This is a genomic window from Gibbsiella quercinecans, assembly GCF_002291425.1.
Classification (GTDB): Bacteria; Pseudomonadota; Gammaproteobacteria; order Enterobacterales; family Enterobacteriaceae; genus Gibbsiella; species Gibbsiella quercinecans.
Genome location: NZ_CP014136.1, coordinates 4,025,142 through 4,140,484, shown reverse-complemented (window position 1 = coordinate 4,140,484; position 115,343 = coordinate 4,025,142). Strand labels below are relative to the sequence as shown.

The window sequence follows — 115,343 nt, the reverse complement described above, 5'->3', positions numbered from 1 at the left end:
AACGCGGCTTAAGTTCCCCGTGGCCTCTTTAATCGCAACAATATTTTTGAGTTTGGCCAGGCGCGCTACCGTTGGCGGCAGCATGTCGCAGCCGGTACGGGAAGGCACGTTATAGAGAATCTGCGGCAGTTCGGTGCTTTCCGCAATGGCTTTGAAGTGCTGAAACAGCCCTTCCTGGGTCGGCTTATTGTAGTAAGGCGTGACCGTCAGGCAGCCCACAACGCCCGTGCCCTCAAAGCGCTGGGTCAGTGAAATTGCTTCTGCGGTGGCGTTGGCGCCGGTACCGGCGATCACCGGAATGCGGCCGGCGGCCAGCTCCAGCGTTCTCAACACCACATCGGCATGCTCATCATGGGCAAGCGTTGCAGACTCGCCGGTAGTCCCTACGGATACGATAGCCGAGGTTCCGCTGGCTACATGATAATCAATCAGTTTTTTTAGGCTCGCACAATCAACGGCACCTTTGTCGTCCATCGGCGTTACCAGTGCAACAATACTTCCCGTAAACATTAGCCATCCCCTCCACAAACAGGTGACTCATGGTACTTTTGCTACCTATCCAAAAGCAAGTAAACAAGGCGCGCTAAGCGCTTGGCAGGCGGTTTTTTTTATGTTTACCATGGGAAACCCACAATGCACGACAGGAAGCCCCAATTTTGCCTAAGCCAGATGAACACTATCTCGTGATTACCGCGCTCGGTGCAGACCGTCCCGGTATCGTCAACACTATCACCCGCCACGTCAGCAGTTGCGGATGCAATATCGAGGATAGTCGTCTGGCCATGCTGGGTGAAGAATTCACCTTTATCATGCTGCTTTCCGGCAGTTGGAACGCCATTACGCTGATCGAATCCACGCTGGCGCAAAAAGGCGCGGAGCTGGATCTGCTTATTGTGATGAAGCGCACAACCGCACAGGCCAGGCCGCCGATGCCGGCTTCAGTCTGGGTGCAGGTTGAAGTCAAAGACTCGCCGCACATCATCGAGCGCTTTACCGGCCTGTTCCACGCCAGCCAGATGAACATCGCCGAACTGGTTTCGCGCACGCAGCCAGCCGAAGGCGACCTGCCGCCGCAGCTGTATATCCAGATTACCGCCCACAGCCCCGCCGGTAACCCGGATACCGCAAATATTGAGCAAGCTTTTCATCGCCTATGTACAGAACTGAATGCACAAGGCAGTATTAGCATAGTGAACTATCCACAGCATGATGAGAAAGATGGAGAGTAGTGATGAGCCCATTGAAAGCCGGTGATATAGCGCCAAAATTTAGTTTACCCGATCAGGATGGCGAGGAAATTAATTTGGCCGACTTCCAGGGACAACGAGTACTGGTCTACTTTTACCCCAAGGCGATGACGCCAGGCTGCACCGTTCAAGCCTGCGGCCTGCGGGACAACATGGACGATCTGAAAAAGGCCGGTGTTGAAGTCCTCGGCATCAGCACCGATAAACCCGAAAAGCTGTCGCGTTTTGCCGAAAAAGAACTGCTTAACTTTACGCTGCTATCGGATGAAAACCATCAGGTAGCCGAGCAGTTTGGCGTGTGGGGTGAAAAAACCTTTATGGGGAAAACCTATGATGGCATTCACCGCATCAGTTTCCTGATTGGCACCAACGGCAAGATCGAGAAAGTGTTTGACGATTTCAAAACCACCAACCATCACGATGTCGTCCTGAACTACCTGCAGCAGTAAACCCTGATATTTCGCAAGCGCAGCAGCCGCTGCGCTTGCGCCATCGCCTTACTTATCAGCCTGCATATCCACCAGCATATCGTCCGGCCAGGCATGGATCACCGCCTTCACCAACGTGGCCAGCGGGATAGCGAAAAACACGCCCCAGAACCCCCATAGCCCGCCGAACACGATCACCGACATAATAATCACCAGCGGGTGCAGGTTGACCGCCTCGGAGAATAAAATCGGCACCAGCAGGTTGCCGTCCAGCCCCTGCACCACCAGGTAGGCGACAATCAGCGTCCAGAAGTCCGGCCCGACGCCCCACTGGAACATCGCCACCACCACAACCGGAATGGTAACCAGCACCGCCCCCACGTAAGGGATCAGCACCGAAATACCCACCAGCACCGCCAGCAGCAGCGAATAGCGCATGTCCAGGATCACGAACACCAGATAAGTGGCCACGCCAACGATCACCATTTCCAGCACCTTGCCGCGAATATAGTTGGTGATCTGCTGGTTCATCTCTACCCACACCTGGCCCGCCAGGCCACGGTTGCGCGGCAGCACGCGGCGCACGGCGTTGATCATCTGCTCTTTGTCTTTCAGCAGGAAGAACACCATCAGCGGCACCAGCACCAGGTAGATAGCCAACGCCAACAGCCCCACCAGCGAAGCCAGGGAGAACTTCACCACCGATTCGCCCATGCCTGACAGGCGGGTGCGCAAATTCTCGGCCATCATGTCGATAATGCCGGCATCCATCAACGCCGGGTAGCGTTTGGGCAGCGTGGCGGCATAGTGGTAGAACTGGTTAAGCATGCCGGGCATATCGCCCATCAGGTTGATGCCCTGCTGCCAGGCAGTGGGCGCCACCACAAACACCAGCAACATCACAACACCGCCGAACACAATCAGCACCATACTGGCAGCCCAGGTGCGCGAACACCCCAGGCGCTGCAGGCGCGCGGTCGGCCACTCCAACAGATAGGCCAGCACAATGGCCACCAGCAGCGGTGTCAGGATGCCGTGCAGAAAATAGAGGATGCAAAACCCGGCCAGTAAAATCACCAATAGCGCAATGGCCTGTGGATCGGTAAAACGGCGGCGATACCACTGTAGTAACATCTCCAGCATCAGAGAGTGCTCCTTGAGAACGTCGGTAAGAGGGGCAGGCGGGCGGCCTGCGCGGTGCATCATGCCAGACAGATTATCCCCCGCCGCCGGGCGGATGTAACGTAAAGAATCAAGACCCTGGCAAAAAGCCGCGCGCCGCGTGGATTGGCCGGGCCCAGTGCCCCGCCGCACATTGTGGAATGAAAAGCCGGGGTAAACATTTCATTGTGGCCCACGGCTGGCTATGATGTGAAGGCACTACGCCGCTATCTGTCGGCAAAACAGGCTTTTGATAATAAAGCCCTGGCATGCAGGCAGAACGTTTGCACACGGCATAACGAAGGATATCCCAAACTATGATCACCCGGTTGACCAAAACAGCGATCGCAGTACTGTTGCTGGGCGCCGCCAGCACCAGCGCGCTCGCGCCGGCAAATGCCCAGGCGCCGGATCAATTGCCGGACATGGGCACCACAGCCGGTAGCACCCTCAGCATCGGGCAAGAGCTGGCGATGGGCGATTTTTACGTGCGGCAGTTACGCGCCAGCGCGCCGCTGATCAACGATCCGTTACTGCTGCAGTACATCAACCAACTGGGCAACCGCCTGGTGGCCAGCGCCTATTCTGTGCGCACCCCGTTCCATTTTTATCTGGTGCGCAATGATGAAATCAACGCCTTTGCCTTCTTCGGCGGCAACGTGGTGTTGCACTCCGCCCTGCTGCGGGTTACCGACAATGAAAGCCAGCTGGCCTCGGTGTTGGCGCACGAAATCTCGCACGTGACCCAGCGCCACCTGGCGCGCGCCATGGAAGATCAACAGCGCAATGCCCCGCTGACCTGGGTTGGCGCACTCGGCTCCATTTTGCTGGCGATGGCCAACCCGGCGGCCGGCATGGCGGCGCTCAGCGGCACCATCGCCGGTACCCAGCAAGGGATCATCAGTTTTACCCAGGCCAACGAACAGGAAGCCGACCGCATCGGCCTGCAGGTGCTAGAGCGCGCCGGGTTTGATCCGCAGGCAATGCCCGACTTCCTGCAAAAGCTTTCCGATCAATCGCGCTACGCCTCCAAGCCCCCGGAGATGCTGCTGACCCACCCACTGCCGGACAGCCGGCTTTCCGACGCGCGCAACCGCGCCAACCAGATGCCGCGCCATCTGGTTCAATCCACGCAGGATTACTACATGGCCAAAGTCCGCGCCATGGGGATGTACAGCGCCGAAGGTTACGGCCTGACGGAAGATTTGCTCACCACTTACAGCCAGGGCAACGTGCGCCAGCAAAATGCCGCCAAATATGGCCGCGCCATTCTGTTCTACACCGCGAAGAAATACGACAATGCGCGCGCGATTATCCAGCCGCTGTTGGCACAGGATCCGAAAAACGTCTGGTACCTTGATCTGCTCACCGATATCGATTTAGGCCAGAAACGCGCCGCACAGGCCATCGCCCGCCTGCAAAACGCCAATGCTGCCCAGAGCAACAACCCCGTGCTGCTGCTCAACCTGGCCAACGCCTACGTGGAAGGCAACCAGCCAGCACAGGCTTCGCGGATCCTCAACCGCTATACCTTCAACCACCCGGACGATCCGAACGGTTGGGATCTGCTGGCGCAGGCCAGCGCCGCGCAGGGGCTGCGCGATGAGGAACTTTCCGCCCGCGCCGAAAGCCTGGCGCTGACCGGTAAACTGGATCAGGCCATCGGCCTGCTCAGCAACGCCAGCTCGCTGGAAAAACTCGGCAGCCTGAAACAGGCGCGCTACGATGCCCGCATTGACCAACTGCGCCAATTGCAGCAGCGCTTCCGCCAATACCAGCGCAGTTGATTTATACAAGGAATGATTATCAGATGAATAACACCGTCACCATTTACCACAACCCACGCTGTTCCAAAAGCCGTGAAACCCTGGGATTACTGGAACAGCGCGGCATTGCCCCCCACGTCGTGCGCTACCTTGATACCCCGCCGTCTGTGGCTGAGTTGAAAACGCTGTTGCAGGCTTTGGGGATGCATTCAGCACGCGAGCTGATGCGTAAGAAGGAAGAGGAATACAAAACGCTGGGGTTGGCGGATGAGAGCTTAAGTGAAGCACAGTTGCTGCAGGCGATGGTGGAAAACCCGAAGCTGATTGAACGCCCGATCGTGGTCAAAGGCAAGCAGGCCCGCATCGGTCGCCCGCCGGAGCAGGTACTGGAGATTCTCTAAGGCATGGGGCCTGCGCCCGCAGGCCCGGATTTTCCAGCGTTATAACCCCAGGATCTCTTTCACAAATGGAATGGTCAGCTTGCGCTGGGCGGTGATTGATGCGCGATCGAGCTGATCCAGCGTCATGAACAGCGTGCGCATTTCACGATCCAGCCGCTTCAGCAAAAAGCGCCCCACGTCCTCCGGAAGTTCAAAACCACGCAGTTTGGAACGCAGTTGCAGCGCCTGTAGCTTTTCGTCGTCGGACAGCGGCTGAAGCTTGTAGATTTGCCCCCAGTCAAGGCGCGAGGCCAGATCGGGCAGGTGCAGATTAAGCTGGCGCGGCGGGCGATCGCCGGTGATAAACAAGCGTGTGCGCCCGGTTTCCAGAATGCGGTTGTAGAGGTTGAAAATCGCCATTTCCCACTCTTCGTCGCCGGCGATGCATTCGATATTATCGATGCACACCAGCGCCAACTGCTCCATGCCGTCTAACACTTCAGGCACGAAATAGGCGCGCTTATCCAGCGGCACATAGCCCACCGCTTCACCGCGCTGCGACAATTCCGCACAGGCCGCATGCAGCAAATGGCTACGCCCCCCGCCCTCACGCGACCAGAAATAAATATAACTGCCATGCTCCTGGCGGACGGCGGACTGGATCGCAGCTAATAGGGATGGGTTCTCACCCGGATAAAAACTGGCGAAAGTTTCATCATCGGGCAGATAAAGTGGCAGTGAAAGCTGTGCCGGCGTATTCAGAGAAGCACCTCAACCAAAACTGGCAGGAAAACGCCGCCAGTTTATCACAGAATGCGCCGGCAAATGAACCGGCAGGATTTTATGGTGGAATAGTAGCCAAAACATGCAAGCCAGGACAAAAATCCCCCCAAAGGGAAACCTTTTATTGCGGGAATTTGTATTTTGTCACGAATTTGTCCTAGTATGGAAAAGCAAGAAGCAATGATCATCATCAAGGTTACTGCAAGGATTTTAAGAATGAATTCATGGAATAAAGTATTGCTGGCTTCGGTTATCGGTCTGTTGGTCGCAGGCTGTGACGATGCTTCCAAAGTGGACGCCAACCTGGATAAAGCCAAAGACAGCGCGGAACAGATCACTGACGCCGCACAGCAAAAGGCCGACCAGCTGACGGACAGTGCAAAAGCGAAAGCGGAAGAAATCAAGAAACAAGCGGCGGTTCAGGCCGATCAGTTGAAAGATAAGGCTTCCGCCATTCAGAGCGACGCAGAAAAACATGCGCATGCGCTCACCGATGATGCCAAAGCCAAAGCCGCTGCCATCAAAACCGATGCCAGCCAACAAAGCCAGGCGTTGGTTGAACAGGCAAAAACCATCAAAAATGATGCTATCAGCGGCGCCAATAACCTGACTGAACAGGCGAAAGCCAAAACGGAACAGATTAAAAACAGTATCGAGAAAAAAACTGAAGATGGGCAAAATGACACAACGCCATCGACAGAGGCACCAGCAAACACGCAGAATAGCGCAGCCCAATAAGTTTTCGGCTGCGGGTATAAGCCACACTCCTGATGTGGGGGGTGAACGGCGAAACTCCGCGGTTGGTAAATAGCGGGTATGTCAGTATTTCACGGCAAGGAGAAGTTAAATGGGTATTATTTCCTGGATTATTTTTGGTCTTATCGCAGGCATTATCGCTAAATGGATTATGCCAGGCAAAGACGGGGGTGGTTTCATTATGACCGTGGTGCTGGGGGTTATCGGTGCCGTTGTCGGTGGTTATATCAGTACCTTCTTTGGCTTTGGTAAAGTTGACGGCTTCAACTTCGGCAGCTTCATCGTAGCGGTGATTGGTGCCATTGTGGTGCTGTTTGTTTACCGCAAAATCCGCAGCTAACGTTAGCCGCCGTATTATATCAGCCGCCGCAGATCGCACGCAGCGGCTAAAAACGCCAGGGGCCGCAACCTGTATGAACCGGGCACATAGGTTACAGATCTGACCAGCCTCATAGGTAACGCATTTATTCTTTAATCAGCCCGGATTATACGATGGTTCTGTCTATCGTACCGGGCCAATACCAACTCCCCGAACCCTATTTCGTCCGTGTCATCATCAACTTCTTTCATCCACACCCATTCATACCTGAGGGCCTCCGATAGGAAGATTCGTCGGCCGTTGAACCATAAATCACCTTTCACTTCCACACGCAGTAACTTCGCCCCCTTTGGTACCGGCATCTCCTTTTGTGCCCCAGTATAAATCCGGGGGGAAGGACACCAGACTGATTGGGGCGTTTTTCCTCCCAGAGCCTTATGTGGCCGAACTTCATTAAATTCTTTTCTCCATGTGTTTAGCCATGTCTGTTGTTCCTCCAGAGAGGCAAATTTATGACACTGTTTCATTCCCTCTTTCATTGTTCTGTGCATTCTTTCATGACGTCCATTCTCTGTCGGTTTCCCTGGGCGAATTCGCTCGGGAGTAACACCACATTTGATTAGCCAGATAGACATCTGGCTTAATCCCCACAGCCCGGCACCGGCAAAAGGTGGACCGTTATCGGTGCGTAGAACCTGGGGCAAACCACATTCGTGGAAGACTCGCTCGAGGCAGGGAATGACAAATTTCCCATCGGGTAAATACGTGGCATCACAGGCAAGTACCATTCTGCTGTAGTTATCCGTCAGTGTGAAAGGATGACACCAACGTCCGGTTGTATGGGTGAACTTGCCTTTGAAATCCGCGCTCCAGACATCATTTGGCTGGTTTATCTTATGGAGCACATAAGACCGTTTGGGTTTGTATTTCAATCGATTACGTTTTTTTGTCAGGCCATGGACCTTAAATATGCCCCCAATAGTACTGGCAGCGGGCACATCCGAAACATCCATATTCAAAAGTAATTGTCTTATCTTTTCCGGGCCCCATGTAGGGTGCTGCTGTTTCTTCTCAAGAAGCAATTCCACCGTTGGCAGCGGTGTGGAAAGTTGATGATGGCGAGCTCGGGAATGGTCAGAAAGAGAGGAAATATCATCAGGAGAAAATCGGGACAGCCACTTATAGCCAGTTTTGCGACTAATGTTGAAACGGCGGCATAGCTCAGCGACAGAAGTATCGCCCTTCAGACAAGCGGTGACAAATTGCAAACGTTGCATGGTAACACTCTCAGGCCAAGGCACAGTAAACCTCCCTATCTCGTTAACTGTGCCAGTTATAACCTGTTACCCATGTGCCCGGTGTAAAGTGTTACCCATGTGCCCGGTTCATACAAACCGCGGCCCCTTATCTTTCCGTTGCCATAGCGGCAAGGCGTTGCAGCACGTTATCTGACGATAGTCCCGTCATTGAGGATAAACACAATTTTGCCATCCCAGAATTCGGCAAGAAAAATATCTTCCTGGTTTAACTGGCGATCCTGTAATTGTTTATGCAGCCACTCTTCGCTTTTCTCAATTTCTTCCAGTTCGTAGGTTCTGATCTTGCCGCTTTTCATCACGATCACCGAGGGCATTTTGGTGCCGTCACACACCACCGTCAGTTGGCCGCTGGGCTCAATCTGCGCATAGACGATCTCCTGAAAGGCGTGAATGCCCTGGCTATGCAACTGCGAGGAAACGTTGAGAATGTCGATCTTATTTTTCTTCTCAAGAATGTTATTCATAATAAAACGGCCATTCTTGATAATCGGCAGCGGATTGCCAATGGTCACCGAGCGGAAAAAATTGCAGTGCTTGCTAATAGAATTAAGCAGCGAAATCAGAAGAACGCCGATGAACAACACAATCACATATTGATAAAGCGGTATGCTATCGCTGTAGATAACCCCGCCGATAATCCCCCCCAGCACAAAGTTGCCGATAAAATCCACCGGCGTCATTTGCGATAGCTGGGTTTTGCCTGAAAAATTCAGGTGCGCGATAACAATGGCAAAGCCAATAATAAATTTAATCAGCACGTAGCCGTAGTATTCCATACCCGATGTCTCCCTATTCCCGTCATATTTTACATTACAGGATAAATATTCCCCGTAAATTGAGATTATACCCTGCGAGCCGGGCAAACGCATCGTTGCTGAAACAGTTATAACCTGTTACCCATGTGCCCGGTGTAAAGTGTTAGCAGGCGTGATGAAGCTGTTTAATCGCTGTAGCTGGCAGGCAGAGCCTGAAGGGGATGCCTCCCTGCCCCACCAGTTTACGCTGATGGCCAGACAGGGAGTGTCAGGAAAGGATGATTAGTGGCGGATCTGCGCCAGGTCGTCTTCAGTCAGAGCGGTCATTTTCATGACGGTATTGCGGTCAATGCCGTTCTGCAGCATGGTACGGGCAACTTCAAGCTTACCTTCCAGCTTGCCTTCATTGCGACCTTCCTGCCTGCCAAGCTGGATACCCTTCTCGATACCCTTCTGTTCAAGTTGTTGTGCGATGGTCATAAGTGCGTCTCCGTGTTGCGGCACACGCTGTGCCAGTTCGCGTACAAAGGCTTCAGAGTCGGCTGACTCACCCACCTGTACTAAGTATTGTATCAGTGCCATGACCTGTGGTGAAGAAAGATAATCGGTCATCAGCAGCGTGGCCAGCCGATCCGTAAGGGTGGCCATATCGCGCTGGTGAATATGCTTCTGAAGCAGGGTCAGGGCGGCCATACTGCGATGGCCCATAATCTCATCATCCGGAATGACGGTGACATCGACCAGCGGAAAAGCACAGCTGTAGAGTTTTCCAGCCAGCTCCGGGTCTTCAAATTCATCCAGCCAACGGGTGGAGTATGGATACGGGCTGCGTTTGCCTACATAAAACAGCACCGGAATTACCAGCGGCAACTTCTTATGGCTCGCCTCAAGATGGCGCTGCATGGCGGCTATAGCATAGCGAAACATCCTGGAGGCCATGTGTTTATCGGGACTCGACTGGTGTTCGATAAGTACATGGACGTAACTGTCGCCGGCGGTGGTTTTCAGGCTGTAGAGGACGTCGCTGAAATACTGGCGGAGATCATCCTCAACGAACGAGCCGGATTCCAGTTTCAGCGTGGTAAGGTCGCAGATAGCGCGCAACTCGGCCGGCAAATGGATTTACATAAAATCCCGGGCAATCTCCGGTTGGGTCAGGAACTGCCGGAACGTGGCGTCGTGGGGCGTTGGCGTGTTGCTTTTCTTTTTCATCAACCCTGGCTCTGAAAAATGTCGCAGCTATGCTATCACAACCAGGTGTGAACGGAATTGCCCTTCCTTCAAGGGACCACGCTAGGGTGGTTGTGTCTATTCCCCTTTTCTACGACTCCTCCAGACGTGATAAGGCCAAGAAAATGCGGCAAACCCACCGAGAACTAAAAAGCCATAGCGTCAGTTCTGGCCAAGAATTTAGACTCATAAAATACACCCCGCAATTAATACGCAAAAAATAATCGCCTCTGTCAGGGGCGATAGTAGTCAACTAATCGCTTTAATCGTCTGTAAGCAAAGTGGCCATTGTTCTAACCAATGCATCGGGGTATACATCACCAATCGCCGTTCATCTGCCAGTGCGTTCCCCAACACAACCTCTCCAGGAATGCCAAGCGAAGACAACGCCATCGACATCGCTACCACATCGATGTCAACACAGGAAACCCACATATGCAGTGAAGGCGCATACCCAACGCCTGAATCTCGACTGCAACGGATCATCATGGCTCCGGCAACACAAGCCGGCTCGCTGATCTTCACAAACGGCGGAGTCAACAACTGTTACTCCAGCCCGGAGAAACATTGCATGGTAACACTCTCAGGCCAAGGCACAGTAAACCTCCCTATATCGTTGACTGTGCCAGTTATAACCTGTTACCCATGTGCCCGGTTCATACAGGCTCTGCCCTGAATCGGGCGCGGGCTACGGTGTTATGGCGACCGAAACCCTCGCCATATCAACCAAAGCCCGCCCTTTTAACGCTTACTTCTGTATACCGCGCTCTTCCTGCACATCAATCACCTCTTCCTCCTTGCGGAAAAGACTAATGACCTTGAACAGCAGGCTCAGGCAAATACCCACAATAGTGGCCAGCGCCATGCCTTTCAGCTCAGCGGCACCGATATGCACCTTGGCACCGCTCACGCCGATAATCAGGATAATCGAGGTCAGGATCAGGTTCTGCGCCTTGTTATAATCCACCTTGGATTCAATCAGCACACGAATACCGGAAGCGCCAATCACGCCATACAGCAGCAGCGATACGCCGCCCATGACCGGCACCGGGATGGCCTGAATCGCCGCCGCCAGTTTACCGATGCAGGAAAGCAGGATCGCCAAAATCGCCGCGCCGCCAATCACCCAGGTGCTGTATACCTTGGTAATCGCCATCACGCCGATATTCTCGCCGTAGGTGGTGTTCGGCGTGGAGCCGAAGAAACCGGAAATCACCGTCGAAATACCGTTGGCAAACATGGAACGGTGCAGCCCCGGATCGCGAATCAGATCTTTTTTAACGATATTGGCCGTCACCACCAGATGGCCGATGTGCTCGGCAATCACCACCAGCGCCGCTGGCAAAATAGTCAGAATGGCAAACCACTCAAAACGCGGCGTGTAGAAAGTGGGCAAGGCAAACCAGTGCGCCTCGCGGATCGGCGTCAAATCCACCACGCCCATGCCAAACGACAGCGCATAGCCCACCAGCACGCCAATCAAAATCGGGATAATCGCCAGGAAACCGCGGAACAGCACCGAACCGAGCACCGTGACACCCAGCGTCACCATCGAAATAGTGATGGTGGTGCCATCCACCGAAGCGCCGTCCGCCGGCAGCAGCCCGGCCATATTGGCCGCCACGCCCGCCAATTCCAGGCCGATAACCGCAACGATGGCCCCCATCGCCGCCGGCGGGAAGAGCACATCCAGCCAGCCGGTGCCGGCCTTCTGCACGATCAACGCCACCAGGCAGAACAGCACGCCACACATGATAAAGCCGCCCAGCGCCACCTCATACCCCAACGGCAACAGCAACAGCACCGGGGAAATAAACGCAAAGCTAGAGCCCAAATAAGCGGGGATTTTCCCTTTACAAATAAACAGGTACAGCAGCGTACCCACGCCGTTGAACAGCAGCACCGTCGCCGGGTTTATCTTGAACAGGATAGGCACTAGCACCGTAGCGCCGAACATGGCGAATAAATGCTGGAAACTGAGCGGAATAGTCTGGAGCAGCGGCAAGCGCTCACTGACGCCAATGGCGCGACGGGTCATGGTGTGTTTTTCCTCTGAACGTGGTGTTTGCAGTCATGCCATGCTGACCAGGCTGGGCGCAATACCCTTCGGCACCCGCGCCAGCCCAATAAAGCCCAGGCAAAAAAAAGCCGACTTCAGCGCCGGCTCAAATGTTACTTGGTACCAAATATTTTATCGCCCGCATCGCCCAGGCCCGGCACGATGTAGCCCTTCTCATTCAAACACTGGTCAATGGCGGCGGTGTACAGCTCAACGTCTGGGTGCGCTTTTTCCAATGCGCGGATGCCTTCCGGCGCGGCAACCAGCACCAGCACTTTAATGCTGTTACAGCCGGCTTTTTTCAGCAGATCAATGGTGGCAATCATTGAGCCGCCGGTCGCCAGCATCGGATCGACGATCAGCGCCATACGCTCTTCGATATTGGACACCAACTTCTGGAAATACGGCACGGGTTCCAGGGTTTCTTCGTTACGGTATACCCCTACCACGCTGATGCGCGCGCTGGGCACGTGTTCCAGCACGCCATCCATCATCCCCAGGCCGGCGCGCAGGATCGGCACGACGGTAATTTTTTTCCCTTTAATCTGGTCAATCTCAACCGGCCCACACCAGCCCTCAATGGTCACCTTCTCGGTTTCCAGATCGGCGGTCGCTTCATAGGTCAGCAAACTCCCCACTTCAGAAGCCAGCTCACGAAAGCGTTTGGTACTGATGTCATGTTCACGCATCAGGCCCAGCTTATGTTTCACCAGCGGGTGTTTCACCTCAACGATCTTCATCATTTTTCTCCTATTAAGGCGGTTGACGGCCAAAAAATCGCGGGATTATACCGCCTTTTTGGGGCTGTGCCATCCACGCGAGCCCGATCGGGATCAACAAAAGTTTTAATAATAGATCACCCCGCAGATAATTACGGACGATGATGATTACCAGGTCAACGTCTTCCGGCCGCTGTTCGTCGGCGAGTCACGCGCTCCAGAAAACACTGTCGCCCGCCACGCGATAGCGTGTTATTGGTCCAATCTTCCGGTCGGGAGTTCTCCACGAACATCAACGAAGTGTTCCCGGTCATTACCTGAGGCCAGTACGTGGCGTTTAAGAGCTCACCCCAGTCACTTGACTTCGGTAAGCTCCAGGGGATTGATGAGAGACATCCTTGTCTCTCACCGAAGGCTGGCCAGGGGCCAGGCAAATTCGTTCCTGACGAATTTGTCGCAGCAAAGCCGCGTGATTCGGCCATCTGGCCTCACCCCTTCGGGGCCAGCGCTAGCGTTGTTCAAAAACGCTTTTGCATTTTTGTCCTGCAACTCGAATTATTTTGGGTATAGATTTCGTCAGTGACTACATAACCGTGATCCCAAATCGTTGCAGAGATTCAACGCCACGTATTTCTGTTTGAACCAAAATCAAAAAAACTCATTCTATTGATTTAAATCAATAAAGAATCATTTGATGTTTCATCCGTAAAGGAATGCAAGGTGATAATTAGCGTTCTAATAATGAGAAAGGAACTCACTGAATGGCTATACCTGTTTATTTATGGTTAAAGGACGATGGTGGAAACCCCGTCAAAGGATCTGTAGACATACACCAACGCGAGGGAAGCATAGAGATAACCGCGCTAGCTCATGCCGTATCACTCCCTACCGATGATCTGTCCGGCAAGATAACGGCACCTCGCGAACATGCGCCCTTTATCCTCACCAAAGCGCTGGATTCTTCCAGTCCGTACCTTTATCAGTTCGTTACCTCCGGGGAACGCTTAAAATCCGCCGAGCTTAAATTCTATCGCATTAATTACGCCGGACAGGAAGAAGAATATTTTAACGTACTTCTTGAGAATGCCCGTATTACCTGTGTCGTACCGTTTATGGAAGATGTCAAAGACCCGGACTACGAACGTCACGATCACCTTGAAGAGCTCGAAATGACGTATGAGAAAATCACCTGGAAATATTTGGAAGGCAATATTATTCACTCTGATTCCTGGAAAAAGCGCAGCGCGGCATAGGAGAACAACACATGGCATGGATATACCACCAAAGTACCGGCGAGCTGTGGCATAACGGTAAGTTAATCGGTAAAGGTTATTCGGGGAATCTGACCAACAAAAACAATCCAGATCGGCAGCATGTTAAAGGTATGGGGCCAATACCTCGCGGCACTTGGCATATTGGCGGGCATACTAATTCAAAGGGGCCATTTACCATAATTTTGACGCAAACATCTGGCGAAAGTTATGGACGTTCTCTGTTTCGTATCCACGGCGAGAGGAAGCCGCCGAAAGTACCTGGATTCGCCTCTGAGGGCTGTATAATACTTGGACCGGTTATTCGCACAAAAATCATCCAATCACCGGATAAGTCACTGGAGGTAGTAAGATGATTCGGCGAACCATCTTGCTGATCGCCTGCATTATCTCGTCCTCATGCATGGCATCGTTAAAAGAATGGAGCGTTTATATTCAACTGATAGAACGGGCAGACAACAAAACACTCCATGCATTGCCGGGGAAAATTGACAATATTGGTGATACCCTCGACGCTGAGCACACAGAGGAACTGACGACAGCTCTTAGCATGGCGCTGATTAAAGACCCTGTATCTGTCATTAACGCAACCAAATCTCTCGACATGAGCACCGACCCATTAAAGCAACGTTTCGGCACATCAATGATATGTGGCATACCTTTAATCACACATGCAAATCAGATAAAGGTTGAGGAGTATTTCGCGAAGGCAGAGCCAGTGCTGGAAAAGGCTGGAACTCCTGCCGCAGAATGTCTAAGTAACATGCGTGACGTGATTGACGAGATCAGACAAGAAACAGCACAACCCCCAACAAAGTAATCCTCAGAACAAACCTGGCTGATGCCAGGTCAGACTGCTGACAAAGGGGCGAGGCCCAGGGAGGGGCCGAGTAACCAAGCCAACATACCTGCAACTTGAAGTATGAAGGATATAGAAGGCGAAAAAGCCGGCCGAGGGCATAAGCCACTCGCAAACGATTGCCTGCGCTGTTAGAATTGCCGCGCATTTTCCGGTATCAACGCCGGAAGCACAGTTTTCAAACAGCAAACCGCCGTGGGGATCGCGCAGTGACCGACAAAACCTCTCTCAGCTATAAAGACGCAGGCGTGGATATCGATGCCGGCAACGCATTGGTAGACCGCATCAAAGGTGTAGTAAAACAGACCCGCCGCCCGGAAGTGATGGGTGGGCTGGGCGGTTTTGGCGCCCTGTGTGCGTTGCCGCAAAAATACCGCGAACCGGTGCTGGTCTCCGGTACCGACGGCGTAGGCACCAAGCTGCGTCTGGCGATGGATCTGAAACGCCACGACACCATCGGTATCGATTTGGTGGCCATGTGCGTTAACGATCTGGTGGTGCAAGGCGCAGAGCCGTTGTTCTTCCTGGATTACTACGCCACCGGCAAGCTGGATGTCGATACCGCGGCCAGCGTCATCAGCGGCATTGCCGAAGGCTGCAAACAGTCCGGCTGCGCCCTGGTGGGCGGCGAAACCGCTGAAATGCCGGGCATGTATCACGGCGAAGACTACGACGTGGCGGGCTTTTGCGTTGGCGTAGTGGAAAAATCAGAAATCATCGACGGCAGCAAAGTTCAGCCTGGCGACGTGCTGATCGCCCTGGGCGCTTCCGGCCCGCATTCAAATGGCTACTCGCTGGTGCGCAAAATTCTTGAGTTCAGCAACACCGATCCCACCGCGGTTCAGCTCGAAGGCAAGCCGCTGGCCGATCACCTGCTGGCGCCAACCAAAATCTACGTGAAATCGGTGCTGGAACTGATCGCCAATCACGAGATCCATGCTATCGCCCACCTGACCGGCGGCGGCTTCTGGGAAAATATCCCACGCGTGCTGCCGGAAGGCGTGCAGGCGGTGATCGATGAATCAAGCTGGCAGTGGCCGGCGGTGTTCAACTGGCTGCAACAGGCCGGCAACGTCAGCCGCCACGAAATGTACCGCACCTTCAACTGTGGCGTTGGTATGGTCATCGCCTTGCCGCAGGCCGAAGCCGATGCCGCCATCGCACGGTTGAACGCCGCGGGTGAAAAGGCCTGGCAGATCGGTAAACTGGCCGCTGCTGCTGATGAACAGCGCGTGGTTATCGGGTAATGAAAAAGATCGTGGTGTTAATCTCCGGCCAGGGGAGCAATCTCCAGGCGCTGATTGACGCCTGCCAGCAGGGGCGCATCGCCGCCGAGATCGTCGCGGTGTTCAGCAACAAGGCGCAGGCTTACGGCCTGCAGCGCGCCAGTGAAGCCGGCATTGCCACCCAGGCGCTGGATAACGGCGCCTTTGCCGATCGTGCCGCGTTCGACGCCGCGCTGGCAGACGCTATCGACGGCTACCAGCCGGATCTGGTGGTGCTGGCCGGCTACATGCGCATCCTCAGTGCGCCGTTCGTGCAGCACTATGCCGGGCGCATGCTGAACATCCACCCTTCCCTGCTGCCCAAATACCCCGGCCTGAACACTCACCGTCAGGCTATCGACAACGGCGACAGTGAACACGGCACCTCCGTGCACTTTGTCACCGAACAGCTCGACGGCGGCCCGGTGGTATTACAGGCCAAAGTGCCTATCTTCCCCGGCGATACAGAGGAAGAGGTGCTGGAACGGGTGCAAACCCAGGAGCACACGCTCTATCCGCTGGTGGTAAGCTGGTTTATCGATGGGCGCCTGGAGATGCGCAACGGCGGCGCCTGGCTTGACGGCCAGCTGTTGCCGGCGCAAGGCTATGCGGCCGATGAGTAGCCCCAGAACCTAAATTCTCCCTCAACGGCACCCGTAACGGTGCCGTTTTTTTTCGCCAGAATAATCGCGCCACGGGTATACTTGCCCGTATAACAGCCAAGAGGAGCCAGCATGTCCAGCACCAGCCACGTTAGATTGCGCCCACTGGAACGGGATGATTTAGCATTTGTTCACCAGATGGACAACAACGCCAGCGTCATGCGCTACTGGTTTGAAGAGCCTTATGAAGCCTTCGTTGAACTTTCCGATCTGTACGACAAACATATTCACGATCAGAGCGAGCGCCGCTTTATCATTGAACATGAGGGCGCCAAGGTGGGTCTGGTAGAGCTGGTTGAAATTAACCACATCCACCGCCGCGCCGAGTTCCAGATCATTATCGATCCGGCCCACCAGGGCAAAGGTTATGCCAGCACCGCCGCCAAACTGGCGATGGAATACGGCTTCTCGGTGCTGAACCTGTACAAGCTTTACCTGATCGTCGATAAAGAGAACCCCAAGGCGATCCATATCTACAGCAAGCTGGGGTTTGAGGTTGAGGGCGAACTGCTGGATGAATTCTTCGTCAACGGTGAATACCGCACGGTGCTGCGCATGTGCATATTCCAGCCACAGTATTTGAATAAATTTAAACCCCCGGCAGGCCTGGGCAAATAAATAACTTCACCAAATAGCAGATCACTTGAAGGACACTCGGCCCAGATGGGGCGATCTGCTCAATCGCCAAACATCACAAAGCGCCTGATAGACGGTGTGGTGGGCCGGTTTCGATCCGCTGTGGCAACAGCCCGGAATATACGCGTGGCGAGTGATATACCCTTTAGACGTCAAGTTGCAGGGTATACACGAACATAACCCCACGAATAACCTTCATTAAAAAATGAAATTGCCGTTGTACATAAGGCTTATTTCTTCGATTCTCCTTTTCTGTCTGGTTGCTCAGTACGGTGGAGAAAGTTTAATGAAAAATTAACTTTATTGAAATATATTAGGATGTGTAATGCATTACCCTATATTCAATTAGAATAACTTACACTTTACTTAAAATAGAACAGTTGTCGCAAACACGTGGGATGGGATCTAAGTCAACTTTATTGACGATATCAGTCGCTGCAGGAGTTGGCCAGAGGATTTAATATTGAAGAGATAGTCAGAAGAAAGGCTTGTAGAAAATATGATGGATAAACGGCTGCCTGGCGTACTCAAAATTCGGTTGACAGCCAGTATATTCAATAGGCTATCCACAGACTCTCTTATTATCTATTTAACCATTTTCATGGTGGGAAAAATAGGAAGTGAATTGGCTGGTGCAACCACCATTGCTATTTTACTCGTTGGGTTTATAACAAACCTTTATGGAGGAGCCTACTCTGACGCAAAACCAAATAGATGGATCCTTCCCTTTGGCTGGGGAGCGCATACCCTTGTTATGTTTCCCATGCTTATCTCAATTAATTATTCAATTTGTTTTTTTATACTGTTTTATCTGGTGAAAAACATAATTTTTAGCTTTATCCTTCCATCTGCAGAAAAATTAATATTCAACCATACCAATGAGGGGAATAGACGTTATTTTCTCCAAATAAACTCATGGCTATCAGGGGTATCATCAGCCATGGGAATATTGATTGGCGCTTACTTATATACCAAAGGCATAGAGTATGTCATTATTTTCTCAATGTTGATGTCGTTAGTGGTATCGATTTGTTATTCATACACCCAAAAACACTGGAGTGATTTTAATGATATTGGGAAAAACAATGAAAACGGCAAAGTTACCCTTGTAGATTACCAGCATGTTTTTAAAAACAAAAATGCAATTTTAATAATAGCATCAGCCATTATGTTATCGGGAATGGAGTTTTCTTTTGGGCAATACATACCCGTCTACATATCTAATTTATCTTTTTATTCGTTTTTAAATGAAAAATTAATTCCAGGTATTGAATACTTCTCATGGATTAAAACAATATCTGTTATATGTGGAATGTTCTTTTCTTTCTATTTTATTTTATTGATAAGAAAATCAGATAAGAAAACGAGTACACGCATGTTGGTTTTCTCGATGAGTACGTTTGTATTGTCATATGCATTAATGCTTTTTTATATAAAAAGCCCGATATTTTTTGCTTCTTTTGCGATTTTATCATCGCTTATGGGCGTTATTTATCATCCTATTATATACAGTGAATACATGAACCACATTGACAAAAAGAGAAGTGGCATTTACTTATCCTTGCATTCTTTAATTGGCAGGATAGGGAATGTTCTTGCCGGTGTTATCTTGATGATATCTGATACCATTGGCCATAATGGTGTTATATTAACCATTTTATTAATGGGGGCAACTTCAATTCTCATCATGGTACCTATTTTTCGCAACTGTGGGGATATAGAGGGCATACCAGTTTCATACAATAACGATGAATATAAAAAACCATCATCAACAAACACTTGATAAATAATTAAAACAAATAAAAAAACGGGAATGCATCACTAGAAAAAATTAAAACTGCCGCTAATGAATTAATTCTCATTAACAGGTATGATGCCGTCACTCTCTGTACAGAGAAATAACCATACTGGCGGCAACAGCGGCCCAATTAATGTTAGCTCACCCAAACAACATGTATAATTACAATATATTATGGTATGTCTGGATCTCATGGAGTTCTTTGATTTTTGTCTGGTCAACCCGGCTTATTCTGGCGGCGCTCCACCCACAGGCGGCGATCATCATTGCTGTTTCAATCCACGTATTGTTATTGGTTCACCTCGCGTTTAAAACAACAAGGAAGAGAATTATGCAAATATTCAACAAGCAGAAAAACATCACGGAAAAAACGCTGCCTGCCGAAGTAAAACCACCAGAAAACCCAGGCATACTGCTGCCGGAGCCAGAAACGCCGCTGGCCGCAAGCGGCGTAAAAACCACCAAGGACACCGCTATATCACAGGGCATGAAGCTAACCGGCACGCTGGAAGGCCAAGGCAATATTATTGTCGAAGGTAAAATAGAGGGCAAAATCAACTGCTCACACCAGGTGCGCATTGAGCTTAGCGGCCTGGTTACAGGGGAAATCCGCGCCAAGCACATCACCATCAATGGCACAGTCGAAGGGCAATGCCACGCCGCTACGCTGATTATCCAGGCGAAAGGCAGCGTTCATGGGGAAATTTTCAGCGATGATTTTTCGATTGAGAAAGGCGGGAAATTTATCGGCCAATCGCAGCTCACGCAACAAGCGCCGGCTAAACCAGCAGTACCACCGAAAGGCGCCGCCGGCAAAACCGGGGGGCAAAGCCAGCCGGAAGCGGTCGCCAGCCCGGCGCTTCAGCCGTAGCGCCCGGTGATGTAATCTTCGGTCTGGCGCTGGCGCGGAGAGGTGAAAATACTGTCGGTGTCGCTGTATTCCACCAGGCGGCCCTGATGAATAAAGGCAGTGTAGTCAGACACGCGCGCCGCCTGCTGCATATTATGAGTCACCAGCACCACGCTGTAGCGCTGTTTCAACGCCGAAATCAGCTCTTCGATCGTCAGGGTTGAAATAGGATCAAGCGCCGACGTCGGCTCGTCAAGCAGCAGCACTTCCGGCTCGATGGCGATCGCACGAGCGATCACCAGCCGCTGCTGCTGGCCGCTGGAGAGGCGAAACGCGTTCTCGCGCAGGCGATCTTTCACCTCATGCCACAGCGCCGCAGCCCGCAGCGAGCGCTCCATGGCTTCGTCCAGAATGCGCCGATCGCGGATCCCTTGCAGCCGCAGGCCGTACACCACGTTTTCATAAATCGATTTGGGAAACGGGTTTGGCCGCTGGAACACCATGCCTACCCGGCGGCGCAGCGCGGTAACGTCGGCCTGCGGGCTAGCAATATTCTCGTCATGGAGCCGAAGCTCCCCTTCGATACGGCAGTGTTCCACCAGATCGTTCATGCGATTAAAACAGCGCAGCAGCGTGGATTTGCCGCAGCCGGAAGGGCCGATCAGTGCGGTAACCCGGTATTTCGGGATCCGCAGTGAAATGTCATGCAGCACCTGCTTATCGCCGTAGAACAAATTCAGGTTATTCACGGCCAGCGCCGTTTGCTCGTCGCTAAGTTGCTGTACATTCAGGCGCGGCAAACTGCCCAGCGTCACAAAACCCATTACACGTTCCCCAAAAAAGTGGTCATTATTACCCGGCTATAGCGCCACTGGCGATCCTGGACGTAACGGCGGCTCACGCCCTCATTACGGAACACGGCTTATCCCCATGCCCGGTATTTTTCCCGCAGCGAATGGCGAATCCCCATCGCAGCCAGGTTCAACCCCACCACAATCACCACCAGCAAGAAGGCAGTGGCGAACACCAACGGCCGCGCGGCTTCAACGCTCGGGCTCTGAAACGCCATATCATAAATCTGGAAGCTCAAGTGCATGAACTTTCGCTCCAGGTGCAGATAGGGGAAAATACCGTCCACCGGCAGTACCGGCACCGATTTCACCACCCCCACCAGCATCAGCGGCGCGGTTTCCCCTGCGGCGCGCGCCACCGCCAGGATCAGGCCGGTCATCATGGCCGGCGCGGCCATCGGCAGCACAATGTGCCACAGCGTTTCCGCCCGGCTGGCACCCAGCGCCAACGATCCCTGGCGCAACGCCACCGGTATGCGCGATAGCCCCTCTTCGGTGGCGACAATCACCACCGGCAGCGTCAACAGCGCCAGCGTCAGCGCGGCCCACAACACGCCCGGCGTGCCGAAGGTCGGGTTCGGCAAAGATTCCGCATAAAACAGCTGGTCGATGCTGCCGCCGATCATATAAACAAAAAAGCCCAGGCCGAACACGCCGTACACGATGGAAGGTACCCCGGCCAGGTTCACCACCGAGATACGAATCAAGCGCGTCAGCAGGTTATTCCCGGCGTACTCATGCAGGTACACCGCGGCGATAACGCCGAACGGCATCACCACGATCGACATCAGGATCACCATCAGCACCGTGCCGAAGATGGCAGGGAATACGCCGCCTTCGGTATTGGCTTCGCGCGGGCTGTCAGTCAGGAATTTCTTCACCTGCGCCGCCCAGTGGCCCACTTTCGGCCCAAAGCTCATGGTATTCGGATACCAGGCATCCCGCACCTGAATCAGCGGGATGGTATGAATCTGGCCGGACATATCGCGCAGTTGCAGCGCATCGCGATAACGATCGCGGTTTAGCCCTTCCAGCGCATCCGCCAACTGCCGGTACTGGCGCTGCAATTCTGTCCGCTCGGCTTTGATCGCGGCCTGCGCCCCAGCGTCCAGGGCGTTTTTAGCCGCCAGGCTTTTCTCATGCAGGCGCAGGGATTCAAAATGCTGATTGACCTGCGCCATCGCGCGGAACTGGATATCGTACGCCTGGCGCGAGAGTGCGGCGATCTGCGGCAAACGCTGCATCAGCGTGTGGCCCAGATCCCGCCCGGTGAGCGGTTGGCCATCCTCCAGCAAGCCCACCAGATAGCCGTAGGCGGTACCGTTGCTGTTCCGCTCCAACACGATCAAATCGCGCGGCGCCGTTTGCCGGCGCACGTCGTCAGCCAGCAGCGTGCGGAAATCCTGCCCGCTGGATTCGCGGTTGCCGACCTTAATCAAATAACGGGTAAAGGCCGGTGCATCGCCAGCCGGCATGGTGATACCCGCCGCCTGCAGTTGGCGGCGGGAAATGCTTTGCTGTTGGTACAGCTCGCCGATCACGGTAACCGGGCCGGCGGCGCTTTGGTTTAGCTCGAACTGGTACACCGGGCTGGGCCAGAAATAGCGCATGCCCTGCCCGGCCAATAGCGCCAGGATACCGATTAACGCCAGCAGGCTGACCGCCACCGATGCCGCACTAAGCCAGACCCACGGTGCGCCAGAATTCGCCCAACGCTTCATGGCGCCTCCTGATTGACGGTATAACGCTTACGTAACCGCAGGCGAATGGCTTCCGCCAGCGTGTTAAACACAAAAGTAAACATGAACAGCACCAGCGCGGTCAGGAACAGCACGCGGTAGTGGCTGCTGCCGGCGACGGCTTCCGGCATTTCGATCGCGATGTTGGCCGCCAGGGCGCGCAGCCCTTGAAACAGGCTGCCGTCGATGATCGGCGTATTGCCGGTGGCCATCAGCACGATCATGGTTTCCCCCACCGCGCGGCCAAAGCCAATCATAAATGCGGAGAAAATCCCGGCGCTGGCACACGGCAGCGCCACACGCGTCACCGTTTGCCACGGGGTGGCGCCCAGCGCCAGCGACCCCTGCCACAGCACCGTGGGCACGCTAAATAGCGCATCCTCCGCCAGCGAGAAGATAACCGGCACCAGCGCAAAGCCCATCGCAACGCCAACCACCAGTGCATTGCGCTGATCATAATCGTCGCCCAGCCAGAAATGCATCGGCTCGCCGAACAGCAGCAGTTCCAGCCACGGCCCGGCGCTGAACGCCAGCCAGACACAGCCTGCCACCACCGGCAGCAGCAAGAGCAGATCGCCCCCGGGCGGCAAACGGCCACGGGGAATGCGTTGCGCCACGGCGCTGCACAGCAGCACCGCCGCGGTGAGCAACAGCGGCAACGCCAGCACCGCCAACAAGTAATGCTCAATCAACGGCGCCAGCCAGATACCGGCAACCAGACCAATCACCACCGTCGGCAAAGCGCCCATCACTTCGATCGCCGGTTTCACCACCCGGCGCAGCCGCACCGACATAAAGTAAGCGGTATACACCGCGCCAGCCAGCGCCAGCGGCACGGCAAACAGCATGGCGTAGCCCGCCGCCTTGAGCGTGCCGAAAATAATCGGCACCAGGCTGAATTTGGCCTGGTAGCTGTCTTCGCCGGAGGTGGATTGCCAGACATAGGCCGGCTGCGGATAGTTTTCATACCAGACTTTCTGCCACAGCGAACGCCAGGTGACATCGGGGTAAGGGTTATTCAGGCGATAGTGCTGCCAGCCTTCGGGGGTTTCCAACAGCAGGCCGTCGCCGCGCGGCGCAAAGGCCAGGCGCTGGCTGCCGGCCGGCACACGGCCAGTCAACAACGGCCATGACTGCGCGCCGGTAAACAGCGCAAACTCCCCGTTAGGCTGCAAGGTGGCGAACACCCGGCGGTAAGGTTCAGCCACCGTAATCGCCCCTGGCTGCGCCTGGTAGTCAAAGCGTTGCACCGCTGTCAGTTGCCGACGCCCGTCCTTTTCCACGTCGAACCATTCATGCAGGCTGCCGTCCGCCCCCTGGATCAACAGCGCGCTGCCGCCGGGCAGCGCCGTCAGACGGTAAGGCGCCTGCGCGCCAAGATCGCGGGTTTCGCTCGCCTGCGCCTGGGCGCCGGCAAGCGCATAACGCAGCAACTGGTTGCCGCTCAGCAGGTAAAGTTGGCTGCCGTCCGGCGCCAGTACCAGCTGTTGAATATCGTGTTCAAGCGGGATCTCATTCAGTTGCGGTTCGCCGTCGCGGGTATAGCGCCCCAGCAGCAAACGGCGATCGTCAGTCACCGCCGCCAGCAAGTAGTGCCCGGCACGAACTTGGGCCAATGCCAGCAGTTTGAGCGCATGCCCACGCCGATCCAGCGCCCACGGCCGCGCCCCCAGCGGGAAACGCCACTGCGGCAAGGCGCTGTTGGCGGCGGCGAAATCAGCGGCAACCACCACGACACGCCCGTCCGCCTGTGCTAGCGCGAAAAGATCGCGCTCACCCACCGCCTGCGCCAGCAAAGCCGGCGAGTTGAGCAAAGGCTGCGGCGGCAATAATGATGCGCCGGTCGAACCGCTCGCTTCGGGGTTCATGCGATAAAACCGGCCGTTGCCGTCAGGATCGATGCGATAACCGATGCGCTGCTGCACATCCATGCCCAGCGCCAGCACCGGGCCGGCGACCGCCAACGGCTGCGCCTTGCCCATGGTGGCCGGCTTGAACAGTGGAAATACGGCAAACAGCAAATAGACGAAAATGAGCAGCAACACCATCAGCACCAACCCACCGCTGATCGTCACTGCCGCCTGTACGCCATAATCGACGCGCGAACGCAGACGATCCCGGGGGTGTTGCTTTGCCGTCATCTGAACCATGTCTTTTGCCGTTGCCTTCCTAATCACGCTTATGCCATAAGATAACCGGGTATCTTATGTCAGTTTTGTGACATTTGCATGACAAAGTCATTCGGCGCCAAGTCGTAGATAAGTTGGACTTTCCTGTCAATCTCTCGCAATAATATTGTAGGACACTAGGTGATGTCCCACCATTGCGCGTAAGCACCACTGGCGGTATTTGTGCGGTCGGCAACACCCTGGCGCACAAACTCAGCGGAGAGTAACGCCAAAACGCGGCGAATAGCCACGGATTAACCGTGGCCGCGCAACAGGCGGGCACTGTCTAACGCGGTATCCAGCCACGCTGGGCCGTCATCTAAACTCTCCCAATGATTGAACTGGAGTGGTAATGGGTCAGGAAAAGCTCTACATCGAAAAAGAATTAAGTTGGTTATCCTTTAACGAACGTGTTTTACAGGAAGCCGCTGATAAGAATAACCCCCTGATTGAACGCATGCGGTTTCTTGGCATTTACTCCAATAATCTTGATGAGTTTTACAAAGTCCGTTTTGCCGATCTCAAGCGGCGTATTCTGATCAATGAGGAACAGGGTTCCGCCGGCGCATCCCGCCATCTGCTAAAAAAAATCCAGGCCAAGGTGCTTAAAACCGATCAGGAATTCGACAGCCTGTATAACGAGCTGCTGCTGGAAATGGCGCGGAACCAGATATTCCTGATCAACGAACGCCAGGTGTCGGAAAATCAACAAACCTGGCTGCGCCAATACTTTAAACAGCATCTGCGCCAGCACATCACGCCGATTCTGGTGGACCACGAAACCAACCTGGTGCAATTCCTGAAGGACGATTACACCTATCTGGCGGTCGAAATTATTCGCGGCGCACAGATTGATTACGCCCTGCTGGAAATCCCGGCCGACAAGATACCGCGGTTTGTCAATCTGCCGCCGGAATCGCCGCGCCGCCGGAAGCCCATGATCCTGCTGGATAACATTCTGCGTTACTGCCTGGATGAAATATTCAAGGGCTTCTTTGACTACGACACGCTCAACGCCTATTCAATGAAAATGACGCGTGACGCGGAGTACGATCTGGTGACAGAGATGGAATCCAGCCTGCTGGAGCTGATGTCATCAAGCCTGAAGCAGCGCCTGACTGCCGAACCGGTGCGTTTTGTTTACCAGCGCGATATGCCCAAGGAAATGGTCGAGATGCTGCGCGAAAAACTCGGCATCTCCAACTATGATTCGGTCATTGCCGGCGGCCGTTACCATAACTTCAAAGACTTTATCGGCTTCCCCAACGTCGGCAAGGCCAACCTGGTCAACAAGCCGCTGCCGCGCCTGCGGCACATCTGGTTCAACAAATTCCGCAACGGTTTTGACGCCATTCGCGAGCAAGATGTGCTGCTCTACTACCCCTATCACACCTTTGAACATGTGCTGGAACTGCTGCGCCAGGCATCGTTCGATCCCAGCGTGCTGGCGATAAAAATCAATATTTACCGCGTGGCGAAAGACTCGCGCATTATTGATGCAATGATCCACGCCGCGCACAACGGCAAAAAAGTCACGGTGGTGGTAGAACTGCAGGCGCGTTTCGATGAAGAGGCCAATATCCACTGGGCAAAACGCCTGACGGAAGCCGGCGTGCACGTTATCTTCTCGGCGCCGGGGCTGAAAATCCACGCCAAGTTGTTCCTGGTTTCACGGCGTGAAGGCGATGAAATTGTACGCTATGCTCATATCGGCACCGGTAACTTCAACGAAAAAACCGCACGGATCTACACCGACTATTCGCTGTTGACCGCCGATGCACGCATCACCAACGAAGTACGCCGGGTGTTCAACTTCATCGAAAACCCTTACCGGCCGGTCTCCTTCGATTACCTGATGGTGTCGCCGCAGAACTCGCGCCTGAAACTGTACGAACTGATCGACAACGAAATCGCCAACGCTAAAGCCGGCGAACCGGCCGGCATCATGTTGAAGATCAACAACCTGGTGGATAAAGGCCTGGTGGATCGGCTGTATGCCGCCTCTAACGCCGGGGTCAAAATCCGCCTGTTGGTGCGCGGCATGTGCTCATTGATCCCCAATCTGCCGGGCGTGAGCGAAAACATTCGGGTCACTAGCATTATTGACCGTTACCTGGAGCACGATCGGGTTTACGTATTTGAAAACAAAGGGGATAAGAAAGTTTATCTCTCCTCTGCCGACTGGATGACGCGTAATATCGACTATCGTATTGAAGTGGCAGTATTGCTGCTGGATCCCACGCTGAAACAACGCGTATTAGATATTTTAGAGATCCTGTTCAGCGATACGGTAAAAGCCCGCTATCTTGATAAAGAACTGAGCAACTCGTACGTTCCGCGCGGCAACCGCCGCAAGGTGCGCTCACAGGTCGCCATTTATGACTATTTAAACGCACTGGAACAACCAGAACAGTAGGCCAGCCACTATGCCGTTAAACCACACTATTACGAACAAACCGCAGGAAATTGCCGCCATCGATCTTGGCTCAAACAGTTTTCATATGGTGATTGCCCGCGTCGTCAACGGCGCTTTACAGGTTTTGGGCCGATTGAAACAACGGGTGCACCTGGCTGATGGGCTGGACAGCAACAATGTGCTTAGCGATGAAGCGATTGAGCGCGGCCTGGCCTGCCTGGCGCTGTTCGCCGAGCGCCTGCAGGGCTTCCCGGCCGAAAACGTCACCATTGTCGGCACCCATACCCTGCGCCAGGCAGTAAACGCCGAAAGTTTCCTCAAACAGGCCGCCGGCGTAATCCCCTACCCGATCGAAATTATTTCCGGCCAGGAAGAAGCCCGCCTGATCTTTATGGGCGTGGAACATACCCAGCCGGAAAAAGGCCGCAAGCTGGTGATCGACATCGGCGGCGGCTCTACCGAACTGGTGATCGGCGAAGACTTTGAACCGCTGCAGGCGGAAAGCCGCCGCATGGGCTGCGTCAGCTTCGCCCAGCAGTTTTTCCCAAACGGCGAAATCAGCAAGACCAACTTCAAACGCGCACGCCTGGCCGCCGCACAGAAACTGGAAACGCTGGCCTGGCAATATCGCATTCAGGGCTGGCAATATGCCCTCGGCGCCTCTGGCACCATCAAGGCCGCCTATGAAGTGTTGGTCGCCATCGGCGAAAAAGACGGCCTGATCACGCCGGATCGGCTGGATATGCTGGCCGAACAGGTGCTGCAATTTAAAAACTTCAGCGCATTGAGCCTGCCAGGGCTGTCGGAAGACCGCCAGTCGGTGTTTGTGCCGGGGTTGGCAATTCTGTGCGGCGTGTTCGATGCCCTGGCGATCCACGATCTGCGCCTTTCCGACGGCGCATTGCGTGAGGGCGTGCTGTATGAAATGGAAGGCCGCTTCCGCCATCAGGACATCCGCAGCCGCACCGCGAAAAGCCTGGCCGACCATTACAATATCGACCGTGAACAGGCCCGCCGCGTGCTGGATACCACCGAATTATTGTATTCCCAGTGGATGGCGCAGAATACCAAGCTGGTACACCCGCAGTTGGAAGCCCTGCTGAAATGGGCCGCCATGCTGCATGAGGTGGGGCTGAGCATCAATCATTCCGGCATGCACCGCCATTCCGCCTATATTTTGCAAAACTCCAACCTGCCGGGCTTCAATCAGGAACAGCAACTGCTGTTGGCCACGCTGGTGCGTTTCCACCGCAAGGCGATCAAGCTTGATGAACTGCCGCGGCTGAACCTGTTCAAGAAAAAACACTATCTGCCGCTGGTGCAGTTGCTGCGCCTGAGCACGCTGCTCAACAACCAGCGCCAGTCCACCACCACGCCGGAAACGTTGCGGCTGAAGACCGATGACAACCATTGGACCCTAAGCTTCCCGGCCGGATACCTGGCGCAGAACAACCTGGTGCAGTTGGACTTTGAGCGTGAACAGGCCTACTGGGAGGACGTGGTCGGCTGGAAGCTGATGATTGAGGAAGATGGCGCGCAATAGCGCCCACGGCGTTCACCGCCAGGCCCGCAAACGGGCCTGGCATTAATCCTGGCCGGGCTGCGCTGCGGCCGGCAACAGCGTTTCCAGCGGCGCAGGCTTGCCCAGCAAAAATCCTTGCATATAGTCCACGCCCAGCGCCTTCAGCGCTTCATACTGCTCTGCGGTTTCAACGTATTCCGCCACAATCGTCAGGCGCTTCATCATCGCCACCTTGCAGATAGAGGCAATAATCTGGTAGTTAACCGGATTGGTCAGCATGTCGCGAATAAAGCTGCCGTCAATCTTCAGCGTATCCACCTGCAGATCGTTCAGGCGATCGTAACTGGCATAGCCGGTGCCAAAATCATCCAGCGCGATATGGCAGCCCAACTGCCGCAGCTCGTGCAGCGCGGCGGCGGCACACTGCTGATCCTGCATCAGATGCGATTCTGTCACCTCCAGCACCAGTTGGTAGGGCTCGATCTGATACTGTTGCAGCAGTTTACTCACCTCCTGAAGCAACAGCGGCCGGCACAACGACAACGGCGACAGGTTAACGGAAAAACGGATGCTGGGCAGTTGCTCCCGGTGTTGCTGCATAAACATCAGCGTGTGCTGCAGCACCCACAGATCCAGCCGGTAGATCAAACCAAACTCATGCACCACCGGCAAGAATTCATTCGGCGGCACCAGCGCCCCTTCATCATCGCGCATGCGTAGCAACACTTCGTAGTAGCGATCGCCACGCACGCCGTCGATGGGTTGCGCCATCAGCACAAAGCGATCGTTATCCAGCGCGTCCTGGATCCAATGCAGCAGCGCCACCTTACGCTTGAGGGTATCCTGCACCTGGCGCTGCGCACGATGGGAGCACTCTGGGCGCCCGCTGGTCAGGGAAATCTCCGCCAGCGAGCTTAATTCCCCCAACAGCACATGCAAATGCGCAACGTCCGCGCATATGCCGCAGTAGCTGATGCCGATCGGCGGATGAATCGGCAGGCCATTCCACACCAGGCGGTATTTCTCCAGCAGATCGCTGACGGCCGCGACCTTGTGCTCACCGTCATAGCCGTTCAGGCGCAGCACCAGATCATAGCCGGGCAGGTGATACACCCCTTCCCCGCTTTCCAGCACCGACAGCAATGCCTTTGCCAACTGCTGTTTAAAGCGAATGCGCAGCAGCATGCCGTAGTTGCGGCTGAGAATATCCAGTTCGGCCACACGCAAAAAACACAGCGTTGAGCGCGGCGCTTTGGCTAGGTCGCGCTTGAGCGCGCGTAAATTCGGCAGGCCGATAACCGGATCCTTGCGCGAGGCGTCCTGTGCTTTCTGATACACCATGCGCTGGCGGGTATTGATCACCGAGGTTAAAAAAATGCTCAAGGTGAACGCCACCATCATGGAAGAGATAAAGGCCAGGTTGTGCAGCAAGTTGCTCTGCGGCACAAACGCCGCATGGTTAAAGAACAGCACCAGCAAAGTGCTTGACCAGATAATGCAGTTCAACCGAAAGCCAAAGCGCAGCGAGCCATAGAGCATCACCGGCAGCAGCAGCGTCAGGCTATAATCACTAAGGAACAGGTTGGCGGAATCGCCCCCACGGTAAATCAGAATAAACACCAGCCCTGCCAGCACCAGCAGCCAGAGTTGTAGCTCGCTTCTTTTCGCGCCGGGCGCCACTTCGTGGCCTAACCGGCACCACAGCACCTTGGCAAAGCGCGGCTTGCTGACGATACGCAGCAGAAAATAAAACAACGGCATGGCGGATAAACCGCCGAGCAATAGCGCCTGAAAATTGATCAACGCCCGCAGATAGTTGGCATTGCCGCCGATCATGCCCAACTCATCGGGTAAAAAGCCCATGCCGATGGCAAGCTGCAGGCTGGGAATGAAAAACAGCGGCGGCAGCAACGCCAGCCAAATCAAACGCGTTTTTGCCAAACGCAGATCGTCAATCGGCGCGCACCAATGGCGGTGTGTCTGGCTGCGGTAGCCCAACCAGCAAATGCCCAGGCTGAACAGATAAATCAGCAACACCAGCAGGCCCATCTCCAGCCCCAGGCGGCTGGTATAGCGAATGAACAGCGCCAGCGCGATGCCCGGGAGCGCCAGCCAGTCATAGACCATAAGCAAAGAAACACACACCGCCAACGGCAGATAAATCAAATAAATTTTGGCTTCTGGCAACATCAGGCGCGGCGAAAGCAACCCGGCTAACGGAATAATCAGCAGGCTGCAGATAATAGGTTGCCCCCACCACCGATAACGCAATTTATTCCATTGTTGCAAAATATCCATGCAATACAGTTTCCACTGAAGCGTCACTCATTTCATTACACACCCTGGTTCGGCGCGTTGCCAAACACCGGCAATAATGGCAGAACATGCGGCCATCTGCACGATGATCTGTTATATCAAGCACTATAATGACTAAACAATGTCTAAACATCCGCCAAAGCATTCATGAAATGAATAGACATTATTTGTTATCGCCGATTAAGATTATGATTCGAATTATTGGGGCGGTTGATCATGACTTATTCATTCAATGAATATTAATGGCCAAGCAATATATCTGGGGTTATAAATGCGAAAAAGAACCACGGGGCAAATGACGAAAATCGTGTTGCTGGTTAGCTTTATCATTTTAATCGGCCGCTTGCTGTATGCCGCAGTGGTCGCGGTGCCCCATCATCAGGAAAAAAAACGCGCGCCGCTGCAGCAAAGCAGCGAACAGTATGATGCTTCAGAGGGGAACCTCTGAATCCCCCGCGCAGGCTTTACGCCACTTTCATCAAAATGACCCAAGCACTGGCTATGCTCCAGGCTGTAAGAGCGGCCGCGCCCCTGGATGAGGGCCAAATCAGCGTTAAGGAATACCATGTTAGCCCCAACACATAACGTCAAAAAAGTGGCGGAACACCGCCAGCGAATTCTTTCCATCCTATTAAACAACGATGAGTTGGTTGACGGCATTCTTGGCCGGGCCAGTGATGAGCACACATTAAGCAAAAGCGAACTGCTCAATCAGACGGCGGAGATCACCTCGCTGCTGGAAGACATGCACGCCGCCGATCTGGCCGACCTGCTGGAAGCATTGCCGCTGGATGAGCGCCTGGCGCTGTGGCGCCTGGTTGGCGTCAACAAACGCGGCCACACGCTGATGGAAGTGGCCGAGCCGGTATGGGACAGCCTGATCGAAGAAATGAGCGATAAAGACCTGCTCAAGGCGATCAAAACCCTCGACGTCGACGAACAGGCCTATCTGGCGCAATACCTGCCCCGCAACCTAATGGGCCGCCTGCTCACCTCACTGGAGCCGGATCGGCGCGCCCAGGTGCGTGAGATGATGCACTATGGCAAAGAAACCGTCGGTTGGATGATGGATTTCGAGCTGGTTACCGTGCGGCCGGACGTCACGCTGGGCGCGGTGCATCGCTTCCTGCGCCTGCGTAAAACCATCCCCGAGGCCACCGATAAACTGTTCGTCACCGATCGCAAAAACGGCCTGAAGGGCGAACTGCCGTTGACGACGGTGCTGCTGCATGAGCCGAATATTCTGGTCAAAGACGTGATGGACAGCGATCCCACCACCTTCCAGCCGGAAGATAAGGCCGAAGACGCGGCCAGCGCGTTCGAACGCTATGACTTGATCAGCGCACCGGTGGTGGATGCCAAAGGTAAACTGATGGGGCGCCTGACCATCGAAGAAATTATCGACTCGGTGAACGAAGAAAGCGACTCCAACCTGCGCCGCCTGGGGGGCTTAAGCCCAGAGGAAGATGTGTTCGCACCGGTCAGTAAAGCGGTAAAAACCCGCTGGACCTGGCTGGCTATCAACCTGTGCACCGCATTTATCGCCTCGCGCGTTATCGGCCTGTTTGAACACACCATTTCGCAGTTGGTGGCGCTGGCGACGTTGATGCCCATCGTCGCCGGCATCGGCGGCAACACCGGCAACCAGACCATCACCATGATCGTGCGTGCGCTGGCCCTGCACCGGATTGAAAGCGGCAATATTTCACACCTGATGTTCAGAGAGTTGGGCGTGGCGCTGATCAACGGCATCGTCTGGGGCGGCATTATGGGCGTCGTCACCTATCTGCTGTATGACGACTGGGCCATGGGCGGCGTGATGACGCTGGCGATGATCCTCAACCTGCTGGTGGCCGCGCTGATGGGGGTGGTGATCCCAATGACCATGGTCAAGCTGGGGCGCGATCCGGCCGTCGGCTCCAGCGTGATGATCACCGCACTGACCGACACCGGCGGCTTCTTTATTTTCCTCGGGTTGGCGACGATTTTTCTGCTTTGACGGCCGGTGGCGGCGCGCCCTGCGCCACCCAGGCCGCGTTATGCCACAGGTGCAGCGTGGCGTAGGAACGCCACGGCTGCCAGCGTTCGGCATAGCGCGCAATTTGCCGCGGCGTCATACCGGGAAAGCGCTGTTTAATCAGGTAATCCCCGCCCAGGAAAACGTCTGGCCATGACCAGGCGCGCATCGCGATATAGCTCGCGGTCCAATCGCCAATCCCCGGCAGCGCGGTGAGGTTGCGGATGCCCTGGGCGATATCCAGCACATTGTCCAGTTGCAGCCGCCCATCAACCACCGCGTTCGCCATGCCAATCAGCGCTGCGGCGCGTTTCAACGGTATCCCCAGCGGGCGCAGATCTTCCGGCTGCAACTGCGCCACACGCTGCGCGCCGGGGAACACATGGCTCACGCCCTGATACGGTTGCGCCAGTGCGCCGCCGCAATGTGCCGCTACCCGCCCGGCCAGCACCGCCGCCATCCGCACGCTGACCAATTGCCCCAGCACGGCGCGCACCGCCTGCTCAAAACTGTTGACGCAGCCCGGCAGGCGCAGCCCCATCGCCCCCGCAGCCAGATCCCCCAGCCCGGCGGCAATGCGATCGGGAGAAGCATCCAGATCAAACAGCCGGCGTACCGCGCATAATACCTCCGTGGTCACTCGGCTTAGCGCCGGCGCTATCTCAACGCGCACCTGGTTGCGCGCCGGCTCAGGCTGCACGCTGATCCAGCCGGCATATTCCTCGCCTTTTTGTCTTATGGCGATGGAGCGCAGGTAGCGCTCCCCCTGCACCACCTCAACGCCGTCCACCGCACGCGCAGCCAGGAAGGCCAGCATACGCGGCCAATCGTAAGGGGGGCGGTAACCCAGGCGAAACACCAGCCCACGCTCCGCCGCTCCCTGGCGCGCCGGACGATCGCGCAACGCAGAAGGGATCAGCCGATAACGGGCTTTGAACAGTTCGTTAAAACGGCGCAGGCTGCCAAAACCGGCGGCATAGGCCACCTCGCTCAACGGCAGATCGGTATCCATCAGCAGGCGCTTGGCCTGCAACAGGCGGTGAGACTGGGCATAGTCCACCGGCGACGCGCCGAACTGATCGGCGAAGATACGCCGCAGGTGGCGGCCGGAAACCCCCAGCCGCGCCGCCAATTGTTCGCAGCTGTGCTCGGAAAGGTAGCCCTGTTCAATCAGTTGCACCGCCACCTGCGCATAACGGTTGCCCAGATCGATCGGCGCCAGGCCCGGCGCCAACTCGGGCCGACATTTCAGGCAGGGGCGAAAGCCGGCAAGCTCGGCCGCCGCCGCGCTGGGATAAAAGCTGCAGTTTTCCTGCTTAGGCGTGCGGGCGCTGCATACCGGCCGGCAATAGATGCCGGTTGAAGAAACGCCGACGAAAAACCGCCCGTCGAACTTGCGATCGCGCGCGCATAACGCCGTATATAACCCGTACTGAGGAGAATTCATGGCAACCCACTGGCCTGTTTTTTCTCATTATAGATCGCTGGCGGCCGGCGGCTCGCGAGATTCGGACCCGTAGCTGCAAGCGGCAAAATTTAACGCCGCACGTTGCCCGGCCGCGCCGTCTCGGGTAAAGTCGCCCCCCTTCATTGGCATGGGGAACAACGGAAGAGATCATGTTTATCGGATTTGACTACGGAACGGCCAACTGTTCCGTCGCCGTGATGCAAGGGGATAGCCCCGAATTACTGGCATTGGAAAACAACGGGCCCTATCTGCCTTCAATGCTGTGCGCACCCACGCGTGAAGCCGTCAGTGAGTGCCTGCACCGCCACTGGCAAGTACCGACCGGCAGCGATGAAAACCAAATGCTGCTGCGCCGCGCCATCAACTACAACCGCGAAGAAGATATCCCGGTCAACGGCGACAGCGTGCTGTTCGGCCTGCAGGCGTTGGCGCATTACATGGAAGACCCTGAAGAGGTCTATTTTGTCCGCTCACCGAAATCTTTTCTCGGCGCCAATGGCCTGAAGCCACAGCAAATCGCCCTGTTTGAAGATCTGGTGTGCGCCATGATGTTCCACATCAAACGCCAGGCGGAAAGCGTGCTACAGCACAGCATCAGCCAGGCGGTGATCGGCCGGCCGATCAACTTCCAGGGCATGGGCGGTGAAGACGCCAACCACCAGGCGCAGGGCATTTTGCAGCGCGCTGCCGAGCGCGCCGGTTTCAAGGAGATTGCCTTCCAGTTTGAGCCGGTGGCCGCCGGGCTGGATTTTGAAGCCACCCTGAACGAAGAGAAAACGGTGTTGGTCGTGGATATCGGCGGCGGCACAACCGACTGCTCATTGCTGCTGATGGGCCCGCAGTGGCGCGGCCGGGCCGACCGCCAGCAAAGCCTGCTGGGGCACAGCGGCTGCCGCATCGGCGGTAACGATCTGGACATTATGCTGGCGTTCAGGCAACTGATGCCGCTGTTTGGCCTGGGCAGCGAGACAGAGAAAGGCATCGCCCTGCCGGCGCTGCCCTACTGGAACGCCGTGGCGACCAACGACGTTCCGGCGCAAAATGATTTCTACAGCACCGCCAACGGCCGCCTGCTGCGCGATCTGATCCGCGACGCTGCCGAACCGGAAAAAGTGCAGCGTCTGCTGAAAGTTTACCAGCAGCGGCTAAGCTACCGGCTGGTGCGCGCCGCGGAAGAGAGCAAAATCGCGCTCTCGGCTGAAGCGCAAACCCAAGTGCCGCTGGCGTTCGTACAGCAGGCGCTAAGCAAAACCGTCACCCAGGCGCAGTTGGCGGAAGCGATCTCGCAACCGTTGCAGCGTATTCAGGAACAGGTAACGGCGGCATTGGCCAGCGGCCAGGCCACGCCGCAGGTGATCTACCTGACCGGCGGCAGCGCCCGTTCCCCGCTGCTGCGCGCCGCGCTGCAACAGCAACTGCCGGGCATTCCTCTGATTGGCGGCAACGACTTTGGTTCGGTTACCGCCGGGCTGGCCCGCTGGGCGCAGACGCTGTTCCGCTAAGTTGTTCCACTAGGGCGCAGGCCGCTGCGCCCTGGCAAAATTCCCCTCATCGGTATGGCTTGATCCGCCAACAAAACCTGACATGGTTTCCATATTTCCTTCATCTTTATGCAGTGATAGCCCGCTAGACTAGCGTTCCACGCCCTCACCCCGGCCCTCTCCCACAGGGAGAGGGGGGCGTAAATGCAACTCCCGAGCGAAGGGAACGCCACCGCTGCACCGAACGGTTCCCTCTCCCTAGGGAGACGAAACACAAACACAGCGCCGGGCGATCCCCTCTCCCTCTGGGAGAGGGTTAGGGTGAGGGAAAAAGGGAAAGAGTAATAACCAGGCAACAAAAAAAACCACTAGCCACAATACAATAAGTGATCATTCAAGTATCACTGTTGTTGATGCCTCATTTGATTAGCGTGCGCGATATTGCGTGCATGCCCGCCTTTGGAGAGATTTTCGTCGTCATGAATGCAACCCCCAAACGTCATTCACTGATATTGCGCCTGCTGGCCGTGGCGATCGTGGCGATTGCCGCCGTTCTGCTGTGGCGCCACTTCAGCGCGCCGCAGCCCACCGCTGGCGCCAGCGGCACACGCCATGCGGCCGGCAATGCGGGCTCAACCGGCCGGCACCGCGGTGCGCCTATGGCGCCGGTACAGGCCGCCAGCGCGATCCTGCAGACCGTGCCGCGCTATCTTTCCGGGCTGGGCACCGCCACCGCCGCCAACACGGTGACCGTCACCAGCCGCGTTGACGGCCAGTTGATGGCGCTCCACTTCACCGAAGGGCAGCAGGTCAAGGCCGGCGATCTGCTGGCGGAAATCGATCCGCGGCCGTTTGAAGTGCAACTGACCCAGGCGCAGGGCCAGTTGGCGAAAGATCAGGCCACCCTGGCCAATGCCAAACAGGATCTGGCGCGTTACCAGCAACTGGCCAAGACCAATCTGGTCTCCCGCCAGGAACTGGATGCCCAGCTTTCGCTGGTGCGCCAGAGCGAAGGCACCATCAAGGCCGATCAGGGCGCGGTGGACAGCGCCAGGCTACAACTGACCTACAGCCGCATTACCGCCCCGATTGACGGCCGCGTCGGCCTCAAACAGGTTGACGTCGGCAACTACATCACCAGCGGCGCCACCACCGGCATCGTGGTGATCACCCAAACCCACCCGATCGATGTGGTGTTCACTCTGCCGGAGAGCAACATTGGCGAACTGAGCCAGGCGCAAAAAAGCGGGCCGGTGAGCGTGGAAGCCTGGGATCGCACCAACCAGCAAAAGCTGGCGACCGGCACATTGCTTAGCCTGGATAACCAGATCGATACCACCACCGGCACCATCAAAATGAAAGCCCGCTTCGCCAACGATGACGATGTGCTGTTCCCCAACCAGTTCGTCAACGCCCGTCTGAAGGCCGACACCCTGCACGACGCGGTGGTTATTCCGGTCGCCGCACTGCAAATGGCTAACGACGGGCGCTTTGTCTGGATACTGAACGATGAAAACAAGGTCAGCAGGCGCAGCGTCACCGCCGGCATGCAAAGCAACCAGCAGGTGGTGATCAGCGCCGGGCTGAGCGCGGGCGATCGCGTGGTGACCGACGGCATTGATCGCCTGAGCGAAGGTCTTCAGGTTGAAGTGCTGGCGCCGCAGGAGAAACCCGCAGCAGAGGCAACGCGCCGGCAACCCGCCGCGAGGAAATCCTGATGCAACCGCAGCCTCCAAACGCCAGCGGCGGCCCTTCCCGCCTGTTTATCCTGCGCCCGGTCGCCACCACGCTGCTGATGGTGGCGATCCTGCTGGCCGGGATTATGGGCTACCGCGCTCTGCCGGTGTCGGCGCTGCCGGAAGTGGATTACCCCACCATTCAGGTGGTGACGCTCTATCCCGGCGCCAGCCCCGATGTGGTTACGTCGGCCATTACCGCGCCGCTGGAGCGCCAGTTCGGCCAAATGTCCGGCCTGAAGCAAATGGCGTCGCAAAGCTCCGGCGGGGCTTCGGTGGTCACCCTGCAATTCCAACTGTCGCTGCCACTGGATGTCGCTGAACAGGAGGTGCAGGCGGCGATCAACTCCGCCACCAACCTGCTGCCTTCCGATCTGCCCTACCCGCCGGTGTACAGCAAGGTCAACCCGGCCGATCCGCCGATCATGACGCTGGCGGTCACCACCAGCGCCATGCCGATGACCCAGGTGGAAGACATGGTGGAAACCCGCGTGGCGCAGAAAATCTCGCAGGTGGGCGGCGTGGGGCTGGTGACGCTGTCCGGCGGCCAACGCCCGGCGGTGCGCGTGAAGCTCAATGCACAGGCGCTGGCGGCCTATGGCCTGGACAGCGAGACAGTGCGCGCCGCCATCAGTAACGCCAACGTCAACGCCGCCAAAGGCAGCCTTGACGGCCCCACCCGCGCCGTCACGCTGGCGGCCAACGATCAAATGAAATCGGCCGAAGACTACCGCGCGCTGATCGTCGCCTACCAGAATGGCGCGCCGGTTCGCCTCCGGGACGTCGCCACCATCGAACAAGGGGCTGAGAACACCTACCTTGCCGCCTGGGCCAACAAGCAGCAGGCGATCGTGATTAATATCCAGCGCCAGCCGGGCGCCAACGTCATCACCACCACCGACAGCATCCGCGCCATGTTGCCGGCGCTGGTGAAAAGCCTGCCCAAATCGGTGGATATGCAGATCCTGACCGACCGCACCACCACTATCCGCGCCTCCGTCAGCGATGTGCAGTTCGAGCTGGTGCTGGCCATCGCGTTGGTGGTGATGGTGATGTATGTGTTCCTGCGTAACGTGCCGGCCACCCTCATCCCCAGCGTGGCGGTGCCGCTGTCGCTGGTCGGCACCTTTGCCGCCATGTATTTCCTGGGCTTCTCCATCAACAACCTGACGCTGATGGCGCTGACCATCGCCGCCGGCTTTGTGGTGGATGACGCCATCGTGGTGATTGAAAACATCTCACGCTATATCGAAAAGGGTGAAAAACCGCTCACCGCGGCGCTCAAGGGCGCCGGTGAAATCGGCTTTACCATTATTTCGCTGACCATCTCGCTGGTGGCGGTGCTGATCCCGCTGCTGTTTATGGGCGACATCGTCGGCCGGTTGTTCCGCGAATTCGCCGTCACGCTGGCAGTGGCGATTTTGATCTCCGCCGTGGTGTCGCTGACGCTAACGCCCATGATGTGCGCACGCATGCTTAGCTATGAATCGCTGCGCAAGCAGAACCGTTTTTCACGCGCCAGCGAACGCTTTTTTGAGCGAGTGATCGCCCACTACGGCATCTGGCTGAAAAAGGTGTTGAACCACCCGTGGCTGACGCTCGGCGTGGCGTTCGGCACCCTGGCGCTCACGGTGGTGCTTTACCTGCTGATCCCCAAAGGCTTCTTCCCGGTGCAGGACAACGGCATCATCCAGGGCACGCTGGAAGCGCCGCAAAGCGTGTCGTTCAGCAATATGGCCGCGCGCCAGCAGCAAGTGGCGGCGGTGATTTTGCAAGACCCGGCGGTGGAAAGCCTGACGTCATTCGTCGGCGTTGACGGCAGCAACGCCACGCTCAACAGCGGCCGGCTGCAAATCAACCTGAAGCCGCTGAGCGAACGCAGTGAGCGCTCACCGGCGATTATCGCCCGCCTGCAGCAGGCGGCGGCACAGTTCCCCGGCGTGCGGCTGTTCCTGCAGCCCGCACAGGATCTGACCATCGATACCCAGGTCAGCCGCACCCAGTACCAGTTCACGCTGCAGGCGATGTCGCTGGAGGCGCTGGATCTGTGGGTGCCGCAACTGCTGGATGAGTTGCGCAAGGCGCCGCAATTGGCCGACGTCACCAGCGACTGGCAGGCCGAAGGGCCAGTCGCGTTTATTAACGTCGATCGCGATCAAGCAGCTCGCCTTGGCATAACCATGAGCGATGTAGACAACGCGTTATATAACGCTTTTGGCCAGCGTTTGATTTCCACCATCTACACCCAGGCCAACCAATACCGCGTGGTGCTCGAGCACGATGTGCAGCACACGCCGGGGCTGGCGGCGCTCGATGAAATCCGCCTGACCAGCAGCAACGGCACCATCGTGCCGCTCAACACCATCGCCAAAGTGGAAGAGCGCTTCGGCCCGCTGTCCATCAACCACCTGGATCAATTCCCATCGGCCACCGTCTCGTTCAACGTGGCAAGCGGCTACGCGCTGGGGGAAGCGATCGATGCGGTGACCCTGGCGGAGAAAAACCTGGCGATGCCGGACGACATCACCACCCGCTTCCAGGGCGCGTCGCTGGCGTTCCAGGCCGCGTTGGGCAGCACGCTGTGGCTGATTCTGGCGGCGGTGGTGGCGATGTACATCGTGCTCGGCGTGCTGTATGAAAGTTTTATTCACCCGGTGACCATTCTTTCCACCCTGCCGACCGCCGGAGTGGGCGCGTTGCTGGCGCTGATGGTGGCCGGCAGCGAGCTGGACGTCATTGCCATTATCGGGCTGATTTTGCTGATCGGCATCGTCAAGAAAAACGCCATCATGATGATCGACTTTGCGCTGGCCGCCGAACGCGAACAGGGCCTGTCGCCGTACGACGCCATTTATCAGGCCTGCCTGCTGCGTTTCCGGCCGATTTTAATGACCACCATGGCGGCGCTGCTGGGCGCACTGCCGCTGATGCTCAGCCAGGGCGTCGGCGCGGAGCTGCGCCGCCCGCTCGGCATCTGTATGGTCGGCGGGCTGGCCGTGAGCCAGGTGCTGACGTTATTCACCACGCCGGTGATCTACCTGTTGTTTGACAAACTGGCGCGCAACACGCACCGCCAGCCGGATCCGCAGGAGCTGCCGTGAGATTCTTCGCGCTGTTCATCAACCGGCCGGTGGCCACCACCCTGCTAACGTTGGCAATCACCATTGCCGGCATCGTCGGCTTCAAGATGCTGCCAGTTTCCCCGCTGCCGCAAGTGGATTACCCGGTGATCTCGATCAGCGCCTCGCTGCCCGGCGCTTCGCCCGAGACCATGGCGTCATCGGTGGCCATGCCGCTGGAACGGGCGCTGGGCCGTATCGCCGGCGTTAATGAGATGACATCTATGAGCTCGCTTGGCAGCACGCGGGTGATTTTACAGTTCGATCTCGATCGCGATATCAACGGCGCGGCGCGTGACGTGCAGGCGGCGATCAACGCCGCGCAAAGCCTGTTGCCCTCCGGTATGCCCAACCGGCCAAGCTACCGCAAGGTCAATCCTTCCGATGCGCCGATCATGATCCTGACGTTGACCTCGGATACCTATAGCCAGGGCCAGCTTTACGACTTCGCCTCAACGCATCTGGCGCAGAAGATCGCCCAGATGGAAGGCGTGGGCGACGTCTCGGTCGGCGGCAGCTCACTGCCGGCCGTGCGCGTGGAGCTGAACCCTAGCGCCCTGTTCAACCAGGGCGTATCCCTTGACGCCGTGCGCGAGGCGATCGGCAATGCCAACGTGCGCCGCCCGCAAGGCGCGGTGCAAGGCCCGGATCGGCGCTGGCAGCTCCAGACCAACGACGAGCTGAAAACCGCCGCCGACTACCAACCGCTGATTATCCGTTACCAACAGGGCGGCGCCGTGCGGTTGAGCGACGTCGCCAACGTGAAGGACGCCGTACAGGACGTGCGCAACGCCGGGATGGCCGATGCCAAACCCGCCATTTTGTTAATGGTCAGCCGTGCGCCGGAAGCCAACATCATCGAAACCGTGGATCGGATCCGCGCGGAACTGCCGGCGCTGCGCGCCAATATCCCGGCGGCCATTACGTTGAATATCGCCCAGGAGCGCTCCACCACCATCCGCGCTTCGCTGGCGGAGGTGGAGCGATCGCTGTATATCGCCGTTGGGCTGGTGATCCTGGTGGTGTTCATTTTCCTGCGCTCGGGGCGCGCAACGCTGATCCCGGCGGTTGCGGTGCCGGTATCGCTGATCGGGGCCTTTGCCGCCATGTATTTGTGCGGCTTCAGCCTGAATAACCTGTCGCTCATGGCGCTCACCATCGCCACCGGCTTTGTAGTGGACGACGCCATCGTGGTGCTGGAAAACATCTCGCGCCATATCGAAGCCGGGATGAAGCCAATGCATGCCGCACTGAAGGGCGTGGGGGAAGTGGGCTTTACCGTGCTTTCCATGAGCGTGTCGCTGGTGGCGGTGTTTATCCCACTGCTGTTTATGGGCGGCCTGCCGGGGCGCCTGTTCCGCGAGTTTGCCGTTACCCTGTCGGCGTCGGTCGGCATTTCACTGCTGATCTCGTTGACTCTCACGCCGATGATGTGCGCCTACCTGCTGCGCCGCCAGCCGCCGCGCGCGCAGCGGCGCGCACGCGGTTTCGGGCGGGCGCTGAACGCCGTGCAGCAAGGCTATGCCCGTTCGCTCAACTGGGTGCTGGATCACTCCAGCTGGGTGCTGGCGCTGTTTATCGCCACGCTGGCGCTCAACGTCTGGCTGTACGTCAGCATCCCGAAAACCCTGTTCCCAGAGCAGGATACCGGCCGCCTGAACGGGTTTATCCAGGCGGACCAGAGCATTTCCTTCCAAGCAATGCGCGGAAAGCTGGAAGCCTTTATGAAGATTGTGCGTGAAGATCCGGCGGTGGACAGCGTGACCGGTTTTACCGGCGGTTCGCGCACCAACAGCGGCTCGATGTTTATCTCGCTCAAGCCGCTGACAGAGCGCCATGACAGCGCGCAGCACGTGATCGCCCGGCTGCGCGCCAAGCTGGCGCAGGAGCCGGGCGCCAGCCTGTTCCTGATGCCGGTGCAGGATATCCGCGTCGGCGGCCGGCAGGCCAACGCCAGCTACCAGTACACGCTGCTGGCGGACGATCTTAGCGCGCTGCGTGAATGGGAGCCGAAGGTGCGCGCCGCGCTGGCCGCGCTGCCCGAACTGGCGGATGTGAACTCCGATCAGCAGGATAAAGGTTCAGAGATGGATTTAATTTACGATCGCGAGACCATGGCGCGGTTGGGGATCTCAGTCACCGACGCCAATAATCTGCTGAACAACGCCTTCGGCCAGCGCCAGGTGTCGACCATTTACCAGCCGCTCAACCAGTACAAAGTGGTGATGGAAGTGGCACCGCCTTACACCCAGGACATCAGCGCGCTGGATAAGATGTTCGTGATCAACAACGAAGGCAAAGCCATCCCGCTCTCCTACTTCGCCCAGTGGCGGCCGGCCAACGCGCCGCTGTCGGTCAACCACCAGGGGCTGTCGGCGGCATCGACCATTTCATTCAACCTGCCGGAAGGCGGCAACCTGTCGGACGCCACCGCCGCCGTGGAGCGCGCCATGACCGCCCTCGGCGTGCCGGCCACCGTGCGCGGCACCTTTGCCGGCACCGCGCAGGTGTTCCAGGAAACGCTGCAATCGCAGGTGTTTTTGATTGCGGCGGCGATCGCCACGGTGTATATCGTGCTCGGCATGCTGTATGAAAGCTATATTCACCCGCTGACCATTCTTTCGACCCTGCCTTCGGCCGGGATGGGCGCACTGCTGGCGCTGATGTGGTTCAACGCGCCGTTCAGCATGATTGCGCTGATCGGCATTATGTTGCTGATCGGCATTGTGAAAAAGAACGCCATCATGATGGTGGATTTTGCCCTTGATGCGCAGCGTAATGGTGGTCTGGCCGCCCGTGAGGCGATTTTCCAGGCCAGTTTGCTGCGTTTCCGGCCGATTATCATGACCACGCTGGCCGCACTGTTCGGCGCGCTGCCGTTGGCGCTGGCCAGCGGTGACGGCGCCGAGCTGCGCCAGCCGCTCGGCATCACCATCGCCGGCGGGCTGGTGATGAGCCAATTGTTGACGCTGTATACCACGCCGGTCGTGTATTTGTATTTTGACCGTTTGCAGATGGCATTTCGTCATGGTAAGAAACTCGCTCCGCTGAGCAAATAACCGAAGAATAGGCTGAATGTGAATCAACACCCCCTCTCAGTGCAGTGGCAGCTTTGGATTGTGGCTTTTGGCTTCTTTATGCAGACGCTGGATACCACCATTGTCAATACTGCCCTGCCGTCCATGGCCGCCAGCCTGGGGGAAAGCCCGCTGCATATGCAGTCGGTGATCGTTTCCTACGTGTTGACAGTAGCCGTGATGCTGCCCGCCAGCGGTTGGCTGGCCGACCGTGTCGGCGTGAAAAAGGTGTTTTTCAGCGCCATTGTGCTGTTCACGCTGGGTTCGATTCTGTGCGCCCGCTCGCTCACGCTGAGCGAACTGGTGGCTTCGCGCATCGTTCAAGGGGTAGGCGGCGCGATGATGGTGCCGGTCGGCAGGCTGACAGTGATGAAAATCGTGCCGCGCAGTGAATATATGGCGGCCATGACCTTCGTCACCCTGCCGGGGCAGATCGGCCCGCTGGTCGGCCCGGCGCTGGGCGGTTTTCTGGTGCAATACGCCAGTTGGCACTGGATCTTCCTGATCAATATCCCCGTGGGCATCGCCGGTGCGCTCGCCACCCTGTTGCTGATGCCGAACTACACCATGCAGGCACGGCGTTTCGATATCGCAGGCTTCCTGATGCTGGCGACCGGCATGGCGGCAATGACGCTGGCGCTCGACGGTCACAAAGGCATCGGGCTAGCCCCGTTGGCCATCGCCGCGCTGGTGGTGCTGGGTTGCTGCGCGCTGGGCGGTTACTGGTGGCATGCGCACGGCAACAGCCGGGCATTGTTTTCCCTGCGGCTGTTCCGCACCGACAGCTACCGCGTCGGCCTGATTTGCAGCCTGCTGGCGCGCATCGGCAGCGGCATGCTGCCGTTTATGACCCCGTTGTTCCTGCAGGTGGGCGTGGGGTTTTCGCCGTTTCACGCCGGGTTGATGATGATCCCGATGATTCTTGGCAATATGGGCATGAAACGCATAGTGGTGCGGGTGGTCAACCGTTTTGGCTATCGCCATGTGCTGGTGGCGACCACGCTGCTGCTGGCGCTGATCAGCCTGAGCCTGCCGCTGGTGGCGCTGCTCGGCTGGCTGTATCTGCTGCCGCTGGTGCTGTTTTTCCAGGGCATGGTCAATGCCCTGCGCTTCTCGGCGCTGAATACGCTCACGCTGAAAGATCTGCCCGACCGCTTGGCCAGCAGCGGCAATAGCCTGCTGTCGATGGTGATGCAACTGTCGATGAGCCTGGGCGTCAGTACCGCCGGTATTCTGATCGGCAGCTTTGCCCAACACTCGCTGGCAACTGATGGTTCCGCCCTGCACAGCACGTTTATCTATACCTACGGCTGCATGGCGCTGATCATCGCACTGCCGGTGCTGGCCCTGCTGCACGTGCCGGCCGACAGCGCGCCAAACCGTTTACTGACCAAGACCCGTAAAGGTTCATAGAGGCTGCAATGAGAATAGGCATTACCGGTAAACTGTTTATGGCGATCTTCGCCACCTGCATGCTGGTCTTGATCACCATGCACTGGGGCGTGCGCATCAGTTTCGAACGCGGCTTTATTGACTATATCAAGCACACCAACGAACAACGCATCCAAATGCTGAGCGATGCGCTGGAAGATCAATACAACCAACACGGCAACTGGACCTTCCTGCGCAATAACGACCAGGCGGTTTTCCAGATCATGCGTTCGTTTGATCAAAACGGCGACAACCGCCATAACATGCCGCCCAAGGGCTGGCGCTCCCAGTTCTGGGTTGTCGATAGCAACTTCAAACGGCTGGTCGGCCATGCCGGCCCTGTTGCGCCGGAAGGCAACCGCTACCCGATCCACTACCAGGGGGCAGTCGTCGGTTGGGTGATCGCCATGCCACCGGAGCGGCTGACGCGCAACGCCGACATCAATTTTGATCGTCAGCAGCGAACCACCAGTTGGCTGATCGTCGCGCTTTCCACCCTGCTGGCTGCCGCCGTCACCTGGCTGATGTCACGCGGCCTGCTGGCCCCGGTCAAGCGCCTGGTGGCCGGCACACATCAGTTAGCCGCCGGGAATTTTTCCACCCGCGTGGCGGTCAGCAGCCAGGACGAGCTGGGGCGGCTGGCGCAGGATTTTAACCAGTTGGCCACTTCGCTGGAAAAAAACGAGCAGATGCGGCGAGCCTTTATGGCCGATGTTTCCCATGAGCTGCGCACCCCGCTGGCGGTGCTGCGCGGTGAGCTGGAAGCATTGCAGGACGGCGTGCGCCAGGCCACGCCGGCCTCGCTCGCCTCGCTACAGGCGGAGGTTTCCACCCTGACCAAACTGGTTGACGATTTGCACCAGTTATCGCTGTCCGACGTCGGCGCTCTGGCCTATCGCAAATCACAGGTCGATTGCGTGCACCTGTTGCAGGTGGCGGTCGCCGCGTTCCGCGAACGTTTCCACGCCAAAGGGCTGAGCATCGCCACCCGCCTGCCGGAACAGGCGCCGCTGTTCGGCGATCCGGATCGCCTTAATCAACTGTTTAATAACCTGCTGGAGAACAGCCTGCGCTATACCGATGCCGGCGGTAAACTGGAGATCGGCCTTGAGCAAACGCCGGGGCAAATCGTTATTTACCTGCAGGACAGCACGCCGGGCATCAGCGATGAACTGCTGGCGCGTATTTTCGAGCGTTTTTACCGTGCCGAAGGCTCGCGCAACCGCGCCAGCGGCGGCTCTGGCCTGGGGCTGGCGATTTGCCAGAACATTGTTGAAGCGCACGGTGGTAGAATCCATGCGCAGCACTCGCCTTTGGGCGGCGTACGCATTACGGTAGAGTTACCTTCGGGCATGAACAACAAGGCAGCATAATGGAAAACCAAATTCAGCCGTTACAGATCATGATCGTGGAAGATGAGCCCAAACTGGGCCAGTTGCTGGTGGATTACCTGCAAGCGGCAAACTACGCCACCCAGTGGCTGACCAACGGCAGCGAGGTGGTGCCTGCCGTGCAACGCCAGCAGCCGTCGTTGATCCTGCTGGATCTGATGTTGCCCGGCACCGACGGCCTGAGCATTTGCCGCGAGCTGCGCCGCTTTAGCGATGTGCCGATCATCATGGTCACGGCAAAGATTGAAGAGATCGATCGCCTGCTGGGGCTGGAGATCGGCGCGGACGATTATATTTGCAAACCCTACAGCCCGCGGGAAGTGGTGGCACGGGTGAAAACCATCCTGCGCCGCTGCCAACGCCCAGTGGACGTGCAGGACACCGCCCAGCTCTATATTGACGAACCGCGCTTTCAGGCCAGTTATCAGGGGCACCTGCTGGATCTAACCCCGGCGGAATTCCGCCTGCTGAAAACGCTGGCCAGCCAGCCCGGCAACGTGTTCTCCCGCGAGCAGTTGCTCAATAACCTGTATGACGATTACCGCGTGGTGACTGACCGCACGATCGACAGCCATATCAAAAACCTGCGCCGCAAGCTGGAACTGATCGACGGCGAGAAAGCGTTTATTCGTTCCGTTTACGGCGTGGGCTACCGCTGGGAAGCAGAAGCCTGCCGGTTGCTCAACGGAGCCTAGCGTTCGTTACGTTTTTGCTGGTAGGCGCCATCAATGGCTTTAACACCGGTGCTCCACTCACCAAATGCATCGCCTTTTATTGTGTCAAAACCAGGGGTTAGGTTACCCGGTGGCGATAGATTTGTGTTTTGACCTTCCGCGCGCATCTTGGGCTGCCGAGCAAGGCACCGTTGCCAGGGGCAATCGGCCACGGACGGCCGACCCGTCCGGCGACGGGGACGCCGCAAGGGTACCCGCGCAGCGGGCAGACTATGTTAAGCGCAGGTCGAGGCCGGGCCTTCGGCCCTGACAATTGCCGTGCGCGATTGCCGCAAAGAAACTCGGGGTGATTAAGGCAATTCCACTTACACGGTGGGTTACAAATACTGTTTCACCGACATTCTTTGTTGAGGTCAAGGAGGGTTTCGGTCGCTATAATATCGTGGCTTTTTGCGGCACCGTAGCCCGCGCCCGAGCAAGGCAATTCCCATTACAACAATGATTACAGATAACGGTTGCTCTGGCTGATAGAGAATTGCGGCATTAAACCCTGCCCCCACGCCAATGATAGCCACCGCATTCCCGAACCTGAAATCCCCCCAGACCTAAACGCAATTTCTTCACCGAACATGCATAAAAAACGCGCATTTTTTTGCGCTGGAACACACAACTCACGCCGGTATCTCATTGCCCGATCGCGCTTTGGCTACACTTAAATCATCAACAACAACCCATAAAAGGAGAGGGATTATGGCAAACGGCCACTATGAGTTGAAAAAATCAGCGAACGGGCAATTTCATTTCAGACTGAAAGCCAGCAACGGCGAGATTATTCTTGCTAGCGAAATGTATGCCAGCAAGGCTTCAGCGGAAAACGGCATTTCATCCGTGCAAAACAATGCTCCGTTTGAAGAACTGTATGAGCTGAAAACCAGTACCAGCGGCAAACCGTACTTCGTGCTGAAAGCCAAAAACCACCAAGTGATTGGCACCAGCGAGCTATACAGTTCGCAAACTGCGGCGAAAAATGGCATCCAGTCCGTCATCAAAAACGGCCCAACGAGCGATGTGCGCGACTTAAGCGCATAACGGCTGCCCGCGCGGTGCTTGCATCGCGCGTTTCCCGCGGCAAAAAAAGATTCCCACGAAATAATTCCGGTTACTGGCTGATTTCTTGCCGCGCTACCGTTACAATTCCCCGCTTTCGTTGCGCCATTAGTTGGCGCGGCACTGACCTGAAATCAGACCGAGAATCACCATGTTTACACCAGAACTTCTTTCCCCGGCCGGCACGCTGAAAAATATGCGTTACGCCTTCGCCTACGGCGCCGATGCGGTATACGCCGGCCAACCACGCTATAGCCTGCGGGTGCGCAACAACGAATTCAACCACGAGAACCTGGCGCAGGGCATCAACGAAGCGCACGCGCTGGGTAAAAAATTCTACGTGGTGGTTAACATCGCCCCGCACAATGCCAAGCTGAAAACCTTCCTGCGCGATCTGAAACCGGTGATCGATATGGGCCCGGATGCGCTGATCATGTCCGATCCGGGGCTGATCATGATGGTGCGCGAAGCCTTCCCGCAAATGGCGGTTCACCTGTCGGTGCAGGCCAACGCGGTCAACTGGGCGACGGTCAAATTTTGGCAGCAGATGGGCCTGACGCGCGTGATCCTTTCACGCGAACTGTCGCTGGAAGAAATTGCGGAAATTCGGAGCCAGGTGCCGGAAATGGAGCTGGAAATCTTTGTGCACGGCGCCTTGTGCATGGCCTATTCCGGCCGCTGCCTGCTTTCCGGCTACATCAACAAACGCGATCCCAACCAAGGCACCTGTACCAACGCCTGCCGCTGGCAATACAAGACCGAAGAAGGCAAAGAAGACGACGTGGGCAACATCGTGCACCTGCATGAGCCGATCCCGGTACAAAGCGTTGAACCGACGCTGGGCATCGGCGCGCCGACCGACAAAGTGTTTATGCTCTCTGAAGTGCAGAAACCGGGTGAGTACATGAGCGCCTTTGAAGATGAGCATGGCACCTACATCATGAACTCCAAAGACCTGCGCGCCATTCAGCACGTGGAACGCCTGACCCAGCTTGGCGTCCATTCGTTGAAAATCGAAGGCCGTACCAAGTCTTTCTACTACTGCGCCCGTACCGCCCAGGTTTATCGCCGCGCCATTGACGATGCCGCCGCCGGCAAACCCTTTGATCCCAGCCTGCTGACCACGCTGGAAGGCCTGGCGCACCGTGGCTATACCGAAGGCTTTTTGCGCCGCCACACCCACGAATCGCACCAGAACTATGAATATGGCTCGTCGATCTCCGAGCGCCAGCAGTTCGTCGGGGAATTTACCGGGGTGCGCCGTGATGGCCTGGCCGAAGTAGATGTGAAAAACAAATTTTCCGTGGGTGACAGCGTGGAGCTGATGTCGCCGGGCGGCAACGTGGTGTTTACGCTGGAAAGTATGCAGAATAAAAAAGGCGAGCAAATTGATGTGGCGCCAGGCAATGGGCACATCGTTTATTTGCCGCTGCCTCAAGATATTGATCTAAATTATGCCTTGTTGATTCGTAATTTGTCCGACGGCAAAAATAGCGCGGCATAACGGCAAAAACTCACTTAATGAGGGGGCTTTTAGCAAATATTAGGATTAGATCACATCTATTGCTCATCGGCTTGGTTAATATCTCTTCGCGAAAACCAAGAACGAAAATATTTGCATAGCAATACTAGGAACCACCTCCTTGGCCAACCCAATCTCCCTTGGGTTGGCTTTTCTTTTTCCCCTGCCGTTTTCACTCCCTAATAATAACCCCATGTTTATGTATTAATTTTATTTATACTCTATACCTATACCTAAAATAATTTGAGCGACAAAACCGGCAGTTATTTTATGGTTAGTGATACCGCCGCAGACAAATTAATTACCAGTTCTAATATGTTTAGGTTAGCGTTAGCCATAAGAAATAATCCGCCTGCCACACTACCGCACGGATACTCACTGAATATTCCTATGGTTTATAACCAGCTTGTAGTTTATCGTTATTGAAACTCTATCAGTCAGGAGAAGACACATGGAGCAACACACACCAACGCTGCTTATCATTAACGGTAAAGGTGCCGGCGATGACTTGGTGCGTGCCGCTGTGAAGAAGCTGCGCAATGAAGGCGAGATCCTGCACGTTCGCGTAACCTGGGAGTACGGCGATGCCACGCGCTACGTGAATGAAGCCAGCGCAATGCAGGCCGGCACGGTTATCGCCGGCGGCGGCGACGGCACGATTAACGAAGTGGCCGCCGCCCTGGCACAGCTGCCGGCAAAAAACTGCCCGGTGCTGGGCATTCTGCCGCTAGGCACCGCCAACGATTTTGCCATGGCTTGCAATATCCCGCTGGTTGCCGAACAGGCGCTAAGCCTGGCGATCAAGGGCCGTGCCGTGCCTATCGATCTGGCCAAAGTGAACGACCAGCGTTATTTCATCAATATGGCGACCGGCGGCTTCGGCACCCGCATCACCACGGAAACCCCAGAAAAACTCAAGGCCGCGCTGGGCGGCGTTTCCTACTTTATTCATGGGCTGCTGCGGATGGATACGCTCAAGGCCGACAACTGCGAAATCCGCGGCCCGGATTTCCGCTGGGCTGGCGATGCGTTAGTGATCGGCATCGGCAACGGCAAACAGGCCGGCGGTGGCCAGCAGCTGTGCCCGGATGCCCTGATCAACGATGGCTTGCTGCAACTGCGCCTGCTGATTGCCGATGAGCTACTGCCGGCGCTGATCGCCAGCCTGTTCAACGGCGAAGAGAACAAGAATGTGGTCAGCGCCGCCCTGCCCTGGGTGGAAATCGACGCCCCGCATGATATGACGTTCAACCTCGACGGCGAGCCGCTAAAAGGCACCCATTTCCGCATTGAAGTGCTGCCCGGTGTGATCGAATGCCGGTTGCCGCCAAACTGTCAACTGCTGGGCTAAGCAAGCGATAGGTCACCCGTCGGTGGCCTGTTGCCGCAAGCCCTGTTCTTTCACGGCGGCCGACCGGCCGCCGCTACAGTTACATCCACATCGCCATTAAGACCGGGCTGCAAATGCGGCCGATTTTATGTGATCCACTCCTGCAAAAACTTCAACTCATACTTGTATGGTAGTTAATTCAGAGCGTATTTTTTAGCCATCAACTTCTTATCAGTCAGTCAGGATGTAGATGCTATGAAAATTGTTAAGGCCGAAGTGTTTGTTACCTGCCCAGGAAGAAACTTCGTCACGCTGAAAATTACCACTGATAGCGGTATTACCGGCCTGGGCGATGCCACGCTCAATGGCCGCGAACTGCCGGTGGCTTCTTACCTGAAAGATCACCTTTGCCCGCAGCTCATCGGCCGCGATGCACACCAGATCGAAGATATCTGGCAATTCTTCTACAAAGGGGCCTACTGGCGCCGCGGGCCGGTGACCATGTCCGCCATTTCCGCCATCGATATGGCACTGTGGGATATCAAAGCCAAGGCGGCCAACATGCCGCTGTATCAACTGTTGGGCGGCGCTTCGCGCACCGGCGTTATGGTGTATTGCCATACCACCGGCCATTCCATTAGCGAAGTGCTGGAAGATTATGCGCGCCATCAGGAAATCGGCTTTAAGGCGATCCGCGTGCAGTGCGGCGTGCCCGGAATGAAAACCACCTACGGAATGGCCAAAGGTAAAGGCCTGGCCTATGAGCCGGCCACCAAGGGCAACTGGCCGGAAGAGCAGCTGTGGTCAACGGAAAAATACCTGGATTTCACCCCTAAACTGTTTGACGCCGTGCGGGAAAAATTTGGCTTTAACGAACACCTGCTGCACGACATGCACCACCGCCTGACCCCGATTGAAGCAGCGCGTTTCGGCAAGAGCATTGAGCAATACCGTCTGTTCTGGATGGAAGACCCAACGCCGGCGGAAAACCAGGCTTGTTTCCGCTTGATCCGCCAGCACACCGTCACCCCGATCGCCGTCGGAGAAGTCTTCAATAGCATCTGGGACTGCAAACAGCTGATTGAAGAACAGCTGATTGATTACATCCGCACCACCCTTACCCACGCCGGCGGCATTACCGGCATGCGCCGCATCGCCGACTTCGCCTCTCTGTATCAGGTGCGCACCGGTTCGCACGGCCCGTCGGATCTGTCGCCGGTCTGTATGGCCGCCGCCCTGCACTTCGATTTGTGGGTGCCGAACTTTGGCGTGCAGGAATACATGGGCTACTCCGAACAGATGCTGGAAGTGTTCCCGCACAACTGGACCTTTGATGACGGCTATATGCACCCCGGCGACAAACCGGGCCTGGGCATCGAGTTTGACGAGAAGCTGGCGGCGAAATATCCGTACGAGCCGGCCTACCTGCCCGTCGCTCGCCTGGAAGACGGCACCTTATGGAACTGGTAATGGGAGACACCAACATGCAAAGCGTCGTTATCGAACAACCGGGCCTGCTGACGATACAGCAGCGCCCACTGCCGCAGCCCACCGCCAACGAAGTGCGGGTGAAGATAAAATTCGCCGGCATCTGCGGTTCGGATGTGCATATCTACCACGGCCACAACCCGTTCGCTAAATACCCGCGGGTGATTGGCCATGAATTCTTCGGCGTGATTGATGCGGTAGGCAGCGATGTCGATCCCAAACGCATCGGCGAGCGCGTATCGGTCGATCCCGTGGTTAACTGCGGCCACTGCTACCCTTGCTCCGTTGGCCGCCCCAACGTCTGCACCCAACTGCAGGTGATCGGCGTGCACCGCGACGGCGGGTTCAGCCATTACGCCTGCGCACCGGCGCGCAACGCCCACCACATCCCGGACAGCATCAGCGATCGCCACGCCGCGATGGTCGAGCCGTTTACCATTGCGGCCAACATCACCGCGCATTTGCAGCCCACGCCTCAGGACGTCGCCCTGATCTACGGCGCAGGCCCGATGGGCTTGACGGTGGTACAAGCGCTGAAAGGGGTTTACGGCGTCAAACAGGTGATCGTGGTCGATCGTATCCCGGAACGTCTGGCGATGGCGCAGGAAAACGGCGCCGATCGGGTGTTCAATAATACCCATCTCGATCTGGCCACGGAACTGCACAACCAGGGGCTTCACCCTACGTTGATCGTCGACGCCGCCTGCCACCCGGCCATCTTGCCGGAAGCCATCGCCTTGGCTTCACCGGCGGCACGCATCGGCATCATGGGCTTCTCTTCCGATCCCTGCGTGTTGAGCCAACAGGCAATCACCAGCAAGGAAATCGCGATCCACAGCTCACGTTTAAACAGCAACCGTTTTCCGCAGGTCATCGGTTGGATGACGGAGCACAAGATCCATCCTGAAAAACTGATTACTCATCAGTTTAATTATACGCAGGTACTTGAAGCGATGGAGATTTTCGAAAAAGACCAACGGCAATGCTGTAAGGTTTTATTGGAATTCTAACCACCGCACGCTGTACCTCATTTGCTGTATCTACAACTATAAATTGCAGAGAACAGAAATATGAACATCAATACAAAAAATCATGCTCAGCCAGAAAGAAGCACCAAAGATTTGGTTAAGGCGGCTGTTTCAGGCTGGCTGGGCACAGCGCTGGAATTTATGGATTTCCAGCTCTATTCACTCGGGGCAGCATTAGTTTTTCATGAGATATTTTTCCCAGAACAATCCGCCGCCATGGCATTAATTCTGGCGATGGGGACTTACGGCGCAGGCTACATTGCCCGTATCGTCGGCGCCTTCTTCTTTGGCCGGATGGGGGATACGATCGGCCGCAAAAAAGTCTTGTTTATTACCATCACCATGATGGGGATCTGCACAACGCTAATCGGCGTACTGCCGACCTATGCACAGATTGGTATTTTCGCCCCGCTGCTGCTGGTCTTGCTGCGTATTATCCAGGGGCTGGGGGCCGGCGCGGAAATTTCCGGCGCCGGTACCATGCTGGCCGAATATGCGCCGAAGGGCAAACGCGGGATTATTTCCTCGCTGGTCGCCATGGGCACTAACTGCGGCACTCTGTCGGCCACGGCAATTTGGGCCATCATGTTCGTCTTCCTCAGCAAAGAAGAGCTGTTGGCCTGGGGCTGGCGCGTGCCGTTCCTGGCCAGCGTGGTGGTGATGATCTTCGCCATCTGGCTGCGAATGAACCTGAAAGAAAGCCCGGTGTTTGAAAAGGTTAAAGAAGATACGGCAGACAGCATCGCCACCCAGGCCATTGCCGATAAAACCCACTCACTTGCCGCTATGTTCAGCAGCAAATCATTCTGGCTGGCAACCGGGCTGCGTTTTGGCCAGGCGGGGAACTCGGGGCTGATCCAAACCTTCCTGGCCGGCTATTTGGTGCAAACCCTGCTGTTTGAAAAAGCAATCCCCACCGATGCGCTGATGATCAGCTCTGCCATTGGTTTTATCACTATCCCGCTGCTGGGTTGGATATCCGATAAAATCGGCCGCCGCGTGCCTTACATCATCGTCAATATCTCCGCCATTCTTTTGGCCTACCCGATGCTGTCGATGATTGTGGATAAGAGCAACAGCGTGAACGTGATCATGGCTTCCATCATCATTATCCATAACGTCGCCGTGCTGGGGCTGTTCGCGTTGGAAAACATCACCATGGCGGAGATCTTCGGCTCGCGTAACCGCTTTACCCGCATGGCCATTTCCAAAGAGGCGGGCGGATTAATCGCCGTCGGCTTTGGCCCGGTGCTGGCCAGCATTTTCTGCACGCTAACCGATTCGTGGTGGCCAATCATGGCCATGGTCATCGGCTACTCGGTGATTGGCCTGGTGTCTGCGCTATTGATGCCGGAGGTTCGGGATCGTGATTTGAGCATCCTCGAAGACGCCGCGGAGATCAAACCCGAAGCGGCCGTGAAACACGGGGTACAAAAAAGCTACTAATACGTGCTGCGCCATGACCTCACCCCAGCAATTCATGAATGTCATCATCAAACCACGTGCTGCCGCAGACTGATTTCTGCGGCAGCACGGCCAGTAAAACGAGTGTGAAAAAATGAAAAATAACCTGTTATCAGCAAACGCCATTGTTCCACATTACGATCGCAACCAATTAAAGCCGCGGATTGTTCACCTCGGCTTTGGCGCCTTCCACCGCGCCCACCAAGGGGTATATGCCGATCTGCTGGCCAGCGATCATGGCAGCGACTGGGGATATTGCGAAGTTAACCTGATCGGCGGCGAGCAGCAGATTACCGATATCAAGCAGCAGGACCTGCTGTATTCGGTGGCGGAAATGGACAGCGATGGCTGGCGCGCCCGCGTCGTCGGTGTGGTCAGGCAGGCGCTGCACCTTAACGTGGACGGCCTGGAGGCGGTACTGGCCGCCATGGCGCAGCCAGAAGTCGCCATCGTCTCGCTGACCATTACCGAAAAAGGCTACTGCTACCGGCCCGCAACCGGGCAGCTCATCGCCGATCACCCGGCGATCCAACATGATATCGCCAATCCTAACCAGCCACAGACGGCACCGGGCCTGATTTTAGCCGCGTTGCGCCTGCGCCGCAGCCGTGGCCTGCCGGCGTTTACTGTGATGTCCTGCGACAACATGCCGGAAAACGGCCACGTTACCCGCAACGTCATCACTCAGTTGGCGCAGCATCAGGATAGCGAACTGGCCGATTGGGTGCGGGAAAACGTCAGTTTCCCTTCAACCATGGTCGATCGCATCGTCCCGGCCGTTACGCCGGAAACCCTGCAGCACCTGGAAACGCTGCTGGGCGGCGTGGCCGATCCGGCCGGCGTGGCCTGCGAACCGTTCCGCCAGTGGGTCATTGAAGATAATTTCCCCCAGGGCCGCCCGGCATGGGAGAAAGTGGGCGCGGAACTGGTGCCCGATGTGCTGCCGTATGAAGAAATGAAGTTGCGGATGCTCAACGGCAGCCACTCCTTCCTGGCCTATCTGGGCTATCTGGCCGGTTACCCGCATATCAATGACTGTATGCAGGACGATAACTTTGCCGCCGCCGCCCGCCGGCTGATGCTGGAGGAGCAGGCCCCGACTCTGCGCACCGAGGGGGTGGATCTGGCACGCTATGCCGATTCATTATTAGCGCGCTACCGCAACACGGCGCTCAAACACCGCACCTGGCAAATCGCCATGGACGGCACGCAAAAACTGCCGCAGCGCATGCTGGATTCCATTCGCTGGCACCTGGCCAACGGCAGCCGCTTTGACTGCCTGGCATTGGGCGTGGCCGGCTGGATACGCTATGCCAGCGGCAAAGACGAGCAAGGGCAACCGATTGAAATCAGCGATCCGCTGCGTGATGAGATGGCCAGCCGGGTGGCGGCCAGCGAGGACGGGCCGGCACGCGTGCAGGCGCTGTTGCAGATGGAAAGCGTATTCGGCCGCGATCTGCCGGAAAACCCCACCTTTGTTAACAACGTAACGGCGGCTTATCAGCAGTTGCTGGCGCTTGGCGCCAAAAGCGCGGTCGCCAAGCTTATAGCGCAATAGCCACCCTGGCCCGCCATTAATACGGCGGGCCCAGGAATATCAGGATTGGCACTATTAATAGTGCGTGATCTCCCCCGCGGGCGCATGAAACCGCCCGCACGGCGAAGAGAATCTGCTAGTATGGTTGCATTCAAAGAGCTCTGGACATTACGCGTTACCATGCCTGAATCTTATAACCTGACCAATAATGTGCCGGTCAACCAGCAGATCTACCAGTTTTTGCGCAAGGATATCGTCGAGTGCACCATCCCACCCGGGACACTGCTTTCCGAAAAAGAAATTTCCACGCGCTTTAACGTTTCACGCCAACCGGTACGGGAAGCCTTCATCAAACTGGCGGAAGCCGGGCTGGTGCAGATTTTGCCGCAGCGCGGCACCTTTGTGATGAAGATATCGGCCAAACGCGTGGCCGACGGGCGTTTTATCCGCCAGGCGGTGGAGTGCGCCATCGTGCGCCGGGCCGCCACCAGCATTACGCCACAGCAATTAATGCAGTTGGAGCATAACTTACATCGCCAGACGCTGGCGGCGCAGAATCACCAGATCCGCGAATTCCTGGCGCTGGATGACGCATTTCACCAGTCGCTGACGCAGATCGCCAATTGCCCGTTAGCATGGGAAACCATCGAAACCATCAAGGCAACCATGGATCGGGTGCGTTTTCTTAGCCTGAGCGAAGTCTCGCCACCGGAAAGCCTGATCCTGCAGCACCACCGAATTTTCGACGCGCTGAAAGCCCACGATCCTGACAACGCCGAACGCGCCATCCATGCCCACCTGCAAGAGATGATTTACTCCATCACACCGATCAGCCAACAGAACAACGCGTGGTTTGAAAGCGAATAACCCCCGCCCCCTTCCCTTTTAGGGCGGGCTGGTCACCCATGTCCAGATAACTGGACACTCGCCATGATAATTTCGCTTTGCAAAATGGCATTTCCCGACGATCGCATCTATTGTTTCTCCTGGTTATCGGGATTTCATTAATGTGTTTCATACCCAAAATAATTCGAGTTGCAGAAAGGCGGCAACGCAGCGAATCCCCAAGAGCTTACATAAGTAAGTGACTGAGGTGAGCGACAAATCTGCCGGGAGCAGATTTGAACGCTGCTGGCAGCGGCCCCATCGGGGCGAGGCCCAGGGATGGGCCGAGTAATAAAGCCAACGTATCTGCAACTTGGAGTATGAAGGGTATTGCGGCTTCAACCACTGCTTTTTCATAACGCCGTAACCTTTACACCTGTCCTCTTGGGGTGGATATACAGCATATATGATGGCCACCCGGCCCAAGACGACAAGCGCAATGACCTGTGGCGGCGGTAAGGAAAAAGCCAAATCGGGAGTTAATCATGACTGATATTGCACAGTTATTAGGTAAGGAAGCGGAAGACCTGTTACAACACCGCTGTACCACTATCCCTGCAGAAAATCTCTACCTGCCTGGCGCCGACTTCGTTGACCGGGTAATGATCGATAACAACCGCCCGAACAGCGTGCTGCGCTCGATGCAAACGTTATACAACCACGGCCGCCTGGCCGGCACCGGTTATCTTTCCATCCTGCCGGTCGATCAGGGCGTGGAGCACTCCGCCGGGGCGTCCTTCGCCGCCAACCCGCTGTATTTTGATCCCAAGAATATCGTTGAACTGGCGATTGAAGCGGGCTGTAACTGCGTTGCTTCTACTTACGGGGTGCTGGCGGCCGTCTCGCGCCGTTATGCGCACAAAATTCCGTTCCTGGTCAAACTGAACCACAACGAAACCCTAAGCTACCCAACCCAGTACGATCAAACGCTGTACGCCAGCGTTGAGCAGGCGTTCAACCTGGGTGCCGTCGCCGTCGGCGCCACCATCTATTTTGGTTCCGAGCAGTCGCGCCGCCAGATCGAAGAAATTTCCGCGGCGTTTGAACGCGCGCATGAGTTGGGCATGGTCACCGTGCTGTGGGCCTATCTGCGCAACCCGGCGTTCAAAAAAGACGGGGTGGATTACCACTCCAGCGCCGATCTGACCGGCCAGGCCAACCACCTTGCCGCCACCATCGGCGCCGATATCGTTAAGCAGAAAATGGCGGAAAACAACGGCGGCTATCGCGCCATTAAATTCGGTTATACCGACGATCGCGTCTACGACAAACTCACCACCGATCACCCTATCGATCTGGTGCGTTACCAACTGGCAAACTGCTATATGGGCCGTGCCGGGCTGATCAACTCCGGCGGCGCCGCCGGGGATAACGATCTGCATGAATCCGTACGCACCGCCGTGATTAACAAACGTGCCGGCGGCATGGGCTTGATCCTGGGGCGCAAAGCGTTCAAAAAATCCATGAAAGACGGCGTGGCGTTGATTAATGCGGTGCAGGATACTTACCTGGATCAAAGCGTTACCATCGCCTGATATACCCTTCATGCAACTCGAATCATTTTGGGTATAACCGCAATTTGTCGGCTACATTTGGCCCAGCAGCGTTGCTGGGCCTTGTTGTTTCCAGGGGATGAGAAAGCACACCCAGCCTGCCGTTTCCCCTATTCCTATCCCCGCCGCCACGCTCAAGCCAGCCCCCTTTTGTTACCAACGCCACCAACCGCTTAACATCCCATTCTTAATCTTATTTTCCTTTCGCTTTAAACTTTCAAAATAAAATATTTATCTTTCATATTGTGATCTATTTAAAATAAATGGATAAGCAAAGTGATTACTGTAAGGGCCATGGCGACAGAGCCGCTGTCCGCTCCGGGCCATACCGTCCATTACAGGAGAAAAAAATGATTGAGCTAATAACCCACGGCGCCGAATGGTTTATCGGCCTGTTTCAGAAAGGCGGTGAAGTGTTTGTCGGCATGGTGACCGGCATCCTACCTCTGTTGATCAGCCTGCTGGTCATCATGAATGCCCTGATCAAATTTGTCGGCCAGGATCGTATCGAACGCTTGGCGCAGCGCTGCGCGGGCAATCCATTCTCGCGCTATCTGCTGCTGCCGCTGATCGGTACCTTCGTTTTCTGCAACCCAATGACCCTAAGCCTTGGCCGCTTCATGCCGGAAAAATACAAACCCAGCTACTACGCCGCGGCTTCCTACAACTGCCACTCAATGAACGGCCTGTTCCCGCACATCAACCCCGGCGAACTGTTCGTTTACCTCGGTATCGCCAGCGGCCTGACCACCCTGGGGCTGCCGCTTGGCCCGCTGGCGGTGAGCTACTTCCTGGTCGGCCTGTTCACCAACTTCTTCCGCGGCTGGATCACCGATCTCACCACCAGCCTGTTCGAACGCAAGATGGGCATCCGCCTGGATCGCCAGGTTCAACTTTAATCCGTGGAGTGCATCATGAGTGCTTATATCCGTATCGAGAAAGGTGAAAGCGGCTGGGGCGGCCCACTGGAGCTGCCGATAGTGCCGGGCAAGAAAATCGTCTATATCACCGCCGGTACCCGCCCTGCGATCATCGATCTGTTAAGCGATCTCACCGGTTGGCCGGCGGTAGACGGCTTCAAAGAAGGTGAACCGCCGGCGGAAGAAATCGCCCTGGCCGTCATCGACTGCGGCGGCACCCTGCGCTGCGGCCTGTACCCAAAGCGCCGTATCCCAACGATCAATATCCACGCCACCGGCCAATCCGGCCCGCTGGCGCAGTATATTCTTGAAGATATCTACGTTTCCGGGGTGCGCGAAAACAACATCCGCCGTATCGAACGCCAGGAAGGCGAAGCGGCAGCAGGCGCTGCACCGGTAGCAGACGCCCCCAAAGCCCGCGATTACGACACCAGCAAGAAAATCACCGAACAGAGCGATGGCCTGCTGGCCAAAGTGGGGATGGGAATGGGCTCGGTGGTGGCGGTGTTCTTCCAGGCCGGGCGCGACACCATCGACACCGTGCTGAAAACCATACTGCCGTTTATGGCGTTCGTCTCTGCGCTGATCGGCATCATCATGGCCTCTGGCCTGGGCGATTTCATCGCGCACGGCCTGACGCCGCTGGCCAACAGCCCCATCGGGCTGGTGACGCTGGCGCTGATCTGCTCCTTCCCGCTGCTTTCCCCGTTCCTTGGCCCAGGCGCCGTAATCGCTCAGGTGATCGGCGTGCTGGTCGGCGTGCAGATCGGCCTTGGCCATATCCCGCCGCAGTTGGCGTTGCCGGCGTTGTTTGCCATTAACGCCCAGGCCTCCTGCGATTTCATCCCGGTGGGGTTGTCGCTGGCGGAAGCCAAACAGGACACGGTGCGCGTTGGGGTGCCTTCCGTACTGGTCGGCCGTTTCCTGACCGGCGCCCCTACCGTGCTGATTGCCTGGGCGGCTTCGGCCTTTATTTATCAGTAACTTCCACTCTGCAGAGAACGTGCTATGAACACTATTTTCCAAACCACTATCACACACATCGGCGGCTGCGCGCGTGACGCACTGCAGGACGATATGTTGATCACTTTTAGGGAAGGCGCCCCCGCCGATATCGAAGCATTTTGCTTTATCCATCAGCACGGCAATACCACCGGCGAACTGCAGGTGGGCGGCGTGATGGAACTGGCCGAGCGGCGCTACCCGATCACTGCGGTCGGTAGCGTCGCCACCCAAAACCTGCGCGAACTGGGCCACGTTACGGTGCGCTTCGATGGTGAAGCGTTAGCAGAATTTCCCGGCTCAATCCACGTATCCGGCCCCACGCCGGCAGATATACCGTTAGGCAGTACGCTGAAATTTATCGCATAAGGAGTAGACCATGTCTGAAGTAGCTGTAGTGATTGGCGGTGGCCAAACGTTAGGCGCATTCCTTTGCCAAGGCCTGGCACAGGCCGGTTATCGCGTGGCGGTGGCCGATTTGAATGCCGACAACGCCCATCAGGTGGCACAGCAAATCAATGAAGAGTACGGCGCAGGCAGCGCCGTGGGGTTCCAGGCCGACGCCACCGATGAGGCCAGCGTCATCGCGCTGGCCCAAGCGGTGGATAACGCCTTCGGCGGGGCGAATCTGCTGGTGTACAGCGCCGGCCTCGCCAAGGCAGCGCCGATCACCGATTTCCTGCTGGGGGATTTCGATCGCTCGCTGCAAGTTAACCTGGTGGGGTATTTCCTCTGCGCCCGCGAGTTCTCTCGCCTGATGATCCGCGACGGCGTGGCGGGCCGCATCATCCAGATCAATTCAAAATCCGGCAAGGTCGGCAGCAAGCACAACTCCGGCTACAGCGCCGCCAAGTTCGGCGGCGTGGGGTTGACCCAGTCGCTGGCGCTCGATCTGGCGGAATACGGCATTACCGTTCATTCGCTGATGCTGGGCAACCTGCTGAAATCGCCGATGTTCCAGTCATTGCTGCCACAGTATGCGCAAAAGCTCGGCATCAAACCGGAAGAGGTTGAACAGTACTATATCGATAAAGTGCCGTTGAAACGCGGTTGTGATTACCAGGACGTGCTGAACACATTGCTGTTCTACGCCAGCGATAAAGCCGCGTACTGCACCGGCCAGTCAATCAACATCACCGGCGGCCAGGTGATGTTTTAACCCTAACGCCCCGGCCGCGATTGGCCGGGGCACGTATCCAGGAGCAACCATGAGCAGCGCCTTGATTACTTTCGCTATTATCGCCTGGCTGATGCAAATCGCCCTCGGCTGGTGGCAGTTACAACGTTTCAACCGTGCATTCGCGCGGCTTTGCCGGCTTGGCGCCGTCGGCGTTGGGCGCAGCGGCGGCCGGATGCGCCCGCGCGTGGTGCTGGCGCTGGCGTTTGACGCCCAACAGCGGGTGTGCGGCAGCATGATTATGCGCGGCCTGACCATCTTCGCCCAACCCAAGCCCCTTCCCCGCCTGCATGGTTTACATCAGCGGGATTTACGCCCGAATGTGATCTTCCCTAAGGATCGGCAATGCCAAATAGCACTAACGTTAGCGATCGCACCGAAAACATGATATTTTCACATTAAAAGACATTACCTTTCATAGTGAACACTTCGCTGGAGGGAATGTTTAACTCTTGTGAACAGGAATCGCTATGAAACCAAAGCAGCGGCAGGCCGCCATCCTCGAGTATCTACAGCGGCATGGCAAAACGGCGGTAGACGTTTTAGCCGAACATTTCTCCACCACCGGCACCACTATCCGTAAGGATCTCACCCTGCTGGAGGAGGAAGGCGCGGTTATCCGTACCTACGGCGGCGTAGTGCTCAGCCGCGATGACGGCGATCAGCCCATCGATCGCAAAACCCACATCAATACCGAAAAAAAACGCCAGATTGCCCATGCCGCCGCCAAACTGATCAACGACGGCGATTCGCTGATTTTCGACGCCGGCAGCACGGTGCTGCAAATGGTGCCGCACCTGGCGCAGTTCAACAACATCACGGTAATGACCAACAGCCTGCATATCGTTAACGCGCTGGTGGAGCTGGATAACGATCAAACCATCCTGATGCCTGGCGGCACCTACCGCAAAAAATCGGCTTCGTTCCACGGCAGCCTGGCGGAATCCGCCTTTCATCAGTTCAGTTTCGATAAACTGTTCATCGGCGCCGATGGGGTGGACCTTAACGCCGGCGTGACCACCTTCAACGAAGTACACAACGTCAGCAAGGCCATGTGCGAAGCCGCCAGCCGCATCATCCTGCTGGTGGATTCCTCCAAATTCGGCCGCAAAAGCCCAAACGTGGTGTGCGAATTGGGCATGGTTGATACCTTAATCACCGATAATGACATTCCCCCGGATTACCTCACCGCCCTGCAGGAAAGAGGGATCAAGACCATTCTGGTTGGAGGCCGCAATGCATAAAGCCGATGCGCTACTCAATTTTGCCCGCGAAACCCTGGAGATCGAACTGGCCGAAGCGCAGCGCCTGTTGGCCAGGCTGGACGGCAACTTTGTACGTGCCTGTGAGCTGCTGCTGCACTGCCGCGGCAAAGCGGTGATTTCCGGCATCGGTAAGTCCGGCCATATCGGCAAGAAAATCGCCGCTTCACTCGCCAGCACCGGCACGCCGGCCTTTTTCGTCCACCCGGCGGAAGCGCTGCACGGCGATCTGGGCATGATCAGCAAACAAGACGTGGTGATTTTTATCTCTTATTCCGGGCGCGCCAAAGAGCTGGATTTGATCCTGCCGCTGCTGGCGGAAAGCCAGATCCCGGTGATCGCCATTACCGGCGGTAAAGAATCGCCGCTGGCGCAGGCCGCCGCCTGCCTGCTGGATATCAGCGTGGAGCGCGAAGCCTGCCCGATGGGCCTGGCCCCCACCTCCAGCGCCGTCAACACGCTGATGATCGGCGACGCGTTAGCCATGGCGCTAATGCGCCAGCGTGGTTTCAACGCCGAGGATTTCGCCCGTTCACATCCCGGCGGCAGCCTGGGCGCCCGCCTGCTTAACCGCGTGCATCACCTGATGCGCACCGACGATCGCCTGCCCAAAGTCAGTGAAGATGCCGACATAATGGCCGCCATGTTGGAGCTAAGCCGCACCGGGCTTGGGCTGGTGGCGGTATGCGACGCACAGCAAAAAGTCGTGGGGGTGTTTACCGACGGCGACCTGCGCCGCTGGCTGGTCAAAGGCAACTCACTTAACGACAGCCTGGCCCCGGCGATCACCCGCCCCGGCTACCGCCTGCCGGAACAGTGGCGTGCGGGCGAGGCGCTGGAAGCGCTGCATCAGCAACATATCAGCGCCGCGCCGGTGGTTGATCTGGATGGCGTGCTGGTTGGCGCCATCAACCTGCACGATCTGCACCAGGCCGGAATTAGCTAACCGCCCCAGGCCAACTCTGCTCCCTCTCCCTTGGGAGAGGCCGGGGTGAGGGGGAAAAACGCCCCAGGCCAACTCTGCCCCCTCTCCCTTGGGAGATGGCCGGGGTGAGGGGGAAAAAAGCCCCAGGCCAACTCTGCCCCCTCTCCCTTGGGAGAGGGCCGGGGTGAGGGGGAAAACGCCCCAGGCCAACTCTACCCCCTCTCCCTTGGGAGAGGGCCGGGGTGAGGGGGAAAAACGCCCCAGGCCAACTCTGCCCCCTCTCCCTTGGGAGAGGGCCGGGGTGAGGGGAAAAACGCCCCAGGCCAACTCTGCCCCCCTCTCCCTTGGGAGAGGGCCGGGGTGAGGGGAAAACCCTTGCCCCCTTCCACTGGCAGAAACCAGAATGGAAACCGCAATCACCACCAGGCATGGAAATGATGCACCGGGCCAATACCGTGCCCGACCTCCAGCGTATCCGCCTGTTCCAACGCCTTTTGCAGATAGTCCTTAGCTGCTGCCACCGCCTCCGCCCAGTTAGCATGGCGTGGCCGCAACGCCGCCAGCGCCGCAGACAGCGTGCAGCCCGTGCCGTGAGTGTGGCGCGTGGCAACGCGCGGCGCGGTGAAACGCCGCTCCCCTTCGGCGCTAAACAACCAATCCGGGCTTTCCTGCTCGCTCAAATGTCCGCCCTTGATCAACACCGCTTTGCACCCTAGGGCCAAAAGCGCTCTGCCCTGCTCGCGCATTTGCCGTTCGTTTTCCGCCGGGGCGCAGCCCAGCAAAGCGGCGGCCTCCGGCAGGTTCGGGGTAATTATCGCCACCTGCGGCAAAAGAAGCTGGCGGATGGCCGCCACCGCCTCCGGCGCCAATAAGGGATCGCCGCTTTTAGCCAGCATCACCGTATCCAGCACGACAAAAGGCGGCTGATAGCGGCGCAAACGTTCCGCCACTGCCTGCACGATCTCGGCATTGGCCAACATGCCTATTTTAGCGCTGTCGATACGCACATCGCTCAGCACGGAATCCATCTGCGCCGCCACAAATTCCGGCGCGATGTTATACACCGACTGCACGCCACGCGTATTCTGCGCCACCAGCGCGGTAATCACGCTGGTGCCGTATGCGCCAAGCGCCGAGAAGGTTTTCAAATCTGCCTGGATGCCGGCGCCGCCGCTGGGATCGGTGCCTGCAATCGTCAACGCATTAATCCGTTTCATTGCAGATCCTCCGCGCGCAGTTGGTACAACGCATCGAGGAAGGCCGGCGTAAAACTGCCTGGCCCCGCCGCTATCGCGCAGGCCCGCTGACCGCATAACGCCATCACTCGGCAGGCCGTCGCGACGTTATCAAGGCGCGCCCCCGGCAGGCTACAAAACGCCGCCGCCACCGCAGACAGTGAACAGCCGGTACCCACGACCCGCGTCATCAGCGCATCGCCACCGGTTACCGCCCAACTGCGCACACCATCCGTGACATAATCAATTTCGCCGGTTACCGCCACCACGGCGCCGCTGGTACTTGCTAACGCCTGCGCAGCGGGCAGTGCCGCCAGTGAATCGTCGGTGCTGTCCACCCCGCGCCCACCGCCCCGCTGGCCGCTCAGCGCCATAATTTCCGATGCGTTACCGCGAATTGCCGCCGGCTTTAGCGTTAATAATTGCCGGGCAAACTCGGTGCGATAGCGCAACCCACCCACCGCCACCGGATCCAGCGCCCAAGGGGTACCCGCCTGGTTCGCCGCCTTAACGGCGGCCAGCATGGCTGCTGCACTGGCTTCGGTTAGCGTGCCAATATTCACCAGCAGCGCGCTGGCAATGCCGCTGAACTCCGCCGCTTCGCTGGGCTCTACCACCATCGCCGGCGAAGCGCCTAACGCCAACAGTACATTGGCCGTTAACGACTGCACGACATCATTGGTCAGGCAATGCACCAGCGGTGGGTGTTGTTTGAATTGGTGGAAACAGGCCGCGGCGCGTGCGCCGGCTAAGGTATCTGGTCGAGCGTTCATAATCCTCCCAACCGGCGTTCAAGAAGGCGGGCACCGGTTGGGGCACCGAGACTTCCCTACGCTGGCATTATCCAGTTCAGGTAATACGGGTAAAATCTCAGCCAATGCGCATTGCACAAAGGCACCCCGAGTCTTTGATAAATCTGTAAATTTTCACTTAAAACTTTATTAAGTTCTAAACAGGATACTGCCAGCGGCAAGGGTTGTAAATCATTGGTGGCATGTGGCGGGATACAGAAAGCTTGGCCATAACGTAGATAAAAACATTACCAAGCATGCAGATATGTATACAAAGGGGGTAGGTTGCGCATAGGCGGGCACGACCTAGCTTTGATGTGCAGACACAATGAGTAAACTATTTGGCAAAATTTATTTTTACTCTTTTTTTCGAAAATGATAAAGATAACAACATAAATTCGTTAAGGAAGGTAATGAATCAAAATCAAAGCGGCGGTTATCTTTTGCTTCTCCTTTCAAGGTATGAACTATTTTCACTAACGAAAATAATGCGCAGAGAGTGATTTAACATGATAAAAAACATCCATATAGAGAACTATCGCTCGATTAAAAACCTCTCATTGGAACTCGATAAGCTTAATATCATTTTTGGCCCAAATGGCTGTGGGAAATCAAACCTTTATAAAGCTATTCACCTTTTATCCGGTGCAGCTACAAATCAGCTTTCGTCGTTGTTAAGTGATGAAGGTGGCATAGAAAATGCTATGTGGACAGGGATTTCGAGATCAAACCACAGCGCTCGCAGGTTGCTGTTATCATGCGAAACGGAAGACTTCGAGTATGAACTGCAGATCGGTTTTCCAGACAAACTTCGCTTTAAAACACTCTTCGAATTAGATCCAGTGATAAAAGAAGAAAACATATGGCTTGCTGGATATAATCGTAGACCATCGTCTCAGATCTTACGCAGGAAAAATCAAGCCGTAGTATTATCTGATATAAATGGAGATAAAGTAACACATGCAGGTTATATTTATGAAAATGAATCTTTATTTAGCCAACTCAGTGAGCCACATCTTTATCCCGAAATATCGCAGACCAAAGAGACTATTCGTAATTGGCGTTTTTATCATGAATTTGACGTTTCGCGAAAATCCGCAATTAGGCAACCACAAGTTGGATTTAGGTCGCCAATTTTAGCCAGTGATGGTAGAAATCTTGCCGCTGCTTATCAAACCATTGTCGAAATTGGCCACATTGAACTTTTAACTGAGATACTGCATGACGCTTTCCCAGAGTGTTCCTTTTTTTGCATAAATGACAAAGCCAGATTTAACATGATGATGAATCGTAAAGGATTATCTCGGCCACTGCATATAAACGAGATGTCTGATGGCACTATCAGATTTTTATGCCTGGCCGTGGCTCTGTTGAGCCCACGCCCGCCTTCATTAATTGTACTCAATGAACCAGAGAATAGCCTTCACCCTCAAATGCTACCTGCGTTAGCAAATTTAATATCAGAAGCCAGTCAATATTCACAAATCTGGCTTACAAGCCATTCACCTCAACTGGCTGAATTAATAAGTAAACATATTGAATTTCAATTATACGAGCTTTCAATTGATGAAGGACAAACTTCAGCAAGGAAAACATGAGATAGATAGAAATTATTTAATATAGGGATAGTTGCAACAGCCACTAAAGAAGAGTGGAAAGTGTTTATGTTTTTGGGTACCAGTAAAAATCCCGACAACAAGATCGGGACACCCGGATTTTATTTAAAAAATAATTAAATTGAATTTGTAATAACTAATTCACACTTACCAGTAAGAAAATTAAAAATTACATGTAAAACTCAATAAAATATTATTATTCCATTACCATTCGAATAACACCAGATGATCTATTCTCAGGCAACTGAAAAACGTTACTCCATAGTTCTTGCACTAGTTCACAGGCAATTTTTTCCTTTCCGATACCCTTGAGTGGCTCGCCTATTATGATGAGATCCTGACCATACTTTAGCATCATTTTCTGTATTACTAACTTAGGTCAGTGTGCTCACCCACCGTGATATCAACGCCCCCCTGGCCCGCAAAGATACCCGTCTGCTCCTTCACGCTGTCGTAGTTGCTGTGCATCTTGTCCCGGCTCAGGTTCACGCTGCCCGAACCGCTCATCGAGCCAAGGGTGAAACTCCCGCCGGCGCTGGCGTTCTGCTGCTTCGCGTCGTAGTTGTCGCTGTCCTGTTCGCTAATCAACCATGTCAGCCATTTACTTGCTGCTTTCATTACGCTTTCCCTGCGTTATTTTCCCACGGATTTTAACAGCCTTGTCGCTCCTGCCATTACCGGTTTTCCATCAGCGATGCTTCCCCGGACGCGGCGCCACGCCGACCGCAATGATATGACGCGCTATTACAGCCGAAGCCCCAGCCTGCACCTTAAAGGCGACTGGCTGGAAGCCGCGGGATTTGGGACTGATGCCCCCGGTAATTGTCACCGTTGAGCACGGCCAGTTGCTGGTTCGCCCTGTAATTAAGTGACAGACAATAAATATCCTCCGGCATAGCCGGAGGTTTTTCTGATGCGCCTATAAGGCTCTGTTACCAGCCGCGCCCTAACAGGCGCATACGATCTGACATTTGCATCAGACTCCGTTACTTACGGCCCGTAAACGGGCTACCCGGGTAAGGGATCGATAACTGCTCGCCCATTTTATCCTCTTCAAGTTGGTGCTTTATGTATTCCTGTATCTTCGCGGTGTTCTTCCCCACCGTATCTACGTAGTACCCCCGGCACCAGAACTCCCTGTTTCTGTATTTGAATTTCAGATCTCCAAACTGCTCATAAAGCATCAGACTGCTTTTCCCTTTCAGATATCCCATAAAGCCAGATACGCTCATTTTGGGCGGGATTTCCACAAGCATATGGATATGATCTGCGCAGCATTCAGCTTCCAGGATCCGTACATTTTTCCACTCACACAGCTTTCTTAAGATACTGCCTATCGCCAGACGTTTCTCTCCGTAAAACGCTTGTCCTCGGTATTTTGGCGCAAAAACTATGTGATATTTACAGTTCCATAGGGTGTGCGCTAAGCTCTTTTCGTCCCCCATTGGGACCCCCTTTTGATTTCTTGTTGAACTTTTGCAGTTGCCAGACCGCAAGATGTTTTAACAAATCAAAAGGGGTTTTAATAACTGGCTTAAAGCTGAAAGCTTTCCGGAACCCCCAGCCTAGTTGGGGGTTTTCCATAGACAAAAAATCCCGGCCAGTTTGAGGGGCCGGGATTTCGTTATAGGGTCATTTAGCTGACTCTTTTCTAACTTTGCGTTCTTGCAACTTGGCTTTTATCCAAAGTCCGACACCTAAAATAAGGCCACCGATATATCCTGATTCAAAAAAGGATGAAAAAACATCCATCCAACTGAACGGGAAAAAACCCTTTTTAAAATAAATAATCACTGACGCAAGAAGCACTGATATAAAATCAAAAAATAAAAACAATATCATACACATAAGCATCACCTTGATTAATAATAGGAAACTAATTTTTATTTTCATTTTTTCCCTTTTCATCCAAGTGACTTTTTACAAAATTTCCTGTTTCCTCACTGATATAGCTACCACCAATAGCGCCTGTTAAATCAGAAACAGCCTCTTCTGCAACTTTCGACGTTACGCCTTTTATTATGGTGCCACCAATACCTCCAGCTACAGTACCAGCGCCAGCACCTGCAACAGAGTTAGTCGGATCTTCCCCTTTAATACCGCTACCAACCGCAGCGCCGCCCATATTTATCGCCGCAGATACCTTCCATCCTTTCCCTGTCGTGGCTGCCGCTGTTACTCCAGCCAGAATTGCATCAACATAACTGAACTCGTCATTTCCACTAAGCTGAACGCCAGTGTTAACCGCTGTACCTATCGCTGCGTTGAGAGCCATACCTTCTTTTATCGTGTTGCCCAGCATGCTACTGCCGAATATCAGTGCCGGATCGCCGATGCCGGCATTGGATTTATGATACCCCCACGTTTTCATTATGGTTTGCGCTTGTTGCTGTGCTTCTGTCTGCGGGGCTGATTTCAGATAATCCTGTCCTGTCAGCATCCCAGTAATCAGCTCTTTAGTGACGGCATCACCGTATTGTGCCTGCATTTCGGCAGCGTAGATCCTCAGATAGCTGGCCAGTTCCACTTTTTCTCCCGCTGTCATCGCCGCAGGATCGCTGTTGAACAGGGCGACTAACGCATCACTTCGCTGATCCGCATTCTCAAGTTCCAAAAACTCCTTAGCAGTTTGCAGCGTCTTATCGCCCTTCTTCACTTTTTCCGCTAACTCATCACGTTTTGCCGATGATGTGCTGCTCAGGAAATTATTCTCCACGGTCGTCTTCCCGGCCTGTGCTGCCGTTAACGTATCAGCGTTACTGTCTCCAATCAACCCGCCTGCCAGCCCTGCCGCCAGCGTTCCCAACATGCTGATTGTCTGCTTCTCGCTTTCGCTCAGTTCACTGACGTTTTTACCGGGATACAGCGCCTCCATCACTAGCTGCGCCATCACCTCACCGCTAACGGCGCCTGCCGCACCCGCCAATACATTGTTGCCCTGCGCCGCTGCCAGCACCGCGTTCACCACTGCATGGGCCATCAGACGCGAAGTGCCTTCCTCTGTCGTCTGCGCGATTATAGTCGCCAGATACGGCGCACTGCCGCCCGGCAGGGCTTTCGCCAGATCGCCACCCGCCAACCCCTGCACCGCCGCCGTCGCCGCCTGGATTACCTGTTGATACTTGCCGCCGGTGCCGTAACCCGACGCGTTAAACGCCTGATTGTAGAAATTCTGGTACACCTGGCCGCTGATATCGTCTGCGGTCGGTTCCTTGCCCGGATTAGTTTTGCGCCACTCCGCCTCGGCGGATTTCAGCTGCTCCGGCGTCACGCTCTGCATCCGCTCGTTCGCCGCTTTGGTGGCTTCTATCTGCCCCTGCGTGCGCACGATATCACTCACCTGATTCCCAATCTCCCCTATCAGTTGCGCTTCCCTTAGCCGGTTCTGCTCTTTCTCCTTATCAAATATCGGGCTTAACGTCTGGTTGGCGTGTTCAACATCCCGGCTCAGGTCTGCCACATCTTGCTGCTGGTTCGCCGGGTCGCGAATGATAATCGTGCCTTCACTCACCGCCGATTGCGTAGTCGAACGCGCGCTGCCGCTGTCGTTCACCCCGGTCAGCAGGCCGTTCGCCATATTCCCCGCGAACTGCCCGCCGATGCTACCGCCCGAGCTGATACCCACGCTCTGGTGTTCCACCTGGTAGTCCGCCTTGTTTTCGATATCGCTGAACCCCAGCGTGCCGGTATCCAGTGTATTCTTCTCCGCACTGGCCGTCGAACCTATCACCGCACCGTTCAACTGCGTATGCTCACCCACCGTGATATCAACGCCCCCCTGGCCCGCAAAGATACCCGTCTGCTCCTGCACGCTGTCGTAGTTGCTGTGCATCTTGTCCCGGCTCAGGTTCACGCTGCCCGAACCGCTCATCGAACCAAAGGTAAAACTCCCGCCGGCGCTGGCGTTCTGCTGCTTCGCGTCGTAGTTGTCGCTGTCCTGTTCGCTGGTTAACGTCAGGTTACGCCCCACATCCATCGTCACTTTATCGCCACTGACCTGTGCGCCGGTCAGGGTGGTGTCGCGCCCGCTGGTGATGGTCAGATTATTGCCGGCGTTGAGCGTGGTTTCGGTATGGGTCAGGCCATTGCCGCTTTCGCTGCCCGTGCCCTTGTTCACGCTGGCCGACACGCTGATACCCCAGCCCCCTTGCCCGGCGCCGATCCCCACGCCAATACTGCCCCCCTTGCTCTCGTTTTTGCCCTCAAGCTGCTGGCTGTTCTCGGCAGACACCAGATTCACGTCCCGCGCCGCATTCAGCGTAATGTCTTTCCCGGCCTGCAGTTGGCTACCCTGCACGTTGATATCGCTGCCGGTGGCATGAATATTCAAGCTGTTGCCCGCCGTCAGGGTACTGCCCTGGCTCTGGGTCTGGCTGCTGGCCTGCTCGGATTTGAACGACTGGCTGCCATAGGAAAGGCTCACGCCGATGGCGTTCTGATTTTGGGCATCCGTCGTCGCCAACACGCCGCCCTGCGCCGCTTCCACCCCACTTAAGGCCGCTTTCATGCCCTGCAGCGTGGCCAAACGGCCACTGCTTTCTTTACCGGCCTGATTGGCCGTGGTAACCGCCGTGTTCGCCGCACTGCCCACCGAGCCGGACAACGCCAGCGTCAGCCCGCTTTGTTTCTGCTCCAGGCTGTGGGTCTGGCTGCTCTGATTTTCGGCCGCCAGAATATCGACGTCTTTTCCGGTCAGGTTGATATCTTTCGCCGCCAGCACGTCGGAACCTTGTACCGTCACATGGTTCCCCGCATTCAGCGTGACATTCCCCTGGGTGCTGCCCACCGTGCTGCCAACCTGGCTGACGGTGTTTTCGCTGTCGGTGATTTTCAGGCTGTTTGTGCCGTAGCTGAAGCCAATGCCGCCGGTGCCGGAAAAGCTGGATTTCTTGCTTTGGCTGGCCGCGCTGGCCTGGTAGTGATTTTCCACCGTCCCGAGCGTAATATCGTTGCCTGCCGTCAACGCAATATCCTCACTGGCAACAATATTGCTGCCCATCACGTTGATATCCTTGCCGCTTTGCAGAATAACCGCCTGCCCGCTCAACAGGCTGCCATTGGCTGTGCTGCTGTGCTCCTCCCGCTGGTAGGCATTCTGGCTGCTGCTCAGAAAACCTTTACTGCTGCTACTGCCCTGCTGCATCAGGTGCTGTTCATCCCGGCTGGCGTTGAGAGAAATATCCCCGGCCGCGTTAAGCCCAATCGTGCCTGCCTCACTTTGCAGCGTGCTGCCCTGGAGGGTGATATCCCCCTGTTTCGCGATGACCGTCACGCCGTCTTTGGCGCTGAACACGCTGCCAAGCGCGGTATCGCTGGCGCTTTCGGTCTGGCGCTGGCTTTGCGTAGCGCCCACCTGGTTTTGCTCGCTGTCGCTCTCCGCCAACCGCTGACGCGCCTCCTTGAGGGTTACCTGTTGTGCGCTCAAGCCAATGCTGCCTGCCGCGCTGTCCACCTGCGCGCCTTCGGCGATCACGGCGCCGCCGGCCACCAGCGTCACACCGTTGTCACCGCTGAGCGCACTGGTGTGCAGGGTCTCTTCCCGGCGGCTATTGCTCACCGTTGAGGTGCTGCTGTTGGCATGCAGTTGGGTATCATGGGTGGTGGTATCGGCCAGTAATGCCACATTGCCGCCGGCCCGCAGTTGCGTTTCCCCTCCGGCGGCGGCCTGGCTACCCTGCAGGGTGAGATCCTGGCCCGCCGTCAGGCTGAGGTTGCCGCCGGCATTCAGGCTGCTGCCCAAAGCCTGCTGCCATTCACCGCTCACCTGGGCCAGGCGTTCACCGGCGGCTTCCAGCCCGGCGCTGGTGCGGTTGCCCATCGCGCCGGCAATCACGTTCAGTTCCGCCGTCGTGCTGCTACGGGCCGTGGTGATGTTCAGATTATTGCTGACGCTAAGGCTGAGGTTCTCGCTGGCGGTGAGGCTCGCCCCCTGCAAACGGATATCGCCGCCGCTCAGGCTAAGCTCACGCGCCTGCATGCTTGCCTGGCGCAGCGCATCCTGCAGGTTGGTGCTCAGGCCGATGCTGTCTGCCTGCACATTGAGGGTATCAGCACGGATGTCGCCCCCCAGATGCAGGAACTGGTCGCTATCAATACTTAACGCCTGATCGGCAAACAGGTTAGCCGCATTGCTGAGGCTGCCGGTTGACAGCTGCAGATTGCCGCCCGCGATCACCGCGCCATCACCGGTGATGCGCACCGTGCTGTTGGCCAGATAGACTTGCGGCACCCACACGGTCTGCGGCCCCGTGGCCGTCTCAACCGTTTCGCTCACCAGCCAGACGATATCCTGCTGTAATGCGGCAATCTGTGACGGCGTGAGGGCCACGCCGGGCACCAGATGGAAATCTTCCGCCACCGTGATCGCGTTATTCATCAGGGCCTGATATTGCGCCATGGCATCAAAGCCCTGCAATGAGGGGCGCCCGGTCAACGCCAGTAGCTGTTCACGCACCACCCGCTGTTCGTAGTAACCATCCCCCAAGCGCTTATGCACCTGGCTGGGATCATAACCGACCTGCTGCAACAGATAATCGCTGCTCAGGAACTGGCTTCTGTCGGTAAAGCGTGAGTCAGTCACCACCAGGAAAGCGCTCTCTGCCGCAGTTTGCTGGCGGAACAGACCATTATTAGGAATCGTCGTCGCTACGTTGGCCAGATGCTGTTGGTCGGTTAACGCCAGCTCACCTGGCGTGAGCGGCCGGCTGCCCTCCGCCAGCCCGGTATCGGCGGCCTGCCAGCGCTGCCCGCTGATGTTGACCGCTAACGGGTTGCGTTCCCATTCGGCGCGTTCGGCCGCCGCCGCGTTTTGCGCGGCCGCCACGGTGCTGATTTGCGCCTGGTTGACGGTGGTGTTTGTCAGCTGTGCGCCGCTGAGCGTGACATTGCCGTAACCGCTGATAACCCCGTCAAGGGTGGTTAAGGCGGTGGTTTCGTCGATAGTGTAGGTCGGGTACCAATGCCCCTCCGCCCGATCATAATGATCGACAATATATTCCTGGCGCCGCTGATTCACCGAATAGCCGCGGTTGATGATGTTGGCAGTGCCGTCAATCGTCAGGTTGCCGTTGCTGCTGATGGTGCTGGCGTCATTCTGCAGTTGCCCGGCAATATGCAGGAACATGTTGCCCCCGGCGAGCAGGCTCGCCCCAACGCCGGCGGAAACCAGCCGATCTTCGGTAAGGGTGCCCGTGGCGGTGCGTTCACGCAGGTTGTTGTAATCCGTCACATAAGGCGCGCTGGCAATATCGATAAACCGATCGGGGCTCCACTGCTCGATCTTTTCGCTATCGGTGGCATTCCACCAGACGGTGTTTTGATAAGGGGTGGGAACAGCGCGTTGCCGCGGGCCGCGCGTCTCGTAAAACGTCATGGCATAGCTGCCGTCGGCGTTGGGAACCAGAGCCAGATAGTTGACCCACAGGCTGATCGATTGCCCCTGAGCGTCTTTTACCTGAACCTCCGCCCGTTTGGCGTTGGCGTCAATATTCAGCAACGTGCCATAGGGGTTGCTCTCTGCCGCCGCATCGTCACGGAAGGTCAACCGTTGGGTGGTCGGCGCCAGGGTGCTGACATCCGTATTGACGTCCTCGCCATAGGAACGCCAGTAGTAGTTGTATCGGTGCCAGCTGTAATCGCTGGTCTGGGCGTCGCGTTCAATCTCCAGCCCGTCACGCAGGTTGTCAAAGCGCGTCGCCGTCAGGGTGAGATCCCCTTCCGCTTCAATCGTGCCGGCACGGTTTTCAATCAGATCCGCGCTGGAAAGCGCCAGGGAGCCAGCGCTGTAAATCAGCGCGCCAGCCTGGTTGGTCAACCGCTCGCCGGTTATCAGGCTGATGTGCGCCGTGGCGGCAATCAGCGCTTCGCGGCCATGGTTATCCACCGTCCGGCTGTTGACCGTGAGGTTATCCGCCATCAGCGTCGCCGAGTTGTCCAGGCTGTCGGCGTCGAAGGCCAGCGTATCGGCTTCAATGCGCCCCTGATTGCGCAGTTCCCCGGTGGTGAAACGCAGCGTTTTACCGACCAGCGTCGCCAGGTTGTTCAGGTGCGTGCTGTAGAGCGTAAGCTCACCCGGCAGCAACCAGTCGGCCAGGTTGGTCAATACGCCGGCCACCCGCAGGATCACCGCGCTGTTGCTGTTTATCGTGTCCCCGGCCTGATGGGTGTAATCCTGCTGAATTGAAAGTTGCAGCGCCTGCTGGCTGAGCAACGTTCCCCCCTGATTATCCAGCGATTGGGCCGCCACCGTTAACGCCCCGCCGCTCTGGATCGTCCCGCCCTGGTTTAATAGGGCCAACGCGGGCGTGGCGCCGCCGCTGATACGCAATGAATCATTGGATAAAATACGCCCCTGGCGATTATCCAGTGCGGCCAGCTGTGACAGGGCCAGAGTGCCCGCGCTCTGCACGCGCCCGGCGCTATTATCCAGCGTTTGCGCGCTCACGTCGGTCTGCGTGGTGCCAATCAACAGGCCGCCGTCCCGGTTATTCAACTGCCCGGCATACACCGTCAATGCGCCCTGGCTGCTGATTATCCCCTGGTGACTGTTGTCGATATTCTCGCCGTTGAGCGTCAGCGCCTGGCTGGAAACCAATTGCCCCGCCTGGTTATCCATGCGGCTGCCGTTCAGCGTGAGGGCGCCGCCGCTGTGGATTTTACCCTGCTGGTTATTGAGATAGCTGAAATGATAATCGCCCGCCCCCTGGCCGATCACGGTGCCCGCCAGGTTATCAAACTGGTCGGCAGTCAGTTGGATCGTGCCCTGGCTGCTAATCACGCCCTGGGCGTTCAGCAGCCGTGCGGCGCTGATCTGCACCCCTTCACCGCTTTGCAAATTGCCCTGGCGGTTATCCAACTGGTCGCTCAGGGTTAGATGCAGCTGTTGCTGGCTGTAGAGCAGGCCGTTTTGCGGGTTATCGATGCTCTGCGCCCGGATCTGTAGCTGTTCGCCCGCCAGCAGTTGCCCACCCTCATTGTGCAACACGCCGGCAAGGGCCGCGTCCGTTTGCCCCTGTAACCACAAGCGCGCTTGCGCGCTGATTTTTCCGCCCTGGTTGTACACGTCCTGAAGTATCTGCAGCAGCACACTGCCTGCAGACTGCACTACGCCGTACTGGTTATTCCAGCGCGTGGCGGTCAGGCTGGCATCCTGCTGGCTGACGACCTCGCCCTGCTGGTTATCGAAACGCTGGCTAACCGCCGTCAACGATCCCTGGCTGCCGATCCAGCCTTCAGCATTCAGGATATTCTCCGCCAGCAAGCGCTGCGCCTGCTGGCTGAAGAGAGTGCCATTGCGGTTATCCAACGCGCCGGTGAACTGCATATCCAGCGTATCCAGCGCCTGGATTGCCCCCTGCGTGTTGATCAGTTCGCGCGCGCGTATCGTGCCGCTACCGCCACTGGCCAGCTTTCCGCCCTGATTGTCCCAGGCCCCGGAAAGGTGCAATGCCAACGCCTGCTGGCTTTTCACCAGCCCCTGTTGCCGGTTGTTCAACTGCCCGCCATTGAGCGACAGCGCTGCGCCGCTGAGCAATTTGCCCGCATCATTATTGAACAGGCTGAGTGCGCCGCCCTGCCAATGGAGATCCTGCTGCGCCGTCAGGGTACCCGCCTGATTATTGATGTTACCGGCGGTGTTGATGGCCAGCTCACCGCCCGATTGCAGCCGGCCTGCGGCATTATCCAGGCTGCCCGCCGCAATGCTGGCCTGCTGCCCGCCCAGCGCCGTGCCTTTGCGGTTATCCCAATGGCCTTCGGTCGTCACCGCCAGCACGTCGCCGGCTTCCATCAGCCCTTGCTGATTGTCGATCGCCTCCTGGGCATCAAGCTGCAGCCGCCCCTGGCTCACCATCTGCCCCCCGGCATTATTCAGCGCCTGTGCCGCAAGCTGAAGATGCTGGCCGCGGATCTCACCCTCCTGGTTACTGAGCAGCCCTTGGCTATTCAGAGCCAGGCTCCCGCCGGCCAATAACTGGCCCTGGCGGTTATCCAGCCCGTTTAGCGCCGTAATGCCCAACGTTGACTGGCTTTGCAGGGTGCCCTGAAGGTTGATCAATGCGCCGACATCCAGTTGCAAACCGCCGTTGCCGCCCATCACGCCGGAGGTGTTGTTCAACAGGCCGCTCACCCGCCAATGCTGCGCCGTGCCGTCCAGCGCCACCAGCCGGCCGCGCAGGTTATTGAGGGCGGCGCTATTCAGGCTAAGCCATTGCGCTTCAATACTGCCATCGGTGTTATCCAGCGCACCACGCAGGGTAAAACGACTTTCCCCCGTGCCCACCTGCGACCAGACGCCCGCCTGGTTGTACAGGCTATCGGCGGTGATTTGCCAGTTCCCGGCGCGGATTTGCGCCTGCTGCGTGTCGAGGTACCCCAAACTGTTGACGGTGAGTTGCTCACTGTCCACCTGCGCCTGTTGCAACAGCACGTCCCCGGCTTGCGCCGTCAACTGCGCCTGCCCGGCTGCCAGGCGGCTGTGGCTTAAATCCACCCGGCGGCCGGTCACCACTACCTGTTTCTGGCTCAGCAAGCTGCCGCTGGCGCGAATATCCCCCTGGCTGACGAGAGTAATATCCGCCGCGCGGATCAGGCTGCTGTTCGCATCGCTGCCCGCCAAAAGCGCCCCGCTGCTCTGGATACCTTGCTCAGCGCGCAGCGTGACGTTGCCGGCCGCCGCCAGCGTGCCGGATTGGCGAATTTCGCCCTGGCGGCTTTGTACGGCCAGTTGGCCACCACTGTACAGTTTGCCCTGGTGTTCAACGCTGTCTCGGGCGGTTAAGCTAATATCTCCGCCGGCCTGCGTGTAAGGCTCCGCTGTGCCGGCCTGCCAGACAAGTTTGCCCTCACTGCTCACCACCAGGGTCTTTTCAGCCTGCAGATGCCCGCCCTGATTGCGAACCCCCACCCCCGCTTCGGTGCCGATCATCCGGATATGGCCGCTGTACATGCCGCCCATCTGGCCCATATCGATGGCCAACTCGGGTTTGGCGCTGCCGTCGTCCGAAAACGGCGTCGCGGTTTTACCGTCCGCGCTCACGCGGTTGCGGCCAGCCACCACCGACAGCTCATCTTTGGCCCAGACGCCGGCATTGATTGCTACCGCGCGCGCCAGAATATCCACGTATTCGGTATCATGACGGCTATCGCCATTCAGCCCGCCGCCCTCCACGCGCACTACGCCGCGTTCGATCTGGTAGCCCGCCAGGCTGCCGTCGGCGTTCAACTGCGGCTTGCCGGTCGTCAGCGTCATTCGCCCGGCATTGAGGGTGCCGCAACCATTGCAGACAATCCCCGCCGGGTTAGCGACAATCACCTGCGCCCGCCCGCCGGCCACTTCCAGAAAACCGCGCAGTTGGCTGGGGTTGTTGCTGTTGACTTCATTGAGGATCACCCGTGCGGGGGCGGCATCCGGATTCAGGTTAGGGTTGCCCTGTATCATCCCGGCCATCTGGGTGGACGTCATTACCGCCGAGTTGTTGAGAATGGCGCCTTTCTGCTCGACATCAAACTGCTGATACTGGTTGTGCGATATCCCGGCCTGATTGGGCGCGGTAATATTCACCTGCGGTAAGCCGTTCGCCGTGGCAATCACATCCGGCCGCTGGCCGGGCGCCGCCGCACTGTCCGCCACAATGCCGTCGGCCGCCGCCGGCCCGGCAAACAGCGCCAGCCCCAGCAGCCATACCGTGCGGCGCAGCGTCACCCACAACCGTGGCGCGCCGGCGCCGCGGCTTTGCCCCGGCTCGCTGCTGCAACTGCGGGCCAGTTCGGAAACCACCCGCAGTTCCCCATGGGTGCGGCTGAAAATAAGGCGATAGCAATGCTTGTTCATGAGTCACATCCGTGAGAAAAGTCAGTCCGTTCTGGTCAGTTGCGGCACAGGGCCGGCCTCAGATCTCCAGGTTGACGCTAAAGCCAGCCGACGCACCGGATGTGCGGAAATTATCCGGCTTGTAGAGCGGCATACCGGCGAACAGATCGTAGCCAAACCGCCCCCACATCGCCCCCCGCATGCCCAAAGCGCTGCCCACCAGTTGGCGGCCGACCAGATGCCGAGCGCCGGGGCCGCCGACGCGCCCATAATCGGCGGCCAGATACAGCTCATGGCCACGCGCTCCTATGTTCCACGCCAACTCATTGCGCCAAAGCAGCCCCTTCTCCCCGGACAGCATCTGTTCGCCGTCAAAGCCGCGCACCGTATAACGCCCGGCGATGGCCATTCGCTCCTGCGGCGTCAGCGCGTTCGGGCTCCACTGGCCGCGAACCAGGGTGTAATACCGCCAGGGTTGTTTGCCCCATACGAAAGGCTGGTTGACGCTCAGATCGCCAAGCAAAATACCGGTACGGGCGCTACCGCTGTGTGTGGCCTCCTCCGGCGCGGGCAAGGCGCCGAACGCCCCGGTGCCGCGGCGCCAATTGAGGTTCACATCCAGCGTGGCGCGGCCGAGGTAACTGCGCTGGTTAACGCCCAGCTCCCAGCCGGCGGTGCGGCGCTGCTGTAGGCCGATGTCGATGCCATCCACCGCATTAGAGGAATGCTTACGATAGGCGTGCAGGTTGAGCGTGGTTTTATGCGCCTGATTGCGAAACAGCAGCCGGGACACCGTCAGTTGCAGGTTGTCGCTCTTGCCGCTGTAGCTCAGCACCTCATTCGCATTGGGGATATTCTGCTGATAGGTGTAGTCGTTGTAGTTGGCGGAAACCGCCCAGTAGCCGATCGGGAAAAAGTAGTTCAGGGTGTGTGAACGGTTGCCGAACGGCCCGTGCTGGAACAGGTTCTTGCCGATATTGGCATAGAACAGATCGTTCTGCGCCAACGGGGCATCCACCGCCAACGTCGCAGATCCGAGGTAGCGGCCGGTGCTTTTTGCACCGCTGTCGTCCAGCCCCAGGTTAAGCCGCACCGGGCGGCCCGCTTTCCAGTTCACCCGTAGGTCACTGGTGGCTTCGCGCTCGCCAGGAACGATGGTGATGTCGGCGGCCGCGCTGGGCACACGTTTGAAGTTTTCCAGCCCTTGTTCCAGATCCCGCAGGTTGAGAATGTCGCCCGGCGAGGCCGGAATGGCATTCCACAGCTGCCCACGCCAGGAAACCGGCGCCTCAAAGCGGATATCGCCAATGCGCCCGGGCTGCAGAGTGAGCGTCAGCACGCCGGTGGTCAGATCCTGTTCCTGCGCCATCACGCGGGTGGTGACGTATCCCCGCGCCAGAATGGCGTTCTGCACTTTGTTGATGATCAGTACGATGCCCTGGCTACCCAGGCAGCGGCCTCTGGCGCCATTTGCGGCATCCAGCGCCCACTGAAAGCGGGCGGCCGAGTCGCCTTCCAGACGCAGAGTATTGATGATGAAGCAGGGTTGCTCATTGATGGGGTAATCGGGCAAAACAACGCTGGGGCGGGCCAGGCGCACATCGGAATCCGGCGCGTTCTGTTCGCGCAGCACGCGTTCACGCTGTTGCTGGCGCAATTGTTCCCGCGCATCCAGCTCGGCCCCTTGTGCGGCGGCGGCAGAAGGCGGCGGTTCGATAGTGTTGTGCTCTGCCGGGTTGAATAAAGCCGCCGAAAGCGGAAAAACCACACCGCCCAGCGCCAACGGCGCGGCAAAACGCCATAGATGCTTCCTGCATACCAGCATTTCTGATCCCTGAAGGTATTAACTGTAAAGAATTCGTCAATTTGTGTGAGGATTATTATTCACATCAGAATAATAATCAACCAACACCAACGGGTTAATTTGCCATTTACCTCTAAATAATGACTATAATAAGTTAATTTACGATATTTATCGTTATTTTATATTCATAAAACAGATAATAATAAATAAACGCATTCACACCATTAATAGATGAGCGAAGCGCCGGCCACCGGTTTTTTTCATCCGGCGCGAAAAACAAACGGCGCAACGCTCCAGGCGCCCCGGCCCGCACGGCAAATGATTTAGCGTATAGTGGCGGGAAGAGATAAAGGAGCCGCTATGCAGATAAGAAAATACCAAGAGGCCGATCGCCCATTCCTGCGCACTTTGTATCTGGCAGCCCGCAAGGCCGCCTACCACTGGCGAGATACGCGCGGCTATCAGTTGGAAGACTTTGATCGCGCCACCCTCGGTGAGGATATCTGGGTGGCGGAACAACAAGGCAAGCTGCTGGGGTTTGTTTCCATTCACCGCGCCGACAATTTCATTCACAACCTGTTTGTCGATCCGCACCTGCCGCCACAGGGCGTGGGCAGCGCGCTGCTGCACCACGCCGAAAACACCTTCACCCATACCGGTTCGCTGAAATGCCTGGTAAAAAACCACAAGGCGCTGGCGTTTTACCGCAAGCACGGCTGGCGCGTGATCGCCACCGGGGAAGACGGCGACGAAGAGTATTACCTGCTGCATTCGCCGAAAAAATAACGCGGCCTAACCATTGATGTCGGCCCCTTGCGCCAGCACCGCGCCGATAACGGCAAACCCGGTTAAGGCGGCGAAGCCAAAGTGAAAACCACTCATGCCCGGGTTGACCTGCAGGATAATCACCATCAATGCCAGCGCAACCGCGCCGCTGGCGTATTGCGCCGTGACCATCAACCCACTGGCGCCCCCCTGCTGTTCATCCGGCACATCATCGGTGCCAACCACAAACTTCGCGGTATAAATCATGCCATGGCCGATACCGCTCAGCAGCAGCCCGGGAATGAAAACCAGCCAGGCCATATTTTCCCCCAGTGAGCAAGCAATCAGCAGCAGCCCGGCGGCGCCGATCATAAAGCCCCGGGCCAATACACCGGCCGCCGGCAGCCGTGCGAACAATTTACCGGCGATCATATTGCCGGTAATAATCATCAGCGTCAGCGGCATAAAAAACAGGCCGGTTTGCCAGGCGCTGTAGCCATAGTGGTTCTGCAACAGCAACGTCAGCAAAAACAGTTCGGTTCCCACGCTGGCCATGTATAAACCACTGGCGGTACAGCCCCGTTGCAACCCTGCCAGGTTGCGTAGCCCACACGCCACCAGCGGTTGTCGGCTGTGTTTTTCGCCAAGCAGAAATAGCCACAGTAAAACCGTAGTCATACCCAGCCAGCGATGCGTGACGGGGTGATCCAGCCCGTGCTCGGCCAGTGCGCTCATCGCCATGACCACGCCCAGCACACTCAGCGTGCCCAATAAGGCGGCCAACAACGGCAACCGTTGGCGCGGCACAGTGCGGCATGCAACGCGAAAATAGCGGAACGCGGCCCAGATACACAGCGCCCCCAGCGGCACATTAACCAAAAACACCAGCCGCCAGCTCAGCTGCGTAAAAGCGCCGCCCAGCACAACGCCCGCCACCAGGCCGGCGGCGCCAACCGTGCTCCAGACGGTGAGGGCTTTTGCCCGCGCATGGCCAGCACTGAAGTGATGGGAGATCAACGCAATGATCGCCGGCTGTAAAAACGCAGCGCCCAACCCCTGAACGCCACGGGCAATCACCAACGCCGTGGCCGATGCCGTCATACCGCCCCACAGCGAAGCCAGGCTGAACAACGCCATCGCCAGCACAAACATGCTCCTGGCGCCGAACGCATCACAACAGCGGCCGCCAACCAGTAAAAAACCGGCAAAAACCACGCCATAGGCAGAGACCACCCACTGCGCGTGCGCCGGCACCAAATGCAGGCTGGCGGCGATGTTCGGCAACGCCACATAGATAATCGAATAATCCAACGCGATCACAAACTGCGCCAGTGAAAGCGCTGCCAGCGTAAGTGATAAGCGCGTTAATGTGCCGTCCGGCGCTGAAATACAACCTGTCATAACCCTTTATCCTTCTGTAGGCGCCAAAACGCTGATGAATTGTTCTCATCATAAAAATGGCGTTTAATGAGGTTACTCCGGCTGTAAAAGCCAAATCAAAGTCATTAAATTCAGCAATGGATGAAATAAACTCAGCATGAGAAAGCTTCGCCTGCCGCCATTGGGGGCGCTACGGGCCTTCAACGCCGTGGCTGTTCACCACAGCTTCAAACGCGCTGCCGACGAAATTGGCGTCACCGCCACGGCAATCAGCCACCAGATACGGCAATTGGAAGAGCAGTTGGCCACCAGGGTGTTTGAACGCAGTGCGAAGGGGGTGGCGTTAACCGCCAGCGGGGAAATACTGTTTAGCACAACGCAGCGGCTGTTTAACGAGCTGCAGGATACCGTGGAAAAGATCCATGCCCATAATGCGCCGCCGGTGCTTACCGTCACCACCACCTCGAATTTCCTCACCCACTGGCTGGTGGCGCGCCTGGCGGCACTGAAGGTGGCGTTGCCGGATATCGATCTGCGCCTGCATACCAGCGTGGAAAGCATTGATCTGGCGCGTAAAACGGTCGATGCGGCCATCCGTTACCGTGAAACGGCAGAAGACACGCTGGCGTCAACCCTGCTCTATCAGGATGAATTCATCCTGGTCGCCAGCCCGGCGTTGGCTATCCGGCGGCTTGAAGATTTATCGTCGGCCACCCTGTTTCACGTTGATAACCGCCACGTCCCTGCGGCGGCGCCCACCTGGCAACACTGGAAAACGCGCTTTGGCCCGGCAATGCTCAACAGCGAGGCCGGGGTGCACTTCACCGATGAAACCCATGCGATACAGGCCGTGGTCGCCGGCCAGGGGGTGGCGATCGTCAGCAGCCTGCTGGCGCACGATTTCATCCGCCAAGGGGTGCTGGCAGCGCCTTTCGCCCACGCGCTGCCCGGCGCAAATTACTATTTCGTCACCCTGGCGGAAAACAGCGAACGGGAAGATATCAGCAGCCTGCGCAACTGGCTGCTAAGCCACATGGCGCAGATAAAAGACGGCGATTAACCGCCGGCGCGCGGCCGGCGGCACCCTGCAACAACGAACGCTTACAGTTGGTAAATCGACGCCTGCCACGGCTGGAGTTCCAGTTGCGCGGCGCCTTGCGCCACCGCGCGGCCAGCACCGCTGTCCAGCTTGATCGCATTAATCGTGATCCCAGCCGGCAAGGCGTATTTCAGCGGCTGCTCGCTGAAGTTAATCACCACCAGATAGCGCTGATCGCCCAGGGTGCGGGTATAGGCAAATACCTGGGCGTTGGCAGGATCGATATCCTTGAATTCGCCGTAGATCAGCGCCGGCGTTTGGCTGCGCAGGGCAATCAGGCGGCGGTGATAGTTATAGACGGAATCCGGATCGTGCTGCTGGGCGGCGGCATTGATCTGCGCATAGTTAGGGTTAACCGCCAGCCACGGCTTGCCGGTGGTGAAGCCGCCATTGGCTTCGGTGTTCCACTGCATCGGCGTGCGCGCATTATCACGGCTGGTCTGCCGAACATTCTGCAGGTATTCCTGCGCCAGCACTTTACCGGTGGCCACCAGGTCACGCCATTGCCCCCTGATCTCAACGTCTTCAAAATCCTCCACCCGCTGGAACGGGTAGTTGGTCATGCCCAACTCGTCCCCCTGGTAAAGAAACGGCGTTGCGCGCTGCGTCAGCATCATCGTCGCCAGCGCCTTGGCCGAGGCCACTCGCCAGCGCGGGCTATCGTCGCCAAAGTGCGAGACGGCGCGTGGGTTGTCGTGGTTGCTCAGGAAGCTGGTGTTCCAGCCGTTCGCCCCAGAGCCACTGTCGATTTTGGCGTAGGTCGCTTTAAGCTGCGGCAACGTCCAGTCGGTTTTACGCCAACCATCACGATCCATCCGCACCAGATCAAAATTAAACAGCATGTTCAGTTCATGGCGCTGCGGATCGGTAAATTTCTTCGCCTGTTCGGTGGTGACGCCAAACGCTTCGCCCACGGTCATGGTGTCATAATGGGACAACACTTCGCGGTTCATTTCCTGCAGGTATTGGTGAATATGCGGCCCGTTGGCGAACACATATTCCGGGTGCGCCAATGCCGCGGCGGGCAGATCGGGCAGGCCCGGCTGTTTGGAAATAAACGGAATCACATCCATGCGGAAGCCGGAAACGCCCTTGTCCAGCCAGAAGCGCATAATGTCATACACCCCTTGCCGCACCTTTGGGTTCTCCCAGTTGAGATCCGGCTGTTTGCTGGCAAAATAATGCAAATAGTATTGGCCGGTTTGCGCATCCCGCGTCCAGGCTGAACCGCTGAAAAACGAAGGGTAGTTATTCGGCGCTTTGCCGTCGTGCCCATCGCGCCAGATGTAGAAATCACGATACGGGTTGTCTTTGGCCTTGCGGCTTTCCACAAACCACTGGTGCTCATCGCTGGTATGGTTGACCACCAGATCGATAATCAACCGCATATCGCGTTTTTTCACTTCCGCCATCAGGCGATCAAAATCCGCCATGGTGCCGAATTCTTTCATCACCTTGCGGTAGTCACGGATGTCATAACCGTTGTCCGCATTAGGCGAATCAAAGTGCGGGCTCAGCCAGATAACGTTAACCCCCAACGTTTTCAGGTAATCGAGCTTTTCCGTAATGCCGTTCAGATCGCCGATGCCGTCACCGTTGCTATCGTTGAATGAACGGGGGTAAACCTGATAGACCACCGCTTCTTTCCACCAGGCGGCCTCATTATGCATTGGCTGAACTGCTGTGGTGTTTGCCATCGTCTCCTCCGTGTTTGCGGCCAGCGCCTGCTGACCCAGCATTGCCATCATCAGCGCGGCTGATAAGCAGCCTTGGCGTAACACTGAATGTTTCTTGGGGAAGTTACTCATTTTTTTATCTCGCTAACGGACTAAAAATAGGACATTTTCCGCCATTACTGGCAGGCTTAACCCACATATTCTTTGCCGGTATGCCGCTGCCCAGAGTGATTTGCAGCGGTTGAACAGGCCTTAATGGCAAGGTAATCCCCGCCCTTTTTTCCTGCGCCGGCAGCGCGCGAAATTTGTGAGCGATATCAATTAAAAATCCGGCGATAAGATGTCTACTTGTTAGCTAATTTGTATACGTTTATTCCATAACCCATTTTTCGTTAGAAAAATAAAAGATTACTCAATGAATTATACGAATCATCATGGCGGCTAATGCCGCGACGTGAATGAATAAGAGGTTTAAAAGTGATTTACAGGTTGATAGCGCAAAAGCTGCGCGCACGTATTAATTCGGAAGAGTTTAAAGTGGGCGATGCGCTGCCCGGCGAGCTGATACTGGCGCAGGAAATCAGTGTTTCACGCAGCACGTTGCGCAAGGCGATTAACATCCTGGTCGGCGAGGGCATGCTCGATCGCCGGCACGGTAGCGGCACCTACATTCTGCAAAAGGATTTACAACACGACACCCACGGCTTAAACAGCTTCGCTGAACATATGAAGCAGATTGACAGGGTAGTGACGAATGAAGTGGTACAGTTTTGCGTGCGGCTGGCGCCGCCGGCCATTGCGCGCCAGTTGCGCATCAAGGCCAACGAACAGGTGTATTATTTCCAGCGCATTCGCCACGTGGACGGCAAACCCTATATGGTGGAAGACAGCTATATGCCGGTCAGGCTGTTCCCCACGCTTTCACTGCACTATATGTGCGGCTCCAAATTTGACTATATCGAGAACCAGTGCGGCATCACCATTGATGGCTGCATTGAGACCTTTACCCCGGTGCTGGCGGCCGAGCCCTATGCGCACCAGTTAAAGCTCAAAGAGGGGGCGCTGTTGCTGCAACTCACCTCCCTTTCGCTGTCCACCAGCGGGGAGTACCTGGATTTTTCCATCATGTATATGAACCCGAGCGAATATCAGGTGAAGTACTACATGAAGCGCAACAAAATGCTGTAACGAACACGCCGGGCGCGGCAGCCTGCGCCCAGCGTTGGCAGCGCCGCCCGGCGGCAGTTACAAAATTTCATTTATCTTCACCGTTTCCCGCCATTTAGCCCTTTCCCCACCTGACGTGCATCAATTCTCCGCAGACGGAGTTGTACTATGCTCAGCCTCATTCAATTCGTGTAAATACGTTTTATTTTCATTAGCGTTCACCCCGTAACGATGGGTGCCCAGATGAGGAATACGCCACTTATGTCTCTTGAGCTTTCATCCTTCTTTGCTGCTGAAGACGGGTTACCCTTCCGCGGGCGCTGGGCCACCATGCCGTGGCGCCAACAAAAACCGTTGCCCGCCGAAGAGATCGATGCCGCCTGGCGAAGCCTGACGGCCACGGCCATCACCGGCAACAAGCGCCTGCTGTACGTACACATTCCGTTTTGCGCCACGCAGTGCAAATTCTGTGGCTTCTATCAGAACAAGCTCGAAGAACAGGCAATCGCGGAATATTGCGACATGCTGCTGCAAGAATTGGCGTTGGAAGCCGGCAGCACGTTGCACCAATCTGCGCCAATACACGCCATTTATTTTGGTGGCGGTACGCCCTCTGCGCTAAGCGCCCGGCAGTTGCATCGGATCATCAGCACCTTGCGCCAAAGTTTGCCGCTGGCGGCAGACTGTGAAATTACGGTGGAAGGCCGGATTTTCAACTTTGACGACGAGCGCATCGATGCCTGCCTGGAAGCTGGCGCCAACCGTTTTTCCATTGGTATCCAAACCTTTGATACCCGCGTGCGCCAGCGCCTGGGGCGGCGCGCCAACCGCCAGGAGGCAATAGATTTCATCACCCGCTTAGGGCTGCGCGATCGCGCGGCGATCATTTGCGATCTGATGTTCGGCCTGCCGGATCAAACGGTTGCAAGCTGGCGGGAAGATCTGGCGATCGTCCGCGATCTGCCGTTGGATGGCGTCGATCTGTACGCGCTCAATCTGTTGCCGAATACGCTGCTGGCCAAAGCGGTGGAAAACCAGCGCGTGGCGTTGCCCGCCGTTGACCACAACCGCGATTTGTACCTGATGGGGGAAAAATTCCTGGCGGATGAAAACTGGCGCCAGCTCAGCAACAGCCACTGGGCGCGCCATAGTCGCGAGCGCAATCTATACAACCTGCTGATCAAACAGGGGGCGGACTATCTGGCGCTCGGCAGCAGCGCCGGCGGCAGCGTGGCCGGGCAATCCTATATGATGGCGCGCAATCTGGAAGGCTATGCGCAGGCCCTCGCCAACGGGCGCAAGCCCATCGCCATGATGACGCCGGCCAGCCCTGACTACCGTTGGCGGCTGGCGTTGCAAGGCGGGATCGACAGCGGGTTCTGCGATCTGCTGCAGGTGCTGGATAACCCGGCGCCGTTGTTGCCGTTGCTGGAACAATGGCAACAGCGTGGCCTGCTGCGGTTAAACGGCTCGCGTTTCCACCTGACGCCGGACGGCCGTTTTTGGGCCAGTAACCTGTTGCAGGCTTTGCAAACGCTCATCCCACAGTTATTGTTACCGCAGGCGGCAGCCTAGCGATAACCTTCACGCCAACGCCGCCAGCCCTTTAACCGCTTTGACAAACGGAAAGTAAATTTATGATCAAGCATCCATGGCTGATTTTTGGCGGCGCGAGCGGCGTTGGCCGTGAACTGGTGGCGCTGGGCCTGCAGGAACAGCGTTCGATGACGGCGCTGGTGCGCAATGCCGAACAGGCGCAAACCCTGCGCGAACTGGGCCTGGCCGTAGTAGAAGGCGATGCGCTGGACGCCGCCAGCGTCGAGCGCGCCTGCCGTGCCGCCGGGCCGCAGGCGCGTATCGTTTCCACGTTGGGCAGCGCCGAAGCCGACTATGCCGGGAACCGGCTGATCATCGACACCGCAACGCGTTGCGGCCTTAGCCATATGCTGCTGGTGACCTCCATCGGCTGCGGCGACAGTTGGCCTTCGTTGTCGCCGCGCGCCCGTCAGGCCTTCGGCCACGCGGTGCGGGAAAAATCGCTGGCGGAAAGCTGGTTACAAACCAGCAGCCTGGCCTGGTGCATACTGCGCCCGGGCGGCCTGAAAAACGGCTCCGCCAGCGGCCAGGCCGTACGGCAGCGAGGGGAAGCCCACGGGCTGGTCCACCGCGCAGACGTTGCGCGCCACATTTACCAGATCATCGACGATGACGCGGCCTACGGCCAGATCTACGCCGTGATCGACCCAACGCTGGCCATGCCGCAACGGTTTTAACCTGGGCGAGTTTCCTTCGCGGTGATTATGCCCCCAGTCCCTTACAGATAGGCTGCTGCATGCTGTTGATCGACAACTATTTGCCCGATTACCAATTTCGTGAGCGGCATTCTCTGGTTATCGCCGCCTCACCAACCGCGGTGATGGCCGCCGCGAAGGATTACCGGCCTGAGAGCGATGCATTTTTCCGCCGAATGATTTCCCTGCGTGAGTTGCCCATGCGGGTGTTTGCGCGCCTGCAAGCCGCACCGCGCCCTCTGCCGCAGGCATTTGGCATGCACAACTTCACCCTGTTGGAACAACAGGATCATAGTGAATTGGTGTTTGGCCTGATCGGGCGGTTTTGGCATGCAGACTATGGGCTGGTAGCCATTGACGGCGGGGACGCTTTTTGCGCTTACAATGAGCCAGGCGTGGCCAAACTGGTGCTGGGGTTTACCGCTGAAGCATGGGGAGATGGGCAAACGCGCCTTTTCACCGAAACGCGTGTATTCTGCCCAGACCGGGCCAGCGTGCGCAAATTTACGCCCTATTGGTACCTGATCCGCCCGGTGAGCGGGCTGATCAGGCGGCGGATGCTGGCCAGCATTGCACAGCTGGCGGCCAACAAGGAGCAACAGTGAATAAACTTGATAACCTGACCGCCATGATGGTTTTTGCCAAAGTGGTCGAAACCTTAAGCTACACCGAGGCCGCAAACCAGCTTAATATTGCCAAGTCTTCGGTTAGCAAAGAGATCAGCCAGCTTGAAATCAATCTGGGCGCCAAACTGTTGCAACGCACCACCAGGAAAATTCAGGTAACGGAGATTGGGCTAACTTATTATCAATATTGCTACCGTATTCTGAATGAAATAAAAAACGCCGAACAGTTTATCCGCCAGATTCATGAAGATCCCATCGGCAGCCTGCGCGTTGCCGCGCCGGTCACCTTTGGCACCCAGTGCGTAATGCCGGTGATTAATCAATTTATTAAGCAAAACATCCACATTAGCGTCGATCTGGATTTAACCGATCGCCCGATTAATATTGATGCCGAAAATTACGACGTGGCGGTTGCCATTAGCCGCGAATTACCCGCCGACGATGCGTTTAAACCCCTGATGGACATTGAGTGGGGCCTGTACGCCAGCGAAAAATACCTGCAGCAGCGCCCGGCCATCACCCACCCGGATGAATTGCCCCACCACGATTACCTGCTGTTCCGCGGCAACGCCCACACCATCGCGTTGCCCTTTCGCAAGGACAAACACAAACAGACGATTGAAGTGCGCTGCCGCCTGCGCGCCAACAACAGCACGGCGCTGTTAAACGCCGCGCTGAGCAGCCTGGGCATTGCCTATCTGCCAGCCTATATCGCCGATGAATATGTGCACAAAGGCGATATTGTGCGGCTGCTGCCGCAGTGGCAGATGGACACCTACAAATCCTGCGTACTGTTTAAAAAGGCGCACATTAACGCCCCGCGCATTCGGCTGTTTGTCGAAAGCCTGCAACACGCCTTGCGGCCGCCGGGCTAACGCGGCGCACCGATCAGTAATAATCCCCGTGGCGGTAGTCCCAGCTTGGGAAAATATCACTCATTATGGCCATAATCTGGTTCACCTGCAGGCCTTTACGGATCAACACCGGGCATGGCAGCACGCCGCGCTGGCCATGCTGTTCCGGCACCAGCTTGCCGGTTTTATCCACCAGAGAAACCATCACGCCCTGCTCATAACGGGTTTCATCCGATTCGTGCGGCTGGATGGATTTAACGTAATCGTTGGCGGCGATGATCAAATCCGCCCGCTCGGCAATGCGTTCGCCGATGCCTTCAACCAGGCCCCGGTTGCCTTTGCCGGAGGGGTTGGCGGAGCTGGCAAACGAAAAGCGGCCCTTTTCCCACAGGGTGCGGGCAATGTTTTCGCCCGGCGTGCCGAACTTAATCACAAAGCAGCTGGTTTCGCGCCCGTCCATCATCAACGCCTGGCTACCGTCATCCGGGATCAGCGCTTTGCCTTCCGGCTTCCAGGGCAGAATGCACCCCAGCAAAATGTCCTGCTGCCAGTGGCGTTCATACAGCCGTTCAATTTCCGGCGTCATTTGGGCCAGCGCCTTCACCTGTTCCAGCGAACCGCACAGCACCACGCCCGGTTTATTGCGTTTGCGCTGCTTGGCTTCAAACTTGCGCTCCAGCCCTGCGGCATCCGAGGTCATGATGATATAGCCCACTTTGGTCGGGCTGACGATCATACCGCCGTGGCCGGATAAAATATCTACCGCTTCCTGCTGAATGCCGCCATTCCAATTAATTGTTTTCTCTTTCATGCTTAATTTCCACTTTTCATCATTATGCCGGCTGGAGAAACCAACATATTAACCGGGGTTAATTAAATAGCGTATTTTCGGCCAGCGATTAATAGCCACATTTAATTAACCGTTATTCGCCCACATACTTTCAAAGGGAATATTGAAAAATATATACCTGATATTTAATAACGGTATTTGTTGTGCCGTATTTCTATTTTATGGCTTCATCATAAAGCCAAGTTATTCGCTGGCAATCAATAGCGTGCTATTTCGGCTATTGTTTCCGTAGGGAAACAATGGGGGTGATAATCAGAGAAATTCCCCCAATAAAGAAAAAAACGAGTTGAGTTTAGTGAGTAAAGACGGGTGGGAATCGCTTAATGTTGCCCTTTAGCCAGATAGGCAGCCATTTCTTCCGGCGGCACCATGCCGCCGCCGGTCGCCCACACCAAATGGGTCGCGTTCGCCAACCGTTGCGGGCTAAAGCCGTGCATCGCCTGGTAGCCCGTATCCGCCAGCACCCGCAGCGGCCCGGCCATGCCGGCTAACGCCGAAGGCTCCAACAGAATATTTTCCGCGCGATGTAGCCAACCCAGCATATCGAACAGGGTTTGATCATCCAGGGTATAAAACCCATCCAGTAAGCGTTCCATTGCGCGGCCAACGAACCCCGAAGCGCGCCCTACCGCTAAACCATCGGCAGCGGTCAGGTTGTCGATGCCCAGATCCTGCACGGCAATCGCATCATGCAACCCGGTGCTGACGCCAAGTATCATGCACGGGGAGTGCGTCGGCTCAGCAAAAATACAGTGCACGTGGTCGCCAAACGCCAGCTTGAGGCCAAAGGCCACCCCGCCGGGGCCGCCGCCAACGCCGCACGGCAGGTAAACAAACAGCGGGTGGGCGGCATCCACGGGGATTTGCCGTTGCAGAAACTGCGCTTTCAGGCGCTCCCCGGCCACCGCATAGCCAAGAAAAAGCGTTTTTGAGTTTTCGTCATCAATAAAAAAGCAGTTCGGATCGCTTTGCGCCGCCTGGCGCCCCTGTTCGACGGCAACGCTATAGTCCTGCGCGTATTCCACCACCTCAACCCCATGGCTACGCAGCCGATCCTTTTTCCAGCGCTTGGCCTCGGCCGACATATGCACCGTCACCCTGAACCCCAGCCGGGCGCTCATGATGCCGATCGATAACCCCAGATTGCCGGTAGAACCGACAGCGATGCTGTACTGGTTGAAAAACCGCCGGAACGCCGGCGACAGCAGTTTACTGTAGTCATCATCAACGCTTAACAGCCCGGCGCCCAACGCCAGCTTTTCCGCATGCGCCAACACTTCATAAATGCCGCCACGCGCTTTGATCGAGCCAGAGATCGGTAAATGGCTGTCCTTTTTCAGCCACATTTTCCCAGCGATGGGCACGCCGAACCGCTGTTCAAGCATTTTTTGCATCGCCGGGATTGGCACCAACGCAGACTCAATCACCCCGCCGCTGGCCGCCGTTTCGTCAAACGCCCCTGCAAGGTAAGGCGCAAAACGCTTCAGGCGAGCATGCGCCTGGGCAACGTCGTCGGCCGTCAGCCCCACATAGGGCAGGCCGGCTTCAAGGGTGGTGAAGCGGGGGTTGAACCAACGGGTTTCCTGCAGGTTAACCAGATCGTTCACCACCGGGTGTTGGCCAATCAGTTTACGAACATTGCATTTAGTCATAACCGGTCCATTTCCAATGACGGAGGATACCGCTATTAGATAAAAAGCGGCACGGCCTGACAAACGATAAAAAAATGCGTTCACATGAGCCAGATTGCATCAAAACGCCGGCCCGGTATGAAATAAGGGCGCCGGCTATATTTTGCGTTCTTCCTTTTTCACCTGGTCCTGCGGCTTTTCATAGCCAAGCCGGCCAATAAAAGGCAAACGCAGCGCCGGCGAATTAAAATCAATGCCCATGTTCAGCCCCAGCACATTGACTTCGATGCCCTCTTCCGCGCCCAGCGTAACGCCAAGCACCCCCAGCAACGACACCTGCACGCCCCGGCCCGAAGGGGGCAAGCCGATGGGGCGCGTCAGCGGGCGATAATCCTTGCCAATGGCGTTGGCCGGCATATCCAGCTTCAGCTCCGGCACTTCCCGGCCAATATGAGCAATGAAAGTATTACTGTTAGGCCCCGGCCAGGCGTGATAGGTGTGCGGATAAGGGTAGCTTTTAATGGCGGCCTCAATGCGCGGGATCATCTCGCCAGCCCGCGCGCCGCGGTGATCCACCAATAGCGTCGGCCGCGAACCAAACCACAGGCCATCCGGCAGCGCATAATCACGGCGCACCACGTTGTCGCTGCCCCAGCGCACCACCTCATAACGGCGGTAGCGGGTTTCTCCGGCCTGCTTGAAGATGATCCACGGATGAACCGCCACCCGCCCGCGCCAGCCGTAAGTGGGGGCGGCATAAATTTGCACGATCGCCACCTGGCGCAGCTTGACGGGATCGGGCGCGATGCCGGCGGAATCACGCCGGGCGCTCCACCAGCCTTTGCCGGTGGATGACTCCCCGTTGCGCATAGCGTTAGCCAAACTCTGCCCAAACGACAGGAGCAGTACACAGACAAAACCTATAGCCAGCACTTTCACGTAATTCATTGTGGCCCCGCCCCGTATCCCGCTCCGCCCGAAGCAGTAATTTGCCCATATTATGAACACTCAAATTTCATTATGCCGGAATTGCGCAGTTTATCGAGGCCTATGTCAATATCGGCCGCAATGGGGCAAGCATGCTCGTCAAAGCGCGGGCAACGGGGAAAGGAAACTGGGGGCGACGCCGGTCCAACGGCGGAAAGAACGGCGGAAATTATTAATATCGTTGATCTGCAAATACTGCGCGACCGCCTCATTACTTAGGCCGTCAAACCAGTAGAGAAACAGCGCGGTGTGTTTGCGCACCCGATCCCACTGCTGCTGGAAGCTGCTGTCGTGCTTACGCAGCTTGCGCTTCAGCGTGGCCGGGCTCATTCCAAAGGTGGCGGCCACCCGCTCTAGGTTGAGCGGTTCACGCAGATTATTGCGCAGGTGATCGTAGAAATGATCGATAAAGCCGCCATCGAAGCCCTGCGCCGCCAGTTGCTGCCGGCACTGCTGGCGCACAACGGCGCACACCGTGCTGTTAGCATGGGGCGAAGTCTGGGTGGCGTATTCGATCGGCAGCAACATCATGTTGATCGGTTGCTCAAAGCTCAGCCCATCGCCCAGGTGCACCCAGTATTGTTCGATATAGCGCGGCTGGCGGTAGTCAAACAGAAAACGCCAGGGCAACGGCTGCTGCGGGCACAGCCAGCGGCCCAGGGCGACAATCGAAGCCATGGCGGCCTCCAGCAGAAAACGCTGCCGCCCCGCCTCCGCACCCTCGCTTTGCGGCCAGTACAGGCAAAGATAGCGATCGTTGAGTTGCATTCGCGGCGCCAGCAGCGGGCTGAACAGGCTGCAAAAGCCGATGACGTCATCCAGCGCCTGCTGCAGATTCTCCGCCTGTTGCAGCGCATGGCTGAAGTTGCCGTAACAGCCGGGCAATAACCGCCGGCCAAACAGAAAGCTGGTGTCGTCGGCGCCCATCAGACGCATGCTGTTGTCAATCAGTTGGCCGAACTGCTGCTGGTTGAAGCGCACCGTGCCCGCGGCGAGATCCTCCAGAAACACGCCGGTGCCGCGCAGCAAGCGGTGGCCGTCGATATCGCGCGACAGCGCCAGATCGATTAACACCCCCGGCTGATGGTGGCCGAGAATAAAACGCTCATCGCATTCGTACCAGCTACAGGCGCTCATCCGGTCACCCTGATCTGCTTGGCCTGGCTCAGGGTTTGATTCAGGCGCAATAACAGCGCGTCGCGATCTTCATCCATCGCCATCACGGCGGCGACGCTGGCCTGCAGCCGAACGCGCTCGCCATGCCGCTGCGTGTGATGCGCCAGATGCGCGATCGCCGCCGCCAGATCCTGCGCCATCACCTTCGCCTGCTGCTCGCCGGTGTTGGGCAACAGCGCAACAAAGCGATCGCCAGCCAGCCGGCACAGCAAGTCTTGCTGGCGCAGGTTGAGCAACAGCAGTTGGCACAGCGTCTGCAGCACATAGTCGCCTTCCGCCGCGCCGAAACGCTGGTTGATGGCGTCAAAGTCATTGAGATCGACCACGATCAACGACAGCGGCTGCTGTTCGACAGCCGCCTGTTTTAACGACAGCGACAGCTGTTTGCGCAGATAATCGGCGCCGCCGAGCGGTGTCAATTTGTCGAACAGCAGGTGTTCACGGAACAGCCGCTCGCGCTTGTTCAACTGTGCGCTGATCGCTAGTTGCTCCTGATGCCAGTGATAGATCCCGAGCGTAATCAGTATCAAACCAATCGGCATCGGAATATCTTCCAGCCATTTCCCGAGGCTGACGTCATGCGGCAGACGGATGAATTCATCCAGGCTGTCTATCCACCAGGAAAAGAAAATACAGGCCAGCCCCAGCGCCAACAGCGTGGTGACGCGGCCAGCGGGCCGGCTCACCAACAGCATAATCAGCCAGCTAAGGGCCAGCAGCGCCGAACCGCCTTCGGCCAACACGTCGGTCCAATGAATTTCGGCCCAGGGCTTTACCTCGCCGAGAATCAGTTCCAGCAGCAGGCCAAGATTGGCGAGAAAAGCCAGCAGCAACAGCTTGCTGCCGTGTTGTTTGAAGAAACCGTACATCAGTAGGCGCTCTTAACGTGATTCAATCCAATGCCCTAAGCATACAGGCGCAGATGACGGTAGCATGACAGCGGAGGGGGTCAATTCAGCTCACGCCAAATGCGTGTTTTTTTCGCCGGGCGGCGGCGGCGGCTGGCCGCGCCGAGCATTCAGCCCCCTCATCCCGGCGCCAGCCCCAGGCGGCGGCAGTCATTTCAGCTCAAAACCCGCCCCGCTTCCCGCCATTAGGCGCCGATTTGCCCCTGCCGGCCCAGGCCTGTCATATAACTGACATCGGTGATTTCTAGCATCCCTTCCCCAATAAGCCGGCTCACCGGCAGCTCACCGTCGTCACTCTGGGGGAAAAATACGTGAAAGCACAGCGAAACAACACCACACGGGCGGCAAAACGCCGGCTCAGCAGCCTGGCGCTCGCCATCAGCGGCCTTGCCCTGCCGGCGCTCACGCTGGCAGAAAACGCCACGGAACACATGGAGGTTATCGGCCAGGCCGCCAGTATGTCCCAGGCCCTGAATGAACAACGCACCTCCGACAGCATCCAGAGCGTGGTCCACGCCGACGGCGTGGCGCAGTTGCCGGATGACAACGCCGCCGAAGCGCTGCAGCGCCTGCCGGGGGTTTCCGTCGAACGCGATCAGGGCGAAGGCCGCTACGTCAGCGTGCGCGGGCTGGGGCCGGATCTGAACAGCGTGCAGATTAACGGCACCACGTTGCCCTCGCCGGAAAGCGACCGGCGCGCGGTGGCCCTCGACGTTTTGCCTTCAGAGCTGGTGCAATCGCTGTCGGTGGTGAAAACCCTGACGCCGGATATGGACGCCAACTCGCTGGGCGGCACCGTGGAAGTCAACAGCCTGTCGGCCTTTGATCACAACGGCCTGTTTTATACCCTGGGCGCCGAAGGCAGCTACGACAGCAACAGCAAAAAGAGCAGCCCGAAATTCTCCGGCGCGGTCAGCAATATCTTCAGCATCGGCGACGGTGAAGACAACTTCGGCGTGGCGGCGGCGTTGAGCTGGCAAAAACGCAGCTTCGCTTCAGACAACGTGGAAAGCGGCGGCGATTGGGATTTCAGCGATGGCGCGCGCCTGAACAGCTTTGAACAACGGCGCTATGAAATTGAGCGTGAACGCACCGGTTTTGGCCTGAACTTCGATTATAAGCCGGACGATCTCTCCAACATCTACCTGCGCACGCTGTACAGCCGCTTCAAGGATAATGAAACCCGCCAGGCTTCGGCCATCGAATTCAGCGAACCGCTGGCCGAAGGCGAACGGGGCGACGCCGAAGTGGAACGCGGGCTGAAAAGCCGTGAAGAAACCCAGGAGGTCAAAAGCGTGGTATTCGGCGGCGATCGCATGATGGGCGCATGGACGCTGAGCGGCCAGATGGCCTACAGCCGCTCCAGCGAAAAGCTGCCCAGCGGCACCTATGCCACGTTCACCGGGCTGGATGCCTTCCCGGACAGCGGCTTTTCCGGCACGGTTAAGCCGTATAGCCAGATTGGCGGCGGCTACGGCGATGCCAGCAATTACCAGTTGGACTCGATGGAATGGGAAACGCAGAAAACCAGCGACACGGAAAAAAACATTCGCCTGGATCTGGCGCGCGACTACACCCTGTTTGATACCGACAACCAAGTCAAATTCGGCGGCAAGATCAGCCGGCGCGATAAAAAGAACGACCAGAACGTCTGGACGTATGAAGATCTCGGCGACTACGGCCTAAGCGACGATCAATTGAGCCTGAGCCGCTTCACCTCCGGCAATGCCGGCTATGCGTTCGGCCAGGATGGCCCGGCCATCAGCACCGGCAGCGTCAATAGCCTGATCGGCGCCCTGGGCAAAGACGGCTTTTATAACCAGGAAGACTCAACCATCAACGATTACCGGATGAGTGAGGACATCAACGCCGCCTACCTGATGAACACGCTGGATGTGGACAACTGGCGCTTTATCACCGGGCTGCGCTACGAGGGCACGCGCTTCAAGGCCGACGGCACCGGGCTGAACGACGGGGAGTATCAAACCTCCAGCCACCAGAACAACTACCATGACTGGCTGCCAGGGCTGCACGCCCGTTACCGGTTGGATAACAACACCCAAATCCGCGCCGCCTGGACCAACTCGGTGGTGCGCCCGGCGTTCGGCCAGTTGGCCCCCGGCTATACCATCGACGGCGACGAAGCCGAATTCGGCAACCCCGAACTTGCTCCATTGAAATCGAAAAATTTCGATTTGGGGATCGAGCACTACATGGGGCGCGCCGGCACGCTGTCCGGCTACCTGTTCTATAAAGACATCCGCAACTTTGCCTACGAAACCGATCTGGCCGGCCGCGGCCAATGGGCCGATTTCAGCGAAGCCAAAACCTGGGCCAACGGCGGCAAAGCGCGGCTGTACGGCGCCGAACTGGCCTACTCGCAGAAATTCGACTGGCTGCCTTCACCGTGGAATGGCCTGCTGGCAGGCGCCAACCTGACGATGAGCCACTCCAGCGCGCGCATTGAAGGCAACGGCATCTCGCGCAAGATAGCGATGCCGAACCAATCCGACGTGGTGGGCAACCTGATGGTCGGCTGGGAAAACGACACCGTGAGCGTACGCGTCTCGGCCAACTATAAATCGGATTACCTCAGCACCGTGGCGGCCGTCGATGACCGCGCGCACGACAGCTACGTCGACGACCAGATGTTTGTCGATCTCAGCATGCGCTACTACCTGACCAAACAACTGCACATTTCGTTCGATGCGCAAAACCTGACCAACGAGCATTACTACGTCTATACCGGCAGCCACGGCTTTAACTCGCAGTACGAACAATATGGCCCGACCTTCAAACTTGGCCTGACCTATACCAATTTCTAAAGGACTTAGCGCATGCATTTTCGATTTTCACCCCGCCCGGCGGCGCTGGCCCTGCTGGTGATGAGCAGCTTACTAAACGCCGGCCACGCCGCCACCCCGGCAGCCGCGCCCCCGTTGAGCACCCTCGCCGGCAGCGCCAACAATGACGAAGCCCGGTTGCTGAACGACAACCGCTTCTGGCCGCAGGCCGATCGGCTGTTGCTGGCCGGTAAACAGGGGTTGCTGCTGCAAGATGCCCAGGGCGCCACGCTGGCGCGCCTGCCCGGCAAGTACCAAGCGCTCGACGTGCGCACGGATGCCGACGGCGCGCTGGTGACCATGGTGGATACCGCACGCCAGCAACCGCTGCTGGTGCGGCTGGACGGCGCCAAACGCCAATGGGGCACCCCGCAATACCTGCCGGCGCCAGGCTTCAAAGTGGAAGGCAGTTGCCTGTTCCGCGATGAAGCGGACAACAGCTTTGTCTTCCTGATCGGCGAAAAAGGCAAGGGGGAACAGTGGCTGGTGGGGCAAGGCACCCGCCTGCTCGGCGCCGCGCGCAAAGTGCGCGATCTGAGCATGCCGCCGGACAGCGAATACTGCCAGGTGGATGACCGCCGGGCGCTGCTGTACGTCAATGAAGGCGCCGTCGGCCTCTGGGCCTATGACGCGCAGGCCGAAGCGCCGCTGCTGCGCCGGCCGGTGGATATGCGCCAGCCCTTCGGCGCCATCGGCGGCGGGATCGCCGGGATGGCGGTGCTGCCGGACGCCGTGCTGGCGCTGGATCCGGAAAACAGGCAGTTGCACCGCTATCGCTACCTGGAAAACGGCTGGCAGGCCGATGCCGCACTGCCGCTGCCAACGCTGAAAAAGCCGCAAATGCTGACGGTGCGCCCAACGGCACAGGGAGCGGAAATCATCATCGCCGACAAACGTGGGCTGCACCAGGGCAACATCGCCTGGCCGTTGCCTGCCGCCACGCCGCTGCCAACCATCCAGGTATTGCCTGCCCGGCTGGAAACCGAACCGGTCGCCAGCCAGGGCGACGCCGCCGACGATCCGGCCATTTGGGTTAACCCCACCGACGGCGCCGCCAGCCGTATCCTGGCCACCGACAAGCAGCGCGGGCTGCTGGTGTACGATCTGCAAGGCCGCAAATTGCAGGATCTGCCGGTCGGCCGCCTGAATAATGTGGATGTGCGCAGCGGGCTGCCGCTTGACGGCAAGACGATCGATCTGGCTGTCGCCAGCAACCGCGACAACAACTCGCTGCACCTGTTCGCCATTGCGCCGGCCAACGGCGAAGTCGCCGAACTGGGCGAGATCGCCACGCCGCTGCCGGAGATCTATGGCCTGTGCATGTTTAAGGATCAACAAGGCGCGATCTACGCCATCGTCAACGATAAAAGCGGCCGTTTCCTGCAATACCGCCTGCAAGGGGAACACGGCGCCGTGCGCGGCACCGTGGTCCGTGAATTCAGCCTGCCGAGCCAGCCCGAAGGCTGTGTAGCGGACGATCGTCAGCAGCGGCTGTTCATCGGTGAGGAAGACGTTGCCGTGCACGCGCTGGATGCCCGCCCGGAACAGCCTGCGCAGTTGCAGCAGGTGATCGCCGCTGGCGGTGCGTTGCAGGCCGACATTGAAGGGATGGCGGTCTATCAGGGCCACCAGCACAGCTATCTGGTGGTTTCAAGCCAGGGCAACAGCAGCTATCTGGTGCTCGACGCCCTGCCGCCTTACACGCTGCGCGGCGCTTTCCGTATCGGCCTGAACGCCGCGGCCGGCATTGACGGCGCATCGGAAACCGATGGGCTGGAGGTTACCGCCGCCAACCTGGGTGCGCCGTGGCAGCACGGCATGCTGGTGGTGCAGGACGGGCGCAACCGCCTGCCGGAACAAACGCAAAACTATAAATATCTTCCCTGGTCAGCGATTGCCGAAGCACTGCAACTGGCCGACTAATCATTAACACCCCGCCCGCCAGCGCTTTCACGGCCGGCGGGCAACCGTAAGGAAAAGATGATGACTTCCGATAACGCAATGACGTTCAGCAGCCTGATCGGCAACGCTAGCCTGCTGGTGCAATGTGTCATGGCGATCCTGCTGTTGGGTTCGCTGATCTCCTGGTATCTGATCGTGATGCACGGCCGGGTGCTGCGCAGCAGCGAAAAAGATATCGCCACCTTTCGCCAGCGTTTCCGCCAGGAAGGCGATCTGCCGACGCTGCAACGGGCCATTCAGGGCGACATGCCGCGTGATGCCGGCGCCCGGCACATTTTCGCCGCCGCCTGGCATGAATTTCAGCAACTGAACCAGGTGAAGGGCATCGCGCCCGATGCGGTCAACGCCGGGGTGGAGCTCAGCCTGCAAACCGCCATCGCCGAACAGGAAGAGCGCCTCAATAGCGGCCTGGCGATGCTGGCGACGATTGGTTCGGTCAGCCCCTACATCGGGCTGTTCGGCACCGTGTGGGGCATTATGAATGCCTTTATCGGCCTGGCGCACGTGCAGCAGGCCACGCTCAACACCGTGGCGCCGGGCATTGCGGAGGCGCTGATCGCCACCGCCATCGGGCTGTTCGCCGCTATCCCGGCTGTCATTTTCTACAACCGCTTTACTGCCCGCACGCAAACGCTGGTGAACCGCTATTACAGCTTCGCCAACGAGCTACAGGGCAGCCTGCACCGCCGGTTGCAAATTGCGGCGCATGCCACCGCACCCCGTTCACAGGCCGCCTGACAGGAGTTGTTTATGCGCAGACCACCGTTACGCCATAGCCCCAAGGCTGAAATGAACGTCGTTCCCTATATAGACGTTATGCTGGTGCTGCTGGTGATTTTTATGGTCACCGCGCCGATGCTGCTGCAGGGCGTAAAACTGGAGTTGCCGAAAGTGGCCAGCGAAACGCTGCCCGCCGACAGCCAGCGCCAGGTGCTGACCCTGTCGGTTAAAGCCGACGCCACCTATTACTGGAACCTGGCAAGCGACGTGCAGCCCGAACAGCGCGCCGACTCAGCGCAGGCCGTCACGCTCGAAGAGGTGAGCGCCAAAGTGGCGGCGATTATCGCCGCCAAAGGCGACACCCAGGTTTATATCCGCGCCGACCAGGCCGCCAACTACGGCAGCGTCGTCGCCTGCATGGCCGCGCTGCAAAAAAGCGGCATCGAAAACATCGGGCTGATTACCGAGGCACCGCAATGAGTGCCTGTTACTTCCCCGATGCCACCGTAAACACGGCGCCCGCCTGGCGGGCGCGTATCATCGCCGGCGCCGTTGCGCTGGCCGCCCACCTTCTGCTGGCGGCATTTCTGCTGCAACACTGGCAAATGAAAACGCCGCCGGCGCCGGTGGTGCGCCATCTGCACACCACGCTGATCACCCTGCCGGCGGCTGAACCCGCCGCCGTCGCGCAACCGGCTCCGCAGCCAACGCCAGAAGCGCCTCCTGCGCCAGCCCCCACGCCGGCACCGCCGCCGCCGGCCGAACCGCCCGCCGTGAGCAAGCCGCAATTGGCAACGCCGCCCAAGCAGGATAAGGCGCAATTGGCGCGCCAGCAGCAGGCGCGCGAGCGCAAGGCGGAACAAACTCAGCGCCGGCAACAGGAAAAACAGCAGCAACAGCAGGCGCTGGCGCAACAGCGCGCGGACGATGAGCAACGTCGCCAAGCGGCGCTGCAAAGCCAGGCTACCGCACGCGCCGCACAGAACGCCCGCCAGGCTGCAGAGGCGGAGAGCAACGGGCGCCAGTATCAGCCCATCAGCAAGCAAACGCCGGACTACCCGGAAAAAGCGCTCAGCCGCAAGATTGAAGGCAACTGTACCGTGGTTTACCGGGTAAACCGGCGCGGAGAAGTGGAAGATCCGCAGGCGCAAAGCGACTGTAACCCGCTGTTTGTGCGCACCTCGATCAACGCCGCCAAAACCTTCCGTTATCAGCCACGGGTGATCAACGGCCAGCCGGTGGATGTGCCGCAGGTGAAAAACACCTTCCACTACCGGATTCAGTAACTCAACGTGGCCCCGCTGCCGTGGGGCCGCTCGCCGGCAGCGCTTTTTTACGCGTTGATAAACGCCGCTACCGGCGGCGGCAGCGTTTGCTGTTTGCGCCAGGCCAGGGCCACCTGATAAGGCACCGGCGCGCCCTGCTGCGCCAGCGAGCAGAAAGCCACGTTATCCCAGCCGCTGCGCCGCAGGAATTCAGGCACCAGCGCCACGCCCAGCCCCGCTGCCGCCAGCCCGATGAGGGTTTCCATCTGCACCGCCTGCTGGGCGACGCGCGGGGTAAACCCTGCCTGCCGGCAGGCCGAGAGAATCGCGTGATGGAGGCCGGGGCCTTCGCCCTGAGGGAACATGACCCAGGGTTCATCCGCCAGCGCGCCAAGCGGCAACTCATCCGCCGCCGCCAGCGGGTGCCCGTGCGGCAACACCGCCACCCACGGGCTGATGAGCAGCGGTTGCAGCGCCAGATGCGCCGCGGCATATTCCGGCACCGGCAAAGCGACGATGCCAACATCCAACCGATCGTCCAACAGTGCCTTCACCTGGCGTGCGGTGGGCGCTTCGTGCAGTTCCAGCGCGACCTGCGGGTGATCGTTGCCAAAACGGGCGATCATCGCCGGCAGCCGGTGCCGCACCGCGCTGGCGACAAAACCAATGCGCAGCGAACCGCTTAGCCCTTGCCCCGCGCGCTGAGTCAAGGCTTCCGCTCGCGCCATCTGCGCCAGCGTGCGGCGCGCTTCCTCCTGCAGCACCACCCCGGCGGCGGTTAACCCGATAATGCGGTTAGTACGCTCAAACAGGCGCACACCCAGCGCCTGCTCCATATTGCGGATAGCGGCGGTCAGGGGCGGCTGGGCCATATGCAAACGCTCGGCGGCCCGGCGATAGTTCATGGTTTCCGCCACCGCCAAAAATTGCCGCAGCTGACGCAGGCTCAACATAGCGTGATACCTTAAATGTATTAAATAACACCATGGATAGTATTAGACATATCACCAACACGTATCGATGATAAGCCTTATTTCACTCAGGAAATGGCGCTATGAGCAATGCAACCCTTGCACATCGTTACGTTGCCCGCGGCAGGAAAACGCTGGCGGGTCTGCTGCTGGCCGTGGCCCCTTTGGCCGGCGGCGCGGAGCCGCCTCAACCCGAGGCGGAAGCCACGCTGGTGCGCAAAGATCGCTCGGTTTCTCTCACGCCGGGCACTTCGCTGTTTATTCGTGAGGTGCGGTTGGCGGCGTTGCCTGACAACGGCGCTGCGCCGGTATTGCTGGTGCACGGCGCACGCGTGCCGGGCCTCGCCTCTTTCGATCTGCCGGTGCCGGGCGGCTCGCTGGCCGGCGATCTGGCGGCGGCCGGCTACCGTGTGTATGTCATGGATCTACGGGGCTACGGCTATTCCAGCCGGACGGCTGCGATGAGCCAACCCCCAGAGCAAAGCGCGCCGCTGATGCGCACCGCCGACGCGGTGGCCGATATCGGTGCGGCGATCCGCGCCATCTCGCAGTGGACGCAGCGCGATAAGGTCAGCATCGTCGGTTGGGCAACCGGCGGGCACTGGGCCGGCGCTTATGCCGCGCACGCGCCACAGCATGTCGATCGGCTGGTGCTCTACAACACCCTTTACGGCGGCAGCCGCCACCACCCTCAGCTTGGCCTGGGTTCGCCGCTGGATACGCCGGAAAAACCGGGTACGTTTAACGCCGCCCTGTTCGGCGGCTACCGCATCAATAGCCGTGCCAGCCTGTTCCCGGCCTGGGACAACAGTATTCCCGTGGCCGACAAGACGCGCTGGCGTGATGCGCACGTCGCCCAGGCCTATGCCGATGCGGCGCTGGCATCGGACGACACCGCTTATCAACGGGATCCGCCCGGCTTTCGCGCCCCCAGCGGTGCGATGGCCGACAGCTTTGAACTGGCGCTGGGTAAAAAGCAGTGGCAAGCCGCACGGCTGACGATGCCGGTGCTGGTGATCCGCTCTGGCAGGGATTTCTGGAGCCGCCCGGAAGACGCCAGCACGCTGGTGCAGGAAGCGCCGAACGCACGCATGCTGCCGCTTCCTGAAGCTACACACTTTGTGCATCTCGATCGGGACGACGCGGGAAGAGGCCAGTTCCTGGCTGCCGTCAGCCGGTTCCTGGCGCCTGAGGCAGTAAATCCGGCGCAGCCGTTTACAGAGAATCCGCAATAAACTCCCGCAGCCAGCGGTGGGCAGGATCGCGGTGGACGCGTTCATGCCACAGCATCGCCATTTCAAAACCGGGCACCGCAACCGGCGGCGCCACCTGCAGTAGCCCGAGCTGATCGCGCACCAGGCGCTCAGGCAACATCGCCACCAGATCGGTCTTGGCCAGCACGGCGATCACAAACAGGAAGTGCGGCACCGAGAGCACCACGTGGCGCTCCAGCCCCACTGCGGCCAGGACGCTATCGGTTATCCCCTGAAAACCGCCGCCGTCGGGCGAGACGATCACATGCGAAAGCGCGCTGAATTGCCTGACCGTTGGCCGCGTTTGCAACTGCGGATGGCCGCAACGGCCAGCCAGCACATAGCGCTCGGTAAACAGCAGGCGGTGGCGCAGCCCCTCGGGCGCCCCTTCAAGGGTATGAAAAGCCAAATCAATGTCGCCCTGCTCGGCCAGTTCGGCGAGACGCGCTGGCTCTTTGCCAAAAATAGCCAGCCGGCTATGGGGCGCGGCGGCACGCAGACCGGCCAGCGCAGGCAGGATAATGGTCAATTCCGTGTAGTCCGACGCAGCAACGCGCCAGGTTTGCTGGGCCACGGCCGGCTCAAATGGCCGGGATGGCAAAATGGCCTCTTCCAGCGAGGCCAGCGCCTGGCGCAATGGCGCGCGCAGTTCCTCTGCCCGGGCAGTGGGCCGCATGCCACGCGGCCCCGGCAACAACAGCGGATCGTCAAAGAATTCGCGCAGCTTCGCCAGTTGCACGCTAACCGAAGGCTGGGAGAGGTTTAAGCGCCGTGCCGCGCGGGTGACATTGTGCTCGGCCAGCAATGCATCCAGCGTCAGCAGTAGATTAAGATCCAGGGCTGCAAAATTACTCATAACAATACCTGTTATTTATCTAATTCATTTCAACTATACCGTAGCAGCCCCTACTCTGCCTCCAGACACTTAACGGAGGCCACAGATGAATGTATTAATTGTTTATGCCCACCCCGAACCCACATCGCTGAACGGTTCGCTTAAAGACTTTGCCGTGCGCCATCTTGCCGCAGCCGGGCACCAGGTGCAGGTATCGGATCTGTACGCCATGGGCTGGAAAGCGGTACTCGACGCCAGCGACAACACCGCTAAACCGGCCGGCGAACCTGTTAAACCGGATCTTGATTCCAAACGGGCCTATGAACGGGGAACGCAAAGCCCGGATATCAGCGCCGAGCAGGAAAAACTGCGCCAGGCGGATGCGGTGATCCTGCAGTTCCCACTGTGGTGGTTTTCAATGCCGGCGATCCTCAAAGGCTGGGTGGAACGCGTTTACGCCTATGGGTTTGCCTATGGAGTGGGCGAACACTCCGACAGCCACTGGGGCGATCGTTACGGCGAAGGTTCGATGCAGGGGAAACGGGCGATGTTGCTGGTCACCGCTGGCGGTTGGGAAAGCCACTACGGCCCACGCGGGGTGAACGGGCCGATCGACGATCTGCTGTTCCCGATCCAGCATGGCACACTGTTTTACCCCGGCTTTGACGTGCTGCCGCCGTTTGTGGTCTACCGCACCGGCCGCATGGACGCGGCACGCTTTGAACAGGTGAGCGCACAACTTGGGCAACGGCTCGATAACCTGTGGAGCACCCCGCCGCTGCCATTCCGGCCGCAAAACGGCGGTGCATATACCATTCCGGAACTGACGCTCAAGGAGGAGATTGCGCCAGGGCAAACCGGCTTGCCGATCCATCTATACTCTAAATAATTCGAGTTGTAGGACAAAAACGCAAAAGCGTTTTTGAACAGCGCTGGCCCCGAAGGGGTGAGGCCGTATGGCCGAATCATGCGGCAACACAGCGTTCAAATCTGCCAGGAGCAGATTTGAACGCTGCTGGCAGCGGCCCCATAGGGGCGAGGCCCAGGGACGAGCCGAGTAATAAAGCCAACGCACCTGCGGCTCGAAGTATGAAGGGTATAGGGGGTGTTGACGTTTAGCGCGCATCTTGGGCTGCGGAGCAAGGCACCGTTGCCAGGTTTCGGCAACGTTCTTTGCCCTGACCGAGAGGGTTTCGGTCGCCATCATATCGTGGCTTTTTGCAACACCGTAGCTCGCGCCCGAGTTAGGGGCCGTGGGCTGTATGAACCGGGCACATGGGTAACACTTTACACCGGGCACATGGGTAACAGGTTATAACTGGCACAGTTAACGAGATAGGGAGGTTTACTGTGCCTTGGCCTGAGAGTGTTACCATGCAACGTTTGCAATTTGTCACCGCTTGTCTGAAGGGCGATACTTCTGTCGCTGAGCTATGCCGCCGTTTCAACATTAGTCGCAAAACTGGCTATAAGTGGCTGTCCCGATTTTCTCCTGATGATATTTCCTCTCTTTCTGACCATTCCCGAGCTCGCCATCATCAACTTTCCATACCGCTGCCAACGGTGGAATTGCTTCTTGAGAAGAAACAGCAGCACCCTACATGGGGCCCGGAAAAGATAAGACAATTACTTTTGAATATGGATGTTTCGGATGTGCCCGCTGCCAGTACTATTGGGGGCATATTTAAGATCCATGGCCTGACAAAAAAACGTAATCGATTGAAATACAAACCCAAACGGTCTTATGTGCTCCATAAGATAAACCAGCCAAATGATGTCTGGAGCGCGGATTTCAAAGGCAAGTTCACCCATACAACCGGACGTTGGTGTCATCCTTTCACACTGACGGATAACTACAGCAGAATGGTACTTGCCTGTGATGCCACGTATTTACCCGATGGGAAATTTGTCATTCCCTGCCTCGAGCGAGTCTTCCACGAATGTGGTTTGCCCCAGGTTCTACGCACCGATAACGGTCCACCTTTTGCCGGTGCCGGGCTGTGGGGATTAAGCCAGATGTCTATCTGGCTAATCAAATGTGGTGTTACTCCCGAGCGAATTCGCCCAGGGAAACCGACAGAGAATGGACGTCATGAAAGAATGCACAGAACAATGAAAGAGGGAATGAAACAGTGTCATAAATTTGCCTCTCTGGAGGAACAACAGACATGGCTAAACACATGGAGAAAAGAATTTAATGAAGTTCGGCCACATAAGGCTCTGGGAGGAAAAACGCCCCAATCAGTCTGGTGTCCTTCCCCCCGGATTTATACTGGGGCACAAAAGGAGATGCCGGTACCAAAGGGGGCGAAGTTACTGCGTGTGGAAGTGAAAGGTGATTTATGGTTCAACGGCCGACGAATCTTCCTATCGGAGGCCCTCAGGTATGAATGGGTGTGGATGAAAGAAGTTGACGATGACACGGACGAAATAGGGTTCGGGGAGTTGGTATTGGCCCGGTACGATAGACAGAACCATCGTATAATCCGGGCTGATTAAAGAATAAATGCGTTACCTATGAGGCTGGTCAGATCTGTAACCTATGTGCCCGGTTCATACAGGGCGCGTCCCCTAACGACCCGCGCCTGCGCCATATCAGGCGGCCGCTACGCGGCTACCCTCACTATGTCACTTCGCATCACGGCCGGCTACGACAGGCGTCCCTGCCTGTCTCGCCTGAAACCGCCGTCCTGGCGGTTTCGCCTATGCTACGTTCCGCCGTTCGGCGCCTTCAATGGCTTCCACACCCGTGCTCCACTAACCAAATCACTCGTCTTTGAGATTAACCCATGTCAAAACCAGTGGTTAGGTTGCCCGGTGGCTATAAATTGAACACACCTGCAACTTGAAGTATGACGAGTATAACCCGATAGACCGGCGTTACCGTCACCGCTGCGGTGGGAAATAGCGTTCAATGTCGCTAAAGCCCATCGCGCCTTCCAGGGCGGAAAAGTCGCCCGCCTCGCCCATCGCTTCGGCAGCGCGGATAAACGCGCCCAGCGCCAGCCGAGATAACGATGAACCGGCGCTGATACGCTTCACGCCCGCCTGTTCCAATTGCGCCATGCTGAAGGTGGCGCCCGGGATGCCGGCGATGACGTTAACCGGTTTTGACAGGGCGCCGCACAGAGTGCGAATGGTGTCTAAATCCCGGAGGCCGGGCGCATAAAGCACATCCGCGCCGGCTTGTTCAAAAGCCTGCAGCCGCCCGATGGTATCGTCGAGATCCGGCTTGCCCCACAGGTAGTTCTCGCAGCGGGCCGTCAGCACAAAATCCTGCGCCAGTTTATCGCGCGCTTCCGCTGCGGCCTGGATGCGTTCAACCGCCAGTTGAAAATCATAAATCGGCCGTTCGCGACGGCCGCCGTAATCTTCGATCGAGCCGCCGGCAAGGCCAATCTCGCCTGCGGCGCGAATGGTTTCCGCCACGATCTCCGGGCTGTCGCCAAAGCCGTTTTCCAGATCGGCCGATACCGGCAACGGTGTCGCCTCAACCAGCGCGCGGCAGTGCGCCAACGTGGTGGCTCGATCTACGCTGCCCTCGCGCAATCCCTTGGAAAAAGACATGCCGGCGCTGGTTGTCGCCAACGCCTTGAACCCCATTGAGGCCAGAATTCTGGCCGTCCCGATATCCCACGGGTTGGGGATGATGAATGCGCCGGGTGCCTCATGTAATTTTCTGAAATCGCTGCTGATATTCGCCATCACCGTTCCCCTGTCAGCCCGCTGGCGCGGGAGTGTTTTCCACCGAATGTATATCCCAAAGACGCCAAGTGGCAAGGCACACACCCGCAACTTGCTGTAGGGAGGGTATATCAGTGATATTCATTATCATAAAATTTTTAGTGGGTAGCGCTACGGGAAACCGGTGAAACCCTATAGCAAGGCGTTCGACTAAACTAACCATTAAGCGATAAAAATTATCGTTTTACGATAAAACAAGTGCTATCGTTGTACTGATTTCCATCAATTCTCTCTGTGAGGTTTCTATGGCACCGGATCGTCTGGCTATGTTCTGTCGCCGCATGGCGATACTTACTCTGTGGCTTACTATCATCATGCTGGCGCTGAATGTCGCCGTCTGGCTTTTTCCCACGCTAGCTTCTGTTGAAGGTGGGTACGGTTTCGCTTTTTCCCTGTCAAACCAGTTAATCTCGTCGCTGAATCAAGATCTAAGTACCTTTCCATGGTGGCAAAGGCTCGGAGCGATTCTTATTTCCAGCGTGCCCTTGCTTTCGCTTTCGGCTGGCCTACTGAATCTGCGATCTTTGTTCAGCAACTACTCGTTGCGGAACTATTTTTCCGTATCGTCATCCCGCTATCTGGAAAAGATGGGTCAGTCAGTGGTGCTTTGGGTCGTGCTGAATTTTCTGTGCGAACCGCTTCTTAGCATCTGGATGACAATGCGGGAACCGGTTGGTCAGCGCTTGATTTCATTGAGTGTGGATTCATCTGCGGTCGTGGCGCTTTTTCTTGCGGCCTGCATTATCGTGATTGCCCGGATTCTGCGCCGCGCAAGCGAGATCAGTGCCGAAAATCAGCTGTTTGTATAAAGGACGCGCTATGCCCATTGCAATCACGCTGGACGTTATGCTGGCCAGAAGAAAGGTCAAATCCAGGGAACTGGCGGCAGCCATTGGAATCACCGAGCAAAACCTTTCCCTGTTGAAACAGGGAAAGGTTAAAGGCGTACGGCTTGCGACGCTGGAAGCGATCTGCCGGCATCTGGACTGTCAACCGGGCGACATTCTGGTTTATTCCCCCGACGATGACGGCCCAGCATCTAATTTGTTAATGGATTGATTTTTATACAAAAATTCCGGGTATTTCCCGGCTTAATCATTTCCTTACTGTTTTCGGCGTCTTAATCGCCAGCGGTTTAATGATCGCCACGTGGTCATCCCCCCGAGGCTGCTATGGCGAATGGGGACTTCGATGAGCATCATTGCCCGAGATATTGCGATTGAAAATCTCTTTTAGAATATTAATATTCGTTATACAGCTTCAAATAAGGTTTCAGCATTGAAAACATAGCGGATGAATCACGCATAGCCGACAGGGTTATTTGAGGAGTCAAAAGATGATATTTTAGGAGAAACCAGATAGACCAAATTTCATGAACCAGCATATAAGGAGCTAACTCATTGAATTCAAATTTTTGTTTTGAGTAGCTATTATAGGTATTCAAAAAAAATGATGTTTTAGCAGACATGCCAGGATTATCCGTGCTCCTTGCCAGCAGATTCCATGTCATTATGCCAAGGTCCAGACAGGGACTCGACACACAACAGCATTCGAAATCAATAAATGCGGCATTGTTATTGCTAATGAATATGTTTCTGCGCCAGGGATCGCCGTGGCAAATGGAAAATCCGGAATGAAAATCCTGGATTTTCATAACCCTGATCATTTCCCTATAGTGGTCTTTTAATTCAGTGCAAGAAAAAAATAAATCAGAGACCCCACACATTTTATTATATTCCCTATCAGCATCGAAAACAGGGAGGTTCAGACCCAGAGGAGCCAGATTATGAAGTTTGAACAAAGTGTCAGCACAGAGAGACAGGTCTTCATCACACAGCGTACATTCACGGCCTTTTGCATTTTCAAATACAAGTACAGCGCGTTGATGACCCGATACTGAAATTGAACTGGCGAGAGTACCTTTTACGTTCTTTAAAACTTCTGCGGCTGAAATTGAATAAATAATTAAACGATTGCTGATGTTACCCTCATTTTCAACAGAAGAGAGGGATCTTTCACTATGAAAGATTTTGATGAAATAGGTTTTTCTCTCATCCGTAAGGATAGACAAAATGAGATTAATGCCAGGAACAATCATTTTACAGTCAATGCAACTGATACCATAGTTCTCATATAGCCATGATGGTATTTCTGTGACAAGCCCAGTTTCATTTTTCATAAAAATGTTCTCAATTTACCGTCTAAAAACAGGCGGCCTAAATCAGCGCAAGGGATGGCAACAACCTTGACACTGACCGAGGCTTAGCAACACCACCACGCGCCTAAAATATAAAACACATCCCGCAATTTCAGTGCATTACCGCCATCCATAAAGCACCCATAAGGCACACACACCCCATGGACGGATACCTCCCCCCTATTTATCGCATGATTAATCGTAGAGCCAGCGGCCAGCCTTGGCGGATTCAATATACATAATGATTGTTAACGGTTTTTTATCCTCATTGGGTTGCTTACGCGAGAATAAAGGTTTGCTCTTCCATGGGTAATAGTTTCCCAGGAAAAAGCCTGCCGGTTGCACGTTAAAGCGTTCGAAAAAATTTTCGGTCATTTCCGCAATATCATCCGCCTCATGGAGTGCTTGCAGTGGAGCTGAATCCTCAATATCGATTTTTTTAAATAGGGTTGTGGCTAAGGGCAATTCTCCCTTAACAAAATCCCTTACATCTGCATCAGTAATGTTTTTCACCAGATTTTATCCTCAGGGCAAGCAATCAGATTATAGCGATGTACCGTTTTGTCGCTAATCTGGATGACATCCTTAGCAAGGATAACCCAACCCACGCCAAAGCCTGCCCCTAACGCGATCGGGCTTTGCAAACACGCCGATGACAAGACACGACCTGGTAAAAAACGCCGGCAAGGGATGAATAACGCCTGCCCAATCGGCAAAAATATCGTTACAGATCGTGTCACGTTTTCCTGCCCATCATCCGTATATCGACATGGTAGCCGCCAGCAGGAAAGAAAAAAACCAATTAATATCAAAACGATAAAATCACCCACATCAACCACGCGTGGCCATGCATCGTTTCACGTTCTTACCCGTTATTTACCTGCCGGCGCCTTGATTGCCCGGCACGTTCGTCTTATGGTCAAACAGAGACAAAAAATTATAAGCTCGCAAGGCCACGACGCGGCGCCGCTAACAACCACGGCACGGTGTATCAGCAGAGCAAGCGACATCTGGAATTTAATCCACACTCAGCACAATCCGGTACTGCCGGACCCATTATCTGTCCCAACATCACAGCGTTAATTCCAGGGCTTCGGCTTGAGCCCATCTTACACAGATGAGAACTATGGCTAATCAATCGATTTCACCGTCAGCGGATGACCCGCGTCATCAAGAAAACAACCCGCAACAAGATCAAGATAGCGAACAACCCGAACGCCGGCGCCCCGGTAAAAAGCCGCTGATTGTTTTGGCGATCGTGGTGGTGGTGATGCTGATCGTCGCCCTGTGGTACTGGCTGGCTACGCGCAATATTGAAACCACCGACGATGCCTATACCGAAGCCGACGCGGTCACCATCGCGCCGAAAACATCGGGCTTTGTCACCCAACTGTTGGTGAAAGACAACCAGCGGGTGAAACGCGGCCAGCTGCTGGTGGTTATCGATCCACGCGACAACACCGCCCAGCGCGATCAGGCCCAGGCCCAACTGGGGCTGGCCGTCGCGCAGTTGCATCAGGCGCAGGCGGCGCTGGATCTCGCCAAAGTGCAATACCCGGCGCAGAAAGATCAGGCGCTGGCCCAGTTGGCCAAGGCGCAGGCCAACCTGCTCAACGCGCAGGAAGACGACAAACGGCAACGGGGCGTAGATCCGCGCGCCACCTCGCAACGCAATATCGATGCGGCCAGCGCCCAGTTGAGAAGCGCACGGGCCGAGCTGGCAAGCGCCAAAGCGCAGGTGGAGATCGCCTCGCAGATCGCGCTGCAAATCCGCCAACAGGAAACCACCGTTGAGGCACGCCAGCAGCAGGTTCAGCAGGCGCAGGCCCAGCTCAACACCGCCAACCTGAACCTGGCCTACACCGAAGTGCGCGCCCCTTACGATGGCTTTATCACCCGGCGTAACGTGCAGCTCGGCAGCCTGGTGCAGGCAGGCAGCTCATTGTTCTCGCTGGTTTCCCCCGAGGTGTGGATCAGCGCCAACTTCAAAGAGACCCAGTTGGCGCGCATCCGCCCGGG

The 115,343-nt window shown here is 57.0% G+C and carries 90 protein-coding genes, 5 pseudogenes and 1 riboswitch (2 of these 96 cut by a window edge); of the genes and pseudogenes, 62 read left to right on the top strand and 33 right to left on the bottom strand.

Going from position 1 to position 115,343, the window contains the following annotated elements; genetic code table 11:
- Positions 1-510, bottom strand: the 5' portion of a protein-coding gene (dapA, locus tag ACN28Q_RS18960) for a 4-hydroxy-tetrahydrodipicolinate synthase (RefSeq protein ID WP_095847772.1). The gene continues 381 nt to the left of window position 1, outside the view; the window shows 510 of its 891 coding nt (coding positions 1-510); it begins with the start codon at positions 508-510; its stop codon lies beyond the left edge, outside the window.
- 146 nt (positions 511-656) lie between these two features.
- On the opposite strand from dapA, the gene ACN28Q_RS18955 reads away from it, so the two are divergent.
- Positions 657-1,229 carry a glycine cleavage system transcriptional repressor gene (locus ACN28Q_RS18955; RefSeq protein ID WP_095847771.1) on the top strand — a complete coding sequence of 191 codons (573 nt, stop codon included), beginning with the start codon at positions 657-659 and terminating at the stop codon, positions 1,227-1,229.
- A 2-nt stretch (positions 1,230-1,231) separates the two neighbouring features.
- Positions 1,232-1,696: a thioredoxin-dependent thiol peroxidase gene (gene bcp / locus ACN28Q_RS18950; protein WP_095847770.1), complete on the top strand. Its 465-nt coding sequence runs from the start codon at positions 1,232-1,234 to the stop codon at positions 1,694-1,696.
- A 48-nt stretch (positions 1,697-1,744) separates the two neighbouring features.
- On the opposite strand, the gene ACN28Q_RS18945 is transcribed toward bcp, so the two are convergent.
- A complete protein-coding gene (locus tag ACN28Q_RS18945) occupies positions 1,745-2,818 on the bottom strand; it encodes an AI-2E family transporter (RefSeq protein ID WP_095847769.1) in 1,074 nt (357 codons plus the stop codon).
- A gap of 335 nt (positions 2,819-3,153) precedes the next feature.
- On the opposite strand from ACN28Q_RS18945, the gene bepA reads away from it, so the two are divergent.
- Both bepA and arsC read left to right on the top strand, forming a co-directional pair.
- On the top strand, positions 3,154-4,623 hold the full coding sequence (bepA, locus tag ACN28Q_RS18940) for a beta-barrel assembly-enhancing protease (protein WP_095847768.1): 1,470 nt from the start codon (positions 3,154-3,156) through the stop codon (positions 4,621-4,623).
- Positions 4,624-4,646: 23 nt separating this feature from the next.
- Positions 4,647-5,003: an arsenate reductase (glutaredoxin) gene (gene arsC, locus ACN28Q_RS18935; protein WP_095847767.1), complete on the top strand. Its 357-nt coding sequence runs from the start codon at positions 4,647-4,649 to the stop codon at positions 5,001-5,003.
- Between the two features lie 39 nt (positions 5,004-5,042).
- On the opposite strand, the gene hda is transcribed toward arsC, so the two are convergent.
- Positions 5,043-5,744 (bottom strand): DnaA inactivator Hda, encoded by a 702-nt coding sequence (gene hda, locus ACN28Q_RS18930; protein WP_095847766.1) that lies wholly within the window; start codon positions 5,742-5,744, stop codon positions 5,043-5,045.
- Positions 5,745-5,981: 237 nt separating this feature from the next.
- Here hda and ACN28Q_RS18925 point away from each other — a divergent pair, with 237 nt between their 5' ends.
- On the top strand, positions 5,982-6,503 hold the full coding sequence (locus ACN28Q_RS18925) for an E3 ubiquitin--protein ligase (RefSeq protein WP_095847765.1): 522 nt from the start codon (positions 5,982-5,984) through the stop codon (positions 6,501-6,503).
- A 109-nt stretch (positions 6,504-6,612) separates the two neighbouring features.
- Complete coding sequence (locus tag ACN28Q_RS18920; RefSeq protein WP_095847764.1) at positions 6,613-6,861, top strand: GlsB/YeaQ/YmgE family stress response membrane protein; 249 nt, start codon at positions 6,613-6,615, stop codon at positions 6,859-6,861.
- Positions 6,862-6,992: 131 nt separating this feature from the next.
- Here the strand turns inward: ACN28Q_RS18920 and ACN28Q_RS18915 are convergent, their stop codons facing one another.
- Together ACN28Q_RS18915 and ACN28Q_RS18910 are read right to left on the bottom strand one after the other, a co-directional pair.
- Positions 6,993-8,141 (bottom strand): integrase core domain-containing protein, encoded by a 1,149-nt coding sequence (locus tag ACN28Q_RS18915; protein ID WP_095847763.1) that lies wholly within the window; start codon positions 8,139-8,141, stop codon positions 6,993-6,995.
- A 143-nt stretch (positions 8,142-8,284) separates the two neighbouring features.
- Positions 8,285-8,935, bottom strand: a complete 651-nt coding sequence (locus tag ACN28Q_RS18910; RefSeq protein ID WP_095847762.1) for a DUF421 domain-containing protein — start codon at positions 8,933-8,935, stop codon at positions 8,285-8,287.
- Between the two features lie 142 nt (positions 8,936-9,077).
- Here ACN28Q_RS18910 and ACN28Q_RS25200 point away from each other — a divergent pair.
- Positions 9,078-9,200: pseudogene (locus ACN28Q_RS25200) on the top strand (DUF2913 family protein); the annotation flags it as partial.
- On the opposite strand, the pseudogene ACN28Q_RS18905 reads toward ACN28Q_RS25200, so the two are convergent.
- From ACN28Q_RS18905 to upp, 3 genes and pseudogenes are all read right to left on the bottom strand, one after another.
- Positions 9,197-10,126, bottom strand: a pseudogene (locus ACN28Q_RS18905) (Rpn family recombination-promoting nuclease/putative transposase). The pseudogenes ACN28Q_RS25200 and ACN28Q_RS18905 sit on opposite strands and share 4 nt — an antisense overlap.
- A gap of 766 nt (positions 10,127-10,892) precedes the next feature.
- Positions 10,893-12,182 carry a uracil permease gene (gene uraA / locus ACN28Q_RS18900; RefSeq protein ID WP_095847761.1) on the bottom strand — a complete coding sequence of 430 codons (1,290 nt, stop codon included), beginning with the start codon at positions 12,180-12,182 and terminating at the stop codon, positions 10,893-10,895.
- 134 nt (positions 12,183-12,316) lie between these two features.
- Entirely contained in the window at positions 12,317-12,943 is a 627-nt protein-coding gene (gene upp / locus ACN28Q_RS18895) for a uracil phosphoribosyltransferase (protein WP_095847760.1), read from the bottom strand.
- A 740-nt stretch (positions 12,944-13,683) separates the two neighbouring features.
- Here upp and tssD point away from each other — a divergent pair.
- The 8 genes from tssD (at position 13,684) to ACN28Q_RS18855 (ending at position 20,284) form a co-directional block, all read left to right on the top strand.
- Entirely contained in the window at positions 13,684-14,175 is a 492-nt protein-coding gene (tssD, locus tag ACN28Q_RS18890; RefSeq protein WP_095847759.1) for a type VI secretion system tube protein TssD, read from the top strand.
- Positions 14,176-14,186: 11 nt separating this feature from the next.
- Positions 14,187-14,549 carry a tlde1 domain-containing protein gene (locus ACN28Q_RS18885; protein ID WP_095847758.1) on the top strand — a complete coding sequence of 121 codons (363 nt, stop codon included), beginning with the start codon at positions 14,187-14,189 and terminating at the stop codon, positions 14,547-14,549.
- A complete protein-coding gene (locus tag ACN28Q_RS18880; RefSeq protein ID WP_095847757.1) occupies positions 14,546-15,013 on the top strand; it encodes a hypothetical protein in 468 nt (155 codons plus the stop codon). Before ACN28Q_RS18885 ends, ACN28Q_RS18880 begins: the two co-directional genes overlap by 4 nt.
- 248 nt (positions 15,014-15,261) lie before the next feature.
- On the top strand, positions 15,262-16,299 hold the full coding sequence (gene purM, locus ACN28Q_RS18875; protein WP_095847755.1) for a phosphoribosylformylglycinamidine cyclo-ligase: 1,038 nt from the start codon (positions 15,262-15,264) through the stop codon (positions 16,297-16,299).
- On the top strand, positions 16,299-16,940 hold the full coding sequence (gene purN, locus ACN28Q_RS18870; protein WP_095847754.1) for a phosphoribosylglycinamide formyltransferase: 642 nt from the start codon (positions 16,299-16,301) through the stop codon (positions 16,938-16,940). Before purM ends, purN begins: the two co-directional genes overlap by 1 nt.
- 111 nt (positions 16,941-17,051) lie before the next feature.
- Positions 17,052-17,597: a spermidine N1-acetyltransferase gene (speG, locus tag ACN28Q_RS18865; RefSeq protein ID WP_095847753.1), complete on the top strand. Its 546-nt coding sequence runs from the start codon at positions 17,052-17,054 to the stop codon at positions 17,595-17,597.
- A 517-nt stretch (positions 17,598-18,114) separates the two neighbouring features.
- Positions 18,115-19,398: an MFS transporter gene (locus tag ACN28Q_RS18860; RefSeq protein WP_095847752.1), complete on the top strand. Its 1,284-nt coding sequence runs from the start codon at positions 18,115-18,117 to the stop codon at positions 19,396-19,398.
- Between the two features lie 346 nt (positions 19,399-19,744).
- Positions 19,745-20,284: a bactofilin family protein gene (locus tag ACN28Q_RS18855; protein WP_165907128.1), complete on the top strand. Its 540-nt coding sequence runs from the start codon at positions 19,745-19,747 to the stop codon at positions 20,282-20,284.
- Here the strand turns inward: ACN28Q_RS18855 and pstB are convergent.
- From pstB to ACN28Q_RS18840, 3 genes are all read right to left on the bottom strand, one after another.
- Entirely contained in the window at positions 20,275-21,087 is an 813-nt protein-coding gene (gene pstB / locus ACN28Q_RS18850; RefSeq protein WP_095847750.1) for a phosphate ABC transporter ATP-binding protein PstB, read from the bottom strand. The two genes, ACN28Q_RS18855 and pstB, sit on opposite strands and share 10 nt — an antisense overlap.
- Positions 21,088-21,185: 98 nt before the next feature.
- Positions 21,186-22,835 (bottom strand): phosphate ABC transporter permease PstA, encoded by a 1,650-nt coding sequence (pstA, locus tag ACN28Q_RS18845; RefSeq protein ID WP_095847749.1) that lies wholly within the window; start codon positions 22,833-22,835, stop codon positions 21,186-21,188.
- Positions 22,832-25,003 (bottom strand): ABC transporter permease subunit, encoded by a 2,172-nt coding sequence (locus tag ACN28Q_RS18840; protein WP_095847748.1) that lies wholly within the window; start codon positions 25,001-25,003, stop codon positions 22,832-22,834. Before ACN28Q_RS18840 ends, pstA begins: the two co-directional genes overlap by 4 nt.
- 370 nt (positions 25,004-25,373) lie before the next feature.
- Between ACN28Q_RS18840 and ppk1 the strand changes: the two genes are divergently transcribed.
- Together ppk1 and ppx are read left to right on the top strand one after the other, a co-directional pair.
- A complete protein-coding gene (gene ppk1, locus ACN28Q_RS18835; protein WP_095847747.1) occupies positions 25,374-27,437 on the top strand; it encodes a polyphosphate kinase 1 in 2,064 nt (687 codons plus the stop codon).
- Positions 27,438-27,447: 10 nt separating this feature from the next.
- Positions 27,448-28,980 carry an exopolyphosphatase gene (gene ppx / locus ACN28Q_RS18830; protein WP_095847746.1) on the top strand — a complete coding sequence of 511 codons (1,533 nt, stop codon included), beginning with the start codon at positions 27,448-27,450 and terminating at the stop codon, positions 28,978-28,980.
- Positions 28,981-29,022: 42 nt separating this feature from the next.
- Here the strand turns inward: ppx and ACN28Q_RS18825 are convergent, their stop codons facing one another.
- On the bottom strand, positions 29,023-31,257 hold the full coding sequence (locus ACN28Q_RS18825) for an EAL domain-containing protein (protein WP_095847745.1): 2,235 nt from the start codon (positions 31,255-31,257) through the stop codon (positions 29,023-29,025).
- A gap of 289 nt (positions 31,258-31,546) precedes the next feature.
- Here ACN28Q_RS18825 and ACN28Q_RS18820 point away from each other — a divergent pair, with 289 nt between their 5' ends.
- Positions 31,547-31,723, top strand: a complete 177-nt coding sequence (locus tag ACN28Q_RS18820) for a YfgG family protein (RefSeq protein ID WP_095847744.1) — start codon at positions 31,547-31,549, stop codon at positions 31,721-31,723.
- A gap of 117 nt (positions 31,724-31,840) precedes the next feature.
- Complete coding sequence (gene mgtE / locus ACN28Q_RS18815; protein ID WP_095847743.1) at positions 31,841-33,274, top strand: magnesium transporter; 1,434 nt, start codon at positions 31,841-31,843, stop codon at positions 33,272-33,274.
- Here the strand turns inward: mgtE and alkA are convergent.
- Positions 33,237-34,739 carry a DNA-3-methyladenine glycosylase 2 gene (gene alkA, locus ACN28Q_RS18810; RefSeq protein ID WP_095847742.1) on the bottom strand — a complete coding sequence of 501 codons (1,503 nt, stop codon included), beginning with the start codon at positions 34,737-34,739 and terminating at the stop codon, positions 33,237-33,239. The genes mgtE and alkA overlap by 38 nt on opposite strands.
- Before the next feature lie 170 nt (positions 34,740-34,909).
- Between alkA and yegD the strand changes: the two genes are divergently transcribed.
- From yegD to gutQ, 23 genes are all read left to right on the top strand, one after another.
- Positions 34,910-36,262: a molecular chaperone gene (gene yegD / locus ACN28Q_RS18805; protein ID WP_095847741.1), complete on the top strand. Its 1,353-nt coding sequence runs from the start codon at positions 34,910-34,912 to the stop codon at positions 36,260-36,262.
- A 458-nt stretch (positions 36,263-36,720) separates the two neighbouring features.
- Positions 36,721-37,959, top strand: coding sequence for an MdtA/MuxA family multidrug efflux RND transporter periplasmic adaptor subunit (locus ACN28Q_RS18800; protein ID WP_121572402.1), 1,239 nt, complete (start codon positions 36,721-36,723; stop codon positions 37,957-37,959).
- Positions 37,959-41,078, top strand: a complete 3,120-nt coding sequence (locus ACN28Q_RS18795) for an MdtB/MuxB family multidrug efflux RND transporter permease subunit (protein WP_095847740.1) — start codon at positions 37,959-37,961, stop codon at positions 41,076-41,078. The genes ACN28Q_RS18800 and ACN28Q_RS18795 overlap by 1 nt, the downstream gene beginning before the upstream one ends.
- Positions 41,075-44,155, top strand: coding sequence for a multidrug efflux RND transporter permease subunit MdtC (mdtC, locus tag ACN28Q_RS18790; protein WP_095847739.1), 3,081 nt, complete (start codon positions 41,075-41,077; stop codon positions 44,153-44,155). The genes ACN28Q_RS18795 and mdtC overlap by 4 nt, the downstream gene beginning before the upstream one ends.
- 18 nt (positions 44,156-44,173) lie before the next feature.
- Positions 44,174-45,586 (top strand): multidrug transporter subunit MdtD, encoded by a 1,413-nt coding sequence (mdtD, locus tag ACN28Q_RS18785; RefSeq protein ID WP_095847738.1) that lies wholly within the window; start codon positions 44,174-44,176, stop codon positions 45,584-45,586.
- Between the two features lie 8 nt (positions 45,587-45,594).
- Positions 45,595-46,977: an envelope stress sensor histidine kinase BaeS gene (gene baeS / locus ACN28Q_RS18780; RefSeq protein WP_095847737.1), complete on the top strand. Its 1,383-nt coding sequence runs from the start codon at positions 45,595-45,597 to the stop codon at positions 46,975-46,977.
- A complete protein-coding gene (baeR, locus tag ACN28Q_RS18775; RefSeq protein ID WP_095847736.1) occupies positions 46,977-47,690 on the top strand; it encodes an envelope stress response regulator BaeR in 714 nt (237 codons plus the stop codon). The genes baeS and baeR overlap by 1 nt, the downstream gene beginning before the upstream one ends.
- A gap of 729 nt (positions 47,691-48,419) precedes the next feature.
- Positions 48,420-48,758 (top strand): YegP family protein, encoded by a 339-nt coding sequence (locus tag ACN28Q_RS18770; protein WP_095847735.1) that lies wholly within the window; start codon positions 48,420-48,422, stop codon positions 48,756-48,758.
- A 169-nt stretch (positions 48,759-48,927) separates the two neighbouring features.
- The gene (gene trhP, locus ACN28Q_RS18765) at positions 48,928-50,280 is read left to right on the top strand and encodes a prephenate-dependent tRNA uridine(34) hydroxylase TrhP (protein WP_095847734.1); all 1,353 of its coding nucleotides are present in this window, start codon (positions 48,928-48,930) and stop codon (positions 50,278-50,280) included.
- 469 nt (positions 50,281-50,749) lie between these two features.
- The gene (yegS, locus tag ACN28Q_RS18760) at positions 50,750-51,649 is read left to right on the top strand and encodes a lipid kinase YegS (protein WP_095847733.1); all 900 of its coding nucleotides are present in this window, start codon (positions 50,750-50,752) and stop codon (positions 51,647-51,649) included.
- Positions 51,650-51,883: 234 nt separating this feature from the next.
- Complete coding sequence (rspA, locus tag ACN28Q_RS18755; RefSeq protein WP_095847732.1) at positions 51,884-53,098, top strand: starvation-sensing protein RspA; 1,215 nt, start codon at positions 51,884-51,886, stop codon at positions 53,096-53,098.
- 14 nt (positions 53,099-53,112) lie between these two features.
- Positions 53,113-54,126 carry a Zn-dependent oxidoreductase gene (locus tag ACN28Q_RS18750; protein WP_095849092.1) on the top strand — a complete coding sequence of 338 codons (1,014 nt, stop codon included), beginning with the start codon at positions 53,113-53,115 and terminating at the stop codon, positions 54,124-54,126.
- 60 nt (positions 54,127-54,186) lie between these two features.
- Positions 54,187-55,590 (top strand): MFS transporter, encoded by a 1,404-nt coding sequence (locus ACN28Q_RS18745; RefSeq protein ID WP_095847731.1) that lies wholly within the window; start codon positions 54,187-54,189, stop codon positions 55,588-55,590.
- A gap of 112 nt (positions 55,591-55,702) precedes the next feature.
- Positions 55,703-57,166: a mannitol dehydrogenase family protein gene (locus ACN28Q_RS18740; RefSeq protein WP_095847730.1), complete on the top strand. Its 1,464-nt coding sequence runs from the start codon at positions 55,703-55,705 to the stop codon at positions 57,164-57,166.
- A gap of 159 nt (positions 57,167-57,325) precedes the next feature.
- Complete coding sequence (locus ACN28Q_RS18735) at positions 57,326-58,012, top strand: GntR family transcriptional regulator (RefSeq protein ID WP_095849091.1); 687 nt, start codon at positions 57,326-57,328, stop codon at positions 58,010-58,012.
- A 503-nt stretch (positions 58,013-58,515) separates the two neighbouring features.
- A complete protein-coding gene (gene fbaB / locus ACN28Q_RS18730; RefSeq protein WP_095847728.1) occupies positions 58,516-59,565 on the top strand; it encodes a class I fructose-bisphosphate aldolase in 1,050 nt (349 codons plus the stop codon).
- A gap of 368 nt (positions 59,566-59,933) precedes the next feature.
- Positions 59,934-60,482, top strand: a complete 549-nt coding sequence (gene srlA, locus ACN28Q_RS18725) for a PTS glucitol/sorbitol transporter subunit IIC (RefSeq protein WP_095847727.1) — start codon at positions 59,934-59,936, stop codon at positions 60,480-60,482.
- Between the two features lie 15 nt (positions 60,483-60,497).
- Positions 60,498-61,487, top strand: a complete 990-nt coding sequence (gene srlE / locus ACN28Q_RS18720) for a PTS glucitol/sorbitol transporter subunit IIB (RefSeq protein WP_095847726.1) — start codon at positions 60,498-60,500, stop codon at positions 61,485-61,487.
- A 24-nt stretch (positions 61,488-61,511) separates the two neighbouring features.
- Positions 61,512-61,874, top strand: coding sequence for a PTS glucitol/sorbitol transporter subunit IIA (gene srlB / locus ACN28Q_RS18715; RefSeq protein WP_095847725.1), 363 nt, complete (start codon positions 61,512-61,514; stop codon positions 61,872-61,874).
- Between the two features lie 10 nt (positions 61,875-61,884).
- Positions 61,885-62,664 (top strand): sorbitol-6-phosphate dehydrogenase, encoded by a 780-nt coding sequence (gene srlD / locus ACN28Q_RS18710; protein ID WP_095847724.1) that lies wholly within the window; start codon positions 61,885-61,887, stop codon positions 62,662-62,664.
- 49 nt (positions 62,665-62,713) lie between these two features.
- Positions 62,714-63,070, top strand: coding sequence for a transcriptional regulator GutM (gutM, locus tag ACN28Q_RS18705; RefSeq protein WP_095847723.1), 357 nt, complete (start codon positions 62,714-62,716; stop codon positions 63,068-63,070).
- 82 nt (positions 63,071-63,152) lie between these two features.
- A complete protein-coding gene (gene srlR / locus ACN28Q_RS18700) occupies positions 63,153-63,926 on the top strand; it encodes a glucitol operon DNA-binding transcriptional repressor SrlR (protein ID WP_095847722.1) in 774 nt (257 codons plus the stop codon).
- A complete protein-coding gene (gutQ, locus tag ACN28Q_RS18695) occupies positions 63,919-64,890 on the top strand; it encodes an arabinose-5-phosphate isomerase GutQ (protein WP_095847721.1) in 972 nt (323 codons plus the stop codon). The genes srlR and gutQ overlap by 8 nt, the downstream gene beginning before the upstream one ends.
- 395 nt (positions 64,891-65,285) lie before the next feature.
- On the opposite strand, the gene thiD is transcribed toward gutQ, so the two are convergent.
- Together thiD and thiM are read right to left on the bottom strand one after the other, a co-directional pair.
- Positions 65,286-66,086, bottom strand: coding sequence for a bifunctional hydroxymethylpyrimidine kinase/phosphomethylpyrimidine kinase (gene thiD, locus ACN28Q_RS18690; protein WP_095847720.1), 801 nt, complete (start codon positions 66,084-66,086; stop codon positions 65,286-65,288).
- Positions 66,083-66,877, bottom strand: a complete 795-nt coding sequence (gene thiM, locus ACN28Q_RS18685; RefSeq protein ID WP_095847719.1) for a hydroxyethylthiazole kinase — start codon at positions 66,875-66,877, stop codon at positions 66,083-66,085. The genes thiD and thiM overlap by 4 nt, the downstream gene beginning before the upstream one ends.
- A gap of 36 nt (positions 66,878-66,913) precedes the next feature.
- Positions 66,914-67,016, bottom strand: a riboswitch (TPP riboswitch).
- Positions 67,017-67,404: 388 nt separating this feature from the next.
- On the opposite strand from thiM, the gene ACN28Q_RS18680 reads away from it, so the two are divergent.
- Positions 67,405-68,493, top strand: coding sequence for an AAA family ATPase (locus ACN28Q_RS18680; protein ID WP_095847718.1), 1,089 nt, complete (start codon positions 67,405-67,407; stop codon positions 68,491-68,493).
- A 390-nt stretch (positions 68,494-68,883) separates the two neighbouring features.
- Here ACN28Q_RS18680 and ACN28Q_RS18675 read toward each other — a convergent pair.
- A pseudogene (locus tag ACN28Q_RS18675) lies at positions 68,884-69,114 on the bottom strand (VENN motif pre-toxin domain-containing protein); the annotation flags it as partial.
- 91 nt (positions 69,115-69,205) lie between these two features.
- Here ACN28Q_RS18675 and ACN28Q_RS18670 point away from each other — a divergent pair.
- Positions 69,206-69,383, top strand: a pseudogene (locus ACN28Q_RS18670) (SymE family type I addiction module toxin).
- 114 nt (positions 69,384-69,497) lie between these two features.
- Here the strand turns inward: ACN28Q_RS18670 and tnpA are convergent.
- The 4 genes from tnpA to ACN28Q_RS18650 form a co-directional block, all read right to left on the bottom strand.
- A complete protein-coding gene (tnpA, locus tag ACN28Q_RS18665) occupies positions 69,498-69,956 on the bottom strand; it encodes an IS200/IS605 family transposase (protein WP_121525938.1) in 459 nt (152 codons plus the stop codon).
- A 187-nt stretch (positions 69,957-70,143) separates the two neighbouring features.
- Entirely contained in the window at positions 70,144-70,404 is a 261-nt protein-coding gene (locus tag ACN28Q_RS18660; protein WP_095847716.1) for a hypothetical protein, read from the bottom strand.
- Positions 70,388-80,341 (bottom strand): hemagglutinin repeat-containing protein, encoded by a 9,954-nt coding sequence (locus ACN28Q_RS18655; protein WP_095847715.1) that lies wholly within the window; start codon positions 80,339-80,341, stop codon positions 70,388-70,390. Before ACN28Q_RS18655 ends, ACN28Q_RS18660 begins: the two co-directional genes overlap by 17 nt.
- 58 nt (positions 80,342-80,399) lie before the next feature.
- Entirely contained in the window at positions 80,400-82,145 is a 1,746-nt protein-coding gene (locus ACN28Q_RS18650) for a ShlB/FhaC/HecB family hemolysin secretion/activation protein (protein WP_095847714.1), read from the bottom strand.
- Between the two features lie 339 nt (positions 82,146-82,484).
- Between ACN28Q_RS18650 and ACN28Q_RS18645 the strand changes: the two genes are divergently transcribed.
- Positions 82,485-82,910 carry a GNAT family N-acetyltransferase gene (locus ACN28Q_RS18645; RefSeq protein WP_095847713.1) on the top strand — a complete coding sequence of 142 codons (426 nt, stop codon included), beginning with the start codon at positions 82,485-82,487 and terminating at the stop codon, positions 82,908-82,910.
- 6 nt (positions 82,911-82,916) lie between these two features.
- Here the strand turns inward: ACN28Q_RS18645 and ACN28Q_RS18640 are convergent, their stop codons facing one another.
- Positions 82,917-84,290 (bottom strand): MFS transporter, encoded by a 1,374-nt coding sequence (locus ACN28Q_RS18640; RefSeq protein ID WP_095847712.1) that lies wholly within the window; start codon positions 84,288-84,290, stop codon positions 82,917-82,919.
- Positions 84,291-84,426: 136 nt separating this feature from the next.
- Here ACN28Q_RS18640 and ACN28Q_RS18635 point away from each other — a divergent pair, with 136 nt between their 5' ends.
- The gene (locus ACN28Q_RS18635; protein WP_095847711.1) at positions 84,427-85,329 is read left to right on the top strand and encodes a LysR substrate-binding domain-containing protein; all 903 of its coding nucleotides are present in this window, start codon (positions 84,427-84,429) and stop codon (positions 85,327-85,329) included.
- Between the two features lie 41 nt (positions 85,330-85,370).
- On the opposite strand, the gene ACN28Q_RS18630 is transcribed toward ACN28Q_RS18635, so the two are convergent.
- Entirely contained in the window at positions 85,371-87,176 is a 1,806-nt protein-coding gene (locus ACN28Q_RS18630) for a glycoside hydrolase family 13 protein (protein ID WP_095847710.1), read from the bottom strand.
- A gap of 345 nt (positions 87,177-87,521) precedes the next feature.
- Between ACN28Q_RS18630 and ACN28Q_RS18625 the strand changes: the two genes are divergently transcribed.
- From ACN28Q_RS18625 to ACN28Q_RS18605, 5 genes are all read left to right on the top strand, one after another.
- Complete coding sequence (locus ACN28Q_RS18625; protein WP_095847709.1) at positions 87,522-88,232, top strand: GntR family transcriptional regulator; 711 nt, start codon at positions 87,522-87,524, stop codon at positions 88,230-88,232.
- 240 nt (positions 88,233-88,472) lie between these two features.
- The gene (gene hutW, locus ACN28Q_RS18620; protein WP_095847708.1) at positions 88,473-89,786 is read left to right on the top strand and encodes a heme anaerobic degradation radical SAM methyltransferase ChuW/HutW; all 1,314 of its coding nucleotides are present in this window, start codon (positions 88,473-88,475) and stop codon (positions 89,784-89,786) included.
- Positions 89,787-89,848: 62 nt separating this feature from the next.
- Positions 89,849-90,484 carry an SDR family oxidoreductase gene (locus ACN28Q_RS18615; RefSeq protein ID WP_095847707.1) on the top strand — a complete coding sequence of 212 codons (636 nt, stop codon included), beginning with the start codon at positions 89,849-89,851 and terminating at the stop codon, positions 90,482-90,484.
- 59 nt (positions 90,485-90,543) lie between these two features.
- Complete coding sequence (locus ACN28Q_RS18610) at positions 90,544-91,107, top strand: hypothetical protein (protein WP_095847706.1); 564 nt, start codon at positions 90,544-90,546, stop codon at positions 91,105-91,107.
- Entirely contained in the window at positions 91,104-92,003 is a 900-nt protein-coding gene (locus ACN28Q_RS18605) for a LysR family transcriptional regulator (RefSeq protein WP_095847705.1), read from the top strand. The genes ACN28Q_RS18610 and ACN28Q_RS18605 overlap by 4 nt, the downstream gene beginning before the upstream one ends.
- A 13-nt stretch (positions 92,004-92,016) precedes the next feature.
- On the opposite strand, the gene ACN28Q_RS18600 is transcribed toward ACN28Q_RS18605, so the two are convergent.
- The 5 genes from ACN28Q_RS18600 to ACN28Q_RS18580 form a co-directional block, all read right to left on the bottom strand.
- Positions 92,017-92,793, bottom strand: a complete 777-nt coding sequence (locus ACN28Q_RS18600; protein ID WP_095847704.1) for an L-threonylcarbamoyladenylate synthase — start codon at positions 92,791-92,793, stop codon at positions 92,017-92,019.
- 359 nt (positions 92,794-93,152) lie between these two features.
- Positions 93,153-94,484, bottom strand: coding sequence for a D-serine ammonia-lyase (gene dsdA, locus ACN28Q_RS18595; RefSeq protein WP_095847703.1), 1,332 nt, complete (start codon positions 94,482-94,484; stop codon positions 93,153-93,155).
- A 135-nt stretch (positions 94,485-94,619) separates the two neighbouring features.
- Positions 94,620-95,411, bottom strand: a complete 792-nt coding sequence (locus ACN28Q_RS18590) for a DUF3750 domain-containing protein (RefSeq protein WP_095847702.1) — start codon at positions 95,409-95,411, stop codon at positions 94,620-94,622.
- 138 nt (positions 95,412-95,549) lie between these two features.
- On the bottom strand, positions 95,550-96,587 hold the full coding sequence (locus tag ACN28Q_RS18585; RefSeq protein ID WP_095847701.1) for an AraC family transcriptional regulator: 1,038 nt from the start codon (positions 96,585-96,587) through the stop codon (positions 95,550-95,552).
- Positions 96,584-97,495 carry a GGDEF domain-containing protein gene (locus tag ACN28Q_RS18580; protein WP_095847700.1) on the bottom strand — a complete coding sequence of 304 codons (912 nt, stop codon included), beginning with the start codon at positions 97,493-97,495 and terminating at the stop codon, positions 96,584-96,586. The genes ACN28Q_RS18585 and ACN28Q_RS18580 overlap by 4 nt, the downstream gene beginning before the upstream one ends.
- A gap of 350 nt (positions 97,496-97,845) precedes the next feature.
- On the opposite strand from ACN28Q_RS18580, the gene ACN28Q_RS18575 reads away from it, so the two are divergent.
- From ACN28Q_RS18575 to ACN28Q_RS18555, 5 genes are read left to right on the top strand one after another with little or no spacing between them, the layout of a single operon-like run.
- On the top strand, positions 97,846-100,359 hold the full coding sequence (locus ACN28Q_RS18575) for a TonB-dependent receptor (protein WP_230469581.1): 2,514 nt from the start codon (positions 97,846-97,848) through the stop codon (positions 100,357-100,359).
- Between the two features lie 12 nt (positions 100,360-100,371).
- A complete protein-coding gene (locus ACN28Q_RS18570) occupies positions 100,372-102,300 on the top strand; it encodes a phytase (RefSeq protein WP_095847699.1) in 1,929 nt (642 codons plus the stop codon).
- A gap of 57 nt (positions 102,301-102,357) precedes the next feature.
- Positions 102,358-103,077: a protein TolQ gene (gene tolQ, locus ACN28Q_RS18565; RefSeq protein WP_095847698.1), complete on the top strand. Its 720-nt coding sequence runs from the start codon at positions 102,358-102,360 to the stop codon at positions 103,075-103,077.
- 12 nt (positions 103,078-103,089) lie between these two features.
- Positions 103,090-103,539, top strand: coding sequence for a protein TolR (gene tolR, locus ACN28Q_RS18560; protein ID WP_095847697.1), 450 nt, complete (start codon positions 103,090-103,092; stop codon positions 103,537-103,539).
- Positions 103,536-104,345, top strand: a complete 810-nt coding sequence (locus ACN28Q_RS18555; protein ID WP_095847696.1) for an energy transducer TonB — start codon at positions 103,536-103,538, stop codon at positions 104,343-104,345. Before tolR ends, ACN28Q_RS18555 begins: the two co-directional genes overlap by 4 nt.
- Positions 104,346-104,392: 47 nt before the next feature.
- Here the strand turns inward: ACN28Q_RS18555 and ACN28Q_RS18550 are convergent, their stop codons facing one another.
- Positions 104,393-105,277, bottom strand: coding sequence for a LysR family transcriptional regulator (locus ACN28Q_RS18550; protein ID WP_095847695.1), 885 nt, complete (start codon positions 105,275-105,277; stop codon positions 104,393-104,395).
- 101 nt (positions 105,278-105,378) lie between these two features.
- Between ACN28Q_RS18550 and ACN28Q_RS18545 the strand changes: the two genes are divergently transcribed.
- Positions 105,379-106,530, top strand: coding sequence for an alpha/beta fold hydrolase (locus ACN28Q_RS18545; RefSeq protein WP_095847694.1), 1,152 nt, complete (start codon positions 105,379-105,381; stop codon positions 106,528-106,530).
- Here the strand turns inward: ACN28Q_RS18545 and ACN28Q_RS18540 are convergent.
- Entirely contained in the window at positions 106,511-107,404 is an 894-nt protein-coding gene (locus ACN28Q_RS18540) for a LysR family transcriptional regulator (protein WP_095847693.1), read from the bottom strand. The genes ACN28Q_RS18545 and ACN28Q_RS18540 overlap by 20 nt on opposite strands.
- Positions 107,405-107,489: 85 nt before the next feature.
- On the opposite strand from ACN28Q_RS18540, the gene ACN28Q_RS18535 reads away from it, so the two are divergent.
- A complete protein-coding gene (locus ACN28Q_RS18535) occupies positions 107,490-108,272 on the top strand; it encodes an NAD(P)H-dependent oxidoreductase (protein WP_095847692.1) in 783 nt (260 codons plus the stop codon).
- Between the two features lie 461 nt (positions 108,273-108,733).
- Positions 108,734-109,882 carry an integrase core domain-containing protein gene (locus tag ACN28Q_RS18530; protein ID WP_095845103.1) on the top strand — a complete coding sequence of 383 codons (1,149 nt, stop codon included), beginning with the start codon at positions 108,734-108,736 and terminating at the stop codon, positions 109,880-109,882.
- Between the two features lie 387 nt (positions 109,883-110,269).
- On the opposite strand, the gene ACN28Q_RS18525 is transcribed toward ACN28Q_RS18530, so the two are convergent.
- The gene (locus tag ACN28Q_RS18525; protein ID WP_095847690.1) at positions 110,270-111,088 is read right to left on the bottom strand and encodes an isocitrate lyase/PEP mutase family protein; all 819 of its coding nucleotides are present in this window, start codon (positions 111,086-111,088) and stop codon (positions 110,270-110,272) included.
- A gap of 284 nt (positions 111,089-111,372) precedes the next feature.
- Here ACN28Q_RS18525 and ACN28Q_RS18520 point away from each other — a divergent pair, with 284 nt between their 5' ends.
- Entirely contained in the window at positions 111,373-111,936 is a 564-nt protein-coding gene (locus tag ACN28Q_RS18520) for a DUF2975 domain-containing protein (RefSeq protein WP_095847689.1), read from the top strand.
- A gap of 10 nt (positions 111,937-111,946) precedes the next feature.
- Positions 111,947-112,186: a helix-turn-helix domain-containing protein gene (locus tag ACN28Q_RS18515; protein ID WP_095847688.1), complete on the top strand. Its 240-nt coding sequence runs from the start codon at positions 111,947-111,949 to the stop codon at positions 112,184-112,186.
- Positions 112,187-112,367: 181 nt separating this feature from the next.
- On the opposite strand, the gene ACN28Q_RS18510 is transcribed toward ACN28Q_RS18515, so the two are convergent.
- From ACN28Q_RS18510 to ACN28Q_RS18500, 3 genes and pseudogenes are all read right to left on the bottom strand, one after another.
- Positions 112,368-113,306 (bottom strand): phosphotransferase enzyme family protein, encoded by a 939-nt coding sequence (locus ACN28Q_RS18510; protein WP_095847687.1) that lies wholly within the window; start codon positions 113,304-113,306, stop codon positions 112,368-112,370.
- 213 nt (positions 113,307-113,519) lie between these two features.
- Complete coding sequence (locus tag ACN28Q_RS18505) at positions 113,520-113,837, bottom strand: DUF1493 family protein (protein WP_095847686.1); 318 nt, start codon at positions 113,835-113,837, stop codon at positions 113,520-113,522.
- Positions 113,834-113,932: pseudogene (locus ACN28Q_RS18500) on the bottom strand (STM2901 family protein); the annotation flags it as partial. The gene ACN28Q_RS18505 and the pseudogene ACN28Q_RS18500, both read right to left, overlap by 4 nt.
- A gap of 509 nt (positions 113,933-114,441) precedes the next feature.
- On the opposite strand from ACN28Q_RS18500, the gene ACN28Q_RS18495 reads away from it, so the two are divergent.
- Positions 114,442-115,343 carry the 5' portion of an HlyD family secretion protein gene (locus tag ACN28Q_RS18495; RefSeq protein WP_095847685.1) on the top strand. 238 nt of this gene lie beyond the right edge of the window, so only the first 902 of its 1,140 coding nucleotides appear in the window; it begins with the start codon at positions 114,442-114,444; the stop codon falls past the right edge of the window.

Bases quoted from the DNA above. Each gene is read 5' to 3' on its own strand.
- ACN28Q_RS18945 (WP_095847769.1), bottom strand. From the start codon at position 2,818: ATGCTGGAGATGTTACTACAGTGGTATCGCCGCCGTTTTACCGATCCA.
- ACN28Q_RS18550 (WP_095847695.1), bottom strand. From the start codon at position 105,277: ATGTTGAGCCTGCGTCAGCTGCGGCAATTTTTGGCGGTGGCGGAAACC.
- ACN28Q_RS18660 (WP_095847716.1), bottom strand. From the start codon at position 70,404: ATGAAAATAAAAATTAGTTTCCTATTATTAATCAAGGTGATGCTTATG.
- ppx (WP_095847746.1), top strand. From the start codon at position 27,448: ATGCCGTTAAACCACACTATTACGAACAAACCGCAGGAAATTGCCGCC.
- srlB (WP_095847725.1), top strand. From the start codon at position 61,512: ATGAACACTATTTTCCAAACCACTATCACACACATCGGCGGCTGCGCG.
- ACN28Q_RS18925 (WP_095847765.1), top strand. From the start codon at position 5,982: ATGAATTCATGGAATAAAGTATTGCTGGCTTCGGTTATCGGTCTGTTG.
- ACN28Q_RS18840 (WP_095847748.1), bottom strand. From the start codon at position 25,003: ATGGTTCAGATGACGGCAAAGCAACACCCCCGGGATCGTCTGCGTTCG.
- ppk1 (WP_095847747.1), top strand. From the start codon at position 25,374: ATGGGTCAGGAAAAGCTCTACATCGAAAAAGAATTAAGTTGGTTATCC.
- ACN28Q_RS18635 (WP_095847711.1), top strand. From the start codon at position 84,427: ATGAGAAAGCTTCGCCTGCCGCCATTGGGGGCGCTACGGGCCTTCAAC.
- gutQ (WP_095847721.1), top strand. From the start codon at position 63,919: ATGCATAAAGCCGATGCGCTACTCAATTTTGCCCGCGAAACCCTGGAG.
- ACN28Q_RS18770 (WP_095847735.1), top strand. From the start codon at position 48,420: ATGGCAAACGGCCACTATGAGTTGAAAAAATCAGCGAACGGGCAATTT.
- ACN28Q_RS18615 (WP_095847707.1), top strand. From the start codon at position 89,849: ATGATCAAGCATCCATGGCTGATTTTTGGCGGCGCGAGCGGCGTTGGC.
- ACN28Q_RS18740 (WP_095847730.1), top strand. From the start codon at position 55,703: ATGAAAAATAACCTGTTATCAGCAAACGCCATTGTTCCACATTACGAT.
- ACN28Q_RS18545 (WP_095847694.1), top strand. From the start codon at position 105,379: ATGAGCAATGCAACCCTTGCACATCGTTACGTTGCCCGCGGCAGGAAA.
- rspA (WP_095847732.1), top strand. From the start codon at position 51,884: ATGAAAATTGTTAAGGCCGAAGTGTTTGTTACCTGCCCAGGAAGAAAC.
- ACN28Q_RS18525 (WP_095847690.1), bottom strand. From the start codon at position 111,088: ATGGCGAATATCAGCAGCGATTTCAGAAAATTACATGAGGCACCCGGC.
- ACN28Q_RS18535 (WP_095847692.1), top strand. From the start codon at position 107,490: ATGAATGTATTAATTGTTTATGCCCACCCCGAACCCACATCGCTGAAC.
- gutM (WP_095847723.1), top strand. From the start codon at position 62,714: ATGAGCAGCGCCTTGATTACTTTCGCTATTATCGCCTGGCTGATGCAA.
- upp (WP_095847760.1), bottom strand. From the start codon at position 12,943: ATGAAGATCGTTGAGGTGAAACACCCGCTGGTGAAACATAAGCTGGGC.
- dsdA (WP_095847703.1), bottom strand. From the start codon at position 94,484: ATGACTAAATGCAATGTTCGTAAACTGATTGGCCAACACCCGGTGGTG.
- alkA (WP_095847742.1), bottom strand. From the start codon at position 34,739: ATGAATTCTCCTCAGTACGGGTTATATACGGCGTTATGCGCGCGCGAT.
- tolQ (WP_095847698.1), top strand. From the start codon at position 102,358: ATGATGACTTCCGATAACGCAATGACGTTCAGCAGCCTGATCGGCAAC.
- tolR (WP_095847697.1), top strand. From the start codon at position 103,090: ATGCGCAGACCACCGTTACGCCATAGCCCCAAGGCTGAAATGAACGTC.
- bepA (WP_095847768.1), top strand. From the start codon at position 3,154: ATGATCACCCGGTTGACCAAAACAGCGATCGCAGTACTGTTGCTGGGC.
- ACN28Q_RS18510 (WP_095847687.1), bottom strand. From the start codon at position 113,306: ATGAAAAATGAAACTGGGCTTGTCACAGAAATACCATCATGGCTATAT.
- ACN28Q_RS18680 (WP_095847718.1), top strand. From the start codon at position 67,405: ATGATAAAAAACATCCATATAGAGAACTATCGCTCGATTAAAAACCTC.
- ACN28Q_RS18610 (WP_095847706.1), top strand. From the start codon at position 90,544: ATGCTGTTGATCGACAACTATTTGCCCGATTACCAATTTCGTGAGCGG.
- ACN28Q_RS18750 (WP_095849092.1), top strand. From the start codon at position 53,113: ATGCAAAGCGTCGTTATCGAACAACCGGGCCTGCTGACGATACAGCAG.
- ACN28Q_RS18515 (WP_095847688.1), top strand. From the start codon at position 111,947: ATGCCCATTGCAATCACGCTGGACGTTATGCTGGCCAGAAGAAAGGTC.
- srlR (WP_095847722.1), top strand. From the start codon at position 63,153: ATGAAACCAAAGCAGCGGCAGGCCGCCATCCTCGAGTATCTACAGCGG.
- ACN28Q_RS18825 (WP_095847745.1), bottom strand. From the start codon at position 31,257: ATGGATATTTTGCAACAATGGAATAAATTGCGTTATCGGTGGTGGGGG.
- pstB (WP_095847750.1), bottom strand. From the start codon at position 21,087: ATGGGTTTTGTGACGCTGGGCAGTTTGCCGCGCCTGAATGTACAGCAA.
- yegD (WP_095847741.1), top strand. From the start codon at position 34,910: ATGTTTATCGGATTTGACTACGGAACGGCCAACTGTTCCGTCGCCGTG.
- speG (WP_095847753.1), top strand. From the start codon at position 17,052: ATGTCCAGCACCAGCCACGTTAGATTGCGCCCACTGGAACGGGATGAT.
- trhP (WP_095847734.1), top strand. From the start codon at position 48,928: ATGTTTACACCAGAACTTCTTTCCCCGGCCGGCACGCTGAAAAATATG.
- ACN28Q_RS18585 (WP_095847701.1), bottom strand. From the start codon at position 96,587: ATGAGCGCCTGTAGCTGGTACGAATGCGATGAGCGTTTTATTCTCGGC.
- ACN28Q_RS18590 (WP_095847702.1), bottom strand. From the start codon at position 95,411: ATGAATTACGTGAAAGTGCTGGCTATAGGTTTTGTCTGTGTACTGCTC.
- fbaB (WP_095847728.1), top strand. From the start codon at position 58,516: ATGACTGATATTGCACAGTTATTAGGTAAGGAAGCGGAAGACCTGTTA.
- ACN28Q_RS18800 (WP_121572402.1), top strand. From the start codon at position 36,721: ATGAATGCAACCCCCAAACGTCATTCACTGATATTGCGCCTGCTGGCC.
- srlA (WP_095847727.1), top strand. From the start codon at position 59,934: ATGATTGAGCTAATAACCCACGGCGCCGAATGGTTTATCGGCCTGTTT.
- ACN28Q_RS18820 (WP_095847744.1), top strand. From the start codon at position 31,547: ATGCGAAAAAGAACCACGGGGCAAATGACGAAAATCGTGTTGCTGGTT.
- ACN28Q_RS18885 (WP_095847758.1), top strand. From the start codon at position 14,187: ATGGCATGGATATACCACCAAAGTACCGGCGAGCTGTGGCATAACGGT.
- ACN28Q_RS18910 (WP_095847762.1), bottom strand. From the start codon at position 8,935: ATGGAATACTACGGCTACGTGCTGATTAAATTTATTATTGGCTTTGCC.
- ACN28Q_RS18520 (WP_095847689.1), top strand. From the start codon at position 111,373: ATGGCACCGGATCGTCTGGCTATGTTCTGTCGCCGCATGGCGATACTT.
- ACN28Q_RS18650 (WP_095847714.1), bottom strand. From the start codon at position 82,145: ATGCTGGTATGCAGGAAGCATCTATGGCGTTTTGCCGCGCCGTTGGCG.
- purN (WP_095847754.1), top strand. From the start codon at position 16,299: ATGAAAAAGATCGTGGTGTTAATCTCCGGCCAGGGGAGCAATCTCCAG.
- hutW (WP_095847708.1), top strand. From the start codon at position 88,473: ATGTCTCTTGAGCTTTCATCCTTCTTTGCTGCTGAAGACGGGTTACCC.
- ACN28Q_RS18640 (WP_095847712.1), bottom strand. From the start codon at position 84,290: ATGACAGGTTGTATTTCAGCGCCGGACGGCACATTAACGCGCTTATCA.
- thiM (WP_095847719.1), bottom strand. From the start codon at position 66,877: ATGAACGCTCGACCAGATACCTTAGCCGGCGCACGCGCCGCGGCCTGT.
- ACN28Q_RS18735 (WP_095849091.1), top strand. From the start codon at position 57,326: ATGCCTGAATCTTATAACCTGACCAATAATGTGCCGGTCAACCAGCAG.
- srlE (WP_095847726.1), top strand. From the start codon at position 60,498: ATGAGTGCTTATATCCGTATCGAGAAAGGTGAAAGCGGCTGGGGCGGC.
- pstA (WP_095847749.1), bottom strand. From the start codon at position 22,835: ATGAAGCGTTGGGCGAATTCTGGCGCACCGTGGGTCTGGCTTAGTGCG.
- bcp (WP_095847770.1), top strand. From the start codon at position 1,232: ATGAGCCCATTGAAAGCCGGTGATATAGCGCCAAAATTTAGTTTACCC.
- ACN28Q_RS18880 (WP_095847757.1), top strand. From the start codon at position 14,546: ATGATTCGGCGAACCATCTTGCTGATCGCCTGCATTATCTCGTCCTCA.
- ACN28Q_RS18795 (WP_095847740.1), top strand. From the start codon at position 37,959: ATGCAACCGCAGCCTCCAAACGCCAGCGGCGGCCCTTCCCGCCTGTTT.
- ACN28Q_RS18745 (WP_095847731.1), top strand. From the start codon at position 54,187: ATGAACATCAATACAAAAAATCATGCTCAGCCAGAAAGAAGCACCAAA.
- ACN28Q_RS18920 (WP_095847764.1), top strand. From the start codon at position 6,613: ATGGGTATTATTTCCTGGATTATTTTTGGTCTTATCGCAGGCATTATC.
- ACN28Q_RS18860 (WP_095847752.1), top strand. From the start codon at position 18,115: ATGATGGATAAACGGCTGCCTGGCGTACTCAAAATTCGGTTGACAGCC.
- tssD (WP_095847759.1), top strand. From the start codon at position 13,684: ATGGCTATACCTGTTTATTTATGGTTAAAGGACGATGGTGGAAACCCC.
- uraA (WP_095847761.1), bottom strand. From the start codon at position 12,182: ATGACCCGTCGCGCCATTGGCGTCAGTGAGCGCTTGCCGCTGCTCCAG.
- ACN28Q_RS18570 (WP_095847699.1), top strand. From the start codon at position 100,372: ATGCATTTTCGATTTTCACCCCGCCCGGCGGCGCTGGCCCTGCTGGTG.
- srlD (WP_095847724.1), top strand. From the start codon at position 61,885: ATGTCTGAAGTAGCTGTAGTGATTGGCGGTGGCCAAACGTTAGGCGCA.
- mgtE (WP_095847743.1), top strand. From the start codon at position 31,841: ATGTTAGCCCCAACACATAACGTCAAAAAAGTGGCGGAACACCGCCAG.
- yegS (WP_095847733.1), top strand. From the start codon at position 50,750: ATGGAGCAACACACACCAACGCTGCTTATCATTAACGGTAAAGGTGCC.
- ACN28Q_RS18580 (WP_095847700.1), bottom strand. From the start codon at position 97,495: ATGTACGGTTTCTTCAAACAACACGGCAGCAAGCTGTTGCTGCTGGCT.
- arsC (WP_095847767.1), top strand. From the start codon at position 4,647: ATGAATAACACCGTCACCATTTACCACAACCCACGCTGTTCCAAAAGC.
- baeS (WP_095847737.1), top strand. From the start codon at position 45,595: ATGAGAATAGGCATTACCGGTAAACTGTTTATGGCGATCTTCGCCACC.
- ACN28Q_RS18630 (WP_095847710.1), bottom strand. From the start codon at position 87,176: ATGAGTAACTTCCCCAAGAAACATTCAGTGTTACGCCAAGGCTGCTTA.
- baeR (WP_095847736.1), top strand. From the start codon at position 46,977: ATGGAAAACCAAATTCAGCCGTTACAGATCATGATCGTGGAAGATGAG.
- ACN28Q_RS18555 (WP_095847696.1), top strand. From the start codon at position 103,536: ATGAGTGCCTGTTACTTCCCCGATGCCACCGTAAACACGGCGCCCGCC.
- ACN28Q_RS18855 (WP_165907128.1), top strand. From the start codon at position 19,745: ATGCAAATATTCAACAAGCAGAAAAACATCACGGAAAAAACGCTGCCT.
- ACN28Q_RS18600 (WP_095847704.1), bottom strand. From the start codon at position 92,793: ATGAAAGAGAAAACAATTAATTGGAATGGCGGCATTCAGCAGGAAGCG.
- ACN28Q_RS18540 (WP_095847693.1), bottom strand. From the start codon at position 107,404: ATGAGTAATTTTGCAGCCCTGGATCTTAATCTACTGCTGACGCTGGAT.
- ACN28Q_RS18655 (WP_095847715.1), bottom strand. From the start codon at position 80,341: ATGAACAAGCATTGCTATCGCCTTATTTTCAGCCGCACCCATGGGGAA.
- ACN28Q_RS18645 (WP_095847713.1), top strand. From the start codon at position 82,485: ATGCAGATAAGAAAATACCAAGAGGCCGATCGCCCATTCCTGCGCACT.
- thiD (WP_095847720.1), bottom strand. From the start codon at position 66,086: ATGAAACGGATTAATGCGTTGACGATTGCAGGCACCGATCCCAGCGGC.
- tnpA (WP_121525938.1), bottom strand. From the start codon at position 69,956: ATGGGGGACGAAAAGAGCTTAGCGCACACCCTATGGAACTGTAAATAT.